This window comes from Mesorhizobium sp. M7A.F.Ca.MR.245.00.0.0 (assembly GCF_003997415.1).
Taxonomy (GTDB): Bacteria; Pseudomonadota; Alphaproteobacteria; order Rhizobiales; family Rhizobiaceae; genus Mesorhizobium.
Map to the genome: position 1 here is coordinate 170092 of NZ_RZTE01000002.1, position 112380 is coordinate 282471.

At 62.6% G+C, this 112380-nt stretch carries 109 protein-coding genes, 1 tRNA gene and 1 pseudogene (2 of these 111 cut by a window edge); 50 read left to right on the top strand and 61 right to left on the bottom strand.

Annotated features, from left to right (window positions below; translation table 11 throughout):
• Together EOB80_RS03805 and EOB80_RS03810 are read left to right on the top strand one after the other, a co-directional pair.
• Positions 1–187 carry the 3' portion of an ABC transporter permease gene (locus EOB80_RS03805; RefSeq protein ID WP_245466238.1) on the top strand. Its footprint begins 674 nt before the window's first position, so 187 of the gene's 861 nt are visible here — the last part of the coding sequence; its start codon lies off the left edge, out of view; its stop codon occupies positions 185–187.
• A 13-nt stretch (positions 188–200) separates the two neighbouring features.
• Positions 201–1211 carry an ABC transporter substrate-binding protein gene (locus EOB80_RS03810; protein ID WP_127326718.1) on the top strand — a complete coding sequence of 337 codons (1011 nt, stop codon included), beginning with the start codon at positions 201–203 and terminating at the stop codon, positions 1209–1211.
• Between the two features lie 38 nt (positions 1212–1249).
• On the opposite strand, the gene EOB80_RS03815 is transcribed toward EOB80_RS03810, so the two are convergent.
• Positions 1250–1675, bottom strand: coding sequence for a hypothetical protein (locus tag EOB80_RS03815; RefSeq protein WP_127326719.1), 426 nt, complete (start codon positions 1673–1675; stop codon positions 1250–1252).
• Between the two features lie 153 nt (positions 1676–1828).
• Between EOB80_RS03815 and EOB80_RS03820 the strand changes: the two genes are divergently transcribed.
• The 8 genes from EOB80_RS03820 to EOB80_RS03855 all read left to right on the top strand — a co-directional run bounded on the left by EOB80_RS03820 (position 1829) and on the right by EOB80_RS03855 (position 10277).
• On the top strand, positions 1829–2803 hold the full coding sequence (locus EOB80_RS03820; protein WP_245466239.1) for a BMP family protein: 975 nt from the start codon (positions 1829–1831) through the stop codon (positions 2801–2803).
• Positions 2804–2880: 77 nt separating this feature from the next.
• A complete protein-coding gene (locus tag EOB80_RS03825; protein ID WP_127326721.1) occupies positions 2881–4449 on the top strand; it encodes an ABC transporter ATP-binding protein in 1569 nt (522 codons plus the stop codon).
• Positions 4446–5543: an ABC transporter permease gene (locus tag EOB80_RS03830; RefSeq protein ID WP_127326722.1), complete on the top strand. Its 1098-nt coding sequence runs from the start codon at positions 4446–4448 to the stop codon at positions 5541–5543. The genes EOB80_RS03825 and EOB80_RS03830 overlap by 4 nt, the downstream gene beginning before the upstream one ends.
• Before the next feature lie 2 nt (positions 5544–5545).
• Positions 5546–6481, top strand: a complete 936-nt coding sequence (locus EOB80_RS03835; protein ID WP_127326723.1) for an ABC transporter permease — start codon at positions 5546–5548, stop codon at positions 6479–6481.
• 47 nt (positions 6482–6528) lie between these two features.
• Positions 6529–7335 (top strand): 4-pyridoxolactonase, encoded by an 807-nt coding sequence (locus tag EOB80_RS03840; protein WP_127322609.1) that lies wholly within the window; start codon positions 6529–6531, stop codon positions 7333–7335.
• Between the two features lie 25 nt (positions 7336–7360).
• A complete protein-coding gene (locus EOB80_RS03845) occupies positions 7361–8539 on the top strand; it encodes an alanine--glyoxylate aminotransferase family protein (RefSeq protein ID WP_127326724.1) in 1179 nt (392 codons plus the stop codon).
• A 33-nt stretch (positions 8540–8572) separates the two neighbouring features.
• A complete protein-coding gene (locus tag EOB80_RS03850) occupies positions 8573–9319 on the top strand; it encodes an SDR family NAD(P)-dependent oxidoreductase (protein WP_127326725.1) in 747 nt (248 codons plus the stop codon).
• Between the two features lie 121 nt (positions 9320–9440).
• Positions 9441–10277: a sulfite exporter TauE/SafE family protein gene (locus EOB80_RS03855; RefSeq protein ID WP_127326726.1), complete on the top strand. Its 837-nt coding sequence runs from the start codon at positions 9441–9443 to the stop codon at positions 10275–10277.
• 21 nt (positions 10278–10298) lie between these two features.
• On the opposite strand, the gene EOB80_RS03860 is transcribed toward EOB80_RS03855, so the two are convergent.
• The 10 genes from EOB80_RS03860 to EOB80_RS03905 all read right to left on the bottom strand — a co-directional run bounded on the left by EOB80_RS03860 (position 10299) and on the right by EOB80_RS03905 (position 24465).
• Positions 10299–11648: an HlyD family type I secretion periplasmic adaptor subunit gene (locus EOB80_RS03860; protein WP_127326727.1), complete on the bottom strand. Its 1350-nt coding sequence runs from the start codon at positions 11646–11648 to the stop codon at positions 10299–10301.
• Positions 11645–13414: a type I secretion system permease/ATPase gene (locus EOB80_RS03865; RefSeq protein ID WP_127326866.1), complete on the bottom strand. Its 1770-nt coding sequence runs from the start codon at positions 13412–13414 to the stop codon at positions 11645–11647. The genes EOB80_RS03860 and EOB80_RS03865 overlap by 4 nt, the downstream gene beginning before the upstream one ends.
• A 77-nt stretch (positions 13415–13491) precedes the next feature.
• Complete coding sequence (locus tag EOB80_RS03870; RefSeq protein WP_127326728.1) at positions 13492–17094, bottom strand: DUF5801 repeats-in-toxin domain-containing protein; 3603 nt, start codon at positions 17092–17094, stop codon at positions 13492–13494.
• Between the two features lie 318 nt (positions 17095–17412).
• Complete coding sequence (locus EOB80_RS03875; RefSeq protein ID WP_127326729.1) at positions 17413–18060, bottom strand: response regulator transcription factor; 648 nt, start codon at positions 18058–18060, stop codon at positions 17413–17415.
• Positions 18061–18399: 339 nt separating this feature from the next.
• Positions 18400–18762: an AraC family ligand binding domain-containing protein gene (locus EOB80_RS03880; RefSeq protein WP_164762505.1), complete on the bottom strand. Its 363-nt coding sequence runs from the start codon at positions 18760–18762 to the stop codon at positions 18400–18402.
• 2 nt (positions 18763–18764) lie between these two features.
• A complete protein-coding gene (locus EOB80_RS03885) occupies positions 18765–20198 on the bottom strand; it encodes an FAD-binding oxidoreductase (protein WP_127326731.1) in 1434 nt (477 codons plus the stop codon).
• Entirely contained in the window at positions 20198–21376 is a 1179-nt protein-coding gene (locus EOB80_RS03890) for a M20 aminoacylase family protein (RefSeq protein ID WP_127326732.1), read from the bottom strand. Before EOB80_RS03890 ends, EOB80_RS03885 begins: the two co-directional genes overlap by 1 nt.
• On the bottom strand, positions 21373–22182 hold the full coding sequence (locus EOB80_RS03895; protein WP_127268148.1) for an ABC transporter permease: 810 nt from the start codon (positions 22180–22182) through the stop codon (positions 21373–21375). Before EOB80_RS03895 ends, EOB80_RS03890 begins: the two co-directional genes overlap by 4 nt.
• Positions 22179–23378 carry an ABC transporter permease gene (locus tag EOB80_RS03900; RefSeq protein WP_164762506.1) on the bottom strand — a complete coding sequence of 400 codons (1200 nt, stop codon included), beginning with the start codon at positions 23376–23378 and terminating at the stop codon, positions 22179–22181. The genes EOB80_RS03895 and EOB80_RS03900 overlap by 4 nt, the downstream gene beginning before the upstream one ends.
• Positions 23379–23409: 31 nt before the next feature.
• Positions 23410–24465, bottom strand: a complete 1056-nt coding sequence (locus tag EOB80_RS03905) for an ABC transporter substrate-binding protein (RefSeq protein ID WP_127326734.1) — start codon at positions 24463–24465, stop codon at positions 23410–23412.
• 121 nt (positions 24466–24586) lie between these two features.
• On the opposite strand from EOB80_RS03905, the gene EOB80_RS03910 reads away from it, so the two are divergent.
• The 11 genes from EOB80_RS03910 to EOB80_RS03960 all read left to right on the top strand — a co-directional run bounded on the left by EOB80_RS03910 (position 24587) and on the right by EOB80_RS03960 (position 33973).
• Positions 24587–25921: an aminotransferase class III-fold pyridoxal phosphate-dependent enzyme gene (locus tag EOB80_RS03910; protein WP_127326735.1), complete on the top strand. Its 1335-nt coding sequence runs from the start codon at positions 24587–24589 to the stop codon at positions 25919–25921.
• Positions 25921–26658 carry a GntR family transcriptional regulator gene (locus tag EOB80_RS03915; protein WP_127270373.1) on the top strand — a complete coding sequence of 246 codons (738 nt, stop codon included), beginning with the start codon at positions 25921–25923 and terminating at the stop codon, positions 26656–26658. Before EOB80_RS03910 ends, EOB80_RS03915 begins: the two co-directional genes overlap by 1 nt.
• Positions 26658–27764, top strand: a complete 1107-nt coding sequence (locus EOB80_RS03920; RefSeq protein ID WP_127326736.1) for an ABC transporter ATP-binding protein — start codon at positions 26658–26660, stop codon at positions 27762–27764. Before EOB80_RS03915 ends, EOB80_RS03920 begins: the two co-directional genes overlap by 1 nt.
• A 31-nt stretch (positions 27765–27795) precedes the next feature.
• The gene (locus EOB80_RS03925) at positions 27796–28731 is read left to right on the top strand and encodes a 3-keto-5-aminohexanoate cleavage protein (protein WP_127326737.1); all 936 of its coding nucleotides are present in this window, start codon (positions 27796–27798) and stop codon (positions 28729–28731) included.
• Positions 28728–29156, top strand: a complete 429-nt coding sequence (locus EOB80_RS03930; protein WP_127317815.1) for an acyl-CoA thioesterase — start codon at positions 28728–28730, stop codon at positions 29154–29156. The genes EOB80_RS03925 and EOB80_RS03930 overlap by 4 nt, the downstream gene beginning before the upstream one ends.
• Positions 29157–29561: 405 nt before the next feature.
• On the top strand, positions 29562–29987 hold the full coding sequence (locus EOB80_RS03935) for a hypothetical protein (protein WP_127317817.1): 426 nt from the start codon (positions 29562–29564) through the stop codon (positions 29985–29987).
• Positions 29988–30071: 84 nt separating this feature from the next.
• Positions 30072–30305 carry a hypothetical protein gene (locus EOB80_RS03940; RefSeq protein ID WP_127326738.1) on the top strand — a complete coding sequence of 78 codons (234 nt, stop codon included), beginning with the start codon at positions 30072–30074 and terminating at the stop codon, positions 30303–30305.
• Positions 30302–31759: a TolC family protein gene (locus tag EOB80_RS03945; protein WP_127317821.1), complete on the top strand. Its 1458-nt coding sequence runs from the start codon at positions 30302–30304 to the stop codon at positions 31757–31759. Before EOB80_RS03940 ends, EOB80_RS03945 begins: the two co-directional genes overlap by 4 nt.
• Before the next feature lie 16 nt (positions 31760–31775).
• On the top strand, positions 31776–33134 hold the full coding sequence (locus EOB80_RS03950) for a copper oxidase (RefSeq protein ID WP_127326867.1): 1359 nt from the start codon (positions 31776–31778) through the stop codon (positions 33132–33134).
• Positions 33135–33175: 41 nt separating this feature from the next.
• Complete coding sequence (locus EOB80_RS03955; protein ID WP_127326739.1) at positions 33176–33664, top strand: cupredoxin family protein; 489 nt, start codon at positions 33176–33178, stop codon at positions 33662–33664.
• Positions 33665–33688: 24 nt separating this feature from the next.
• A complete protein-coding gene (locus tag EOB80_RS03960; protein WP_127317827.1) occupies positions 33689–33973 on the top strand; it encodes a copper-binding protein in 285 nt (94 codons plus the stop codon).
• An 806-nt stretch (positions 33974–34779) separates the two neighbouring features.
• Here the strand turns inward: EOB80_RS03960 and EOB80_RS03970 are convergent.
• A tRNA-Met gene (locus tag EOB80_RS03970) sits at positions 34780–34856 on the bottom strand.
• Between the two features lie 240 nt (positions 34857–35096).
• Between EOB80_RS03970 and EOB80_RS03975 the strand changes: the two genes are divergently transcribed.
• The gene (locus EOB80_RS03975) at positions 35097–36062 is read left to right on the top strand and encodes a Gfo/Idh/MocA family oxidoreductase (protein WP_127317829.1); all 966 of its coding nucleotides are present in this window, start codon (positions 35097–35099) and stop codon (positions 36060–36062) included.
• Positions 36063–36086: 24 nt separating this feature from the next.
• Here the strand turns inward: EOB80_RS03975 and mnmA are convergent, their stop codons facing one another.
• Entirely contained in the window at positions 36087–37277 is a 1191-nt protein-coding gene (mnmA, locus tag EOB80_RS03980; RefSeq protein ID WP_127317831.1) for a tRNA 2-thiouridine(34) synthase MnmA, read from the bottom strand.
• A gap of 287 nt (positions 37278–37564) precedes the next feature.
• Between mnmA and EOB80_RS03985 the strand changes: the two genes are divergently transcribed.
• Positions 37565–37840 carry a DUF1153 domain-containing protein gene (locus EOB80_RS03985; protein ID WP_013529904.1) on the top strand — a complete coding sequence of 92 codons (276 nt, stop codon included), beginning with the start codon at positions 37565–37567 and terminating at the stop codon, positions 37838–37840.
• 62 nt (positions 37841–37902) lie between these two features.
• Here EOB80_RS03985 and EOB80_RS03990 read toward each other — a convergent pair whose 3' ends face one another.
• Positions 37903–38829 carry an NADP-dependent oxidoreductase gene (locus tag EOB80_RS03990; protein ID WP_127326740.1) on the bottom strand — a complete coding sequence of 309 codons (927 nt, stop codon included), beginning with the start codon at positions 38827–38829 and terminating at the stop codon, positions 37903–37905.
• A 90-nt stretch (positions 38830–38919) separates the two neighbouring features.
• Here EOB80_RS03990 and EOB80_RS03995 point away from each other — a divergent pair, with 90 nt between their 5' ends.
• A complete protein-coding gene (locus EOB80_RS03995; RefSeq protein ID WP_023809911.1) occupies positions 38920–39318 on the top strand; it encodes a helix-turn-helix domain-containing protein in 399 nt (132 codons plus the stop codon).
• Positions 39319–39404: 86 nt separating this feature from the next.
• Here the strand turns inward: EOB80_RS03995 and EOB80_RS04000 are convergent, their stop codons facing one another.
• Entirely contained in the window at positions 39405–39782 is a 378-nt protein-coding gene (locus tag EOB80_RS04000; protein WP_013529907.1) for a flagellar export protein FliJ, read from the bottom strand.
• Between the two features lie 452 nt (positions 39783–40234).
• Here EOB80_RS04000 and ctrA point away from each other — a divergent pair, with 452 nt between their 5' ends.
• Positions 40235–40930, top strand: coding sequence for a cell cycle two-component system response regulator CtrA (ctrA, locus tag EOB80_RS04005; protein WP_006203583.1), 696 nt, complete (start codon positions 40235–40237; stop codon positions 40928–40930).
• A 103-nt stretch (positions 40931–41033) separates the two neighbouring features.
• On the opposite strand, the gene EOB80_RS04010 is transcribed toward ctrA, so the two are convergent.
• A complete protein-coding gene (locus EOB80_RS04010) occupies positions 41034–41438 on the bottom strand; it encodes a response regulator (protein ID WP_024504503.1) in 405 nt (134 codons plus the stop codon).
• A 238-nt stretch (positions 41439–41676) separates the two neighbouring features.
• A complete protein-coding gene (locus EOB80_RS04015; protein WP_127326741.1) occupies positions 41677–42306 on the bottom strand; it encodes a histidine phosphotransferase family protein in 630 nt (209 codons plus the stop codon).
• Between the two features lie 390 nt (positions 42307–42696).
• Here EOB80_RS04015 and EOB80_RS04020 point away from each other — a divergent pair, with 390 nt between their 5' ends.
• A complete protein-coding gene (locus EOB80_RS04020; RefSeq protein WP_236382921.1) occupies positions 42697–43233 on the top strand; it encodes an EipA family protein in 537 nt (178 codons plus the stop codon).
• 189 nt (positions 43234–43422) lie between these two features.
• Entirely contained in the window at positions 43423–44559 is a 1137-nt protein-coding gene (locus EOB80_RS04025) for a hypothetical protein (protein ID WP_127326742.1), read from the top strand.
• A gap of 91 nt (positions 44560–44650) precedes the next feature.
• Here the strand turns inward: EOB80_RS04025 and EOB80_RS04030 are convergent, their stop codons facing one another.
• The 6 genes from EOB80_RS04030 to EOB80_RS04055 form a co-directional block, all read right to left on the bottom strand.
• A complete protein-coding gene (locus tag EOB80_RS04030; protein ID WP_127326743.1) occupies positions 44651–45466 on the bottom strand; it encodes an RNA methyltransferase in 816 nt (271 codons plus the stop codon).
• A gap of 164 nt (positions 45467–45630) precedes the next feature.
• Positions 45631–45975 carry a metalloregulator ArsR/SmtB family transcription factor gene (locus tag EOB80_RS04035; RefSeq protein WP_127326744.1) on the bottom strand — a complete coding sequence of 115 codons (345 nt, stop codon included), beginning with the start codon at positions 45973–45975 and terminating at the stop codon, positions 45631–45633.
• Positions 45976–46127: 152 nt separating this feature from the next.
• Positions 46128–46907, bottom strand: coding sequence for a HugZ family protein (locus EOB80_RS04040; protein WP_127326745.1), 780 nt, complete (start codon positions 46905–46907; stop codon positions 46128–46130).
• A 31-nt stretch (positions 46908–46938) separates the two neighbouring features.
• Positions 46939–48120: a CaiB/BaiF CoA-transferase family protein gene (locus EOB80_RS04045; RefSeq protein WP_127326746.1), complete on the bottom strand. Its 1182-nt coding sequence runs from the start codon at positions 48118–48120 to the stop codon at positions 46939–46941.
• Between the two features lie 6 nt (positions 48121–48126).
• Complete coding sequence (locus EOB80_RS04050) at positions 48127–48888, bottom strand: 3-hydroxyacyl-CoA dehydrogenase (protein ID WP_127326747.1); 762 nt, start codon at positions 48886–48888, stop codon at positions 48127–48129.
• Between the two features lie 61 nt (positions 48889–48949).
• The gene (locus tag EOB80_RS04055; RefSeq protein ID WP_127326748.1) at positions 48950–49486 is read right to left on the bottom strand and encodes an N-acetyltransferase; all 537 of its coding nucleotides are present in this window, start codon (positions 49484–49486) and stop codon (positions 48950–48952) included.
• Between the two features lie 273 nt (positions 49487–49759).
• On the opposite strand from EOB80_RS04055, the gene EOB80_RS04060 reads away from it, so the two are divergent.
• Positions 49760–50752, top strand: a complete 993-nt coding sequence (locus EOB80_RS04060) for a glutathione S-transferase family protein (RefSeq protein ID WP_127326749.1) — start codon at positions 49760–49762, stop codon at positions 50750–50752.
• Position 50753: 1 nt separating this feature from the next.
• On the opposite strand, the gene EOB80_RS04065 is transcribed toward EOB80_RS04060, so the two are convergent.
• Positions 50754–51248, bottom strand: a complete 495-nt coding sequence (locus EOB80_RS04065; RefSeq protein ID WP_127317847.1) for an NUDIX domain-containing protein — start codon at positions 51246–51248, stop codon at positions 50754–50756.
• Between the two features lie 53 nt (positions 51249–51301).
• Here EOB80_RS04065 and EOB80_RS04070 point away from each other — a divergent pair, with 53 nt between their 5' ends.
• The gene (locus EOB80_RS04070; protein WP_127326750.1) at positions 51302–52225 is read left to right on the top strand and encodes a metallophosphoesterase; all 924 of its coding nucleotides are present in this window, start codon (positions 51302–51304) and stop codon (positions 52223–52225) included.
• On the opposite strand, the gene EOB80_RS04075 is transcribed toward EOB80_RS04070, so the two are convergent.
• The 4 genes from EOB80_RS04075 to leuA all read right to left on the bottom strand — a co-directional run bounded on the left by EOB80_RS04075 (position 52209) and on the right by leuA (position 57633).
• On the bottom strand, positions 52209–52826 hold the full coding sequence (locus EOB80_RS04075; protein WP_127317851.1) for a hypothetical protein: 618 nt from the start codon (positions 52824–52826) through the stop codon (positions 52209–52211). The two genes, EOB80_RS04070 and EOB80_RS04075, sit on opposite strands and share 17 nt — an antisense overlap.
• Positions 52827–52939: 113 nt before the next feature.
• On the bottom strand, positions 52940–53743 hold the full coding sequence (locus EOB80_RS04080) for an alpha/beta fold hydrolase (RefSeq protein WP_127267384.1): 804 nt from the start codon (positions 53741–53743) through the stop codon (positions 52940–52942).
• Between the two features lie 191 nt (positions 53744–53934).
• Positions 53935–55710, bottom strand: coding sequence for a hypothetical protein (locus EOB80_RS04085; protein WP_127326751.1), 1776 nt, complete (start codon positions 55708–55710; stop codon positions 53935–53937).
• A 183-nt stretch (positions 55711–55893) separates the two neighbouring features.
• Positions 55894–57633: a 2-isopropylmalate synthase gene (gene leuA / locus EOB80_RS04090; protein ID WP_127326752.1), complete on the bottom strand. Its 1740-nt coding sequence runs from the start codon at positions 57631–57633 to the stop codon at positions 55894–55896.
• Positions 57634–58056: 423 nt separating this feature from the next.
• On the opposite strand from leuA, the gene EOB80_RS04100 reads away from it, so the two are divergent.
• Positions 58057–59223 (top strand): ATP-grasp domain-containing protein, encoded by a 1167-nt coding sequence (locus tag EOB80_RS04100; RefSeq protein WP_127271680.1) that lies wholly within the window; start codon positions 58057–58059, stop codon positions 59221–59223.
• Between the two features lie 4 nt (positions 59224–59227).
• On the top strand, positions 59228–60004 hold the full coding sequence (locus tag EOB80_RS04105; RefSeq protein WP_127326753.1) for an esterase family protein: 777 nt from the start codon (positions 59228–59230) through the stop codon (positions 60002–60004).
• A 23-nt stretch (positions 60005–60027) separates the two neighbouring features.
• Here EOB80_RS04105 and EOB80_RS04110 read toward each other — a convergent pair whose 3' ends face one another.
• Entirely contained in the window at positions 60028–61563 is a 1536-nt protein-coding gene (locus EOB80_RS04110) for an MFS transporter (protein WP_127326754.1), read from the bottom strand.
• 147 nt (positions 61564–61710) lie between these two features.
• On the opposite strand from EOB80_RS04110, the gene EOB80_RS04115 reads away from it, so the two are divergent.
• Together EOB80_RS04115 and EOB80_RS04120 are read left to right on the top strand one after the other, a co-directional pair.
• The gene (locus tag EOB80_RS04115; protein ID WP_127269787.1) at positions 61711–62604 is read left to right on the top strand and encodes a LysR family transcriptional regulator; all 894 of its coding nucleotides are present in this window, start codon (positions 61711–61713) and stop codon (positions 62602–62604) included.
• A 129-nt stretch (positions 62605–62733) separates the two neighbouring features.
• Positions 62734–63813 (top strand): siderophore-interacting protein, encoded by a 1080-nt coding sequence (locus EOB80_RS04120; protein ID WP_127326755.1) that lies wholly within the window; start codon positions 62734–62736, stop codon positions 63811–63813.
• 7 nt (positions 63814–63820) lie between these two features.
• On the opposite strand, the gene EOB80_RS04125 is transcribed toward EOB80_RS04120, so the two are convergent.
• From EOB80_RS04125 to EOB80_RS04150, 6 genes are all read right to left on the bottom strand, one after another.
• The gene (locus EOB80_RS04125; protein ID WP_127326756.1) at positions 63821–64924 is read right to left on the bottom strand and encodes an AbrB family transcriptional regulator; all 1104 of its coding nucleotides are present in this window, start codon (positions 64922–64924) and stop codon (positions 63821–63823) included.
• A gap of 95 nt (positions 64925–65019) precedes the next feature.
• The gene (locus EOB80_RS04130; RefSeq protein ID WP_127270551.1) at positions 65020–65406 is read right to left on the bottom strand and encodes a type II toxin-antitoxin system VapC family toxin; all 387 of its coding nucleotides are present in this window, start codon (positions 65404–65406) and stop codon (positions 65020–65022) included.
• Positions 65403–65648 carry a type II toxin-antitoxin system prevent-host-death family antitoxin gene (locus tag EOB80_RS04135; protein ID WP_056595839.1) on the bottom strand — a complete coding sequence of 82 codons (246 nt, stop codon included), beginning with the start codon at positions 65646–65648 and terminating at the stop codon, positions 65403–65405. Before EOB80_RS04135 ends, EOB80_RS04130 begins: the two co-directional genes overlap by 4 nt.
• 159 nt (positions 65649–65807) lie before the next feature.
• Positions 65808–66116: a putative quinol monooxygenase gene (locus EOB80_RS04140; RefSeq protein WP_127320720.1), complete on the bottom strand. Its 309-nt coding sequence runs from the start codon at positions 66114–66116 to the stop codon at positions 65808–65810.
• 63 nt (positions 66117–66179) lie between these two features.
• Positions 66180–66959: an SDR family oxidoreductase gene (locus tag EOB80_RS04145; RefSeq protein ID WP_127326757.1), complete on the bottom strand. Its 780-nt coding sequence runs from the start codon at positions 66957–66959 to the stop codon at positions 66180–66182.
• Between the two features lie 150 nt (positions 66960–67109).
• A complete protein-coding gene (locus EOB80_RS04150) occupies positions 67110–67547 on the bottom strand; it encodes a DsrE family protein (protein WP_127326758.1) in 438 nt (145 codons plus the stop codon).
• A gap of 102 nt (positions 67548–67649) precedes the next feature.
• On the opposite strand from EOB80_RS04150, the gene EOB80_RS04155 reads away from it, so the two are divergent.
• Both EOB80_RS04155 and EOB80_RS04160 read left to right on the top strand, forming a co-directional pair.
• Positions 67650–68753 carry a hypothetical protein gene (locus tag EOB80_RS04155; RefSeq protein WP_127326759.1) on the top strand — a complete coding sequence of 368 codons (1104 nt, stop codon included), beginning with the start codon at positions 67650–67652 and terminating at the stop codon, positions 68751–68753.
• 19 nt (positions 68754–68772) lie between these two features.
• A complete protein-coding gene (locus EOB80_RS04160; protein WP_032808618.1) occupies positions 68773–68979 on the top strand; it encodes an AbrB/MazE/SpoVT family DNA-binding domain-containing protein in 207 nt (68 codons plus the stop codon).
• A 202-nt stretch (positions 68980–69181) separates the two neighbouring features.
• Here EOB80_RS04160 and EOB80_RS04165 read toward each other — a convergent pair whose 3' ends face one another.
• Positions 69182–70129, bottom strand: coding sequence for a cation diffusion facilitator family transporter (locus EOB80_RS04165; protein ID WP_127326760.1), 948 nt, complete (start codon positions 70127–70129; stop codon positions 69182–69184).
• Between the two features lie 5 nt (positions 70130–70134).
• Positions 70135–72324 carry an anthranilate synthase gene (locus tag EOB80_RS04170; RefSeq protein ID WP_127326761.1) on the bottom strand — a complete coding sequence of 730 codons (2190 nt, stop codon included), beginning with the start codon at positions 72322–72324 and terminating at the stop codon, positions 70135–70137.
• 318 nt (positions 72325–72642) lie between these two features.
• On the opposite strand from EOB80_RS04170, the pseudogene EOB80_RS04175 reads away from it, so the two are divergent.
• Positions 72643–73413: pseudogene (locus tag EOB80_RS04175) on the top strand (isocitrate lyase/phosphoenolpyruvate mutase family protein).
• A 1-nt stretch (position 73414) separates the two neighbouring features.
• On the opposite strand, the gene EOB80_RS04180 reads toward EOB80_RS04175, so the two are convergent.
• From EOB80_RS04180 to EOB80_RS04195, 4 genes are all read right to left on the bottom strand, one after another.
• Positions 73415–74470, bottom strand: a complete 1056-nt coding sequence (locus EOB80_RS04180) for a succinylglutamate desuccinylase/aspartoacylase family protein (protein ID WP_127326762.1) — start codon at positions 74468–74470, stop codon at positions 73415–73417.
• Positions 74471–74557: 87 nt separating this feature from the next.
• The gene (locus EOB80_RS04185) at positions 74558–75730 is read right to left on the bottom strand and encodes an MFS transporter (protein ID WP_127272313.1); all 1173 of its coding nucleotides are present in this window, start codon (positions 75728–75730) and stop codon (positions 74558–74560) included.
• A gap of 125 nt (positions 75731–75855) precedes the next feature.
• The gene (locus EOB80_RS04190; protein WP_127326763.1) at positions 75856–77232 is read right to left on the bottom strand and encodes an FAD-containing oxidoreductase; all 1377 of its coding nucleotides are present in this window, start codon (positions 77230–77232) and stop codon (positions 75856–75858) included.
• Complete coding sequence (locus EOB80_RS04195) at positions 77229–77690, bottom strand: membrane protein (protein WP_023809876.1); 462 nt, start codon at positions 77688–77690, stop codon at positions 77229–77231. The genes EOB80_RS04190 and EOB80_RS04195 overlap by 4 nt, the downstream gene beginning before the upstream one ends.
• A 141-nt stretch (positions 77691–77831) precedes the next feature.
• Here EOB80_RS04195 and EOB80_RS04200 point away from each other — a divergent pair, with 141 nt between their 5' ends.
• Positions 77832–78389, top strand: a complete 558-nt coding sequence (locus tag EOB80_RS04200) for a sugar O-acetyltransferase (protein ID WP_127321328.1) — start codon at positions 77832–77834, stop codon at positions 78387–78389.
• Between the two features lie 5 nt (positions 78390–78394).
• Here the strand turns inward: EOB80_RS04200 and EOB80_RS04205 are convergent, their stop codons facing one another.
• Entirely contained in the window at positions 78395–79384 is a 990-nt protein-coding gene (locus EOB80_RS04205) for a helix-turn-helix domain-containing protein (RefSeq protein ID WP_127326764.1), read from the bottom strand.
• A 127-nt stretch (positions 79385–79511) separates the two neighbouring features.
• On the opposite strand from EOB80_RS04205, the gene EOB80_RS04210 reads away from it, so the two are divergent.
• Positions 79512–80156 (top strand): cysteine hydrolase family protein, encoded by a 645-nt coding sequence (locus EOB80_RS04210; protein WP_127326765.1) that lies wholly within the window; start codon positions 79512–79514, stop codon positions 80154–80156.
• 68 nt (positions 80157–80224) lie between these two features.
• Here the strand turns inward: EOB80_RS04210 and EOB80_RS04215 are convergent, their stop codons facing one another.
• The 9 genes from EOB80_RS04215 to EOB80_RS04255 all read right to left on the bottom strand — a co-directional run bounded on the left by EOB80_RS04215 (position 80225) and on the right by EOB80_RS04255 (position 91263).
• Positions 80225–81904: a formate--tetrahydrofolate ligase gene (locus tag EOB80_RS04215; RefSeq protein ID WP_127326766.1), complete on the bottom strand. Its 1680-nt coding sequence runs from the start codon at positions 81902–81904 to the stop codon at positions 80225–80227.
• Positions 81905–82217: 313 nt separating this feature from the next.
• Positions 82218–83342: a DUF2333 family protein gene (locus EOB80_RS04220; RefSeq protein WP_127266545.1), complete on the bottom strand. Its 1125-nt coding sequence runs from the start codon at positions 83340–83342 to the stop codon at positions 82218–82220.
• A gap of 105 nt (positions 83343–83447) precedes the next feature.
• Positions 83448–84752, bottom strand: coding sequence for a DUF6638 family protein (locus EOB80_RS04225; protein ID WP_127326767.1), 1305 nt, complete (start codon positions 84750–84752; stop codon positions 83448–83450).
• A 109-nt stretch (positions 84753–84861) separates the two neighbouring features.
• The gene (locus EOB80_RS04230; RefSeq protein WP_127326868.1) at positions 84862–85278 is read right to left on the bottom strand and encodes a DUF559 domain-containing protein; all 417 of its coding nucleotides are present in this window, start codon (positions 85276–85278) and stop codon (positions 84862–84864) included.
• 131 nt (positions 85279–85409) lie between these two features.
• Positions 85410–87320 (bottom strand): ATP-binding protein, encoded by a 1911-nt coding sequence (locus tag EOB80_RS04235; protein WP_127326768.1) that lies wholly within the window; start codon positions 87318–87320, stop codon positions 85410–85412.
• A gap of 24 nt (positions 87321–87344) precedes the next feature.
• Entirely contained in the window at positions 87345–88490 is a 1146-nt protein-coding gene (locus EOB80_RS04240) for a hypothetical protein (RefSeq protein ID WP_127326769.1), read from the bottom strand.
• Positions 88491–88521: 31 nt separating this feature from the next.
• Positions 88522–89610, bottom strand: a complete 1089-nt coding sequence (locus EOB80_RS04245) for a hypothetical protein (RefSeq protein ID WP_127266549.1) — start codon at positions 89608–89610, stop codon at positions 88522–88524.
• Positions 89611–89921: 311 nt separating this feature from the next.
• Positions 89922–90311 carry a cytochrome c family protein gene (locus EOB80_RS04250; RefSeq protein ID WP_127326770.1) on the bottom strand — a complete coding sequence of 130 codons (390 nt, stop codon included), beginning with the start codon at positions 90309–90311 and terminating at the stop codon, positions 89922–89924.
• Between the two features lie 94 nt (positions 90312–90405).
• The gene (locus EOB80_RS04255; protein WP_127326771.1) at positions 90406–91263 is read right to left on the bottom strand and encodes a LysR substrate-binding domain-containing protein; all 858 of its coding nucleotides are present in this window, start codon (positions 91261–91263) and stop codon (positions 90406–90408) included.
• Between the two features lie 102 nt (positions 91264–91365).
• On the opposite strand from EOB80_RS04255, the gene EOB80_RS04260 reads away from it, so the two are divergent.
• Positions 91366–92262 carry a DMT family transporter gene (locus EOB80_RS04260; protein WP_127326772.1) on the top strand — a complete coding sequence of 299 codons (897 nt, stop codon included), beginning with the start codon at positions 91366–91368 and terminating at the stop codon, positions 92260–92262.
• 69 nt (positions 92263–92331) lie between these two features.
• On the opposite strand, the gene EOB80_RS04265 is transcribed toward EOB80_RS04260, so the two are convergent.
• A complete protein-coding gene (locus tag EOB80_RS04265) occupies positions 92332–92943 on the bottom strand; it encodes a thymidine kinase (RefSeq protein WP_024504537.1) in 612 nt (203 codons plus the stop codon).
• Positions 92944–93200: 257 nt separating this feature from the next.
• On the opposite strand from EOB80_RS04265, the gene EOB80_RS04270 reads away from it, so the two are divergent.
• From EOB80_RS04270 to EOB80_RS04285, 4 genes are all read left to right on the top strand, one after another.
• A complete protein-coding gene (locus EOB80_RS04270; protein ID WP_127266554.1) occupies positions 93201–94136 on the top strand; it encodes a choline ABC transporter substrate-binding protein in 936 nt (311 codons plus the stop codon).
• 123 nt (positions 94137–94259) lie between these two features.
• On the top strand, positions 94260–95114 hold the full coding sequence (gene choW / locus EOB80_RS04275) for a choline ABC transporter permease subunit (protein ID WP_127266555.1): 855 nt from the start codon (positions 94260–94262) through the stop codon (positions 95112–95114).
• A complete protein-coding gene (gene choV / locus EOB80_RS04280; RefSeq protein WP_024504539.1) occupies positions 95111–96292 on the top strand; it encodes a choline ABC transporter ATP-binding protein in 1182 nt (393 codons plus the stop codon). Before choW ends, choV begins: the two co-directional genes overlap by 4 nt.
• A 78-nt stretch (positions 96293–96370) precedes the next feature.
• Positions 96371–96925, top strand: a complete 555-nt coding sequence (locus EOB80_RS04285) for a hypothetical protein (RefSeq protein ID WP_127326773.1) — start codon at positions 96371–96373, stop codon at positions 96923–96925.
• Positions 96926–97027: 102 nt separating this feature from the next.
• Here EOB80_RS04285 and EOB80_RS04290 read toward each other — a convergent pair whose 3' ends face one another.
• On the bottom strand, positions 97028–98434 hold the full coding sequence (locus EOB80_RS04290; protein WP_127326774.1) for an ATP-binding protein: 1407 nt from the start codon (positions 98432–98434) through the stop codon (positions 97028–97030).
• A complete protein-coding gene (locus EOB80_RS04295) occupies positions 98431–99147 on the bottom strand; it encodes a response regulator transcription factor (protein WP_127290180.1) in 717 nt (238 codons plus the stop codon). The genes EOB80_RS04290 and EOB80_RS04295 overlap by 4 nt, the downstream gene beginning before the upstream one ends.
• Before the next feature lie 252 nt (positions 99148–99399).
• Between EOB80_RS04295 and EOB80_RS04300 the strand changes: the two genes are divergently transcribed.
• From EOB80_RS04300 to clpS, 4 genes are all read left to right on the top strand, one after another.
• Positions 99400–99702, top strand: coding sequence for a hypothetical protein (locus tag EOB80_RS04300; RefSeq protein WP_127266560.1), 303 nt, complete (start codon positions 99400–99402; stop codon positions 99700–99702).
• Positions 99703–99741: 39 nt separating this feature from the next.
• On the top strand, positions 99742–99975 hold the full coding sequence (locus EOB80_RS04305; RefSeq protein WP_013529962.1) for a hypothetical protein: 234 nt from the start codon (positions 99742–99744) through the stop codon (positions 99973–99975).
• A 173-nt stretch (positions 99976–100148) separates the two neighbouring features.
• Positions 100149–100514 (top strand): hypothetical protein, encoded by a 366-nt coding sequence (locus tag EOB80_RS04310; protein WP_127326775.1) that lies wholly within the window; start codon positions 100149–100151, stop codon positions 100512–100514.
• 240 nt (positions 100515–100754) lie between these two features.
• On the top strand, positions 100755–101060 hold the full coding sequence (clpS, locus tag EOB80_RS04315) for an ATP-dependent Clp protease adapter ClpS (RefSeq protein WP_023809857.1): 306 nt from the start codon (positions 100755–100757) through the stop codon (positions 101058–101060).
• Positions 101061–101062: 2 nt separating this feature from the next.
• On the opposite strand, the gene EOB80_RS04320 is transcribed toward clpS, so the two are convergent.
• From EOB80_RS04320 to EOB80_RS04335, 4 genes are all read right to left on the bottom strand, one after another.
• Positions 101063–103141, bottom strand: a complete 2079-nt coding sequence (locus EOB80_RS04320) for a hypothetical protein (protein WP_127326776.1) — start codon at positions 103139–103141, stop codon at positions 101063–101065.
• 63 nt (positions 103142–103204) lie between these two features.
• Positions 103205–106027, bottom strand: a complete 2823-nt coding sequence (locus EOB80_RS04325; RefSeq protein WP_127326777.1) for a DUF4159 domain-containing protein — start codon at positions 106025–106027, stop codon at positions 103205–103207.
• On the bottom strand, positions 106024–107043 hold the full coding sequence (locus tag EOB80_RS04330; protein WP_127326778.1) for a DUF58 domain-containing protein: 1020 nt from the start codon (positions 107041–107043) through the stop codon (positions 106024–106026). Before EOB80_RS04330 ends, EOB80_RS04325 begins: the two co-directional genes overlap by 4 nt.
• Positions 107043–108047 (bottom strand): MoxR family ATPase, encoded by a 1005-nt coding sequence (locus EOB80_RS04335; RefSeq protein WP_127271985.1) that lies wholly within the window; start codon positions 108045–108047, stop codon positions 107043–107045. The genes EOB80_RS04330 and EOB80_RS04335 overlap by 1 nt, the downstream gene beginning before the upstream one ends.
• 154 nt (positions 108048–108201) lie before the next feature.
• On the opposite strand from EOB80_RS04335, the gene EOB80_RS04340 reads away from it, so the two are divergent.
• The 3 genes from EOB80_RS04340 to EOB80_RS04350 are packed head-to-tail and all read left to right on the top strand — an operon-like array spanning position 108202 to position 110725.
• On the top strand, positions 108202–108831 hold the full coding sequence (locus tag EOB80_RS04340; protein ID WP_127326869.1) for a DUF1285 domain-containing protein: 630 nt from the start codon (positions 108202–108204) through the stop codon (positions 108829–108831).
• Positions 108831–109463 (top strand): CoA pyrophosphatase, encoded by a 633-nt coding sequence (locus EOB80_RS04345; RefSeq protein WP_127326779.1) that lies wholly within the window; start codon positions 108831–108833, stop codon positions 109461–109463. Before EOB80_RS04340 ends, EOB80_RS04345 begins: the two co-directional genes overlap by 1 nt.
• On the top strand, positions 109460–110725 hold the full coding sequence (locus EOB80_RS04350) for a CCA tRNA nucleotidyltransferase (protein ID WP_127326780.1): 1266 nt from the start codon (positions 109460–109462) through the stop codon (positions 110723–110725). Before EOB80_RS04345 ends, EOB80_RS04350 begins: the two co-directional genes overlap by 4 nt.
• Before the next feature lies 1 nt (position 110726).
• On the opposite strand, the gene EOB80_RS04355 is transcribed toward EOB80_RS04350, so the two are convergent.
• The 3 genes from EOB80_RS04355 to hemF all read right to left on the bottom strand — a co-directional run.
• Complete coding sequence (locus tag EOB80_RS04355) at positions 110727–110912, bottom strand: DUF1059 domain-containing protein (RefSeq protein WP_013529972.1); 186 nt, start codon at positions 110910–110912, stop codon at positions 110727–110729.
• A gap of 234 nt (positions 110913–111146) precedes the next feature.
• On the bottom strand, positions 111147–111407 hold the full coding sequence (locus EOB80_RS04360; RefSeq protein ID WP_127269427.1) for a DUF1344 domain-containing protein: 261 nt from the start codon (positions 111405–111407) through the stop codon (positions 111147–111149).
• A 307-nt stretch (positions 111408–111714) separates the two neighbouring features.
• Positions 111715–112380: the 3' portion of an oxygen-dependent coproporphyrinogen oxidase gene (gene hemF / locus EOB80_RS04365; protein ID WP_127326781.1), read on the bottom strand. The gene runs 249 nt beyond the window's last position; the window shows 666 of its 915 coding nt (coding positions 250–915); its start codon lies off the right edge, out of view; the stop codon is at positions 111715–111717.

Consider the following 112380-nt stretch of genomic DNA (forward strand, 5'->3'; position numbering starts at 1 on the left):
GTCTCGGCTACGTCATCCAGTTCGCTTCGACCCAGCTCGACACGGCGCTGGTCTTCGCAGCGCTGCTGCTCGTTTCCGTGCTTGGCATCGCCTTCTACTACGCCGCCGAAATCCTCGAACGCATCGTGGTGCCGTGGGCGCCGAAATTCAGCCAGTCCTAGGCCCACTCGATCAACCAAATTCATAAAGGGAAACAAAACATGCTGAGACGGTCACTTATCAAGGCAGCTACCTTGGCAGCTTTTGTCGGCGCGCTCGGCTTCTCCAGCGCGGCTCTGGCGGCCGACAAGGTCAACGTCCAGCTCGACTGGGTGGTGCGCGGCAATCACGCCATGTTCTTCGTCGGCAAGGAAAAGGGCTTCTTCGCCAAGAACGACATCGATGTGGCCGAGATCCGCAAGGGATCCGGCTCGCCGGACGCGATGCGGCTGGTGGGCAGTGAGAACGCGGATTTCGGGTTCGGCGATCTTCCCACGCTTGCCGTCGCACGCTCGCAGAATGTCCCGGTCGTGGCGCTGGCGGCCGTCAATCAGCACTCGCCGCTGGGGATCATTTCGCTGGCCAAGACGCTGAAGCTCACCAAGCCGTCCGACCTCAAGGGACTGACCATCGGCATTCATCCGGCCGGCTCCACCTACATCTTCTTCAAGGGCTTCCTGGCCGCCAACGGCCTGACCGAAAAGGACATGACGCTGAACAGCGTCTCGCCTCCCTATGAAAGCTATTTGCTGCTTGGCCGGGTTCAGACCGTCGTCGGCTATATCGATGCGGAGGTTCCCGAACTGGAAGCGAAGGCCGGAGGCCCCGGCTCGCTCAGCATCATGATGGGGGCGGACCATGGGTGGAAAGCCTATGGCTCGGGCCTGTTCACCTCGCAGGCGATGATCAAGGACAAGCCGGACGTCGTACGCCGCTTCGTCAAGGCATACAGGGAGGCCTTCGACTATGTCGTGGCTCATCCGGAAGAGGCCGCCGAGATCACGGCCAAGGCCGCGCCCGGCTATGCGGAGAAAAAGGATGTACTGCTGGCGCAGATCAACGCCGACATCGCATCGACGTTCAGCAGCCCCGACACCAAGGAACACGGTCTCGGCTGGATGACCAAGACGCAGTGGGAGGAGACCCTGAAGACGCTGACGGACCAGGGCGTGCTCAAGACGGCTCTGTCGGCGGACGACGTCTTCACCGACGCATTCCTGGCAAAAGAATAAGGGGCGCGCGGTGTTCGAACGGAAAGCCCGATGAGCGCCTACCGGCAGACCAGGCTGTCCCGCGCGATGCCGCAGGACACATCATGCTCGCCTTTCGCCGCATCGGTGCGGTCGAGCGTGACCTGCACGCGGGTGGCATATGGGCGGCTCGCCAGACCGCACCACAGCCGCTCGACGGGCAGGTTCTCGCGCTTGTCGTTGAGGATCGTGAACGTGCCGGTCTTCGCATCGAACCAGAGCTCGACGCGGGTCTTCTTGCCCGGCTCGACCGTTGCGATCCCGGCTGAATACCAGTGGGCGAAGTCGGCGTTGCAGGAGAGACTTTCGCTGCCCGCATTCGAAATCGTCAACGGAACCATGTCGAGCCCGTCAGTGCCGGTGCGGACGGTGACATGGTGCAACTCAACCGCGTTGGCGAAGGACGACAACGCCAGCATCACCGGAAGGGCATAACGGATCTTCACTTTGCCTGAGCTCCACAATGTAATTTCCTAGGCAGTCTATCTCGCTTTTGCGCAATAACAATAAGAATATTGATTTGGTGAAACAACAGAGAGGGTAACATGTTTAAGCTTCTTAAGAGCAGTGTAAGTGCAGTTATATTGACTGGTGTCTTGATGAGCGGCGCGCTTGCCGGCGAGGTCAAGTCGATCGCCATCCTGACGCCCGAAGAAGGCACGGACTATGGCTGGAACCAGCAAGGCATCGACGCCGCCAAGGCGGCGGGCAAGGCCGCCGGCGTCGAAGTGGTCGTGGCCCAGGGCCTCGGCTATGGCGACGTTCGTCCGACCTTGCGGGAACTTGCGACCGATGGCGCCAGCCTTCTGATCGCCCATGCCAGCGGCTACAACACCTCGGCGCCCGAAATCGCCAAGGAACTGAAAGTTCCGGTGGCGATCGTCGACACGCCAGCCGGCCTGGAGAAGGGCCTTGTCGCCGACTACACGCTGAGCGGCCACGAGGGTGCCTATCTGGCCGGCCGTCTCGCCGCCAAGGTGTCGCGTTCCAAGTCGGTCGGCATCGTCGTCTCGGGCGAACCGCCATCATGGAATTCGCAGTCGGCGGCATTCGCGCAAGGCGTGAAGGCGGAAAACCCTGACGTCAAGATCACCTATGCGGTGATCGGCCCTGCCGCCTACAGCGATGCGGCCGGCGGCAAGCGCGTCACCGAAAGCGTGATCGCATCGGGTGCCGACATCATCTTCGGCCAAGGCAACGGTTCGAGCTTCGGCATGCTGCAGGCGGTCGAGACGACCAAGGCAGCCGATGGCGGCAAGGTCTATTTCATCGACGTCATCGGCGACAAGTCACCGATCGACAAGGGCTTCCTGCTGTCGTCGGTGGTGTGGAATATCGAGCCGGTCTATGCGGCCATGATTGCCGACCTGAAGGCCGACACGTTCGGCACCAAACACTATACGATCGGCCTCAAGGACGACTCGGTCAAGCTGCTGAAGACCGCTGCGATCCCGGACAATGCCTGGACGGAAATCCAGGCGCTGCGCGAGGACGTCATTTCCGGCGAGATCAAGGTTGAGCCGGTCTATGACGCGGCCGCCGTCAGGGCATTGATGACCAGCGTCGCCCAGTAAGGCGATCACGGTCGGCTGCCGGAGGGGTGATCCGTTCACCCCTCCGGACGATTCCCGTTTTTTGGTGCTGGGCTTTCATGAGCGGTTTTTCTTCATCGTCCGTTGCAGGGCGCGACATCGTCGCGCTTGAAGGCGTGACCAAACGGTTCCCCGGCATCGTTGCCAATGACAGCGTCGACCTGTCGATCCGCCCGGGCGAAGTGCATGTGTTGCTGGGAGAGAACGGCGCTGGAAAATCGACACTGATCGGCATGTTGTCCGGCCTGCAGCAGCCGGACGAAGGACGCATACTGGTCGACGGCAAACCGACGCCGATCACCTCGCCGCGCCATGCGCTGGCACTCGGCATCGGCACCGTATTCCAGCACATGATGCTGGTGCCGACGCTGACGGTGGCGGAAAATCTCCTGCTTGGCGGGCCGTGGTGGCAGCGCCCCAGGACCGAGGAACTGGCGGCGCGCGTCGCCGAGATCACCGGCACGCTCGGCATCACCGTCAAGCTTCAAGCCAAGGTATCGGAGTTGTCGCTCGGCGAGCAGCAGCAGGTTGAGATCCTGCGCGCGATGCTGCGCAACAGTCGGCTGCTCATCCTTGACGAGTCCACCTCCATGCTGACGCCGAAAGGTATCGACGAACTGGGCGCGCTGATGCGCCGCCTCGTCGAGCAGGGCCTGGCGATCGTCTTCATCACCCACAAGCTCAAGGAGGCGGCTGCCTTCGGCGACCGAATCTCGGTGCTGAAGCTTGGCCGCAAGGTCGGCGAGATCCCGCCCGAGCGGTTTCGCGCGCTGGGCGAACAGGAGATCGTCTCCGAGATCGTGGAATTGATGTTCGGCAAGCAGAAGGATGATTCGGAAGCCGTCGAGCGTCCTGTCCGCACTGCCCGCGCCGGAACGGCCCCGCTGCTTCAGGTCGCGGATCTGGCGGTCGCGCCGACGGACAATGCGCCGGGCCTGTCGTCGATCTCCTTCGACATCCGCCCGGGCGAGATCCTGGGCATAGCCGGCATCGACGGCAACGGCCAGAAGCAGCTGGCGGAAGCGCTGGCCGGCCAGCGTACAGCTGCCGGCGGCTCGATACGGCTGGAAGGCGCCGCCATCGAGACGCTGAGCGTCGGCGAGCGCCGCCGGCGCGGCCTTCGCTACCTGACCGACGACCGGCTGGGCGAGGGCACTGTCGGAACCTTCCCGGTCTCGATCAACTTCTTCCTCAAGCAGGTCGGCGCGGCCCCGTTCTGGCGCAACGGCGTCGAGCAGCGCGCGGAGATCGACAAGCGCGCCACCCAGCTCGTGCGCGAATATGACGTGCGTACGCCGAGCCTGAAGACGCCTGTCGCGAGGCTGTCCGGCGGCAACATCCAGAAGGTGCTTCTGGCGCGAGAACTGGCTGAGGGCGCCAAGGTGGTGATCTTCAACAAGCCGACCTACGGTCTCGATCTCGCCAACACTTTGGCGTCGCGCCAGCGTATTCGCGACACGGCGGCGCGTGGCCTTGCCGTGCTGCTGATCTCCACCGACCTCGAGGAATTGCTTGGTCTGTGCGACCGCATCGCCGTCATCGCCGACGGCGCTTTGGTCGGCACCGTCGAGAACGTAGACGACGCCCGCACCAAGGTCGGTCGCCTGATGATCGGACTTGCCGCATGAGCATCGACACCGCACCCACGGTCAGTGCTACCGCACTCGATGCCACGAGCGGGGCAACGACGCGCCGCGACATCCTGCATCGGCTGCTGATGACGCTCGGCCCGATCCTCATCGCTCTCGTCATAGCCGGCTGTATCCTGCTTGCGGTCGGCGTCGACCCGCTCGCCTACTACGGCTTCGTGCTGGAGAAAGGACTGTTCTCGCCGCTCGGCATCCAGCAGACGCTGACGCGCATGGCGCCGCTGCTGTTTCTTGCCGCCGGCCTGATCGTGGCCTTTCGCGCCGGCATGTGGAATCTCGGCGGCGATGGCCAGTTCCTGCTCGGCGCGGTGACGGCGGCTGCCAGCGCTCCTATGTTCGTGCAGGTCATGCCAGCCTGGCTGGCGCTGGTCTGCTCGTTCCTCATCGCCATGGTGGTGGCGATGATCTGGTCGCTGGTGCCGGCCCTGCTGCGTGCCTATCAGGGCGTCAACGAGATCATCACCACGCTGATGATGACGTTCCTCGGCACCTCGCTCGCCAATGTGCTGGTCAAGCTGGCGTTTCGCGACCCGAACACGACCGTGCCGCAGACGCGCACGCTGCCGGTGGAGGACCGGCTGCCGCGCCTGTTCGAAACGACCATCACCAGCGGCTTGCTGCTTGGGCTGGCGGCGATCGTCATCGTGCATCTGGTGATGACGCGCACGGCGTTCGGGCTGAAGCTGAGGATCGTCGGCGCCAATCCACGCGCGGCGGTTCACTCGGGGCTCGGCGTCCCCGGCCTGACCGTCGCCGTCTTTGCCATTTCGGCCGGGCTGGCCGGGCTTGCCGGCGCCGTCGACATCATCGGCGTCCAGGGCAATGTCCGCGCCGACTGGAATCCCGCCTACGGGCTTGCCGTGATTCCCGCCGTGTTTCTCGCCCGCATGAACGGCTTTGCAGCCATCGGCTTCGTGTTCCTGCTTTCGGTGCTTTCGATCGGCGGCGAGAGCGCGGCGCGCCGGCTCGGCGTGCCCAATCATTTCACTCTGGTGCTGGTTTCCATCGTGCTGATCGTGCTCGCGCTCGCCGAATATTTCGATCACCGATACAACCAGTCGCGGAGGGCCTAGGCATGACCGGGCTGTTCAGCGAAGTCTTTCTCAGCGCGCTCCTGTTCGGCGCCGTCACCGCGGCGATCCCGCTGCTGCTTGCCGGGCTCGGCGAGCAGATCTCCGAGAAGGCGGGCGTGCTCAATATCGGCATCGAAGGCATGATGCTGGCCGGCGCCTATCTCGGCTTTGTCGGCGCTTTCTATTCCGGGTCGCTGTGGCTGGGCTTTCTCACCGGTGCCGTCGGGGGTGCTGCGGTGGCGCTTGTCATGGCGCTGCTTTGCGTGCGCATCGGGCTGAACCAGATCGTCATCGGCATCGCGCTGACCTTGGGGCTCGAGGGCCTGACGGCACTGCTCCACCATTTCCAGTTCTCACGCAGCTACCCGCGCCTGCCCGCGGCGGAGGCGACCGTCATTCCGCTGCTTTCGGACATCCCGGTCATCGGGCCTGCATTCTTCAAGCATCATCTGATCGTCTATCTGGCGGTCGCGCTGGTTTTCGGCATGAGCTACCTCTATCGGCGCACGCAACTCGGCCTCAATTTGCAGGCGGCAGGCGACAAGCCGGCCGCGCTCGATGTCGCCGGCATCGATGTCGTGCGGACCCGCACCATCGCCGTGTTGACGACCGGAGCGCTGGCTGGGCTCGGCGGCGCCTATCTCGCCAATGTCGGGGCCGGGCTGTTCATTCCGTTCATCACCAATGGCGCGGGCTTTCTCGGCATCGTGCTGGCCATGCTGGCGCGCGGTCGCCCGATCTGGGTGCTGTTCGGCGCGCTGCTGTTCGGCGTCTGCCTGTCGCTGACGACGGCCATGCAGGTGGCCGGCATCAACATACCGACCGACATCATCCAGATGCTGCCGTTCCTGGCGGTGATGATCATGCTGGTGCTGTTCGGCCGGCGCGCGAGCCTGCCGGCGGCGCTCGGCATTCCATACGAGCGCGGCGCGCGCTGAGGACAATTCATGCGCGGATGGGACCCGCGCCAATAAAGGAGGCAAGAATGTCGGATACCAAGGTTTATCTGCTCGACGGCGGCTCGCTCGTTCTCGACGGCTATCATGTGTTCTGGAATCGCGGCCCTGGCGGCGAAGTGCGCTTCCCGGTCTATTCGATCCTGATCGAACATGCCGAGGGCCGGTTCCTCATCGACACCGGCTACGACTACGATCATGTGATGAAGGTGCTGCCGTTCGAAAAGCCGATCCAGGAAAAGCACCAGACCATCCCCGGCGCCCTGGCGCTGCTCGGTCTCGAACCGAAGGACATCGACGTCGTCGTCAATTCGCATTTCCACTTCGATCATTGCGGCGGCAACAAATATTTTCCGCATGCCAAGAAGATCTGTCATCGGGCCGAGGTGCCGCAGGCGTGCGATCCCCAGCCTTTCGAGCATCTCGGCTATTCCGATCTGAGCTTTTCGGCGGAGGCTGCCGAAGCGCGTGGCGCGACCGGGCAATTGCTTGCGGGAACGACACGGGCGAATTCGACCTTCGAGGGCATCGATGGCGACGTTGAGCTTGCCAGGGGCGTCCGGCTGATCTCGACGCCCGGTCATTCGATCGGCCATTACAGCCTGCTGGTCGAGTTTCCCAAGCGCAAGCCGATCATGTTCACGATCGACGCGGCCTATACGCAGAAGAGCCTTGAAACGCTGTGCCAGGCGGCCTTCCACATCGATCCGGTGGCGGGCGTCAATTCGATGCGCAAGGTGAAGAAACTCGCCGAGGATCATGGCGCCGAGCTGATGTACTCGCACGACATGGACAACTTCAAAACCTACAGGACCGGTACGCAATTCTACGGCTGACCGCCACCAATCGGGAGACAAGACGATGCGCTATCTCGAACACGCCGATCCGGTCATCACCCTGACCGCGGGGCCGGTGAACGCCTATGCCGAAGTGCTGCGCGGCCTCGGGCGCACGGTGCTCTACGACTACGACCCGGCGTTCCAGCTCTTCTACGAGGGTGTGGTCGACAAGGCGCAAAAGGCGATGCGGCTGTCGAACAAGCCGGTCATCCTGCATGGCGAGCCGGTGCTTGGCCTGGAGGCCGCCGCGGCCTCGCTGATCACGCCGGACGATGTCGTGCTCAACCTTGCCTCAGGCGTTTACGGCAAGGGATTCGGCTATTGGGCGAAGCGCTATTCGCCACATCTGCTCGAGATCGAGGTGCCCTATAACGAGGCGATCGATCCGCAGGCGGTCGAGGCAATGCTGAAAGCGCATCCGGAGATCACTGTCGTTTCCGTCTGCCACCACGACACGCCGTCCGGCACCATCAATCCGATCGACGCCATCGGTGCGCTGGTTTCAGCGCATGGCGGCTATCTCATCGTCGATGCCGTCTCGTCCTTTGGCGGCATGAAGACGCATCCGGAGGATTGCAAGGCCGATATCTATGTCACCGGCCCGAACAAATGCCTGGGCGCGCCTCCCGGCCTGACGATGATGGGTGTCAGCGAGCGGGCCTGGGCCAAGATGAAGGGCAACGAGGCGGCCCCCCGCGCGTCGATGCTGAGCATCGTCGACTGGGAGCATGCTTGGTCGCGGGACAAGCCGTTTCCATTCACGCCGTCGGTCTCGGAGATCAACGGGCTCGATGTCGCGCTCGACCTCTATCTCAATGAGGGACCGGAGGCGGTGTGGGCGCGCCATGCACTCACCGCCAAGGCCATGCGCGCCGGCGTCGCAGCGATGGGCCTGTCGATCTGGGCCGCCAGCGACAAGATCGCGTCGCCGACCACGACTGCCGTGCGCACGCCCGAAGGTGTCGACGAGAAGGCGCTTCGCCAGGCCGCGCGCGCCCGCTACGGCGTGGTGTTTTCGTCTGGCCGTGGCGAGACCTTGGGGAAGCTGACACGCATCGGCCATATGGGACCGACCGCCCAGCCGATCTATGCGATCGCGGCGCTGACGGCACTGGGCGGCGCCATGAACGCGGCCGGCCAGAAACTGGCGATCGGCAAGGGCATCGACGCGGCGCTGGCCGTGATCGACGCCGACGCCTGAACAGACATCACCACGGATTGAGGGAGCATTTTCATGACTGAACGGCTTGCGGGAAAGACGGCCCTGGTTACAGGCGCCGCGCAGGGTATCGGCAGGGCGATCGCAGCGCGGCTTGCCGCCGACGGTGCGACCGTCATCGTCAGCGACATCAATGCCGAAGGCGCCGGGGCGGCGGCCGCGGCGATAGGCGGAAAGGCGAGGGCGATCGCCGCCGACATTTCCGATCCGGCATCCGTCAAGGCACTCTTCGCCGAAATCCAGGCCCTGACCGGGGGCATCGACATCCTGGTCAACAATGCCAGCATCGTGCCGTTCGTCGCCTGGGACGATGTCGATCTCGACCATTGGCGCAAGATCATCGACGTCAATTTGACCGGCACTTTTATCGTCAGCCGTGCCGGTACGGACCAGATGCGTGCGGCGGGGAAGGCCGGACGGGTAATCAGCATCGCATCCAACACCTTCTTTGCCGGCACACCGAACATGGCGGCCTATGTCGCGGCCAAGGGCGGCGTTATCGGCTTCACCAGGGCGCTCGCCACGGAACTCGGCAAATACAACATAACTGCCAACGCGGTGACGCCAGGCCTGATCGAGAGCGACGGCGTCAAGGCGAGCCCGCACAACGAGGCTTTCGGCTTCGTCGAGATGCTTCAGGCGATGAAAGGCAAAGGGCAGCCGGAACACATCGCCGATGTGGTTTCGTTCCTGGCCTCCGACGATGCGCGCTGGATCACCGGCCAGACGCTCAATGTCGACGCCGGGATGGTGCGCCACTAAAGCGCATCCCAAAAACGCTACGACCCTTCCGGGCGACCTGCATTTTGGGTCGCAACAGCGGATGAGCGCGGCCGTGTCCGCAAGGCCGTGCCGCAAAATGGCCAATCAAGGAAAAATCATAGTGGACTTCGGATTCGACACGTCGGCTTTCGACGGGCTGACGATTGCAATGCTGATCGCCGGCCTGGCCATGACCGGAATTGCCTCCGGCGTGCTCGCCGGTCTGCTGGGAGTCGGAGGCGGCATCGTCATCGTTCCGGTGCTGTTCTGGGTGCTTAGCCTGTTCCATTTTTCGCCTGCTGTGATCAGCCATCTGGCGGTCGCGACGTCGCTTGCGGTCATCATCCCCACCTCGATCTCGTCGATGCGGTCGCACAACAGGCGCGGCAATGTCGACCGGGCACTGCTCACACTATGGGGACCGGCCATTTTCGTCAGTGCCCTCATCGGCGGCATCATGTCGAAATTCATCCCGGGCGCCGGCTTGCGGCTGGTCTTCGGCGTCGTCGGCCTGCTGGTGGCCGTCAACATGGCGTTGCCGAAGCACCTCGTGATCTCCGATCACCTGCCGCAAAGCGGCTGGATCAACCGCGCGATCGCTGCTGTGATCGGCTTTGTCTCTTCGCTCATGGGGATTGGCGGCGGCACACTGTCGGTGCCGACGCTTTCCAGCTTCTCCTTTCCGGTGCACCGGGCCGTCGGCACATCGTCGGCGCTTGGCCTGCTTATCGCGCTTCCAGCGGTGGCCGGCTTCATCTGGTCGGGTCTCGCAATTGCAGGCAGGCCTCCGCTCAGCCTGGGTTACGTCAGCCTGCCGGCGGTTGCCATCATAGCGCCCGTGAGCTTTCTGTTCGCTCCTCTGGGCGCAAGGCTCGCCCACGCGCTCAACCCGCGCTACCTGAAGCTTGCCTTTGCGTTCTTCCTGGCGATCACGGCCGGGCGAATGCTGCTTTCCTGAATCCGGTTCGGCGGCCTACGGCTATTTTTCCCGCATGGCCCGGCGGAAGTTCTGCGTGATCGGCTCGGCGAGATAAGAGAGCACGGTGCGGGTCCCCGTCCGGATCATCGTCTCGCTCGACATGCCGGGCAGCAGCTTGCGGCCCTCCAGCTTGCCCAGTTCGCTTTTGTCGATCACAACCGTCGCCGCGAAAAACGGTGCGCCGCTGCGTTCCTCAACCATGCGGTCAGCCGACACGATCTCCACGACGCCCTCGAGCGGCGGCAGGTTGTAGCGGGCGAAGGCCGGGAAGCTGACGCGCGCGAGCTGTCCGGGTGCGATCGTCTCGACATCCTCCGGCTTGACCATAGCCTCGACCACGAGTTGTTGTCCGAGCGGTACGATCGTCATCAATGTCTCACCGGGTTTCACGACACCGCCCGCCGTATGGACCTTCAGCTCCATGACGATGCCGTCAACCGGCGCGACGACGTTGGTACGGCTAAGCACGTCCCTGGCGGAACGCTCCTGCTGTCCGAGGTCAAACAACTCCGCCTCGACTTTGCTCAACTCGTCGACGGCCTCGTTCAGGCGCACTGTGTTGAGGTTCAGGATCTGCATGTCGATCTCGGCCATGGCGCTTCCGGCACGGGCGATTGCCGCGACATTGGTGGCGCGCTCGCCCTCGATCTCCCGCTGCTGGCGTCTGAGCGACAAGTTCCGTTCGCGGGTGGTCAGCCCTTTCTTGAGCAGACCCTCAAGGTCTTTGCTTTCACCCTCGATTGCCTCGATCTGCTTGTCTTCCGTGACGACAAGCTGCTCCAGCCCCGTTATCTCTTCCTCGACCTGGTGACGGCGCTGGCCGAGAATTTCCCGCTCGTCCTTCAGATTGTGGTGCTTCGCTGCAAACACGTCACGCTGTGCTGCCACCGCGTCCTTCACGGCGATCGCGGGGTTTGCGAGCAACGCCGGATTGAACTCGATCTCGGTCTTGCCGTCACGCTCGGCCCTGAGACGCGCGGCCAGCGCCTCACGCGTTGCTATCCGGTTCTGGATCAGGTCGAGCTGCGCCTTTGCCTGCGTGTCGTCGAGCCGGACGAGGATCTTGCCCGCCTTGACGATATCCCCGTTGGCGGCGTTCAACTCCGCGATGATGCCGCCCTCGAGGTGCTGGATGAGCTTGCGGTCGCCGGCGACCTTGATAACGCCCGACGCCACCGCAGCGCTGTCCAGCGGCGCCAGGGCCGCCCATCCCCCGGCCACGCCGAAGAACAGGAACATGATCGCGAAGCCGGTGCACGTCACGCCGGTGAGACGGAGGGGTTGCGGCTCCAGGAGAGAGGGCGGCGCGAGGGGCAGCGGCACGACCTTCAATTCAGGGGGGCGGCTCATGCTTCCTTGACCTCTTTGATTTCCTTCACCACTTCAAGGGCTGGCAACTGGGCCACCTTGGGCAGATGGGCCACCTTGCCGACACGGCTGGCGAGTTCATTGAAGACATGATCGCGCGGCCCGAAGAGATCTTGCTGACCCCTGTTGAGGACCAGTATCTTGTCTACCTTGTCCAAGATGCTGGCGCGGTGCGCGATAAGGATAACGGTCGTATTCGTCGCCTTGGCCACGCCGAGAGCGGCAATCAATGCCTCCTCGCCCTCCCTGTCGAGGTTGGAATTGGGTTCATCGAGGATAAGCAGCGCGGGGTCGCCGTAGAGTGCCCGCGCCAGCCCGATGCGCTGGCGCTGCCCGCCCGACAGTATCGCACCCGCTTCGCCGATTTCGGTGCCGTACGCCTTCGGCAGTCCTTTGATCAGCTCGTGGACTCCCGCCAACTGCGCGGCCTCGACCACCTTGTTGAAGACCGCCGGGTTGAGCATCGCGAAGCGGCAAATGTTTTCGGACACGGTGCCGGCGAAGAGCTCGATGTCCTGCGGCAGATAGCCGACATGACGACCACGGTCTTCCGCCGCCCATTGGGCAACATCCGTTCCGTCCAGCAAGGCGCGCCCCGCGGACGGGCGCCAGGCGCCGGCGAGTATGCGCGCCAGGCTCGTCTTGCCAGCCCCGCTCGGACCGATCAACGCCATCGCTTCACCCGGCTCGAGGCGGAAGTTGATCCCCTTGAGGATGTGCTCGCCACCCTGCCGGGCAAGCACAAGGTTGTCGGCCTCAAACCTGCCTTTCGGACGGGGCAGTGGCAGGACCGGTGTGGCCTCCCGGTGCTGTCCGGCGACCGCGGTGAGGCGCCGGTAAGCGGCACGGGCTCCGACCGTCGCCTTCCAGGTGCCGATCGCTTGCTCGACCGGTGACAATGCGCGGCCCATCAGGATCGAGGCGGAGATCATGATACCGGGCGAGGCCTCGTTGCGAAGAACCAGATAGGCACCGAGGCCGAGTATGGCCATTTGCAGGGCCAGCCGGTGACAACGCGCGATGGCCGCGATGACCCCACCCCGGTTAGCGGCAAGGACTTGTCCTTTGTTCGCCTCGTCCTGCTGTGCCTTCCAGCCTTCCATCAGCGGCTTTAGCATACCCATCGCCTGGACGACCTCGGCGTTGCGGATCGTCGCCTCGGCCTGCACGTATGCCCGCGACTGTGCATTTGCAGCCTCGGTCAATGGTTTGCGTGTGACGTATTCGTTGAGCAACGCCAACGCGAAGAGAACAATCCCGCCGCACAGCGCCAACCAGCCCAGCCAGGGGTGCATGACGAATATGGCGGCGAAAAACAACGGTGCCCAAGGCGCGTCAAGAATCGGGAAGATGCTCGGGCTGGTGAAGAAATTCCGCACTTGATCCAGGTCGCGTAGCGGACGGGCGTTGGCATGACCGGGCGCCGAGGCGGCATATTCCACGGATGCGGTCAGGAGAACCGGTGCCAACCGCGCGTTCATCCACGATCCGACTTTAGCCAGAAGACGCCCGCGCACCACCTCCAGCCCCGCCATTGCCGCGAGTGCCCCTGCCGCCATAAGCGACAGCATCACCAGCGTCTCCAGGCTGTGGCTGGACAACACGCGGTGGTAGACCTGGAGCATATAGAGCGCCCCGGTCAGCATCAGCACGTTGATGCCGCCGCTGAACCAGACAAGCGGCCGGATGGCGCGTCTGGCCTCTTTCATCACCACCTGCAGGGCAGGCGGCTGTTGGTTGGTTCTCATCATCTGGATGACATCTCCGTGCAAGAGATCGCGGGAGGCGCACGGGGGCAGCATCGGCTGCCCCCGTTGGTCAAGTGTCAGGCGACATCAACAAGTATGTGCTGCATGTCTGTCACATCCCCGTCCGCGTCCGCCACCTGGAAGGCGAAGTCGAGGCTGGCTGACGGCGTCTCGGTCACGGTCGTGCTGAAGGCGATGTCCACGATCTTCAGCACGTCGTTGTCAGCGCCGTCGAAGCTCACCAGATCGTTGGTCGCAACGCTGCTGCCGCCGCCAGCTCCGGTCTCCCTGATCAGGTCGATGGCACTGCCGGTGATCCCGTTGCCCGACTGCATGATCTGGACACCCTGCAGCAGGTACTCTTCGCCGGCTGCGTTGTAGTCGTTCTGCTCGATGATCACGAGGCCGTCATTGTTGTCGAGCGTGAACTCCGAGCTGTACGGGGACGGGGCCTGACCCGTCTTGAAGATGTCGGCGTTCTGCACGTACATAGCCCGTGTGATCGAAGTGTCGTCCGCGGTGCCGAAGATGTTGTCGGCACCGTTGTCGGCCAGGTTGAGGATCAGCATCAGGTCCTCGCTGTTACCGATGCCGTCGAACTCGATGGCCATGCTGCCGGCGAAAGCCGACGTCTGTGGTGTCTGCTGCACCTCGGTTGCGATACCGACATTGTTGTCGAAGAACCGCAACGTGAGCAATTCGCCTTTCTGGATCGTGTCACCGGCGACACCGTTGGTGTTCTGCGTCGCAGACACCCATGTTTCATTGTCGTTGCTCACCATGTCGTGAGCGCCGAAGGCGAATGAGGAGTCAAAGGGGTTGGATGCCCCCTCGCCGTTGTTCGTCAATCCGAACGGGTTGGATCTGTTGATCGCGTTGCCGGTGAACTGCACGTAGAAGTCTTCGTCTACATTCTGCGTGGTCCCGTCATCCGCCTGCAATTGTTCCAACACGATCTGCGGGTGGCCCGTATTGCTCGTGGGCTGCTTGGACAAGAGTTCACTGGTGTGGATAAGGTCGAAGCTGAAGCCTTCGAGCGGATCGGTCAGGGTGATGGTGTAAGTGCCGGCACCCTTGTCGAAGAGGAGGGTGCCGCCCGCCGTGCCCGGCTGGACGAGATCCGCTGGGTCCTTGTCGTAGGTGAAGCTGAAGTCGAACGTCGCGAAATCGGAGTCCTCCGACGCGAGCGTGACGTCCGAGGTGATGAGATTGCCCCCGCCGCCGCCGGTGATCGAGCCGGTGAGTGCGATCTGGATGCCATTAAGCGGGTCGCCATCCTGGTCGACGAAGTCAGAGTGCGTGGCATCGTAGAACGCGTCCGGGCGAGCATCCGCGCCGATGTCGTACCCGAAGGCTCCGGTGGCGGACGCATTAGCCGCATTAGCCAGGGTTTCGTGGGTACCATCGCTACCACCACCGGAGGCATCACCGTCGAACGGCACCGTGATCGTCGGGCCGTCATCCTCGAAGGTGAAAGCAGTGCCGATGTTGGCTGTTGCCTCGGCGGTGTCGCCGTCACCATCGGTGGCGGTCGCGGTCAGAGTAACCAGATCGGCCGCGGCAAGTACCGCCGCCGAAGCGCCACTCTCCACGGGATCTGCCGGATCGTTATGGATAACCGAACGGTCCTGAGTCAGCGTTACCTCGCCGGTGTTCTCATCGACGCTGATCAGGAAGGCGACCGTAGCCGTGTCGTTCTCCAGATAGCCTTCGACTTCGCCGTTGCCATTGACGCGCAGCAGAATGTTATCGCCGCTGAGCGTGTCGTCGAGGCCGCTGTCGACGTCTGCGCTCTTGACGCCGAGCTCATAGGTGACGGCGCCGCCGTCGGCGCCGAGGTCGGTGCTGAAGGCGGAAGTAAAGCTTGCCGATGTGGTATCGGAAAGGTCGCTATCGTCGGTGGTCAGCGTCGGAATAGTGCCGTCCGCCGTCACCGTCGGGCCGTCATCCTCGAAATGGAAGGCGTCGCCGATATTGGCGGTTGCAGCGTCGGTGTCGCCGTCACCATCGGTGGCGGTCGCGGTCAGTGTCACGAGGTCGGCCGCGGCAAGTGCCGCCGCCGAAGCACCGCTCTCCACCGGATCGGCTGCATCGTTGTGGACGACCGAGCGATTCTGGGTCAGCGTCACCTCGCCGGTGTTCTCGTCGACGCTGATCAGGAAGGCGACCGTGCCTGTGGCGTTCGCCAGATAGCCTTCGACCTCGCCGCTGGCGTTGAGGCGCAGCAGGATGTTGTCGCCGCTGAGCGTGTCGTCGAGGCCGCTGTCGACACCGGGGCTCTTGACGTCGAGCGCATAGGTGACGCCGTCGAGGCCATCGGCGCCGGCGTCGACGCTGAAGACCGACGCGAAACTTGCCGACGCCGTATCGGGAATGTCCGTATCATCGGTAATCAGCGGCGAAACAGTGCCGTCCGCTGTCACCGTCGGCCCGTCATCGTCGAAGTTGATGAAGGAGCCGACCTCTTCGCTGTGGGCGTTGGTGTTCGTCGTCGAGAAATGGAACTCGGAGATATCGAGCCCTTCGTTTGAATCGACCGATGATACCTGCAGCCGATCCATTGGGCTGCTGGTGATGACATCGACGGTGGTGACGTTGTCGAGTCCGGTGATGGTGACTATGCCCGTGCCGAGCCCACTGACGGTGACGTTGCCGCTCCCAGTGGCATAGGTGCCATTGGCGATGATGGTGGACGCAAACCCTGATTCACCCGTCAACGTGAGGCTGGTGATGTTCACGAGGTTGGTCGCGGTGCCGTCAAAGAAATCCGTGCCTTGATCGTTGCCCGTATTGTTGAAGGCAGCGATACTGACGTCCACCCGATCAGTGGGAGTAGAAGGCGTGATCTGGTTGATTGTGAATCCGGCCCGCGTGACGGTCTCGAGATGGCTATCGTACTGGATTTCCGAGGCATCACCCGCGGCCAGATCACCGCCGGTCACAAAATCGACCTGGAGCGTTTCGCCCGGATTAATGCTCTGGTTGTTGACGCCGAAGCCCTTTTCACTCACGTTGGCGGTGCCACCGTTCAAGCCTATCACCAGAAGCTGCTTGGAAGCGTCATCGGGCGAATTGATCAAGTAAAAATCATTGTTGCCGGGCGCGGCGTCCTCGCCCAAAAAACTGACCACGGAGGTTCCCGCAACGGAGGCGAACACTGCGTCTTCCAGATTGATGCGGTCGTCCGGGTTGGTCTCGTCCGGATGGAACAACGGCACGTACTGGACCGTATACAAATCCGCATTGGTGTTGCTGGTGTTGATCAGGGCGAACGAGAAGGCGAGCGGCCCGGTCTCGGCGGGCTCAGTGCCCGCGTCAGAGGTGCCAATGACGCCGATCACGACGTTTGGATGCGTTAGGTCCTGGAACAGCCAGACATAATTGCCATCGACCGTCTGAATGCCGCTGTTCACGCCGACGGTGGTGGAAAACGGGGTTCCAGCGAGGTTCTGTGAGAGAACGACCGAGGTGATGGTTTCTCCCGCGCTCGCCGAGGCCTCCACGAAGTTGGCCTGGAAGGCGACCTCAGGCGAGGTCAACCCACCCGGATCGTCGAGACTTAGGAGATATTGCACCGTGGGGTTGGTGTCGTATGGCGGAATGGCCGGATTGATATCATCGTCCGTAAAACCGATTGTCTCGTCGATGATGATGTCTTGAGCTGCGATGTCGAGTGCCATGGAGATTCTCCTTGGTTCAAAATGCTTTCTGGAAAAGGGATGCAGCCCCCAATGCCGGAAATGCACCTACCCCGGTGCAGCCGGTCGCATACTGAAATGCGCCCCTCCAATTTCATTGTGCCGCCGGCGCAGAGGACGCGTCCATTCCCGCTTCGATAGTATTGCGGTCAATGTCCGCACCTGATCGAACGATATATATCCTTCGATAGATCAGGCTGGCGGGCGCTGGGAGAGGCCGCGCCGGCACAAGGCAGATGCCGTCAGCGGCTTTCCGGCCGTTGCCTTGCGTACAATGTCAGTGCGATGAGAGAGGGGCGGTCAGAGCAGGCCGGTTCGGCCCGTTCCTGGACGCTCGGCGCCTTTGCCGTGCGCCACCCAAGCCAGTTCCGCCCTGCCGCCGAGATGCAGCTTCTCGTAGACGTGATGCAGGTGCATCTTCACCGTGCCTTCGGATAAATGCAGCCGCTGCGCGATGGTCTTGTTGCGCAGCCCGCGCGAGACGAGATCGGCGATCTCGGTCTCCCGCCCGGTCAGCCGGGACATTGGTTGCGGCTGCGACCCGGGCATCAGCAGTTGCTGGACGATCTTGTTGTCGATCCACTTCTTACCCGCCGCCACCGCATTCACGCATTCGACGAGAAAGCGGTGGCTGATGCCGTCCAGAAACAGGCCGTCGACGTCGAGCGTCTGTATTTCCCTGACATCGAGCCTACCGGTTGGCTGCACGATGAAGATGATGCCGAGAGCGCTGTTGCCGGCCTTCAGCCGTGAGGAAAGACCTGATGTCTGCTGGTCCGCGAGATCCACGCCCACGATGACGATATCAGGTTGATGGCGCTCCACATGAGCGAGAACGTCCACAGGGCGGCGGCACTGGGCGACAACATCGTGTCCAGCCTTCTGCAAAACCCATTCCAGACCGGCGAGATATACCCCTCGCGGGTCCGCCACGACCAACGTCGACATGCGAACACCGTCCGTAAAAAACGCAACGAACTTGGTTAAGTACCCGTAAAATCAGGAAACCAGAGCCTAGGCCTATTGTCAAGTAATAGCTAATATACATGTTGCTATAATGACAATCCGCCGTCTGCCAGGCGGATCAGCGGACATCTCGCATCGCACTTGGGCGGGAAGCTGGCTAGCTGCCCTTCCTGGCCGCTATCACCATGAAATCGCTTCCAAGCGTGACGCTTTGCAGCCGACGATATTGACCTGCAATGCGTACTTCGCGGAGATGCCAACAGCTGTTTCACTACCCCGGAACTGCGCGGTGAAAGGCGAACCTATGATATGCCTGTCACTTCAAGGTTCTACCGTCCCTTGCCGCGCGGCCCAGTCGTACGGGTACAGGCAGTAAAAATAGCCGGTGCGCTCGGTTGCGATGTATTTCAGATGCGTGCCATTGGGCAGCCAGACGATGTCGCCGGGGCGGCATTCGTGGCGGCCGTCATCCAGTTCGATCGTCAGCGTGCCTTCATGGATGAACAGCACCTCGTCATAGGTCACGGTCCAGTCGATCGAGGCGTTCTCCAGATACTCAATGCCACCGCCCATGGTCCGGCTGATCTCGGCATTGATCACGCGCGCGATCGACGACGTTCCGGTCGGCGTGACTGATGGCTTCAGAGTCAACTCGCTGTGCTTGAAAACCCTGGCCTTGGACATTGTCATCCTTTCTTTGCGCGAAGATTGGCTTTGGAGGGAGTGACGCCGGACGGAGCCAGCCCGGCGAGCCATCTCGTCACCGGATCCAGCTTGCGCCCGGCATGTTCGAGATCGTCGCGCCGACGCACCGCGCCACGGACGAAATGCGCACCGACGAAGCGAAAGGGTTCGGGCGGGAAACCGCGCGCCACCGGACGCACCAGCGCCGAATGCGTCAGTTCCGATTCGCCGTCAGTCAGCAGGCCGGTGAGGATCTCGCCGCCGATATAAGCCATTGTCGTGCCATTGCCGGAAAAGCCATAGCCGTAGACGACATCGCGGTTGGCGGGCAAAGCGCCGAACAGCGGGACGCCGCTGACCGTCCGGTCGATCGGGCCGTTCCACGATGTCTCGAGCGGGAAATCGGCGAGCGCCGGGTGGCCATCCCGCAGCGCGCGACGCATTTCGGCGACCCGTGGCGACAGGCCATGGAAACGCTGGTCGACGATGCCGCCGAAGCCAATGACGCCACCGCTGACGCCGACGGACAGCCGACCATCGCGCGTCGGAGACCAACCGCCAACGAAGACGCGGGAATCGATCATCAGCGGCGCCCGGCGGTAGCCGACCTTGTCGAGAAGGTCTGGAATGGGCTGTGACATGGCGTCGTCGCTGGAGATGTTGAAGATCGCAGGGGCCAGTTCCGGAATCGCGCCGGACCAAGCATTCATGGCAAGCACGACCTTGCCGCAGGACACAGTTCCTTTCGCCGTTTCCACCGTGAGCTTGCCACGTCGCGAAAACCGCTTCATCGGCGACTTTTCATAGATCCGAACGCCGCGGTTCAGCGCTGCACGACGCAGGCCGCGCACCAGGAACCCTGGATGCACAGTTGCCGACGAAGCGTCGAACGCACCGCCAAGGTGGCTCGTCGTACCGGCCATCGCCGCGATCTCCGGGCGCGAAACTCGCCGCGCCGGGACGTAGCCGTGCGCTGCCAGCTTGTTTAACGCGTCGTCCCAGGCGCCAAGCTGTGCTTCGCACGTAGCGCCCCAGATCCAGCCGATGCGATCGAACCAGGCGTCGATTGCCTCGGCCTTGCAGAAAGCCTCGATGCCGCCGATCGCGGCTTCGGATGCCTTGATGATCGAAAGCGCGTCGTTTCCGTCGCGCAGCGCGGCAAGCGCGCTGTATTTGGTCCACGCCGAAAGCACCATTCCGGAATTGCGGCCGCTCGGGCCACCACCACAAATGTCGCGCTCTACAATGACAACGTCGAAGCCTGGATTGTGCTCCTTGAGGCGAATGGCGGTCCACAGTCCGAGATACCCGCCGCCGACGATGCAGATGTCGGCCTGCGTTGTCTCTTCGAGCGGAGGCGCCAGGTCCGGGTCCTCGGGCAATGCCTGCCGCAGCCAATGGCTCCGCCAGCGGATGTCTTTTTCCGGCAACTGCATCACGATGCGCCTGCCGCGGACAGGCGGCGCTCCACCAGCCTGACCCAAAGACTGGCGCCCATCGGCAGGATAGCGTCGTTGAAATCGTAATTGGTGTCGTGCGCGGCGGCCTGGTGCGCGTCGTCCGCCTGGCCAAGCAAGAAATAGCAGCCCGGCCGCTGTTCCAACATGTAGCAGAAATCTTCAGAACCCATCTCGGGAGGCGGATCGACGACGAGACGTTCCGAGCCCATCACCTCGTTCGCAATCGCGATCATCGCGTCGGCTTGCGCCGGAGTGTTGATCGTCGGCGCGAAGGGCGTTTCGTAGCGAATATCGACGCTGGCGCCAAAAGCTTCAGCCTCGTTTTTCGCGATGCGGCGGATTGCCATCTCCAACGTCTTTTGAACCTGATGGTCGAAGGTGCGCACGGTGCCGGTCAGAAACGCCGCATCGGGGATGGTGTTGAAGGCTTCGCCGGCGCGCAGGCTGCCAACGGTGACGATTGCCGGAGAGTGCACATCGGTCAGGCGACCGGGCAGGGCTTCGATTGCCAGCAGGATGCGCGCGGCGACGGGGAGTGGATTGATCGCCAGATGCGGCATCGCCGCGTGGCCGCCCCTTCCATGGACGACCATCTCGAAGCGATCGGCCGCCGCGGCCACCGTTCCGCGGTGGACGGCGATCTCGCCGAGAGGCCGTTCGCAATTGTGCAGCGCGTAGACTTCATCGCAAGGGAAACGCTCGAAAAGGCCATCATTCAGCATGGCGAGTGCCCCACCTCGACCCTCCTCGGCCGGCTGGAAAATGAAATGCACGGTACCGGCGAAGTTGGGCGAGCGGGCAAGCGCCGAGGCTGCGCCGAGCAGCATCGTCGTGTGACCGTCATGGCCGCAGCCATGCATCCTCCCGGGAATGCGGGATGCATGCGGCAGCGGCCGCGCCTCGGTCATCGGCAGGGCGTCCATGTCGGCTCGGATGCCAAGACTGCGACCAGCGCCGAGCCTGCCCCTGAGCGTGCCAACGACACCTGTCCGTCCGACGCCTTCGGTCGTCTCGATGCCCCACGAGCGCAGTTTGTCCGCCACGAAACGCGCCGTCTCGAACTCTTCGAAGCCGAGTTCTGGATTGGCATGCAGATGCCGCCGCCAGGTCGTCATCTCGGTCTCCAACTGCTGTACCGATGGAACCAGTCTCATGCCGATGCCCTTGCGCGGAGAGTTTGCGAGCGGCCCTGAAGGATGGCGATGACACCAAGCAGGGTCGCAGAGAATGCGATCAGCAGCACAGCGACGGCCGCGATGGCAGGGCTGATGGATTCGCGAACCCCGGAGAAGATCATGCGAGGCAAGGTTCGCTCCGCGCCTGTCGAGAGGAAACTTGCGACGACGACTTCGTCGAAAGAGATGATGAAGGCGATGATGGCCCCTGTAATGACGCCCGGCGCTATCAGCGGCAGCACTACCTTGAAGAATGTGCGGATGGTGCCGGCGCCGAGCGATGCGGCCGCGCGAACCAATGTCCGGTCGAAGGTCGAAAGGCTGGCGACGACAGTCGTCAGCATCACAGGCACGGCCATCGCCGTATGCACCAGAATGATGGATAGCTTGTTGCCGACGAGTCCCAGTGTGGCGAAGAATGAAAAAGCCGCGACGCCGACGATGACAACCGGCGTCACCAAGGGCGCGGCGATGATCGCGTAGAGGATTCGCTTGCCGGCAAAATCGCCCCAGGCGAGCCCGATCGCCGCCGGTATGCCGAGCAGCAACGCCAGGACCGTGGTGGACAGCCCGATGACGACCGAGTTCCACAGCGCGTTCGGCCAGCGCTGGTCGACCCACAGTTCGGCATACCAGCGCAGCGACCAGCCCGGCGTCGGAAATGCCAGCGAATTGCTCGAGGTCAGCGACATAGGGATCACGATCAGCAGGGGCAGGATGATGAACGCCAGCAACGTCGCCGCATAAGCATACATCAGCCACTTCCGGAAGCGGTCGGCGCTCATGCGACATGCGCCTTGCGGCGGAAGAGGACGGACGCCGTCCAGAACAGCAACGCAAACAACACGAGGATCATCAGCAGTTGCAGCGAAAGCGCTGCACCCATGCCCCAGTTCAGTGTGCTGTTCGTGTAGAAAGCTATGTAGCTGGAGATCATCTGGTCGGTCGGCCCGCCGACAAGCGTCGGGGTGATGTAGTAGCCAAGTGCGAAGACAAAAACGATCGCCCCGCCGGACAGGATCCCTGGCAGGATCAACGGTAACTGCACGCGGCGCCACGCCGTGAGCCACGGCGCACCCAGCGACAGTGCCGCGCGCATGTAGGTGGTCGGAACCCGCCGCATGACAGCGACGACGGAGAGCACCATCATAGGCAGCAGAACCTGAACCATCGCCAAATAGAGCGAAAAGCGGGTGTAGATGAGGTCGAGGGGTTCGCTGACGATACCCAATCCGAGCAGAGTGGAATTCACGGGGCCGTTCTTCTGCAGCACGATGATCCAGATGACGGTGCGCACCAGCAGCGACGTCCAGAGCGGAAACAGGATCAACGCGAACATCAGCTTCGACCACGCCGGGGGCGCGCTGACAATTGCCTGCGCCAGCGGCACGGCGAGCACCGCGCAGATGACGGTCACCACGATGCTGATCCAGATCGTACGCAGCAGCGCGTCGACGAAGATGGCGCGGTCGGCGGAAACGGCTTCGATCGAATTGTCCGCGCCTCGCTTCAGGTCCAGGCTCGCAAGCAGATAATAGTCCGTTCGCGCGCTTTGCTGACGCGCTATGACCTGCCAGAGATCGATGTTTTTCCAGCCGCCCTGTTTGGAGAGCACCTCGTCGCGCACGGGACGCATAGTGAGTTTGCCGTCGGCCGCATCCTTTGCCGTCTTGATGACGAGGAAACGGCTGCCGACGACGCGCTGGTTTACTAGTTGCGCCAGGACGCCTTCCTTCCCGGCGCGCCGCGCGTCGGCCAAATCCTCGACGAGTGCTGCAAAGACGGGTTCGCCAGGCAGGCCGCTATCTGCTTTCCAGCCCGCCAGAGCGGCAATTGTACGCGGCAGGTTGTTCGAGAAATCCGAGTTGTCGACGGCCAGAGCGAGGAAGCGCGCTACCGGCCAGAGAAACAGAATGACGACGAATAGAATAAGCGGGGCCGTCAACAGGGCGAGCATGCCGCCCCGTTGGCGCCGCTTCATAGCCGGCTTTGTCCCGACCAACATGCCTGGGTTACTTCGCGAGCCAGGCCTTGAAGCGTTCTTCCAGTGCTTCCTTGTGCTCGGTCCAGAAGTCGTTGTCATAGGAGGCGCCGTACTGAAGGTGCTCCGGCGACGTCGGCAGGTTGGCCTTCCAATCCGCGGGAATGAGGTCGGCGGCTTCCTTGCGGCCGGTGCCATAGGCATAGAGTTTCGAGAAGCCGGCCTGGTTTTCAGGGATGGAGAACCACTTGAGGAGATCCAGCCCGGCCTGCTGGTGCGGCGCGCCCTTCACCACGGCCCAGTAGTCGGTGCCATAGAAGAAGCCAGCGTCCCATGCGATCGCATAGGGCTTCTTCTCGTTGATGGCTTCGTTGGTGATGCGCGCATTGAACCCGTCGCTGAGAGCCACTTCACCACTGTCGAGGTTCTGGATGCCCTGCGTCGTTGTGGACCACCAGACGACGTTCGGCTTGATCTTGTCGAGCATGGCGAAAGCCCGATCGACACCTTCCGGCGTGGCCAGCACCTTGTACATGTCCTCGCGTTTCACGCCGTCGGCCATCAGCGCATTTTCCAGCGTGAACTGTGCCTGCTGGTAAAGCCCGCGCTTTCCCGGAAATTTCTCGACGTTCCAGAAATCCGCCCAGCTCTTCGGCGCGGCGTCACCTTTGTAGACCTTCGTGTTGTAGGCGAGGACCGTAGCCCAGGTGTCGGATGCGACGCCGCATTCGTGCAGGGTGCCTGGAAGATAATTCGCCGCGTCGCCGGTGATCTCGGGCGTCAGCGGGACGAACAGGCCTTCGGCGCAGCCGACTTCCATGGCGGGCGCTTCGACCGAGACGACGTCATAAGTGATGTTGCCTGCCTGCACCTGGGCACGCACCTTGGCGACCTCGCCGCCCCACTCTTCCATGACGATCGGGACCCCCGTCTGTTCGGTGTACTTGTCCCAGACTCCATCCTTGTAGGCCTTGTCCCATGTACCCCCCCAGCCGACCACCGTGACGGGGTCGGCCGCGGACGCGGCCAAAGTCGAGGTCGCGAGGCAGATCGCGGCGGCAGATACGGCTTGCAGATAAGTCCTCATTGCAGTTCCCCTTTCTTATCGTTGTAGATTTGATCAAATTTCAAACGCAAAATGGATTGATTAGCAACAGGAATTTGCGATAGGATGCAAAAAAGTTGAAAATACGAGGGGATTTGATCGAATGCTGCAAGGCACTACAGACGTGCGCGCCAATGTCAGTCTCGCTGCTGTTCTGGACGAGGCCCGACAGCGTTTCGCTGACGCCAACCCGAACAGCCTGGCGCGTCAGAACGAGGCCGCGGCATCGTTGCCGGGCGGCAATACGAGGGCTGTTCTATGGTATCCGCCGTTCCCCGTATCGTTTGTTTCCGGCGACGGCTGCAGGGTCACCGATCTCGACGGCCATACCTATGTCGACCTGGTCTCGGAATACAGCGCCGGTTTTTACGGCCATTCCGACAAGGCGATTTCGGCAGCCCTTGTGGACGTAATACAGGGCGGCATCATGCTGGGCGCCCCCAACCGCTACGAAGCGCGCCTTGCAGCGGCGGTGGTCGACCGTTTTCCAGCCATAGAGCGCGTGCGCTTCTGCAACTCGGGCACCGAGGCGAACATCATGGCGATTTCCGCCGCTCGCGCCATCACAAAGCGTTCGAAGATACTCGCGTTCCGCGAGGGCTATCACGGTGGCGTACTCACCTTTGCGCATGGCGGCTCACCGCTCAATCTACCGTTCCCCTTTGTCTTCGCCGACTACAACGATAGTGCAGGCGCCGTGGCGCTCATCAAGGAACAGGGCGACGAGCTTGCCGCGGTGATCGTCGAGCCGATGATGGGCGGCGGCGGCTGCATCCCGGCGACGCGTGAGTTCCTGGAAGCGCTGCGCGCGGCGACGAAGGAGACCGGCGCGCTGCTGATCTTCGACGAGGTGATGACCTCGCGCCTCGACTACCGCGCGCTCCATGGCGCACATGAAATCTTTCCCGATTTCGTGACGCTCGGCAAGTATATCGGCGGCGGCGCCAGTTTTGGCGCATTCGGTGGACGCGCCGACCTCGTCGATCGCTTCGATCCGGCTTTGCCCGGTGCGTTCTCGCATGGCGGGACGTTCAACAACAATATTCTCAGCATGGCTGCTGGCTTCACCGGTCTGACCGAGGTGCTGACGCAAGAGGCGAGCCGCGCCATCAATGCGCGCGGCGACCGCCTGCGCGAAGCGATGAACGTCTCCCTTGAAAGGCATGGCGTCGAGGGCATCGTCATAGGGCGAGGGTCTTTGATGAACCTGCATTTCGTGGAGGGGCCGGTGGACACGCCGGCGCGGCTCGACGACGCCGATCCTTCGGTGATTGCGCTTTGGCATATCGAAATGCTGTTGCGAGGGTACTACGTGACGCCGCGCGGCATGCTGGCGTTGTCACTGCCATTTGGCGACGCCGAACTCGACGGCTTCGCCGGCGCATTCGACGATTTCCTGTCGAGCAACCTCAAAATACTGCCGCGCCGGACAAACTGATGCTCGATCGCAAGAATGCCAGTGCCGGCTCAGCCGCGCAAAAGACAGCTCATGTTCGTGTCCATACGGGCTTGAAGGAAGCACTGATGAACGGTGACTTCCTGCCCGGCCAAAGACTGGTCGTGCGACAGCTTGCCGAACAGTACCGGACCAGCGCCATGCCGGTGCGCGAGGCCTTGCGGCAACTCGTCAGCGACGAGGCGATGTTCGACCACCCAAATCGGGGCGTCATCGTCCCCGAAGCCACGGTGGCGCGTATTTCGGATCTGGTGCGTGTGCGCTGCAGCGTCGAAGGAACGGCGGCCGAGTGGGCCGCGACGACCATCACGCCCGAAGAACTCGATGAATTGGCGAAGCTGAACGGGCTGATGCGCGAATGCGTCGAGAGCAATGTCATGGCTAGCTATCTCGGCTTGAACAGGCGCTTCCATTTCACGATGTACCATGCCGCGCGGTCACCTCTCATCCAGCAAATCATCGAGAAATTGTGGCTGCAAGCAGGACCGTTCTTGAACATCGTCCGCTCGGACGTGACCTACGGCCTGGGCCTGGACCATCATGACGAAATGCTCGCGGCGCTGCGTCGCGCCGATGGCGCGGCTGCGCGCAAGGCGCTGGTGGCCGACCTGCGCGAGGCCGCCGACATCATTCTTCGCGCCGCCGCGGCGGCTGAGGCTCAGCCTGCGCGCAAACGCCCGGCTTCGGCACGCCGTGATCCCAAGGCGCAGGCGCGGTGATGGGCGGATCCCCGCGTGGCCCGGTTCATGTCGAGTTTCGTGGCGTCAGCAAGCGCTACGGGCAGACGGTCCAGGCGGTGCGTCAGCTCGACCTGGAAATCATGCGCGGCGAATTCCTGACGCTGCTGGGGCCTTCCGGGTCTGGCAAGACGACGGCGTTGATGATGCTTGCGGGGTTCGAAGATACGACCGAGGGCGAAATCCTCATTGACGGTCAGCGCATCGACAACGTTCCCGCTAATCGTCGCGGCATCGGCATGGTGTTCCAGAACTACGCGCTTTTCCCGCACATGACGGTCGCCGAAAACCTGGCTTTCCCGCTCGAGGTCCGCAAACTTGGCCGCGACGAGGTGACGCGACGTGTCAGGAACGTTCTCGACATGGTCCAGTTGCCCGAATTCGGCAACCGGCGTCCGGCGCAGCTTTCGGGTGGGCAGCAACAACGCGTCGCGGTTGCCCGCGCCCTGATCTTCGAACCAAATCTTGTCCTGATGGACGAACCGCTCGGCGCCCTCGACAAGCAATTGCGCGAGCAGATGCAGTTCGAAATCAAGGATATCCATGCCCGGCTCGGCGTCACGTTCGTTTATGTGACACACGACCAGACCGAGGCGCTGACCATGTCGGACCGGATCGCGGTGTTCAGTGCCGGCCGCATCGAGCAGCTTTCGACACCACGCGAACTGTATGAGCGTCCGACGGGCAGCTTTGTGGCGAGCTTCATCGGCGAGAACAACCGCATGTCCGGCACCGTGCTTGCCGGCGGTGAAAACGGTGGCGTGGCCGTCCATCTCGACGATGGCGATCTGGTGTTGAACGCCATTTCCCCTGGCGCGACGCCCCCTGCGGGTGCCAGGGTGACGCTGTCGATCAGGCCCGAGCGCATGTCCTTATTGCACGATGGCTCCACCGCCCTCAACGTGATTGCGGCAACCGTCGTTCAGTCCGTCTATGTCGGGGATCACATCCGGCTCGTCGCTGTGACGGCGGGCGGCCTGAAATTCATTGTCAAGCTTGCCGCATCGTCGTCTCGGTCCGAACTCAATGCGGGCGAGGCGGTTCGATTGGGCTGTGGTCGCGAGGATTGCCTCGCGCTCGATAGATAACAACAAAAGGCAGACAAGGGAGAGTTCAACCATGAAGAAATCGCCGAAAGTCGTTATCACCTGTGCGGTCACCGGTTCGATCCACACGCCGACGATGAGCCCGTATCTGCCGATAACGCCGTCCGAGATCGTCGACGCCGCCGTCGGAGCAGCCGAAGCCGGAGCGTCGGTGATCCATCTGCATGCCCGCGATCCGGAGACCGGCAAGCCTACCCCTGATCCAAAGCTGTTTATGGATTTCCTGCCGCGCATCAAGCAGCAGACCGACGCCGTGATGAACATTTCCACCGGCGGCGGGCTGAAGATGACCCTCGAAGAGCGCCTTGAAGCCGCGCACGCTTCGAAGCCGGAACTCTGCTCGCTCAATATGGGATCTATGAATTTCGCCCTGCACCACATCGCGCCGAAATACACCGACTGGAAGTACGACTGGGAGAAGGGCTACCTGGAGGACACAAAGAAGGGCATCGTCTCCAACACGTTCGAGCAGATCGAGCGTATCATCGTCGAAGTCGGCCAGGCCTATGGCACGAAATTCGAGTTCGAGTGCTACGATGTCAGTCACCTCTACACGCTTGCGCACTTTCTCGACCGCAAGCTGCTGAAGCCGCCGCTTTTCGTCCAGACGATCTTCGGGCTGCTGGGCGGACTCGGCGCCGACCCAGAAGACATGATGCACATGCGCAGGACGGCTGATCGGCTGTTCGGAGACGACTATCTCTGGTCGATCCTTGCCGCGGGCAAGCACCAGATAAATCTCTGCACGATGGGCGCGATCATGGGCGGCAATGTACGGGTCGGTTTGGAAGACAGCCTCTATGTCGGCAAGGGCACGCTCGCTAAGAGCAATGCCGAACAGGTTGCCAAGATAAAGCGCATTCTCAACGAGTTGTCGCTCGAAATCGCGACGCCCGACGAAGCCCGTCAACTGCTGGATCTCAAGGGCGCAAACGAGGTCGGGTTTTGACGCCCGGCATCGAAACCTATGTCGGCGTCGTGCATCCTTGGATGTGCGACGCGATGGGCCATCTCAACGTTCGTCATTATGTGGCGATGTTTGATGACGCCAGTTTCCAGTTGCTGGGCAGGATTGCCGATCCTCGTTTGACGCCGACCCTCGGCTGGGCGGATGTGAGGATGGAGATCGACTACGTGCATGAAATCGCGGCGGGAACTCTGGTCACCGTTCGCAGCGTTATAGAAAAGCTTGGGAAATCGTCGCTGACTTATCTGCATGAAATGCGCGGTACGCTGGACGGAGTCCTGCATGCGCGCATGCGCACCGTAACGGTGCGCTTCGATCTTCAAGCGCGGAGCAAGATCGAGATCGAAGGCGAAGCCCGGCAGGCGAGCGCGAAACTCCCGAGGGGTGAAGCCGATACGCGTGGGTGACGGCGAGAATATCTGGTGACGGCATCGTTAGCCGCATTGGCCTCACTGAGCGAGATGCTGTAGGTCGCTGAAGGTTTCTACTCGCCCTAGGAAGGTCAGATATAGCCGCTATCGCACAGGACATAGTGGGGTTTGAAGTGGTAGCGGGAGAGCGCTACCGCCTTTCCCCCACTCATCGCACTACCAGTTCCGGCTTCGCTGCTATGGCTGAGCGAAGTGGCGGCGAGATTCATGGTTTGCGGTCGGCGGGAGCTCAACGATCGGCCCGTTCCCGAAGATGTCACTCGTCCGTTTGGATAAGATCGGGTCAGGCAGGGTTGTTCGCGTTCACATTTGGTTGCAGTGCAACAAGTCAACGGCGCTTGGTCTTGACAAATCAAGCGAACAATTGTCCCAAGGGGTTTGATGAGAAACGTTGACCGAATCTCGATTGCAGGAAGTGCGCCGTTCCGGGCGATGCTTGCGGTCGTATTTGTGGTCTTGTCTTCTCTCCAGCCAGGCCTTTTCGCAAGCGCGAACGCCACCGGCTTTCATAGCGACGCCGGGGTGGCACTCCAAATCGAGGAATCTGCACACGACATCGGCGGCCACGTTGGCGACCACAAGGATGCGGTCGCAGCAGCCAAAACGGGTGTGGACAAGAAACATCCCGGTGGTGAGAAATCGGCAAATGAGAGCTGCGAGGTCCACTGCGCGCAGGTGTATGCAGTGCCGGTCGACTGTCCTGAGCTGGACCGCATTGTCACCCGCTGTTTTCCGCCTGCCGTTGCCGAAGTGTTGCCAGGCGGCGAGTATACGGCGCACATAAGGCCTCCCAGACCCCTGAACTGACGCCGCCCCATCGAGGGCGTTCGCGAGCAGCGTGCGGATACGTTCCGGCGCGGCTTAACGCACACGTTTAGCTTCAGGTCTACAATGAAATTCGCAAGCCTCGCGATGCTCGCATCGCTTTTGGTTGCCGGATGCGCGGTAACCAGCCCACCGACCGTCCTTCCAGCTTTCAATCCGGCTGATCCCGTGATGGGCATCCGTGACGCGCACTATCACCCGGTCGTCGCCAATTACCACCAGCGGGAGCCCGTCGATCCGCAGAACTGGCGGCGTCTCAATGAAGAACGGTCCCCTGCAAAAACGGGAGCCGGGTCATGAAGCGGCGGTTTCTGAACATAGCTGCGGCCATAGCCATCTCGCTAATTGCTGCCGGATGTGCCACCACCGCCGGCCCTGACGACGTTTCCGACCCCGTCGCTGGCTTCACGACAGTCGCGGCACGCGCCGGAGCTGTGACCGGCAAGAGAACGGTTTGGGTGCGTTCCCGCGAGGAAGCGCAGGCTCTTTCCGTGCAAGTAAAGAGCCTGGTGCGGAAGAAGACCATTGGTCCGGACGTCGCGGTGCAGGTCGCCCTGCTCAACAACAAGGGCTTGCAAGCGGCCTACGCCGAGATCGGTCTGTCGGCGGCCGATGTCTGGCAGGAAGGGATGCTCGTCAATCCGACAATCTCGGTTGGAACGATCGGCATCGATCCCGTACGCACGATCGAGGGGGCGGTTGCCAGCAACATCCTTGCGCTGATGACCCGTCAGCGACGCGTCGCGGTCGCGGATACGCGCTTCCGCCAGGCCCAGCTCCGCGCCGCCGAAGAAACGCTACGACTGGCCGCGGACACGCGGCGGGCCTGGATCAATGCTGTCTCGGCCCGGGAAAGCGTTTCCTATCTCAATCAGGCGCAGGCCGCCGCCGACGCTGCGTCCGAACTCGCTCAGAAACTAGGCGAGACCGGCGCTTTCACAAAAACCGGCCAAGCCCGCGAACATGTCTTCTATGCCGAGATCACTGGTCAGGCGGCGGAGGCGCGGCTCGCCGCCCGGGCGGCCAAGGAAGAGCTCACCCGGCTGATGGGTCTATGGGGACCAGACGTCGATTACTCAGTCCCCGACACTCTTCCAGCCCTGCCGAAGGGCGCCAAGGCCAAACGCGCGATCGAGGGGGAGGCGCTAAAAAACCGCGTCGACCTTGAGATCGCGAAGCTTGAGCTGGAAGCGTTGGCGAAATCCCACGGCCTGACCGAGGTGACGCGCTACGTCACCGATCTCGAACTTCTCTCCGGCGTAGAGGTGGAACGGGAGGAGTCGGAAGAGGACGGAACGGAGACGAGTGTCTCCCCTACTCTGGAACTCGAGTTTGTCATTCCGATTTTCGATACCGGCAAGGCCCGCATGCGCAAGGCCGAGCTTGCCTACATGCAAGCCGCAAACCGGATGGCGGAGAAGGCGATCAACATCCGGTCCGAGGCCAGGTCCGCCTATGACGCCTACCGCTCGACCTATGACATCGCTCGGCACTATCGCAACAGTGTCGTGCCGCTGCGAACAAAGATCGAGGCGGAGTCGGTCCTCACCTACAACGGCATGATTACCAACACGTTCGAGCTTCTGGCGGACACCCGCGCGAAAATCAGCTCGATCATGCTTTCCCTCAACGCCAAGCGCAATTTCTGGCTGGCAGACGTCAATCTCGGAACTGCCATCCATGGCGGCGGCGCAAGCGCGCCCGGGGGCGGCGACGCACCGGCCGCGGCCGAAGCCGGCGCACAAGGCCACTGAACTCAAGGAGAAGAAAATGCTTTCAAGACGTCAGTTGCTAAGCGCGGGAGCCCTGCTCGCCGGCGCCACGGCATGGACCAAGACCTCGGCGATGGGTTTGCCGGACGCGGCGGTAATGGAGTCCCCGGACATGCAGCCACCGTTATTTCCGACGAGCGGCCCGGACTACCAGCCGGTGGTGACGCTCAACGGCTGGACGCTGCCGCACCGCATGAACAACGGTGTGAAGGAATTCCACCTTGTCGCCGAAGCGGTCGAGCGGGAACTGGCGCCCGGATCGACTGCCTATCTTTGGGGTTATAACGGTCAGTCCCCCGGGCCGACCATCGAGGCGGTCGAGGGCGATCGGGTCCGCATCTTCGTGACCAACAAGCTGCCGGAGCACACCACAGTGCATTGGCACGGCATGATCCTGCCCAGCGGCATGGACGGCGTGACCGGTCTTACCCAACCTGGAATCCCCCCCGGTAAGACCTTCGTCTACGAGTTCGACCTCGTGAAGAGCGGCACCTTCATGTACCACCCGCACGCCGATGAAATGGTCCAGATGGCGATGGGCATGATGGGCTTCTTCGTCATCCACCCCAAGGACCCGAAATTCATGCGGGTGGACCGCGACTTCGTCTTCCTGCTGAACGCATTCGACATCGAGCCCGGATCCTACGTCCCGCGCATCATGGAGATGACGGATTTCAATCTCTGGGCCTGGAACAGCCGCATCTTTCCGGGGATCAGTCATCTTCCAGTGGCTAAGAACGACCGGGTCAGGGTCCGGGTCGGCAACCTGACGATGACCAATCATCCGATCCACATGCATGGCTACGACTTCGAGGTGACCTGCACCGATGGCGGCTGGGTCCGCCCCGAGGCGCGGTGGCCGGAGGTGTCGATCGACATCCCCGTCGGCGCCATGCGGGCGTACGAGTTCGAAGCCAAATACGAAGGCGACTGGGCGATCCATTGCCACAAGTCGCATCACACGATGAACGCCATGGGCCACGACGTGCCTACGCTTATCGGTGTCGATAACTCGAAGGTCACCGACAAGATCCGCCGGGTGCAGCCCGAATACATGGCGATGGGTGACCGCGGCATGGCCGACATGGGCGAGATGGAGATGCCGCTTCCGGACAACACCGTTCCGATGATGACCGGCTGGGGCCAATTCGGCCCCATCGAGATGGGCGGCATGTTCTCGGTCGTGAAGGTGCGCGAAGGCCTGTCCGCGAACGATTACGCCGATCCCGGATGGTACAAACATCCGGAAGGAACCGTGGCTTACGAATGGACCGGTGATGTTCCGGCCCCCACAAAGTCAGGCGACGCAAAGACGATGGCCCCGGCAGTGCACGGCGGTCACGGCAAGCAGGGATGACAAACCGAACCCCCTCAACCCCAACAAAGAGAGTGTGCAGCATGAAACAAATGATCGCAGCGGCCATTTTGATGGCGATCAATTCCGGAGCAGCTCTTGCCAGTGGCACCCACGCCGGAGGCCATGGAGACAAAGCTGCCACGATGCCGATCGGTAACCCTGGTGAGGCCGGCAAGGCCAAGCGGACTGTCAGCATCTCCATGTCGGAGAAGGACGACGGGACGATGTTGTTCCAACCGGCTGTGCTCAAGGTGAAGAAGGGTGAAACCGTTCGCCTGAAGTTCGTCAACAAAGGCAAAATTGACCACGAATTCGTCATGGACGTCCATGAAGGGATCATGGAGCACAAGGCGCTGATGGAGAAATTCCCCGAGATGGAGCACGCCGATCCCAACGCGATCCGGCTGGCGCCCGGTGCCAGAGGCGAGATCATCTGGACGTTCGCCAATGCCGGCGAGTTCGGTTTCGCCTGCCTGGTCCCGGGTCACTACGATTCCGGCATGAAGGGCGACATCACCGTCGCCAACTGAGTCAGAAACGCGAAGGAAGCAACCATGGCACTATTGGTAAAAGTACTATCGACACTCGCGCTCGTACTCGCCATTGGCGGGAGCGCGCTTGCGCAGGAATACGTGAAGGGCGAAGTCATCAAGGTCGACGCCAAACAGAAAAAGCTGACGATCAAACATGAGCCGCTGACGAATCTCGACATGCCCGCGATGACGATGGTGTTCGTCGTCGCGGAGGACGGCATGCTCAAGAAGGTCAAATCGGGTCAGGCGATCGAGTTTACAGCCGACCGCGTCAACGGACGCATCACGGTCACAGGTATCAAGTGATCCGGGACTAGCGCCGCGGGTTGAAATCAACCCGCGGCAACGCTCCGATCGGGCAATGCCATGAGCACGGGTGCCAGAATAAGGGGGCGGCGCAGAATGTAATCCAGAGATTTTCTTTCCAATCATCACGCTCGGAGCGGCTCAGAGGCATCACTATAGGATATTTTCGCGTACCCACGCTCACGTAAGCCGGGGAGGCACAGCGAACGCCTGCACGATGCCTACCGGTATCTTCATACCTGATGGCGCCACTCGCGTCTGTCTGCACGCTGAGCTTGACCGACGTCGCATCGGGAAAAATGGCGGTGTAGAAGACCAGTTGCTCCGCCGCTATCGAGGGCGTAGCCACCAAACGCCGGCAAAAAATGCAATGGCGCGCATGTCCTATTCCCGAGGATGGGACAGAATACTATCATCTATCGCGCCTATGTTCGAGTTTGCCGGACCAGCGGCGCATGGGAAGTGTTTTCCAAGAGCGCATATCGCCCCGAGCGATTGCGTTTCCAGATCTCCACTCACTCTCATCCTTGAAGATTCGGATCAGAATCGGATCGGCCGGTGTCATTTTCCGCCTGCCCATATCGCTGACGAGGCTTGCATTGATTGGCCGGTTTGCCTTGTCCGCGATGCGGCGGGCAAAGGCAGCTGTAATTGCGAGTTCAGGATGGTACTGGTGGGGTTTAGAACCCCGAGACAAAATACCTTTATTATCAATCAGTTAGAAGAATCAGGATTGTCTAGGTAGGTTTCTCCAAACCTTCTCGCCAAAAAATATACATTGATATCAGACGCTTATGTGGCAGTGATGGTAGCGGGAGAGGGACTTGAACCCCCGACCCCAGGATTATGATTCCCGTGCTCTAACCAACTGAGCTACCCCGCCAGGGCGGCGAAAGGCCCGAAATCCGCCTCAAATCGAAAGGCATGTCGGGGGCGTTCGCCAAGGTCGCGCGGATATAAGGTTGGGAGGGTGAGCCTGTCAAGCTTCGAAGCAACCGGCTTGCCGGCTTATCGTCATTATCGAAAAAGCTTTGCCACGCGGACATTTGGTTGCCGCCGCCGGGGTTGAGTTCGAAGGGGCACGTCGCTATGTCTCGGCCACGAGTTTTTAGAGTTGAAACAGATGAAGCCGCGCATAGCAGTCCTCGGTTGCGGATACTGGGGCAGCAACCACATCCGCACTCTCAAGGCGCTCGGCGCGCTGTACGCGGTCTCCGACACCAACCGGGCCCGCGCAGAAGGCTTCGCCAGCGAGCAGGACTGCCTGGCGATCGAGCCGGACCAGCTGTTCGTGCGTGACGATATCGACGCCATCGTCATGGCGTTGCCGCCGCAATTCCATGCCGACCTTGCCGTGCGTGCCGTCGCGGCCGGCAAGGACGTGCTGGTGGAAAAGCCGATCGCTCTGACTGTGGCGGATGCCGAGCGTGCGGTGCAGGCGGCCAAGGACAATGGCCGCGTCTTCATGGTCGGCCATGTCCTGCGGTTCCACCCTGCCTTCGAGACGCTGAAAGGGCTGATCGACAAGGGCGAGCTCGGCGAAGTCCGCTACATCCACTCGCACCGGCTCGGCCTCGGCAAGTTCCACACAGAGAACGACGCGCTGTGGGACCTGGCGCCGCACGATCTGTCGATGATCCTGGCGATCACCGGCACGGAGCCGATCGAGGTGCGCGGCGAGGGGGCCGCCCTGCTCGACAATCTCAGCGACTTCGCGCATCTGCACATGCGCTTCCCCAACGGCCTGCGCAGCCATCTCTTCACCTCGCGTCTCAATCCCTATCGGGAGCGGCGGCTGACCGTGGTCGGCACCAAGGCGATGGCGGTGTTCGACGATGTCGAGCCATGGGAACGCAAGCTTGCCGTCTACCGCCATGCAGTGTGGCAGGACAGCGGCCAATGGGCCTTCACCACCAATGAGCCATCCTATGTCGCGGTTGCCCAGGGCATGCCGCTGACACGCGAGCTGGAGCATTTCATCCAGTGCATCGAGACGCGTGCCGAACCGCGTACCAGCGGCGAGGAAGCGATCAGGGTGCTACGCATCCTGACCGCCGGCACGGTCACCCACACCAAGTCCAATTCCTGAAACGCGGATTATTCGGCGGGAATCTTATTCCGCGGGAATCTGGGCCGGCCGGGCGGCAAGCCGGGTCAGCATGGCCTCGGCCTCGGCGCCACGCTCCGAACGCTCGATGAAGCCGCCGCCGAACACGCGAGCTTCGTTGCCGTCATCGGAGTAGAGCACGCAGGCCTGGCCCGGCGCGATGCCGGATTCGCCGTCGACCAGTTCCACCCATGTGGCACCGGCACGATGATGCAGCACGGCCGGGCGCGGCGGCCGCGTCGAGCGGACCTTGGCGAACAGCTCCAGGCCGCCTGCAGGGACGTCTGTGAGCGGTCCGTCGCCCAGCCAGTTCATATTGCGCAGATAGATCTTGTGCGTCTCCAGCGCCTCGCGCGGGCCAACCACGACGCGAGCGCGGTCGGCATCGAGGTGGACGACGTAAAGCGGCTCGCCGGAAGCGATGCCGATGCCGCGGCGCTGGCCGATCGTGTAGCGCAGGATACCCTCATGGCGGCCGAGCACGCGGCCGTCGATGTGGACGATGTCGCCCGGATTGGCCGCAGTTGGCTTCAACTTGGCGATGATGTCGGAATACTTGCCCTGCGGCACGAAGCAGATGTCCTGGCTGTCCTGCTTGGCGGCAACCGCCAGCCCCATCTCCTCGGCGATGGCGCGAACCTGAGGCTTCGACAGGCCGCCGAGGGGAAAGCGCAAATAATCGATCTGTGCCTGCGTGGTGGCGAACAGGAAATAACTCTGGTCACGGTCGGCGTCGACCGGCCTGTAGAGCGCGCGGTGGGCGCCGTTGGCGCCGGAACGGATGTAGTGGCCGGTGGCCAGCGCGTCGGCGCCGAGCTCCTTGGCGGTGGCTAGCAGGTCGGCGAACTTCACCGTCTGGTTGCAGGAAACGCACGGGATCGGCGTCTCGCCGGCGACATAGCTCTCGGCGAAGGGATCGATGACCGCCTTGCGGAAGCGTTCCTCGTAGTCGAGCACATAATGGGGGATGCCGAGCGTCTCGGAGACACGGCGGGCATCGTCGATGTCCTGCCCGGCGCAGCATGAGCCGGCCCGGTGCGTCGCCGCGCCGTGGTCGTAGAGTTGCAAGGTGACGCCGACGACGTCGTAGCCCTCGCGTTTCAGCAGGCCTGCGACGACAGAGGAATCGACGCCGCCCGACATGGCGACGACGATGCGGGTGTTTTCGGGACGTCCGGGAAGATCGAGACTGTTCATGATGCTTTCGTTCTGCGCGGCGCCTCAATGCCAATGTCGAGAATATAGGTCAAGCTTTACCGGCGCGCCAGCGTGCAGGGCGATTCACCGGTTGCGGCCGATCTCCGCCAAGGGATGCATTTTCCCGGCAAATCAGGGTTTGCGGGCAGATGTTTCAAATGCCGGCGAAAAGACTAACGCGGCGTTCATGATCCTTACCTAGTCATTAGGGTCTGCTTAGGCAATTTTTAAAGCTGTGGCGGTAACGTGGCGGGGATTGGGTCTTTGAGTTTTTTGTAGAGAGTACGATGACCGATCTGGTTAGACCGAGAGTCAAATATGTTATCGGGCCTGACGGCAGCCCTCTTACGATTGCCGATCTGCCGCCGACCAATACACGTCGCTGGGTTATCCGGCGTAAGGCGGAAGTGGTTGCGGCCGTGCGCGGCGGGCTTTTGAGCCTGGACGAGGCATGCCAACGCTACAAGCTCACCACCGAGGAATTCCTGTCCTGGCAGGCGTCGATCGACGAATATGGCCTTGCCGGGCTGCGCACGACACGCATCCAGCAATACCGGCACTGACATTGCGAATTTAGACGAAGGGCGCGGCTAACCCCGCGCCCTTCTGTTTTCACCGTTCCCGCTCAGAGCGATAGCACAACCTTGCCGATCGGCTTGGTGGCGAGGAAGGCGTGAGCGGCCCCCGCCTGGTCCAGCGGGAAGCTCTTCGCCACATGGACGGCGAGCTTGTTGGCATCGATCAACCGAGCCAGTTCCACCAGGCCCTCCCTGTCGGGCACGACGGACATACGCTCGACCCGAATGTCTCGCGCGCCGGCCTGGGCCCTGGTGTTGTCGCTGACATCGAGCAATGACACCAGCACGCCGCCACGCCTGAGCACCTTCAGCGAGCGTTGGGCGTGGTCGCCGCCCATTGGATCCAGCACCAGATCGATGTCGCGAACCTGATCGGTGAAATCGCCCTTGGTGTAGTCGATGACCTCGTCGGCGCCGAGTTCGCGGACGAAATCGAGCTTGCCCGGGCTGGCCGTGGCGACAACGTAGGCGCCGCGCGCCTTGGCGATCTGCACCGCCAGATGACCGACGCCGCCGGCTCCCGCATGGACCAATATGCGCTGCCCCGATTTCAGTCCGCCGTGGCGAACAAGCCCTTGCCAGGCGGTGAGGCCGGCCAGCGGCAAGGCGCCTGCCTTGAGGTGGTCCGCGCCCTTCGGCTTCAGTGCGATTTGATCGGCAGGCACGGCAGCCAGCTCGGCATAGGCCGCCGCCTGCTTGGGGAAGCGCGGCATGCCGAACACCTCGTCGCCGATCTTGAAGCCGGTGACGCCGGCGCCGAGTGCTTCGACAGTTCCCGAGATATCCCAACCCAGGATGTAAGGCGGCTCGCCGAGCAAGGGGTAGTAGCCGGCACGGACGGCGCCGTCGACCGGATTGATGCCTGCGGCCTTGACGCGGACCAGCGCTTCGCCGGCCTCTGGCGTGGGATCCGGCTGATCGGCGATGACAAGGACGTCGGGTCCGCCGACGGAATTCTGGATAACGGCACGCATTGAGATGTCTCCTGCTTGGTTGGTGCCACTATCATTTGGATAGTAATATCCCCTTGTCCAGTATGTACCTTCCTGATATATACGCACCTCATGGATAGTGAAGATGATTGCGGTTTCGGCTATGACGCGTTCCGGCGAACGTGCCCTTCGCACACCGTGCTGGAGATGCTGGCCAGCAAATGGGTGTATCTGGTGGTTTGCGCGCTACGCAAAGGCCGGCTGCGCAATGGCGAGCTTGCCCGGAAGCTCGAGGGCATCACGCCGAAGATGCTGACGCAGACGCTGCGGGTGCTCGAGCGCGACGGCCTGGTGCGGCGCGAGATTTTCCCGGTCATTCCGCCGCGCGTCGAATATGAATTGACCGAGCTCGGCCAGAACCTGGCGGGGCTGCTTACCCAGATCAGGTCATGGGCGGAGCAGCATGCGCCGGATATCAAGGATGCCCGTGCAAGGGCAATTGCCGAGAGTGAAGGGGATTGGGCCGCGTAGGGCGGGTTCATTTTTCCCGCCGGAGCCGCAAGCCGCGACAATGCGCCAGCCTGATGGCGAGCGTTGGTGCGGCAAACCGCCAGGTCTTAGCCGATCATGGCGCTGCGGCCACCGACTTCGGCTTCGCGGATCTTCGTGTCGCGCGATTCCAGCATTTCCGCCTTGGAAAGCTCCGCTTCAGCTTCGCCGAGTAATGATTCGGCGGCGCTTCGCTGCTGGGCGAGGTCGCTTTGGGAATTCCTGAGGTTGTCGCGGCGCAGGCGAGCCGCCTTGGCGAAGGTCGGATAGGCGAAATGGTTGATGTCTGTGATGCCGGCCTTCTTTTCCTCGGCGGTGATCTGAAGCTCCAGCTCGACGGCCATGCGTTCGAACTCGGCGATCATCATGTCGAGCTGCAGCAGCTGCCGCCGCTTCTCATTCACCTGAAACTGTTTCAGCCGAACGAGGTTTTCACGTGACTTCATGATTCGGTACTCCCGGAAACGCACACCCGCACTTATCGTCCAAACCACCTGGAAACGCCCAGGCCGCACCCGTGTCCACCGCCTTTCCCCGAACTATGGGAAACAAAACCCTAAAGTTTTTTGCCGGCGGTAACCATTCGTTTACGGGCATTGTTAATCATACGGGTCAGGACTTAAGGCCGGGTAAAAATTCCGGCCACCGATGCGGAAGCGACGTCGATGAGTCCCTGGAGTCGCTTAGTTCAGGTTGTTAATGTGTTGCATTAGGAATTTGGTTCTAAGATTCGTTATTAGATTCAAGAGGGTGTAGAAAGAGGTTAAAAAATCTGGTACCGTCATGGACGGGAAATTAGGATTTGTTAACCATTCAATGGCAGCCTCTGCACAAGGCAACCACTGCTCCGGGTCCGGACGGGTCGTGAAATGGTCCGGCAGCAGAAAAGGGGAATGAAATGCGTGTTCTGCTGATAGAAGATGACAGTGCAACCGCACAAAGCATCGAACTGATGCTGAAATCGGAAAGTTTCAACGTCTACACGACCGATCTCGGGGAAGAGGGCGTCGATCTAGGCAAGCTCTACGACTACGATATCATTCTTCTCGATCTCAACCTGCCTGATATGTCGGGCTACGAGGTCTTGAGAACGCTTCGCCTTTCAAAGGTCAAGACACCTATTCTCATCCTCTCCGGCATGGCCGGCATCGAGGACAAGGTGCGCGGCCTCGGCTTCGGCGCGGACGACTACATGACCAAGCCGTTCCACAAGGATGAGCTGGTTGCCCGCATTCATGCCATCGTGCGGCGCTCCAAGGGCCACGCCCAGTCGGTCATCACCACCGGCGACCTGGTGGTCAACCTAGATGCCAAGACCGTCGAAGTCGGCGGCCAGCGCGTGCACCTGACCGGCAAGGAATACCAGATGCTGGAGTTGCTTTCGCTGCGCAAAGGCACCACGCTGACCAAGGAAATGTTCCTCAACCACCTCTATGGCGGCATGGACGAGCCTGAGTTGAAGATCATCGACGTCTTCATCTGCAAGCTGCGCAAAAAGCTCGACGCGGCATCGGGCGGTCAGAACTACATTGAAACGGTCTGGGGGCGCGGCTATGTGCTGCGCGAACCGGAAGACATTCGCGTCAGCGCCTGAGCGACGAATCGCTCGAATCTTTTCCATAAAAAACCCGGCTTCGGCCGGGTTTTTGCATGACGGCTGGTAAGGGTCTGTTTTGGGCTGCTGAGCAAGAAACCCGTCACGCACTTTTTCTGGAATTGCTCAAGGATGCCGAATCAGGTGCGCTCTTCAAGGTGCGAAAGCGCTCGAGCAGCTGCGGGCGATTGAACGGCTTCAAGAGATAGCCCTGGGCGCCGGCGCGCTTGGCCCGCATGATCGAAGCAATATCGAGCTCGACAAGGGAAATCAGGATCTGCGGCCTTATCGGGCTCTCCATGGCGCGGACGCGACGGATGAGATCGACCGCCGGTACGTCGGGCAAGGCGCCATCGACGACGATGATGTCGGGCATGTCGGCGGCGCACATCTCCAGCGCGTCAAGTCCGCTGGCGGCCTCGATGACAATCATTTCGGAGCCGCCCAGGATGCGTTTTGCAACCTTCCTGATGACGCTTGAATCGTCGACGAACATGCAGCGTTTCATTTCCGGGTCCTCTTTGCCTTCTGGCAGTCCGGTAGCGTCGGGGGCATCCAGGACGCACCATAGGCCAATCTGGTAAAGAAGCCGAAAAGGCGTTAGGTAAAATTTTTTACAAATAGGCAGGTGCCTACTTTTATTCGCGAATGCTTTGGCGCTGCCTGGACGACCAGACGCATCTCAAGTCGATGAGCTGGAATTACAGATTTCAATGTAGAAATACTTCGCGCTATCGGCTGCGCAATCAGGCCGCAGAAAGCACGATTTCTTCCGGCGTCGCGTGGATCGATATCGTCATGCCGGCTTCGCGCGCCAGAAGCAGCGTGTAGTAGGGCTGCACGGAATGCGCGTCGATCGGTTCCTCCGGCTTGTGGCCGGAATGCAGTTCGAGGAATTTCGGCGGCACACGCAGCATCGGGCCAGCCGATGCAAGCGCGAAACGAGGTTCGGTCTCAAGATTTTCCAGCGTCACGGAAAGCTTGCCGCCGCGCGGAATGGCGGCATTGGCGACGAGGATCAGGTTGAGCAGCAGCTTGACCTTGTTCTTGGGCAGCAACGCGCGGGGCCCGTTCCAGGTCAGTTCCGGCTTTTCGTTCTTGAGGAAGGCGATGGCGACCGCTTCGGCATCGCCGGTATCGATCAACATGCCGGCCGAGCCGGCGGCACCGAAGGCGATGCGGGCGAACTGCAGGCGGGCCGAAGCGTTGCGGGCGCTCTGGCGGATCAGCTTCATGGCGTCCTCGTCGGCGCCGCCTTCATCAAGCAATTCGAGCCCGTTGTTGATCGCGCCGACCGGCGAGATGATATCGTGGCAGACCCGACTGCACAAAAGCGCTGCCAGATCGGGTGAGGAAAGGGTGAACAGATCGGCCATCGGCGAAAAATCCCTGCAAAATCTCACAACTCATGGCCGGGCGATCGATCGTCGCCTGCCACACGAATCACACACTATCTCCTCGGGCTTTCTGAATACACAGCGCCCGTGCGTGCAGCAACAAATCCAAATTGTGGTTGTGGCAAATGGCGTGTTCACGCAGGCTGCCGGCCCCACTTGAGCGACCCCAAACAGCCTTCGAACCGCCATGTTCATGTGTGAGCTTAATGGTTGAAAAAGGATTACGGCATAGTTTGCCCCTAACAGTTACCCTTAACGGCCGGCTAAAGAGCCGTACGGGGTGCGAGGCGTCGGCGAAGGTGCTCCCTGACGGAGATTGGAAGCATGTTTTCCCGATACTACGACCGGAGCTTTCTCCGTGTCTTCTCAATGGCGGTCACGCTCCTGGGCGTTCTCGTCTTCTCGACTTCAGCCCTGCGGGCCCAGGAATACACCGCTCAGGAGATTGTCGATTCCGGTCACAAGTTCTTCGGCGCGACATCAGGCGGGCTCGCCACAGTCGTCGAGAAGATTTTTGCTTCCTACGGCCTGCCCAACGGCTATCTGCTGGGCGAAGAGGGCTCGGGCGCGCTGATCGGTGGCCTGACCTATGGCGAAGGCACGCTCTACACCAAGAATGCCGGCGATCACAAAGTGTTCTGGCAAGGCCCATCGCTCGGCTGGGATTTCGGCGGCGAGGGGTCGCGGGTGATGATGCTGGTCTACAATCTCGACGATGTGGGCAGCCTCTACAACCGCTATGGCGGCGTCGCCGGTTCGGCCTATGTGGTGGCTGGCGTCGGCTTCAACGTGCTGAAGAACAACAATGTGGTTTTGGTGCCGATCCGCACCGGTGTCGGTGCCCGGCTTGGCGTCAATCTCGGCTATCTGAAGCTTACCGAGCGCGCCACCTGGAATCCGTTCTAAGCTGAAGTCCTTGGCTGTCGTTTCCCAAAACCGGGACCGCTTTTGGGGCGACATGCATTAAACTCGTGGCGTTGCGGCAAACCCTTGCCGCAACGCTGGATTTCCGCCATGTCAACGTGGCACAGTCAAAGCGCTCTATGCGCTTTGGTTTATCTGGTTTGATGCTTACCGGCCACAACGGGTAGTCACTTGGTCCAGTCGGTCCTGTTCTTCGTCCTCGGCTTTCTCTGTGCTGGCTTTCTGGCGCTCATGGTGGCTCCGGCCATATGGCGTCGTGCGGTCACGCTTACACGCAGACGCGTCGAATCCTCGATCCCTCTGACGCAAACCGAAATCCAGGCGGACAAGGATCGCATCCGCGCCGAATACGCCATGACGACGCGCCGCCTGGAAATCAGCGTCAAGGCGTTGCGAGAGAAGACGGCCGAACAACTGGTCGAGATCAATCGCGGTCGCGAGGCCATGAAGGGCCTGGCGGTCGAGCGGACGGACAAGAACCAGGCGCTGACCGAGCTGGGCGCGAAGAACGAAGCGCTGCGCCAGCGAGAGGGCGAGTTGCAGCAGCTTTCGGAGCGTCTGAAGGAAACCGAACGCAAGCTGGAGAAGCGTGCACTTGAGCTGCAAAAGCTGGAGCGCATGTATGACGACGCCAGTTTTTCCTCGAGCAGCCGACAGATCGAGCTCGTGGCGCGAGAGTCCGAAATGCAGAAACTCGCCAGTGACATTGCGATGCTGCGCGGCCAGCGCAAGGAAGCCGACAGGCGCGGCCAGGAAATCGCGGCCGAAAGCAAGGCCGCGCGGGAGGCCCTGAAAGCCGAGAAGAAAAGGACCGCCGAGCTCGACAAGAAGGTCGAGCGGCTGCTGGCCACACTTGCCGATCGCGAAGACAAACTCGACCGCCGCGAAAAGGAACTGGCACGCATGCGCGAAAGATCGAAATCCGAAGACAGCGCGCCAGCCTTGCGCCTGGTCGGCAAGGGCGGCGATGTCGCCAAGAGCGATGACTTGGACAAGGCAATCGCCAAGCTCGACAGTGACCGTGAGCAGCTCGAGGCGAGGCTGACGGCGCTGGCGCGCGAGAACAAGCGGCTGAAGGCCGACCTCACCGCACTGGCCGCGTCCACGGCCACGGACAGCAGCTCCGCCTTGCGCGAGCAGATGAACGCGCTGGCGGCGGAGGTCGTCCATCTGACGGCGAAGCTCGAGGGGCCTGGTTCGCCGATCGCCAAGGCATTGGCGGTACCGTCGGACGCCCGCTCCGGCAACGGTGACCGCAGTCTTGCCGACCGCGTGCGCGCGCTGCAGAAGGCTGACGCGACAAGCTGAATCAGGCCTCCTTAGAGCATTTCACCGTTTCACGGAAACGGCGAAATGCCCTAACTCTTTGCTTTGACGCAATTCTGGACGGAAAACCGCTTCACACTTTTCCTGGAATTGCTCTAGCCGAAAAATGATGCAGCGCGATGGCTGAAGCCGCGGCGACATTCAGGCTGTCGAATCCTTCCGCCATGGTGATCCGCACGTTGCGCAGGCTTGCGAGCAGGTTGCCCGGCAAGCCTTCGCCCTCGGTGCCGAGATAGAGCGCTAGGCGCTTGCTGCGCTGCGCATCGCGGATGTCGGTCTTCCCGCGTGGCGACAGCGCGAATTGTTCGAAGCCACGTCGGGCGAGCATTGTCGTGAAGCCGGCGGTGTCGGAGAACGATGCGAAAGGGATCTTGAGCGCGGCGCCGACCGAAACGCGGATCGCCTTGCGATAGAGCGGGTCGCAGCATGTCGCATCCAGCAGGACCGCGTCAGCGCCAAAGGCGGCGGCATTGCGGAAGATCGAGCCCACATTGTCATGGTTGGCGATGCCGACGAGCACCACGACCAGCGCCCGAGGCGGCAAGCCGTCGAGCAGGTCTTCGGCCGGCTGCGGCTCTCCCTTGCGGCCAATGGCCAGGATGCCGCGATGCATATGAAATCCGGCGATAGCGTCCATCACCGCGCTGGTGGCGACATAGACCGGGAGGTCGGCGGGCGCCTTGCTCAGGATGTTGTCGAGACCTGCCAGCCGGTTTTCCAGGACCAGGATCGATTCGGCGGCAAAGCGCCCGGTCGAGAGCAGCAGGTCGAGCACCACCTTGCCTTCGGCGACGAAGCGGCCTTGCCGGCCGGCGAGGTCACGCTCGCGAATGTCGAGATACGCAGCGACGCGCGGATCTTGCGGGTCGTCGATGCGAATGGGATCCATGCATTCCTCGCGACCGTCGCATCGGCCCGAAAATCCGGACCGCTTCCCGGCGCTCACCTTGTTTGGAAAGCACGATGCGACAATTCGGGACAATCAGCCAGCTCTGTACGCCCCGGATGGGCGCATGTCGCTCTGAAATCGCCGGCGAGATCGGCGCTATGTGGTCAGGTTCCAGCACGGCGCAAACGGTGCGCCATCTGGGACAGATCATCCTTGCCGCTGCCGAAAATGCCGTCCAGCATGACAAGCAGTTCTCGCACGGCGTCGGATTTGCAGGAGTAGTAGATCATCTGCCGGTCGCGGCGGGTCTCGACTAGGTCGAGCGCCCGCAACTTGGCGAGGTGCTGGGACAGGGCGGATTGGCTGAGCATCACCTTCTCGGCGATGGCTCCAACCGACATTTCACCTTCGGCGAGGTAGCTCATGATCAACAGGCGTTTCTCATTGCCCATCAGCATGAGAAACTCTGCCGCCGTTTCGGCGTTCACGATTAGCTTTGTCGAGACCATCGATCCCCCATGCTTCCTGTTCATCCCGACGCCATGGGGGCAATGGCGTCTGATTCCATAAATTCACTTGTCGATCGGCGCTGGCGATTCAGCGTCACCAAAAGGTAGAGCATTTCACTTAAATCTCAAGTGGTGCTTTTGATCCAGCATAATTAAGTCTCAGTCCCGGCGTCGACAATGGCTCGGCCGGCCTTAGCCAGATCGACCAGAACGTGCCGCAATCCCCCTGCCGCCGCCAAAGGTTGTGGGTAAAAGGCCCGGCAAACATCGTCGCCCGAGACCAGATCCATGCCATCGGCATCGAATCCGGCAACACGCCAGCCGTTTCCGGATACTTTCGCGAAATGCTGTGCGTAAACGGCGATCGCGTCGAGATGGTCGGCGTTCATGTGGTCGATGGCGGATTGTTCGCGCGCCGCGAGTTCCTCGACGATCGGTCCGCTGGTGAGCAAATCCGATCGATCGAGGTGGTAGGCCTTGCCGAAGCCGCCGTTGAGGCTGGCGCGTTGCGGATCGAGGCGAAAGATCGAAAAGTCGCCGAGACCGGCGTAAAGTTTCGCCTTGGGATTGTGATTGAGATAGCGGCGCTCGGCGCGGGCGTGTTCGGCAGATCCGCGCTCAAGCCGTGCCGCCTGGCAGATCAATGTCAGGCGCGGGTGCGCCAGCGGGTCGCCCTTGCCCGGTTCGCCGAGCAACAGGGAACAGCGCGGATCGGCAAGCAGGGCGCCGGTGTGCGCCGAAAGCATCGACACCAGGATCAGCGGCGCGCCATCGATGTCGGTGGCCACGCCGACCCTGCTGGCCAGCGGCGAGCCGGTTTGCGGTTCGATCACCGCCAGGGCGCCAAAGCGGGCGCTGCGCAGAAGCGTCTTCGCCAGCCGGATCGCTTCGGCGTCCGTCTCGCGGATCACGTCCTTTTTCGGCTCGTCCAAGGCAGCACCGCAGTAAGTTGATCATTCTTCTCTAGTTATCGTTATCGGTCAGCAAGCCGGATTTGACAAGGCCGTCGATCTCGGCTTTCGCAAAGCCGAAACGTGCCAGAATTGCCGATGGCGACAAGTCCTCATTGCCTGGCATAGTGGCCAATGTCGGTTGCGAGCTCGAGAAACGCGGCGCGGGGGCCGGGCGCTCAAATGCACCTGTCGTCACAGAGGCGTTGCGTGCCCGATTGTGCGGGTGGTGCTTCGCCTCTTGCAGCGACAGGACGGGGGCCACGCAGGCATCGGTCTGGGCAAACAGCAGGTCCCAGTCGTCGCGTGGTTTCTGCCGGATCCGATCGGCAATGGCGGCGCGCATCGGCGGCCACAGGGCCTTGTCGTACTGGCCGGACGCAAAGCGCTCGTCGAGCGGCAGCAGCCTGGCGAATTCGGCGAAGAATTGCGGCTCGAGGCAGCCGATGGCGATGTGCCCGCCATCCGACGTCTCATAGGTGTCGTAGAACGGGGCGCCGGAATCGAGCAGGTTCGCGCCGCGCGTGTCGCTCCACAAGCCGGCCGCCGTCAAGGCCTGCAGGGGCAGCGCCAGCATCGAGGCGCCGTCGACCATCGCGGCGTCGATGACTTCACCCTTGCCCGTGCGCGAACGTTGGAACAGGGCTGCCAGCACGCCGGCAATCAGCATCATGGCGCCACCGCCATAGTCGGCGACAAGGTTGAGCGGCGGGACGGGACGGCCGTCGGCATGGCCGATGGCGTGCAGCACGCCGCTATAGGCGAGGTAGGTGATGTCGTGGCCGGCGCGGCCGGCGAGCGGGCCGTCCTGGCCGAAGCCGGTCATACGGCCGTAGATCAGCGCCGGGTTGCGCGCCAGCACCGTTTCGGGGCCGAGGCCAAGCCGTTCCATGACACCCGGGCGAAACCCTTCGAGCAACATGTCCGCCTTTTCGGCAAGGCGCAGCAACAGATCGGTGCCTTCACGGCGCTTCAGGTCGAGGCGCAGGAGGGCGCGGCCATGGCGGTCGATGTTGTACTCATCCGGCAGCGACAGGAGCTCGCTCGTCCCCGTCCGTTCGATGCGCAACACTTGCGCGCCCATCTCCGACAGCATCAGGCCGGCCAGCGGCACCGGTCCGAGCCCGGCCATCTCGATCACCTTCAGCCCGGTCAGCGGACCGGTTTTAGCGGCAGCGGACAGGCCGGCGTTCATGACCTTCTATTTCGGCGCCATGCGGATGGCGCCATCGAGACGAATGGTCTCGCCGTTCAACATCTGGTTCTCGATGATGTGCAGGGCGAGAGCGGCATATTCGGACGGCTCGCCCAGGCGCGACGGGAACGGCACGGCGGCGCCCAGCGAATCCTGCACCTCTTGCGGCATGCCGGCCATCATCGGCGTCTTGAAGATGCCGGGAGCGATGGTGCAGACGCGGATGCCGGAACGGGCAAGGTCGCGCGCCACCGGCAGCGTCATGCCGACGACGCCGCCCTTGGACGCCGCATAGGCGGCCTGGCCGATCTGGCCATCATAGGCGGCAACCGAAGCGGTGTTGACGATGACGCCGCGCTCGCCGCCTTGCAGCGGCTCGAGCTTCGACGCGCGCTCGGCGACGAGGCGGATCATGTTGAACGTGCCGATCAGATTGACCTCGATCACCTTGCGATACTGGTCGAGGGGGTGGGGACCATCCTTGCCGATCGTCTTCACGCCGATGGCGATGCCGGCGCAGTTGACCAGGATCCGTGGCTGGCCAAGCTTGGCCGTAACGTCGGCGAGGGCAGCGGTCCCGCTGTCGGCGCTGCTGACGTCGCACTGAACGGCTATACCGCCGATCTCGGCCGCGACCTTGGCCGCGCGATCGATACCGACGTCGCAGATGGCGACGCGGGCGCCCTTGGCGGCCAGCGCGCGCGCCGTTGCCTCGCCAAGGCCGGAGCCGCCGCCGGTGACGATCGCGATCTGGCCGTTGGGGTTCATGGCGTCATCCTTTGATCTCAGGAACAGTGGGATGGATCAGGCGCCAGATCGACGGGAAAGGTCAAGCCATCGCCGCGGCAGGATCGGCCACCCTGGCCTGATCGGCGTGGCAGACCTCGCCCAAGAGCCTGGCTACCGCGCCCGGCGCGATCTCGTGCGACAGCAGCCGGTCGAGATCGACGGGGCGCGGCATCGAAATCTGGCCGCGCGGAATCCGCTTGAAACCGAGCGGCCCGTAATAGGGCTCGTCACCGACCAGCATGACGGCAGGTGCGCCGGTCTTGGCGGCGGCCTCCAGCGCGATCGCCACCAGCCGGCGGCCGATGCCGAGATTCTTGAAGGCCGGCCGCACGGCGAGAGGCCCGAGCATCAATGCGCGGCCGGCACCGGCGGCGATGCGGGTCATGCGCACGGAGGCGACGACGATGTCGCCATCGACGGCGACAAAGGACAGCGAGCGCTCGTGCCCTCCGGCCTCACGAATCTTGTAAGCCGCCAGCACAAAGCGGCCGGGCCCGAAGGCTTCGTCGTTGATGGCTTCGATCTCGGGGTCGTGCACCGGGGTTTCCGGCAGGTATTTCACGTCGGCAAGGCTCATGGTCTTTGCGTTCCGGTAAGGAGGAAAGGTTTGCTGCAAACGGCAGCATTCGCCAGTCAGCGCTTCATCAAGCGCGGGCGCCCTTTCGTCGTCGGTCAAACCGGATCAAAGCAAAGTCGAACATGCGGATTGTCCGCTAGCATCAATTTCCCGCCGCTGCAATCGGCCGTTTTTGTCCGTCATTTCTGCCAAGTGACGGTCTGTTCAGCACCTGACGTCTTCGACAGGGCAACCTTGCGCCTACATCAACCAACAGGACGCAAGGAGATTTGCATGGGATTGCTGGTCGAAGGAAGATGGCAGGACCGCTGGTACGATACAGCGGACAATGGTGGCAGGTTCGTGCGGACGCAGTCGCAATGGCGCGACTGGATCACCGTTGACGGGGCGCCTGCCGAAGGCCGGACGCGCGGTTTCAAGGCTGAGCCCGGCCGCTATCACCTCTATGTCTCGCTTGCCTGTCCGTGGGCCCACCGGACATTGATCTTTCGCGCGCTGAAGAAGCTGGAAGGCGTCATATCGGTGTCGGTGGTGCATCATTTCATGGGCGCCAATGGCTGGACGTTCGTGGCTGAGGACGGCGCCACGGGCGATACGCTCTACGGCCTCGACTTCCTGCACCAGATCTATGCCAAGGCCGATCCAGCCTATTCGGGCCGGGTGACGGTGCCGGTGCTGTGGGACAAAAAGGAGCAGACCATCGTCTCCAACGAGTCTTCCGAAATCATCCGCATGCTGAATTCAGCCTTCGACGAATGGGGCGACGCCAGCCTCGATTACTATCCGAAGGCGTTGCGCGGCGAGATCGACCGCATCAATGCGCTGGTCTATCCCGCGGTCAACAACGGCGTCTATCGCGCCGGCTTCGCCACCACGCAACGTGCCTATGAAGAGGCGTTCGGTGAAGTGTTCACAGCGCTGGATACGCTGGAGGAGCGGCTGTCGAAGCAGCGCTATCTCGTCGGTGGTCCTATCACCGAAGCCGACTGGCGGCTGTTCACCACGCTGGTGCGCTTCGATCCGGTTTATGTCGGCCATTTCAAATGCGATCTGCGCCGTATCGCCGACTACCCGAACCTGTCCAACTATCTGCGTGATCTCTACCAGGTGCCTGGTGTGGCCGGGACGGTGAACCTGCTTCACATCAAGGCGCATTATTACGGCAGCCACCAGACGATCAATCCGACGCGGATTGTGCCTGTCGGACCGGAACTGGATTATGGCGCGCCACACGACCGGGCGCGATTCGAGAAAGCGGCGGCCTGATCTACCAGTAGGGCGAGGGCTGCTCGCCGTCAAAAACCTCGGCGATCCGGCGCAGCGTCGCGGGCGTCGTGCCCTGCGGCAAGCGGTCGAGCGGGAAGAAGCCGGCTTCGGCGATTTCGTGATCCGGCCGCTTCGGCGCCGTCTGGCTGAAATGCTCGAGCAAATAAAAGCCGACATGGTCGCGGCGGCTGGAGCGGCGGTTGAAATGCATCGATTTGAACACCGGCGGGGCGGTGAGAGCGATGTTGCCTTCCTCGGCCAGTTCACGGGCCAGTGCCTCGTTCATCGTCTCGCCGACTTCGACGCCGCCGCCGGGCAGCTGCCAGCCTGGTACGTAGGTATGGCGAATGAGGAAGACGGACTTGGACGCCCTGTCGTGGATCAGGCCGCGCACGCCAAGCGTCATCGGCCTCCGCAGCACGAAATAGAGATGGAACAGCCTGGCCCTCAAACCTGGCCAGCCGGTCTGGCGGACGGCATCTTCAGGGCTCGTCATTGATAGCGAAACCGTGGGTGGAAAGCCGCGCGCGCGTCGCCTATGAAGGTTGTATGTTCAGGCTCGCGCATATTTCCGATGTCCATCTGGGGCCGCTCCCCGATGTATCCTATCGCGATCTCGCCTCCAAGCGCGTGCTCGGCTATGTCAACTGGCAGCGCAACCGCCGCCGCCATATGCATGATGCGGTCATTGATACGATCGTCGCAGACATCAAGGCGAACACGCCTGACCACCTCGCCGTCACCGGCGACCTGGTCAATCTGGCGCTCGACGGCGAGATCGAGATGGCCAGGCACTGGCTGGAGACGCTGGGGCCGGCGCATGATGTTTCGGTCGTTCCGGGCAACCACGACGCCTATGTGCCAGGCGCCTTCGACAAGGTCTGCCGATCCTGGGCGGCGTGGATGAGCGGCGACGGCGTCAACACGCCGGTCGATCGTAACGCATTTCCCTATCTGCGCGTGCGCGGCAACGTCGCGCTGATCGGTGTCTCGACGGCGCGCGCCACGGCACCCTTCATGGCCAATGGTTTCTTCATGGAAGGCCAAGCGAAGCGGCTCGGCAAAATCCTTGGGGATACCGCCGGACAGGGGCTGTTTCGCGCCATCATGATCCATCATCCGCCGGTGCGCGGCGCGGTCCCGCAGCACAAGCGGCTGTTCGGCATTGCCCGCTTCAACAAGATCATTCGTCGCCACGGCGCCGACCTTGTGCTGCACGGCCATTCGCATCTGCCGTCGCTGTTCTTCATAGGCGGTCGCGGCGTCAGGATCCCGGCGGTCGGTGTCGCTGCCGCCGGCCAGGCGCCGGGCGGCAAGAACCCGGCGGCGCAGTACAATCTGTTCGACATTGACGGCGAGGCGGGCAATTGGCGGATCCGGCTGACACGGCGCGGCCTGACCGGGCCGTCCATACCGCCATCCGATCTGCAGACGGTGGAGCTTGGCGCCGAGGCCGCTATGGCCGCAAATTGACAACCATGGCCACGATGCGGTCCCAGAACAGGACGACCGACACCACAAGGCCGACCAGTGCGCCGGCAGCGACCAGGCCAAGCCCGGACAGAAGGGCCGACCAGCGTTTGCCGCGCTCCGCTGCGCGCAGCGGCGGTTCGGCTTCCGGCACATAGGCACGTTTCAGGCCGGCGACGGCGGGTTCGACGCCGCCTTCCAGCATCCTCTGACGCTCGACGATGCGCTCGGCGACATAGCGCGTCACGGAATCGGCAACCGGCTTCATCTCGGTGGATTCGGCAAGCACCACTCGGCCGATACGGGTGTCCTTGAGGAAGCGATAGGTCCGGCGGTCGCGCCCCATGGCGACATGGCTGATGGCGTCGATCCACAGGCGCGGCTGCAAGCCGGACGAGACGACAAAGTCGAAATTGTCCATATCGGCCGGAACATCGGCAAAAACCGGTGCCAGTTCGGCGGCGAGCAGATCGAGACGCATGCGATGCGCCTCGCGCATGTCGACGACGACGTCGTCGCGGTCGGCGAAGGCATTTTTGACATCACGGATGGCATCGGACAGTTTCTTGGACTGGTCGATGGTCTTCTCGCCTGCTTCCTTCATCGGCGTCTGCCTCGTAGGTTTGGTTAACACCGGGTTAACACAGCCGCCGGCAAAATGCACTGGCGAGATCGACGGCCCCGGGTGTCCAGGAAGGTTGTCGTGCGCGAAAAAGGTCAGCTGGCTGCGGCGGCGAATTTCTGGCGGTGTGGCCTGGCGCGACGATTGGTGTTGCGGCGAATGATCTCGGCAACAAGGTCGGGGGCTTCCTCAGCCAGCATATGGCCGGCCTCCAGCACGTGGTGCACGTGAAAATGCGCCGGCAGGTCATCCGCCTGGGTAAAGGGCAGCACCGCATCGCTGATTCCCCATGCCACCATCACCGGCATGTTCAGTCCATCGAGGCGATCGTGTGGGATGACGCCTTGCCGACCGTCCACGGTCATGGCGGCTGCGATCTCGACGAGCTTTTCGAGTTGGCCGGGTCGCCTGCGCATTTCCCAAAGGGTGTCCACCGTATGTTCGAGCGGCGGGGCTGAAGGCCCCGACATGACGGCGAGGCAGGAGCGGATCTCGGACCGATCCGCGGCTTCGGCATAGCGGCGCAACAGCGGTCCATTGATTTCGGGGCCAAGGCCGCCCGGCGCCAGAAGCGTCAGCGAGGCTATCTTTTCGGGCTCGGCCAGCGCCATCAGCGCCGCCACGGCACCGCCCATCGAGTGGCCCACGAGATGAACGCGCTTCAGGCGGCGCTCCGAGAGATCGGCGAGCACGGCCTTGGCTGCCACCCTGGCGGGACCGGCGGCGGGAAAATCGAGCGACAACCCGTGCCCAGGCAGATCATAGGCCAGCGTATGCGTGGAAGGCGTCAGGGCGGAAATCACCTCGTGCCATACATCATGGCAGCCGCCGAAACCGTGCAACAGGACGATGGCCTTCGAGCCAACACCCTCTTCGGCGGCAAAAAGTGATGCGGTCATGAAAGCTGATTTTTTGTTATTGCAGAATGCGCGACACCCAATGGTGGCTGAATTGCTCCTAGTCCAACGTGATGACCAGTAAAATTTTCGCGATTTGTACGGTTGTGTACAGAACTTGGCGACCAATCGGCGATCGGAGCGCAGGAAATCCATCGGGACGCGGCACAGCCAGTGCGCGGACGTCGATGGTGTCAGCTTTGGCTGCCGAGCCCGGCAGCGCGGAGTGCCTGGACCAGCCGGTCGGTCAGGTCGGCCGGATATTTCCGCTCGACGAAAGTCGCCCGCGGATCGGCGGCAAATTTGGGGAACTCGGTGGTCAGTTGTTTCAGCAGCGTGCTCACCAGATGATCCTGTCCGGCAGCCTTGGCGCCGATCAGCCGCGCCGCCAGATAGTGTGATTTCGTTGCCGTCGTTCTCAGGGCCATGCTGGCTGCGACTGCCTTGTTCATGTCGCCGAGCATGATCTCACCGACGAACAGCCCATAATCCCACCATGTCGGGTGCCCGCTGAAGGTCTCCGCCGCATGATCAAGGATCGGCGTTCCCTCAACATATCGTCCGGCGAAGATCAGCCCGTAGCCGTAAGCGGCGGCCATGCCGAGATCGTAGGGGTTGAGTTCATAGGCCTTGCGCATCCAGCGGATCGCTTCGTCCGTATTGCCGAGGCGCGAACTGACATAGCCGTAGGAGCGATGCGCATAAGGGCTGGTCGGACCCATCTGCACGCCGCGATGGGCAAACTCGACGGCTGTCTCAATCGTCGCATTGGGCGGATAGGCGTAATGATCGGACACCGCCTCGAGATGCAGGGAAGCAAGTTCCGAATAGACGAGCGAGGACTTGGTTCCACCATTGGCCAGCTTCTCGAGGCAACGGTAGGCTGCCTCATGGGTCCTGGCGTTCTGGTCCAGATAATATTTGCCGTTGAGCAGCAGACATTGCGTCAGACCGTTTGGCGTGCCGGTCTGCTCGATATAGTTGTAGATGGTGCCGGAGGCGGGGAGTGCCGAGCTAAGCATGTCGGCGATACGGTCTTCGACCGCTGCAGGTGCGCTGTCGGCGGGGGTGAGATTGCGCGATAGAAGCACCCGTCCGGACGCCATGCTTTGCAGTTCGATCGTGATGTCGCCCGCGTCCGGTCCAGATAGGACGTCGAATATGAAGCTCGTCGCGTCGTCGGCCGGATCGCCGACGGTGTCGCGGCCGATGAAGTCGATCGTATCGAAGCCACTCAGGCCGGCGCGCAGCGATGCGGCGACACGGCTGGCGTCGGGGCCGTCAGCCTTCAGTCCGATATAGACTTGCGGCAGGGCGTCAGCCCTTGCCGATGCCGTGATGCTTGCGGTTGCGCCAGCGATCTCCGGCGTTGCCGAGATGTCGCCGCCTGCCAGCAAGGCAGTGCTGCCCTGGCGAAGGATCAGTACGCCCAGCATGGCGATGACCAAGGCGATCGCCATCCAGAAAAAGCGGAGATGGCGCGCCACCGAGGGAGCCGGCGAAGATGGTACGGAAGCCAGAGACATCGCGTCCAGCATGCCCGTGCCGGCTTCGTTCGACTGATCGGCGGATGCGGCGCCGTCCAGCCTGAGTTCGGGAACAGCCTCGGCAATATCGGGCAGGCGGATCGCGTTCAATTCATAGGCTGGAACATAGCCGCCGCGCGGAATGGCGATGCGGACCGGCTCGGCAATTCCCTCATTGGCAAAATAGTGCTGCAGAAGCTCGCGCAGCCTGCCTGCCTGCACACGCACAACGGCATCGGTGGACGGATCGAAGTCGCCGTCCTTGCCGAAAACATCCATGGCAATGGAAAAGCCCTTGAGCCTGTCGGCTTCGCCGGCCTGTTCACGTTCGACAAGATAACGCAGCAGCTTGCGCGCGCGTTCGGATCGGCCGAACGTTTGGCTGGCAAGCAGTCGCTCCAGTGTCTCGCGCACTGCGGGGGCGGCAGGCGTGGCATGCTGCAAGTGTCGATCCTCTCGAAGTCGGCACAGGTTGAGGCGCGATCATATAGGTCCCGCACCACCACACAAGTATACACCCCGTTATGCGATCACGTACCCACCGGATAATTCCGCGGTGGTTAATGGCCCGAAAGATCGGAACCGTCACCAGTTTGGGTGGGTTCCGATCTTTGTTCCCGTCGGGCGTCAGCCGGCTTTTTTACCGACGATACGGTTCGCGGCAGACATCACCGCCTCCAGTGAGGCGGCGACGATGTTGGTGTTGATGCCGGCGCCGAACAGCTTGCCACCGGGATATTCCATCTCGACATACGAAATGGCCGACGCGTTCGAGCCGCGCTGCATCGAGTGCTCGGAATAGTCGAGCACCGACATCTCGACGCCGACATGGCGCGACAGCGCATTGACGAAACCATCGATCGGGCCGGTACCCGTGCCTGTAATCGTCACTTCCTTGCCGTCGTCGAGGATGACCGCCTCGACGACGCGCCGGCCCTTGATCTCGGTGCTGGGATAGGTGTGGTGATCGAGGAATTTCAGCCGCGCGCCGGGCTGGTCGACATAGGTCTCGATAAAGCGCTCGTAGATGCGTCTGGCCGGCACTTCCTTGCCCTCGGCATCGGTGATCGCCTGGATTTCCTGGCTGAACTCGATCTGCAGATTGCGCGGCAGGTTGAGGCCGTAATCGGCCTGCAGCACATAGGCGATGCCGCCCTTGCCGGACTGCGAATTGATGCGGATGATGGCTTCGTAGCTGCGTCCGACATCGGCCGGGTCGATCGGCAGATAGGGCACTTCCCACAGGCTCGTATTGGCCTTCTTCAGCGCCTTCATGCCCTTGTTGATGGCATCCTGGTGCGAACCGGAAAAGGCAGTGTAGACGAGTTCGCCGACATAGGGGTGGCGCTCGGGGATCTTCAACTGGTTCGAGTATTCGTAGACGTCCTTCATCCGGTTGATGTCGGAGCAGTCGATCAACGGATCGACACCTTGCGTGTACATGTTCAGCGCCAGCGTGACGATGTCGACATTGCCGGTGCGCTCGCCATTGCCGAACAGCGTGCCTTCGACACGGTCGGCGCCGGCCATCAGGCCGAGCTCGGTGGTGGCGATGCCGGTGCCGCGGTCATTGTGCGGATGCAGCGAGACCAGCAGGTTTTCCCGGTTGTCGAGGTTGCGGCACATCCACTCGATGCGGTCGGCATAGATGTTGGGGGTCGACATCTCGACCGTCGAGGGCAGGTTGATGATCAGCTTGTTGTCCGCCGTCGGCCTGACGATCTCTGTGACGGCGTTGCAGATCTCCAGCGCCACTTCCAGCTCGGTGCCGGTAAAGCTCTCCGGCGAATACTCGAAACGAAAGCCTCCGCCGGCCTTGGCCGCCATGTCCGTGATCATCTTGGCGGCGTCGGTGGCGATGCGCTTGATGCCGCCGACGTCCTTTTCGAAGACGACGCGACGCTGCAGCTCGCTGGTCGAATTGTAGAAATGGACGATCGGGTTGGTGGCGCCCTTCAGCGCCTCGAAGGTGCGGGTGATCAACTCCGGTCGGCACTGCACCAGCACCTGCAGCGAGACATCGGCTGGCACGTTGCCTTCCTCGATGCACCAGCGGGCAAAGTCGAAATCGGTCTGCGATGCCGACGGGAAGCCGATCTCGATCTCCTTGAAGCCCATGTCGAGCAGCAGGCCGAACATGCGTGCCTTGCGCTCATGGCCCATCGGATCGATCAGCGCCTGGTTGCCGTCGCGCAGGTCGACCGAGCACCAGATCGGCGCCTTGTCGATCACCTTCGAAGGCCAGGTCCGGTCGGTGAGGCCGACGGTCGGATAGGGCTGATATTTGCGAGCCGCGTCGGGCATCCCTTTGGCCGAATCCGTGTCGGCTACCGCGGCATCGGAGCGGATTTCTTCTCGTGCGTTCATCGTCGTTTCTCCCGGCGGCTCATGGATCCACCTTCGGTGGACTGATGGCGAGCGGCGCCTTTACCAGAATTTCGTTCGCTTGATGTGATTGCCAAGGAGCATGCGCTTGCGCGGCGGTTCGACCGCCGGGCGCTCCTTCAGCGAACCCGGCGATCGCCGATAAGGCCGAGAAGAAGCAGGGTCGAAGCCAGCGCGCGCACGGTCTCGCCGGAAAAACCGGTCGGACGGGAAGCGTTGGTGGCGCGCGTGTTCATGGCGGTTCTCTTACAGGAGCGGCTTGTGAGAGGCAAGTGGGGGCCGCGTGGCGGGCCGTGATCTGTCGGATGTTGTCCCGAACATGCGCGCTCTTCCCCACGCGCGGCAAATGCGCCAGACTCGGGCATCGACAGGGTTTCGATGCCCCTGTCGCGGGAGGGGTCGTCCATGAATTTCGTTTTCTTCTCGCCGCATTTTCCCGCCAACGGCGCGGATTTCTGCGACCGCTTGAAGAAGGCCGGGGCCAGGGTGCTCGGTATCGGCGACGCGCCCTATGACGCGCTCGACGCCAAGCTGAAAGCAGCCCTTTCGGAATATTATCGCGTCGCCAACATGGAGGACTACGATCCGGTGTTTCGGGCGATGGGGCATTTCGTCCACAAATGGGGCCGTATCGACCGTTTTGAATCGCTCAACGAACATTGGCTTGAGCTGGAAGCCAACATACGCACCGACTTCAACATCTACGGCACCAAGCTCGATTTCGTGAAGAACCTTAAGCGCAAGAGCCGCATGCGTGCCTTCTTCCGCAAGAGCGGCGTCGACACCATCGCGCAGCGCAAATGCTCCGACCGTGCCGGGGCCATGACTTTCATCCGGCGCGTCGGCTACCCCGTCGTGGTCAAGCCCGACAGCGGTTCCGGCGCATCGAACACCTTCAAGATCTCCAACGCCAAAGAGCTCGACCAGTTCTTCCGGGACAAGCCCGAGGACGTGACCTTCGTCATGGAGCAGTTCATCGAGGGGCTGGTGGTGACCTTCGACGGGCTGGTCAACCGCGACGGCGAGGTGGTGCTGGCGGCCAGCCACCGCTACGACCAGAGCGTCATGGAGGTGGTCAACAAGGACCGCCATATGAGCTACACCTGCTTTCCCAGGATCAGCCCGGCGGTCGAGGAGGCCGGCCGCAAGATCCTGAAAGCATTCGACGTACGCGAACGCTTCTTCCACATCGAGCTGTTCGAGACCAAGGACGACCGGGTCATCGCGCTGGAGGTCAACATGCGCCCGCCCGGCGCCTGGATGACCGATGCCATTAACTACACGTTCGACATCGACGTCTACGCGGCATGGGCCGACATGGTGGTCAGGGATGCCGCCGGCGGCCCTTACGAGGGGAAGTATTTCACCGCCTATGCCAGCCGCAAGCGGCGCCTCCACTATTTGCACAGCCATGAGGACGTGCTAGCCGCGCAGCGCGATAAGATCGTCCACCATCAGGCCATCGAAGAGGTTTTCAGCCGCGCCATGGGAAATTACGCCTACCAGATGCGCTCGAAGGACGAAGCAGCGTTGCGTGCAGCGGTCGCGTACATCCACGCGGAAAAGGCGTGAGGCGATGGACATTTCCTATCACAAGAATTTCTCGAGCCAGCTCGGCCGCGACATGGAATACAAGCGCTACGGCCATGCCGGCCGGCCGGTGGTGGTGTTCCCGACCTCGCAGGGCCGGTTCTACCAGTTCGAGGATTCCGGCGGGGTGGGCGCACTGGCCGAATTCATCGACACCGGCCGCATCCAGCTGTTCACGGTCGACGGCGTCGATTCTGAATCCTTCTTCGACAAGCATGCCGACGCCGCCCACCGCATCGCCCGCCACGAGGCCTATTTCCGCTATGTGCGCGAGGAGGCGCTGCCGGACTTCCTGTCCACAGCCGAGCAGGCCAATGGCGGGCGCAAGCTGAAGCCGCTGTTCTCGGGCTGTTCGATGGGCGGCTATCACTCGTCGAACTTCGTCTTCCGCTTTCCTGAACTCGCCAGCGGCGTCATTGCCCTGTCGGGCGTCTATTCGGCGCGCGACTTCTTCGGCAAAGCGCTCGAGGGCGACATTTTCTACAACTCGCCGCTCGACTATCTGCCCGGCATCGTCGATCCCAAACTGCTGGCCCGGCTGAAGGCGCTCAGGCTGATCTTCTGCTGCGGCCAGGGCGCCTGGGAAGAGCGGATGCTGGTCGAGACGCGCAGGCTGGAACAGATCCTGCGCGACAAATCCATTCCCGCTTGGGTCGACTACTGGGGCGGCGATGTCAGCCACGACTGGCCATGGTGGCACAAGCAACTGGTCTATTTCTTCGGCCGTTGGCTGGATGAGGACCTGATGCACAGGCTCGACTGACAGCGGGGCTCGTCCGCTGACAGCTACCCTTCCTGGCCTGCCGGCAGAGCGACGGTCTCGTGTTCCGACGCCGATCCGCGACGCAGGCCAAGGAAGACGACGATAGCGGTCATGACGGTGATTGCCGCCAGCACGATCAGCAACCTGTCGGACGCCGCCTCGTAGGCCTGGACCAGAACAATGGCTCCAGCCTGGGGCAGATGTTGTGCTGCTTCGCCGAGATTGCCGGTCACCAGCAGTTGGGCTGCCGCTGCTGCCTGCGTCGAAGATGCCGTTCCCTGTGCGGCGAGATGCGCGGCGGTAAAGCCGGAAAGGGTCGCCATGACGATCGCCAGCGCCACGCCCTCGCAAGCGACGCGGGTGGTGTTGAAGATGCCGACCGCCATGCCGGCGCGCTCTCTCGGCACGACACTGACGGCGAGCCCGTCCATCAATCCCCAGGGCAAAGCGATGCCGACGCCGATCAGCATCAGCGGCGCCACCAGCGCACTATCGACCGGTGGTGTCAGGCTCAGCCAGACAAGCCCGGCGGCAGCGACGAGCAGGCCGACGCCGGAGATCGTGGCCGGCGCGATCCAGCGCGCCAGCTGTCCGGCGAGCATCGGCAGGATCAGCAGCGGGCCTGATAGGCAGATCATCAATTGCCCGGCCTTGATCTCGCTCATGCCCTCGATGCCGATGAAGCGGATCGGCAACAGGACGAGCAGGACGACAAAGGCGTAAGCGGGTGCCGCAGCCAGAAACTGGACGCCGACGAAGCGGGGATAGGCAAACAGCGTGAGGTCAAGCATCGGCCGTTGTGCTCGCCGCTCGACAAAGACGAAGGCGACAAAACAGATGACAGAAGCGGCCAGAAGGGTGACGACAAGGGGATCGGCCCAGCCGCTCTGTGGGGCCTGGAGCACGCCATAGGTCAGCGACGCCAGCGCGATCGTGAAAGTGCCGGCTCCCGCCCAGTCGAGGCCAGTCGCATCCGGGTCTCGCGATTCCCTGATGGTGCGCAGGCCGAGCATTGCGGCGGCAATCGCGAGTGCTGCAACCAGAAGAAAGATCGACCGCCAGCCGAATGCAGAGATGAGCAGGCCCGACGCGATCGGGCCGAAGGCGAGGCCGATACCGAAACTGGTACCGAGAAAGCTGAAGGCGCGCAGCCGCAACGGCCCTTCGAATTCCTGGGCAAGTGCCGAGGCGCCGCCAGCGAAGGCGGCCGCACTGCCGATACCCTGCGCGGCCCGGAAAATGTCGAACCAGATGATGTCCGGCGCCAGCATCGCGCCCAGCGACGCCAGGACATAGAGGGAGAGGCCGACGAGGAAGAGGCGCTTGCGCCCATGATTGTCGGCCAGAGCGCCCGACGCCATCAGGGTGGCGCCGAAGGTCAGCATGAAGGCGTTTGTCACCCAGTTGAGCTCGATCGGACTGCCGCCGAGATCGGCCGCGATGCGCGACAGAGCGACGGCCGGACCGGTGAAGGTCAAGGGCATCGTCATCGCGGCAAGGCACACGGACAAGAGCACGAGCCATCTCTCGGCAGAGCCGGTTGTGGTCCTGGAAGTCATGGATTTCCCTATCTGAAACAGTACTCGCCGGTGGCCCGCGCGATTGCGGAGCCGGTCGTGATGACAAGATAGGTCGTCGGCATTTCAGGAAAAATGGTGTTATATCTCCTGGCATATCGGACTGAAACGCTCGAATGGAATGACGCAATGGATCGTCTCAACGGGCTCCTGGCCTTCGCCCGCACCGCCGAATTCGGCAGTTTCGTCGCCGCCGGGCGGGCGCTTGGCATCTCGGCTTCCGCTGTGGGCAAAAGTGTCGCCCGGCTCGAGCAGGAACTCGGCGTGCGGCTCCTGCAGCGCAGCACGCGGCGCATTGGCCTGACGGAAGAGGGCAAGCTGTTCAACGAGCGGGTGCGCCGCATCCTCGACGACATCGACGATGCCGAGGCGATGCTGTCGCAGACACGGGAAACACCGCGTGGGCGGCTGCGCATATCCACCCCGATCGTCACCTATCATCTGCTGCTGCCGGTGCTGTCGGAGTTCATGGCACGCTATCCCGAGATCGAGCTCGACATCGATTTCAACGACCGGATCGTCGACGTCATCGACGAGGGTATCGATGTCGCGATCCGCAGCGGCGAACTGCCGGATTCGCGCCTTGTGTCGAGACCCGTTGCGCCCTTTCGCATGCTGCTGTGCGCGGCGCCCTCCTACCTGGACCGCCATGGCGCCCCCAGCGTGCCGGCTGATCTCATCAGACATTTCGGCATAAACTTCCGCTTCCTGAACAGCGGCAGGCTGCTGGAGTGGCCGTTCACTACCGGAAGCGCCGAACCGCAGATCCGCTCGATGCTGACCTGCAACAACATGGAAGCCTTGAAGGGCGCCACGCTCGCCGGCCTCGGCATAGCTTGCATGCCGGATTTCCTGGTGCGCGAGGCGCTGCACGAAGACAGGCTGCGTACCGTCCTCGATGGTCATGTCGACGGCCGTGGCCAGTTCCGGATGCTGTGGCCCTCCAATCGCCATCTGTCGCCGAAGGTGCGCGTCTTCGTTGATTTCCTTCCCGAGCGACTTGCTGCGACAAGCGGCTCGTAGCCAACTCATCGAATAAATATGATTATTATTGTCATGTTTCTGTGGAAACATCGGAGCGGCTGTGGCATGCCGCTGACGGTGAGGGTGCCGCGCGGCGCCTTGCCCGAACCGTTTCGAAGGACTTGAGCGATGGACCAACTTAGCGCGCAAACCCGGATCAGCGACGCGGCGATCAGATCGGTGATGGACCGGCTGCGCGCAGAGCACAGCGAATTCGAGATTGACACTGGCGTTGCCGACCAGTGGGAGCTCCGCCTCTACTACGGCTCATTGAGCGCTACGCTCGATGATGAAAGCGTGCTGATCCGCGTCGCGGCGACAGACGAAACCTGCCTGTCCTACATGAAGATGACGGTCGCCGGCCATGTCGCCGAACATCTCGGCACGACCAAGGGCATCCATTGGCAAGGCGACGGCAGCGACGCCGGTACTCCGGTCTTCTTCCGCGAGATCATGGTGATGTCGTCGACGCGGATATCGGCGCATATGCAGCGCCTGCGCTTCGCCGGCAAGGATCTCGGCCGATTTAGCCATGGCGGCCTGCACATGCGGCTGCTGCTGCCGCCGCCTGGCCGCCGGCTGGTTTGGCCGACGATGGGCGCTGACGGCTTGATCGTCTGGCCTTCTGGCGACGATGCGCTTGCCGTGCGGGTCTACACGATCCGGGCGCTGGATGCCGCAAGCGGTTGGCTCGATGTCGATTTCGTGTTGCACCCCGGCCAGAACACGCCTGCCGCCACATTCGCGCAAAACGCACGGGCGGGAGACGTCATCGGCATGATCGGACCCGGCGGCGGCGACGCCCCGGTGGCGCAGACCTTGCTTCTGCTCGGCGACGACACCGCGCTGCCCGCCATCGGCAGGATTTTGGAGCATCTGCCGCCATCAACACGTGCCGAGGCGCTGATCGAGGTCGATAGCCCGGATGACCGAATGGCGCTGGCGCAAGGGGACAATATCGACATCACCTGGCTTTACCGGCGCGGCCTCGAGGCCGGCACCGCGGGCCTATTGTCGACCGCCTTGCGTGAGCGCAATCACATGGCGCTTGCCGACGGCCTGTACGTTTGGGCAAGTTGCGAATTCGGCGATTTCCAGGAGATACGCAAGATCGTGCGCAAGCAGTGGGGCCTGCCACGCGACCGGCACCTGGTTACGGCGTACTGGCGTCGGGATGCGCATAGCGTGGGCGAGGGCGGCGAGGACTAGTCGCTGCTTATTGCCTGACGCTTCTGGCCACCAGCCGAGCGACGCTCGGGCCGACCAGCAGCACGATCAGGAAGCGTGCCGATTGCAGGGCCATGACGAAGGAGATGTCGACGTTCTGCGCGGCGGCGGCGATGATGGCGATGCTGTCCATGCCGCCGGGGCTGGTCGCCAGATAGGCGGTCAGTGGATCGATGCCCAGGAGATGGCTGATCAGGAAGGCAAGGCCGCCGCAAAAGGCGATCAGCGCCACGATCGAGGCGATGATCTGCGGCAATGCGCGCGTTGCATGGCGCAGGATCGCCCTTGTGAAGTTCAGGCCGATCGACCAGCCGACCATGGCGTAGCTGACGGCCAGCAGCCATTGCGGCAATTGCATCTCCACGCCCAAGCCAAGATGGACGACAGTGCCGAAGATAAAGGTGCCGAGGAAGAAGGGCGAGGGCAGCCGGAAAATCTTTCCCGACAGGCCGCCAACCAGCGCGATGCCGATGGTGGCGGCGAAGGCCTGGCGGTCGATCGGCGGAAACCAGACGATGGGCGGGATTTCGACGCCCGAGGTGTCGACCCACATCTTGGCAACGAGTGCTGCGGTCATCGAGACGAAGATGACGCGCAGATATTGCATGAAAGCGACGAGACGCTGGTCGGCACCGAAGGCACCGGCCATCAGCACCATGGCGGTGGCCGCACCCGGCGACGAGCCCCAGACGGCGGTGGTGCCGGGCAGGATGCGCCAGCGGCTGATCAGCCAGCCGAGCAGACTGGAGGCAGTGACGGTCGCCACCACGACGCCGAAAAACAGCGGCCATTCCTGGTAGAAGACCGGAAAGATGTCGGCCGAGATCGAGCTGGCGACGAGGCAGCCGACGATCGCCTGGGCGGCGCCGAACAGAAGACGCGGCACACGCACCGTGGCGCCATTGGTGCCGGCGACGATGGCCGCCAGCATCGGTCCGATCAGCAGCGCCGCCGGCAGGGTGGCGAGTTCCAGCGCGCCGGCAAACAGCAGGGAAACAACCAGCAGGGCAAGCCACTGCCAGCGCTTGCGCATCCGCGCCATGCGCTCGAGTGTGGGCAGGTCCGGGGATGGCTGCTCGGCCGAGGAATCCATGTTTCGGTCTTAGACTTGAAGCGGGACGATGCGAACCCCCGCTTTGCCGAAAAAGGAAGCTGTGTGACGCGCGAGTCACGCAGTTTACCAAGGTGTCAGAGCTTTCGGATAGGACCAGGATAACGGGCGACAAGATCGTCCATCGTCAGCAAGGTAATCCCCTCAATGGTTGCCTGGGCGACCAGGATTCGATCGAAGGGATCCTTGTGGATCGCCGGAAGTCCGTCGATGGCGAGGGCATGTTCACTGGTGATCGGCAAGTCGTGATAGCCATTGTCGAATAGGCCTCGCCGGAGCAAACGGGGATCGACCTGGAAATCATCCCGTCCCAGTCCTCGTTTGATTGCGATCTCCCAAAGGCTGGCGGGACTGAACAGCAATTCGTTCTCGGGGTCCTCAATCTCGGCGAGAGCCGCAGGTGTTAGCCGATCCGGTTCGCCAGCCGCCCACAGCAGCAAATGGGTGTCGAGTAACAGTTTCAAGTGTTGACACCGAACAGTTGCTCAATCTCCTCGCCACCCATGCGGTCGAAATCGTCGGGAACGGAAAACTGGCCGGCCATAAAACCGACCCTTCGCGCCTGCGACGAGGCCGGCTGATCGATAGGCACGACTTTCACCAATGGTTTGCCCGCCTTGGCGATGATGAACGGCTCACCTTTGGCAGCTCGGTCAACGAGACGTGAAAGATTGGTCTTCGCATTGTGGATGTTCACGGTCTGCATCGCAGGTTTCTCCAAGTGGACTTAGTCCACAGAACTTAGTCCATTTTCAGAGAATTACAAGTGGAGCGCGATGACTGGCAAAACCCGGGGTCGAGATTGTTCACCTGTCGATATTGCACCTGGAGTGCGAACCTCGCCTCGGCATAAGCCGTGGGCGGATCACCCCGTCTTGCCGTCAGCCAGCCCGAAGCCGGCGACGGGGTGGGTCTCGACCTGGAATTCGAAGCCGGCGATGAACGGCCGCGCCTTGGCGATCGCCGCCTGGACTTCGGGAAGCTGCAGCGAGGCCTTGTGGCTTTCGGCGTCGGTCCACACTTCGGTGACCCAGATCGCGTCGGCATCGGCGGGGTCGCGCGCGATGATGTAGCTCAGGCAGCCTGGCAGGGCGCCTGTACTGTCGCGCAGAAGGTCCATGACCGCGTCACGCTGGCCGCGCGCCGCCCGCATCTTGCCGATCAGTCCGTACATTCCGTTGTCTCCCTTTGAGGTTTTCGACAAGAACATGCAGACCGCCAGTATGCCGATAGCCGTTCAAGGCATCAACTGGCCGCCATTCACCTCGATCACCTGGCCGGTGATGTAGCCGCTGAGAAGGTCCGAAGAGAGGAACAGATAGGCGCCGACGCAATCCTGCGCCGTGCCGGCGCGTCCCTGCGGAATGGTGGCGACCATGCCCTTCATCTGCTCGTCGGTCGAATAGCGCTCGTGGAACGGGGTGAGAATGGTTCCGGGCGCTACCGCGTTGACGCGGATGCCGAAGCCGATCAGTTCCTTGGCCATGCCGCGCGTCACATTGGAGACGAAGGCCTTGGCTGAGCCGTAAAGCCCGGCGCCGCCGCCGGCGCCGTTGCGCGCGGCGATCGAGGAGGTGTTGACGATGAAGCCGCCCTGTTTCTTCAGCCACGGGATCGCCTTGCGCGAAGCAGTCAGCACCGAGCGCGCATTGAGGTCCATCACAGCGTCGTAATACGCCTCGGTCTGCTCGGCATAAGGGATGCGGCCAAGCATGCCGCCGGCATTGTTGACCAGCCCGTCGAGGCGGCCGAAATATTGCGCGCTGTCCTCGACGACGCGCTCGACATCGGCGGCAACGGAAAAATCGCCCTGAACGAGAAACACCTCGCCGCCCTTGTCGGCAATCGTCAGGCCGAGCTTCTCCGCGGCGTCTTGACTCGAATTGTAGTGCAGCGCCACCTTGCATTTCTGCGCTGCATAGGCCAGCGCGAGCGCCGCTCCGATGCCGGTCGACGCACCGGTGACCAGCACTGCCTTGCCGGCAAGATCGGGTATGCTGAGTGTGGTGGCTGGCACGGTTCTTCCTCCGGGAGGTCTGCCTGTCCTTCGTAGGCCCTTGCCACCCCGGTGTTCAAGCCTTTGAGCAATTCAAGGAAACGTGTGGAGCGGTTTCCCGGCAAAGCGAGTAGCGCTTTCCCTAGGGGAATTTGCGCCAAACAAACCGCTCTACGGATGCAGATAGGCGTAACCCTGGCCTTGCAGTTCGGCGAGTTTGACGACGCCGCCCTTGTCGGCGGCATGAAACCCGGCGAGCAGGTCGGGGAGCGAAATATCCATGCCTTGCATGGTGTTGGCGCAGGCATGGGATTCCAGCCCCTGCCGCACCAGGCCGGCGAAGCGCCCGGAAATCGCAGCCGATATGCCTTTCGACTTGAAGGCCGCGAGCGCGGGACCATGCACGACCAGCACGATGTCGACATTGCCGCCGGTGCCCTCATAGTGGTTCTTGATGTTGCCGAGCACGAAATTGACCTTGTCGGTGTCGCTCAAGTGGTAGGCGACTTTTTGCCTTGCGGGCTCGGTGGCGGCTGCCTGTGCTGCCCGCAAACCGAGAAGCGTTCCGGTTCCGGCAAGAACCGCGCGGAACATATCGCGCCGACGCATGGAATCCTCCTCCGCTTGGCGGCCCGCCGCGAATTGCGTGGCTGCGGCCGCAATACTAGCATAAATTGACGTTGCGTCCTGTCGATGCGGAGGAGAGATCACATGGCGTTCAGGGCAGGGGAATGGAAGACAGTCGCCGGCGCCGGGTTTGGCGCGGCGCTGCTTGGCTTGCTTGCCGGAGCGGCCTCCGCCGACGATGCGCTGAAGCTCACCGAACTCAGTCCGAACGGCGCTGATGCCTGTTTCGGCCGCGTCTATGATGCGGGGCATCTCAAGGCGCACCCGAAGCAGAAGGTGACGCGGATCTTCTTCTACTACGGCCATGATCCGGTCAGCCGGCCGAACGAGGAACCGACCGTGAATTCCGACACGTCCTACAATGCTTTCATCGCCACCACCGTGCGCGGCGCCAAGTCGCCGGAATGGGCCGGCGGCTGGTGCAATCATGCGTCCGAGGACGGCAAGACAGGCCCGGTTCATTGCGGCATGGAATGCGACCGGACGCTTGCGTCGCTGAAGGTCGACGACAAGGGCCGGCTGTTCCTCTCGGATCTGCAGCCCGACATCTATCTCGATGCCGGTTCGGAAGAAGAGCTTGGCGCTGCGGAATATAGCAGGCAGGCACTCGGCAAGGATGACGACAATTTTCGCCTCGACCCGATCCCAGCGGCGACCTGCAAGGCGGAGTTCGCGCGCATCGATCCGGTCGACCCGGCGCTAGGCCCGCCGCTGCGCGAGCGGCTGAAGCCGGACCAGGCCTTCTGCTATGGGCGCGACTACGATGCAGCGCATCTCGCCTCGCACCCCGATCAACTCACCCGGTCGATCCGGGTTTTCCGCGGCAAGGTAGAGCTGGCGTCCTTCGCCTCGGGTGGCGACGCCGCCAACTGGCCAGACGGCGCCGACATTGCCGTTACCGTCACCACACGGCAGAAATCGGCTGAGGTTACGCAGACCTATTCCTGCCAGGGCGAAGCCGACCAGTGGCGCTGCGCGGCCAGTTCGAAGATGAGCGATTCTTCCTGCGACATCGCGCAGAAGGAGATTTTCCTCAAGCGTGGCCTCAATGGCACGATGATGCTGGCAAATCCCAACAGCGCGCTCGCGATCGTCGACCTGTGTTCGAAGGCCGCCGATGGCAAGACGAAATCCGACGACAAGGTCTATCGGCTGCAGCCGATGCCGCAATCGGCCTGCTCGCCTTGAGCTTCAATGGAGGGCGCGAATGGATAAGGCAAAAGTCTTTTGGTCTGGCGGATCGCAAGCAGTACGCATGCCGAAGAAATACCGTTTCGATACCGGCGAGATTTCAATCCGTCGCGAGGGCCGAGCGGTCGTTCTCGAACCGCTTGCGCAGGATTGGGTCTGGCTCGACAGTTTGACCGGGCCACTTGACGACGATTTTGTTGAGGCAGCTTTGGAAGGCCGATAGAGACTGGCGGCGCAGACCATAGGATCCATGCGTGACATCTGAGCGCTGCTGCGGTGCAGAATTCTGTTCCGCTGCACTCTACGGACAAGGTCGCGGCATGGATCCTCGGGTCTCCGCGACGGAGCTTCGCTCCTGCTTCGCCCGTGGATGACGAAGTCGAGAAGCTTCGGTTAATTTTCCCAAGTCGCTACAGGAAATCGCCTCAGGCAAACGGCACGGCGGTTGTGCCCTTCGGCAGCTTGGCCTCGTCGTCGGGCTCGACATGGATGGTGACGCGCACCGAGGGGATTTCGGCTTTCAGCGCGTCCTCGATGCGGTCGCAGATGACATGGCTGGCGCCGACCGACATGTCTGCGTCGACGACCAGATGAAACTCGATGAAGGTGGCGCGGCCGGCGATGCGCGTCTTGAGGTCGTGCACCTCGAGCGCGCCCTTGCAATTGGCCGAGATGACGTCACGGATGCGCATGTGTTCCTGGGTGTCGACGGCGCGGTCCATCAGGCCGTTCATCGACGAGCCTATGACATGCCAGCCCTGCCACAGGATGTTCAAAGCCACGAGGACGGCAAGTGCGGGGTCAAGGATCTGCCAACCGGTCAGGATCGCTCCGACCAGGCCGCCGAAGACGCCGATCGAGGTGACCACGTCGGTCATGATGTGGTTGCCGTCGGCAACCAGCGCCGGTGATTTCTCCGCCCTGCCGGCGCGGATCAACGTCCAGGCCCAGAAGGCGTTGATGACAGTAGCGACGCCGTTGACGGCAAGACCTTCCCAGGGCTGTTCGAGCGGTGCCGGGGTCTGCCAGTGGCGCCAGACCTCGTTGAGGATCAAAAGGGCGGCGAGCACGATCAGCACGCCTTCCAGCACCGCCGAGAAATACTCGGCCTTGTGATGGCCGAAAGGGTGGTCCTGGTCGGCCGGCTTGTGGCTGACCTGGATCGCCCAGAAGGCTGCAAGCGAGGCAATGACGTTGACGATCGATTCCAAGGCGTCCGAGTAGAGCGCCACGGAGCCGGTGACGTACCACGCGGCAGCCTTCAGCGCGAGCACGACAAAAGCGACGATAATCGACCAGAAGGCGAGATTGGCGATTTTGCGCTTCGCGGCCGCCTTGGCCGCGATCGCCATCGTGTTCTCGGCTTCAGCCATGATCGTCAGGCGGCCTTTTCCTTGGCCTTGCGGGGCAAGTGGGCGACGATGTTCTCGATGATGCGCATGCCGGCATTGTGGCCGAGCGTCATGATCGATTCCGGGTGGAACTGTACCGCGGCGATAGGCTCCTTGCGGTGTTCGAAGGCCATGATTATGCCGTCCTCGGTCTCGGCTGTGACGATGAAATCGTCGGGCAGGCGCACCGGATCGGCAAAGATCGAGTGGTAGCGGCCGACGGTCACTTCCTTGGGCAGGCCCGAGAAGATGATGCCGGGCTTGGAGACCCGGATGCGCGACGGCTTGCCGTGCATCGGTATGTGCAGCTGCCGCAGTTCGCCGCCATAGGCCTCCGCCAATGCCTGCAGGCCAAGGCAGACGCCGAAGATCGGCAGTTCGCGGGCGCGCGCCTTCTTGATGGTTGCGGCGCAATCGAAGTCCTTCGGCGTGCCGGGGCCGGGCGACAGCACGACGAGATCGGGTTTCAGCCGGTCGAAGACTTCCTCAGGCACCGGCGAGCGAACGGTCGAGACGTTGGCGCCGGTCTGGCGGAAATAATTGGCCAGCGTGTGGACGAAACTATCCTCGTGGTCGACCAGCAGGATGTTGACGCCGTCGCCGACGCGCGCGGTGGTTCGCTCGGTGCTGGCGGAATTGCCTGTCTTGGCGTCGCGGATGGCGGAGAGCATGGCGGATGCCTTCAGTTCGGTTTCGGCTTCTTCTTCCTCGGGAATGCTGTCGAACAGCAATGTGGCGCCGGCCCGCACTTCGGCAATGCCGTCCTTGATACGGATGGTGCGGAGCGTCAGGCCGGTGTTCATGTCACCGTTGAAATTGACCATGCCGATCGCACCGCCATACCAGGCGCGCGGGCTCTTCTCGTTCTGTTCGATGAAGCGCATGGCCCACAGTTTCGGCGCGCCGGTGACGGTGACCGCCCAGGCATGCGACAGGAAGGCATCGAAGGCATCCATGCCTTCGCGCAGCCGGCCTTCGATGTGGTCGACCGTGTGGATCAGGCGCGAATACATTTCGATCTGCCGACGGCCGATGACGCGCACCGAACCCGGCTCGCAGACCCGCGACTTGTCGTTGCGATCGACGTCCGAGCACATGGTCAGCTCGGATTCGTCTTTCTTCGAGTTGAGCAGTTTCAGGATCTGCTCTGAGTCGGAAATGGCGTCGTCGCCGCGCTTGATGGTGCCTGAGATCGGGCAGGTCTCGACGCGGCGGCCGTTGACGCGCACGAACATTTCCGGCGAGGCGCCGATCAGATATTCGCCTTCGCCCAGATTGATGAAGAAGGAATAGGGCGAGGGGTTGATTGCCTTCAGCTTGCGCGAAATCTCGGATGGCTGCGTTTCGCAGCGCTCGTAGAACATCTGGCCGGGCACGACCTCGAACAGGTCGCCGCGCTTGAACGAATCCATCGCCTTGCGCACCAGATCGGCGTATTCGCCGGGTTCATGGTCGCCGCGCGGCGGGATGCGGTCGGGGCTCTTGAACGGCTCGGCGATTTCATCGCGCGGCAGCCCTTCAGTCGAAAAACCGTCGCCGGCATAGTCGTAGCGGTCAGTCCAGGCCTTGGCCGAATAATGGTCGACAACCAGAATCTCGTCGGGCAGGAAAAGCACCAGGTCGCGCTGGCTCTCTTTGCGCTCGAGAGTGTGTTCGACCGGGTCGAACTGGAAGGCGAGGTCGTAGCCGAAGGCGCCGTAGAGACCAAGATTGGCGTCTTCCTCGGTCTTGAACAGAGCGGTGATGGCGCGCAGTACGGTGAAGACCGAAGGGACGCGGCTGCGCTCCTCCTCGGTGAAGACACGGCCGGGCTTGGCGACATCGAGGCGGATGAGTGTCTTCGACGTCTCGGCGATGGTGACATCCGCCTGGCTGGCCAGCGCCTTGCCGATGACCGGCAGCAGCGCCTCGCCACGGCGGTTCAGCGCCTCGATGCGCATGGCACGGCCGCGCGCCGAGACGACCAGCGGCGGATCGATGATGGCGGTGTCCCAGCGCGTGTAGCGGCCGGGATATTCATAATTTGAGGAAAACACCGCACCGCGGCGCGAATTCAGGCCGTCGACATAGGCGTCAATCGCACCTGCATAGGGCCGGTCGTGGCGCGCGCGCGTGATGGTTATGCCACCCGCGGTCACGAAACTTTCCGCGCCGTTTTCCAGAACCTTCATCGTCATTGCCGTCTCCATCAGCTTCTTGGGCAACGGACCCGGGAATGGCTTGGAAAAAACAAATGGCCGCCCGGACTTTCCGTTGCGGCCACCCTCTCTTTTCACGCGCACGTGTTCGAACAGGCCGCTGTCAGCAGGCCCACCACCAAATGGTCTTGGTCGAACGCATGTTCATGGCGAAATCCATAGCCGCGAAAAACGGGATGCGCAACTGATTTGAAAAGCCTGTCCGGTGGCCGCCGCTTCTGCATCTCATGGCACATCGCCAGGGCGGACAGTGCCGCTTAGACTGTTCCTCTAACAGCAGGAGACGGGAAAACAACCATGACCGAACAGATCGAGCATGCGCGGACGTTTCATTCCCTCCATGTCAGGGGAAACCCGATCGTTCTCTACAATGCCTGGGACACGGGTTCGGCCAAGATCGTCGAGAAAGCGGGGGCCAAGGCAATCGCCACCGGAAGCTGGCCGGTGGCGGCCGCCTTCGGCTACGCCGATGGAGAAAAAATCCCGCTGGAGCTGGCACTCGACAACATCAAGCGCATCGTCGGGTCGGTCGACCTGCCGGTGACCATGGATCTCGAGGGCGGCTACGGCGTCGATCCGGAAATCGTTGCCCGCACGGTAACGTTGGCGCTGCGGGCCGGCGCGATTGGTTTCAATTTCGAAGACCAGATTGTCGGTGGCAGCGGCCTGCACGACATTTCTGTTCAGGTAAAACGCATCGAAGCTGCGGCAGCGGCCGTCAAGGCCTCCGGCATACCGGCGTTCATCAACGCCCGAACCGACATCTTCCTCAAGGCGAAACCGGATGCGCATGACGACGTCCTGCTCGACTAGGCCATCGAGCGCGCGCAGGCCTTCGAAAAAGCCGGCGCACACGGCTTCTTTGCGCCGGGTCTTGGCGATGAGGACCTGATCGAGACGCTCTGCAAGGCAATCGCGTTGCCGGTCAATATCATCGCGCTGGCGCATGTACCGCCGCGTCAGCGGCTGGCCGAACTGGGTGTCGCCCGCATCAGCCACGGCCCGGTGCCTTACCGGCAGATGGCCGAATGGCTGGAGGCCAAGGCTAGGCAGGCCATTTCTGGCTAGATCAATCCTCTAGCGTCCCCGATCGGGCGTCGGTGCTCTTCCTGTCGCCGACCAGCTTCAGAAGATCCTCGCCGGCGCGAATAATGCGGCGAGAGCGGCGGGTCAGGATGATGCCGTCCTGCGGCGCGAAAATTTCGGTGCGGCCGTCGGCTTCACCCGGCGCATGGATGATGGTGGCGAGGCGCGCTCCCTTGGCAACACGGTCGCCCGGCTTCACGTCGTAGAGCACAGCACCCGCCCGTGGCGCCGGCATCATGTCGATGTTTTCCAATGGGGCCACGACGCCTGTGAAAGGACCCGGCGCGAGCAGGGCGCTGTCGGCGATCACGCCGCGTGCGACCAGCAGCCGGTAGAGCCCGTCGGCGTCAGAGGCGGCCAGGGCGCCATCGACATCGAGGATGCCGCGATATTCCACCGTGGTGGCGACGCGACGGTCGAGCTTCGCCATTTCGGCGGGGACGTTCTGGTAGGGCATGATCGAGGCGCCTTCGAAGGTGCCGTCGGTGTCCTCGCTCCACAGCACCACCGCATTGACGCCCATGGCGGCGGCGCAATCGGCCATGGCAGGCCACAGGCTGGTGTGGACGTAGAGATAGGCGAGGCCCTCGTCATCGCAGTGCAGGTCGAGCACGATGTCATGGCCGAGCGAGAGCTGCACCAGCCGCGTCTTCAGCCGCTGGTCGACGCTGCCAAGCGTGGTGTCGGGCAAGAGCGCTGTGTCGGGCGCGGCGAGCAGCGGAAAGCCGCGGTTGAAATTGGTGCGCGTGCCCAGATGGAAGCGGCCCTGATGCTCGCCGAAATGATATTGCGCCCGGCCGATCGGATTGGCCCAGGGCACGACGGTGAGATTGCCCTTGATGCGGCCTTCGGCCTCCGCTTTGGCAAGCATCGGCATCAGCGCGTCGATGGCGACGACGCCCGGCAACTCGCCGGCATGGAGTGCCGCCTGTAGGTATGCCGAAGGAGCAGCCTTGTCGGAACCAGTGAAGCGGAACAGCGGGAATTCGTAGGAAACCCCTTCGCTTTCGCCGGCGATGCGCTCGATCGATTTCTGCATGACTTCCTCCATCAAGGACCAGAAGACATGCGATTTGAAGGCGCCGATGTCGATTGGTCCAGCCTGCCGCGCTATGGGCGCAAGAGACTATTCAGCCGGAAGCGGGATGACCGGCGCGCGCCGGTCCAGCGCCTGCGACAGCACAGCGACGGTGACCGCCAAAAGGGCGAGTGCTGCGCCGACCAGCGGCAGATTGGCATAGGAAACACCGGCGGAAAGGGCCACGCCGCCGATCCAGGCGCCGCTGGCATTGCCGACATTGAAGGCGCCCTGGTTCAACGTGGCGGCGAGGTTCGGTCCCTCGGAGGCCGCCTCGACGACCCGGATCTGCAGCGGCGGCACGACGACGAAGATGAGCAGGCCCCACAGGAAGACGATGCCGACGGCAACGCTGGCGATTGCGCCGAACTGCCTGAAGCCAACGAAAAGCAGGGCCATCAGCAGCAGCGTGCCGATCACGGTCGGCATCAGTTTCCAGTCGGCCAGTCTGCCGCCGATAATGTTGCCAATGGTCATGCCCGCGCCGAACAGCAGCAGAACCCACGTGACTGCGGAGGTCGACAAGCCCGACACCTCGGTGAGGTAGGGTTTGATGTAGGTGAAGACGGTGAACAGGCTTGCGGAAGTCAGCGCCGCGATCAGCATCGCCAGCCAGACCTGCAGCTTGCCCAGCACGCGCAGTTCGCCGCGCAGGCCGCCACCGCTTGGCTGGGCGACATCAGACGGCACCAGCCAGGCGATCGCTGCCACCGATATTAGGCCGATACCGACCACGGCAACGAAGGTGGAGCGCCAGCCGAACGCTTCGCCAAGTGCGGTTCCGGCGGGAACACCCAGGATGTTGGACAGCGTCAGCCCGGCGAACATCAGCGCGATGGCGCTGGCGCGTTTGTTGCGCGGTACCAGGCTGGCGGCAACGACCGAGCCAATGCCGAAGAAGGCGCCATGGCCGAAAGCGGTGAAAACGCGCGCGGCCATCAGCGTCCAGTAGTTGGGCGAGATGGCGCAAAACAGATTGCCGATGACGAACAGGACGGCCAGCCCGACCAGCACAGGCTTACGCGGCAAATGCGCGGTGGCCATCGCGACGATCGGGGCGCCGAAGACCACACCCAGCGCATATCCGGTAACCAGCAGGCCGGCAGAAGGGATCGATACGCCGAGGTCGGCTGCGACCTCGGGCAGCAGGCCCATGATCACGAATTCGGTGGTGCCGATGCAGAAGGACGCAATGGCAAGCGCAAGGATCGGCAAGGGCATGGGGCGTCCAGACTGAATCGGTTCAAATCGAGACTGCGCGAAGGACGCCATCGTGCGCAAGCTGCATTGCTGCATCGCAGCGATGCAGAAAAGGAAGAGCTTTGAAATGGGTCGCTAACAGGCTGTCAAACCAGCGGCTTCAATTCCTGGGCAATGGTTGGCAACAGCTCCGAGACATTCGGGTGGATGTGCACGGCACGCGCCAGCGTGTCGACGGGCGCCTTGGCGTACATCAGGTCGAGTACGCAATGGATAACCTCGTCGCCGCCGGGGCCGAGCACCGAGCAGCCGAGGATCTGCCTGGTGTCGGCGTCGACCAGGATCTTCATGAAGCCCTGCGTCTCGCCCTTTTCGATAGCGCGGCCGACGCGGGCCATCGGCCGCTGGCCGACCAGCGCGCGACGGCCGGATTTCTTCACCGCGGCCTCGGTCATGCCGCAGCGGCCGAGCGGTGGGTCGATGTAGAGCGCATAGGCTTCGATGCGATCACTGACCTTGCGCGGATCGTTGTCCAGCAGGTTGGCGGCGACGATCTCGTAGTCGTTGTAGGAGGTGTGGGTGAAGGCGCCCCTGCCGTTGCAGTCGCCCATCGCCCAGATGCCGGGCACGCTGCTGCGCAACTGGTCGTCTACAGAGACGAAGCCGCGCTTGTCGACCTCCACGCCAGCCCTCTCCAGGCCGAGGTCATCGGTGTTGGGCGTCCGCCCCAGAGCCAGCAGCACGTGCGAGCCGACCGCCGGCGGTTTGCCGGCGGAGAAGGTCACGGCAATGTCCTGGCCCTGTCTGGCGAAAGCGATGTCGTCGGCGCCGACATGGACCGTGATGCCCTCGTTTTCGAGGATCGACAGGATGGCGGCGGAGACATCCTCGTCCTCGCGGCCGGTCAAGCGTGGGCTCTTCTCGATGACGGTGACTTCGCTACCGAAGCGGCGGAACATCTGTGCGAATTCGAGCGAGATGTAGCTGCCGCCGACGACGATGAGATGGCGCGGCAGCACGTCGAGATCCATCATCGAGGAATTGGTCAGATAGTCGATGTCGTGGATGCCAGGCAGGTCTGGGACCGAGGCTCGGCCGCCGGTGTTGAGGAAGATCTTTTCGGCGGTCAGCAGATCGTCGCCGACGCGCACCGTGTTGGCGGATTCGAAACGCGCATGGCCGCGATAGAGGGTGCATTTGTCCATGCCGGCAATCCAGGTCTCGAGATTGGTGCGGGCGTCGATCGTCACCTTGTCCTTGCGCGCCTTGATCCTGGCATAGTCGACGCCGACGGGGCCACTGAGCGTCACGCCATAGTCGGCGGCGCGGCGCGCAAGATGCGCGGCGTAGGCGCTGGCGACCATGGTCTTGGTCGGCATGCAGCCGGTGTTGACGCAAGTGCCGCCGACCAACTTGCGCTCGATCAGCGCCACGCTCATGCCGGCGGCCGCCAGCCGGCCGGCCAGCGGAGGGCCAGCCTGTCCGGCACCGATGATGATGGCGTCGAAGGTTTTCGTCGTCATGCCACCGCCGCTACGATCAGCAGGCCGCCGATGATCGCCACCGCGTCCTCGATGAAGGCGGCGGGCGGATCCTTGCCGAAGGCGGCTGCGAGGCGGCCGCGAGCTTCAGCGCCGCCCAGCGTGCCGATGACAGCGCCGATGGCGCCGGCAATCAAGCCGCCGATGGTGGCGCCGCCTGTGGCGCCGATCACCGCGCCGGTGAAGGCGCCCATGACGATGCGGGCGCCGAATTGCTGCGGCACTTTACGGCTCGGCGTCGACGGCAACTGGTCGGTGACCAGTTCGACGATGGCCAGGATGGTGAAGATGCCGACAGCCGCCCAGTGGCTCATGAAGCTCGCCCAGGTGCCGGCAACCGGCAGCCAGCCGAGATAAGCGCCCCAGGCAACGGCAGCCGGCGCCGTCATGGCGCGAAGACCGGCAATGACGCCGATCAGAAGTGCGAGAATGTAGAGCATGGTCGATCCCCCTCGATCACCGGGCCAGGACGGCCTTGAGACGCAGGCTACCATAGGTCCAATATTTGACCAGTACTTGCATCGGCGCTTTTCTGTTGGCCGCACTTGTGCTTTTGAAGGACGTGAACTGGAGACCGCGTCATGGCCGAAAGCGAGCGCGTGAAGATGGCGGCCGGCGAATGGTACACCTGCCTCGATGATGAGCTGGAGTCCTTGCGTGTGGTAGCGCGTGACGCGGTGTTCGAGCACAATTGCCTGCCGCCGCGGCAGCGCGGCAATCTCGGGTCGGGCTTGAAAGCTTTACTCGGCGACGCCGGCGAGGGTGCCCGCATCGAGGCGCCGTTTCACTGCGCCTATGGTTTCAACATCTTTCTCGGCGACGGCGTCTTTCTCAATGCCGGCTGCACCATCCTCGACACGGCGAGTGTGCGCATCGGCAAGGGAACGCTGCTTGGCCCCAATGTGCAGATTTATTGCGCCGAGCATCACAAGGAGGTCGCTGGGCGGCAGGCGGGACTGGAGATCGCCAAGCCGGTCGAGATCGGCGCCAATGCGTGGATCGGCGGCTCAGCCGTCATCCTTGGCGGCGTCAGCATCGGTGAAGGTGCCATCGTCGGTGCCGGCGCGGTGGTGACGCGCGACGTGGCTGCGAATACCACGGTGGTCGGCAATCCGGCACATCAGGTCAAGCGGGATTGAATGGATCAGTGCGACAGCGCCATTCGCTCGTCCTGACCGGCCCGCCTGGAGAATTCGCGCCGATATTGCGCCGGCGATGTCCTCAGCCTTGCGGCGAAATGCTGGCGCAGCGAGGTGGCGCTGCCGAAGCCGGCTTCGAATGCCACCATGTCCATCGATTTCTCCGTTGCCTCCAGCAGCCGTTGAGCCAGTTCTATCCGTTGGCTGGTCAGCCAATCGCCGAAACTGGTGCCGATCGATTTTTGGAAGCGGCGGGTAAAGGTGCGCCGGGTCAGGCCGGCGGCCTCGGCGACGCTGTCGAGGCTATGCGTCTCGCCAAGCGTAGCGCGAACCAAGTCCAGGGCCTGGGTGAAGCGGTCAGCATCGGCGCTTCTTGCCACCGGATGCTCGATGAATTGCGCCTGCCCGCCTTGCCGATGCGGAGACAGCACGATCTGGCGGGCGAGCCGGAGTGCCGCTTCCGCGCCATAGCGGGCGCGCACGATGTGGAGACAGCAGTCCAGACCGGCGGCGACGCCGGCCGAAGTCACGATGTCACCATTGTCGACATAGAGCACCGAAGCGTCGACGGCGACGTCGGGATGGAGTTTCTGCAACTGTTCGGAATAGGCCCAGTGCGTCGCGGCACGACGGCCCGAAAGCAGCCCGGCCGCGGCAATGGCGAAAGTTCCGAGGCACAGGCCGACGATCAAGGCGCCGCGTTGGTGCGCCCGGCGCAACGCCTCCATCAGCGGCGGCGATGCCGGCTCGCCGAGATGATGCCAGCTTGGAATGATGACGATATCGGCGCCGTCGAGCCCTTCGAGTCCATGCGGCGCGGCAATTGTCAGTCCGGCCTCGGTGTGGATCGGGCCGGGCTTGACCGCGCAGATGCGGAAGTCGAAGCGCGGCAGGCCAAGCGCCGTCCTGTCCTCTGCGAAGACCAGGCACGGTACGGAAAGGTGGAACGGGCTGATGCCGTCGAAGGCGAGTACGGCAATGATCGGGTCGGTCATGGGTGCTTCCGGCAGTTGAATGCGGATTGTCCTAATTCTTTCGAATGATGTCAATCGGGCCACTTTCGGCTGCCGGGGAGTCCGCCTATTTTCGGTCCATCGCATTCAAGCCGGAAAGGAAAACACCATGTCTGACCCAGCCCACGCCACGCCACGCCGGGCGCTGATCGTCGTCGATGTGCAGAACGACTATGATGGCGGCAGTCTTGCCATCCAGCATCCGCCGTTCCGCGACAGCGTCGTCAATGTGGCGCGGGCGATGGATGCAGCGACTGCTGCCGGCATCAAGGTGGTGGTCGTCAAGCAGATGGCGCCCGAGACATCGCCGATCTTCGCCAGGGGAAGCCATGGCGGCGAACTGCATCCCGAAATAGCCAGGCGTGGGCGCGACCATTATGTCGAAAAGAACCTGCCCTCCGCCTTCACCGGCACCGACCTCGAGGACTGGCTGCGCGCCAACGCCATAGATACGATCACGGTGGTCGGCTACATGACGCACAATTGCGACCTGTCGACCATCATCCACGCCGTGCATATGGGCTTTGCCGTCGAGTTCCTGTCGGATGCGACTGGCTCGGTGCCTTACGCCAACAGCGCCGGCTACGCCTCGGCCGAGGAGATCCACCGCGTGGTCACGATCATCCTGCAGTCGCGCTTTGCCGCCGTGCTCAAGACCGCCGAATGGGTCGAGTGCCTGAAGACCGGCGTGCTGCCGGAACGCGACACCATCTTCGGCTCCAACCAGCGGGCGCTGTCGCGCAGCGCTGCTTAGGGTTATCCGAAAAAACAGAAAGGGCGCCGCATCGCTGCGGCGCCCTTTCTGTTTGGAATTGAAGGATTTTAGAACAGGCCTTCGATATGGCCGGCCTCGTTGAGGAAGATCTTTTCCGAGGACGGCGCCCTCGGCAGGCCGGGCATGGTCATGACCTCGCCGCAGATGATGACGACGAAGCCGGCACCGGCCGAAAGCCTGACCTCGCGCACCGGCACGGTGTGGCCGGTCGGCGCGCCGCGCAGGTTCGGGTCGGTCGAGAAGGAATACTGGGTCTTGGCCATGCAGACCGGCAGGTGGCCGTAGCCGGCGTCTTCCCAGGCCTTGAGCTGGTCGCGCACCGACTTGTCGGCAATCGCTTCCGAGCCGCGATAGATGCGCTGGACGATGGTGTTGATCTTCTCGAACAGCGGCATGGCATCGGGATAGAGCGGCGCGAACTGCGAGGCGCCGGATTCGGCCAGTGCCACCACCTTGTTGGCGAGATCCTCGATGCCGGCCGAGCCGTGAGCCCAGTGCTTGCACAGGATCGCTTCTTCGCCCATCGAGGCGACATAGTCCTTCATCGCCTGGATCTCGGCGTCGGTGTCGGAATAGAAGTGGTTGATGGCCACCACCGCCGGCACGCCGAACTGCCTGATGTTCTCGATGTGGCGGCCGAGGTTGGCGCAGCCCTTCTTCACCGCCTCGACGTTTTCCTTGCCGAGGTCTTCCTTCTTGACGCCGCCATTCATCTTCATGGCGCGCACGGTGGCGACGATGACGGCCGCCGCCGGCTTGAGGCCTGCCTTGCGGCACTTGATGTCGAAGAACTTTTCAGCACCCAGGTCGGCGCCGAAGCCGGCTTCGGTGACGACGTAGTCGGCGAGCTTGAGCGCCGTCGTGGTGGCGACGACCGAGTTGCAGCCATGCGCGATGTTGGCGAACGGGCCGCCATGCACGAAGGCCGGGTTGTTCTCCAGCGTCTGCACCAGGTTCGGCTGCATGGCGTCCTTGAGCAACACGGCCATGGCGCCGTCGGCCTTGAGGTCGCGGGCATAGACGGCTGACTTGTCGCGACGATAGGCGACGATGATGTCGCCGAGGCGCTTTTCCAGATCCTTCAGGTCGGTCGACAGGCACAGGATGGCCATCACTTCCGAGGCGACGGTGATGTCGAAACCGCCCTCGCGCGGGAAGCCGTTGGCGACGCCGCCGAGCGAGCAGATGATTTCGCGCAGCGCGCGGTCGTTCATGTCCATGACGCGGCGCCAGACGACGCGGCGGGTGTCGATGCCGAGCTCATTGCCCCAGTAGATGTGGTTGTCGATCAGCGCCGAAAGCAGGTTGTGCGCCGTGGTGATGGCGTGGAAGTCGCCGGTGAAGTGAAGGTTCATGTCTTCCATCGGCACGACCTGCGCATAGCCACCGCCGGCGGCACCGCCCTTGACGCCGAAATTCGGGCCGAGCGAGGCCTCGCGGATGCACACGATCGCCTTCTTGCCGATGCGGTTCAGGCCGTCGCCAAGGCCAACCGTGGTCGTGGTCTTGCCTTCGCCGGCCGGCGTCGGGTTAATGGCGGTTACGAGGATCAGCTTGCCGTCCTTGTTGCCCTTCACCGACTTGATGAATTCGGCTGATATCTTGGCCTTGTCATGGCCGTAGGGCAGCAGGTGTTCGGTCGGGATGCCGATCTTCTGGCCGATCTCCTGGATCTGCTTTTTCTTGGCGCCGCGCGCGATCTCGATGTCGGACTTCACTTCGGCCATGACGGCTTTCCTCTGGATTGGACGGTGGAGGGGACGGGTTTGATCTTACTGGCAAGCAGGTTGGAACCGGGCGCGGGCATGTTCTAACCCTGTCGCTGCCGCGGCGTCAACTTGTATGCAACTATGTTTCCTCTAGAGAAAATTCCTCTGCGGACCGGCCGACCTGTCGTCGGTTCTTCCTGGCTCCGTTGCCGCGCCGTATAGAAGCCAGAGGACGCGTCGTTCCGCCGTCTCAAAACAGCCGCACAATGCACGGAATGCGACAGAGGCGACGGCGCAAATTCGCCATCGCCTGGTCCCTAATGGAACAGCGCTACTGCGTCAGAACGTTGCTGATTTCGACCATGTTGGAGCGCACCCTGAGCACATAGAAGCCCATCGTCGTCAGATGCGTCGGCAACAGCCAGCCATCCTCGCGGCCATTGGCGATGATGAAGGGCTGGATGCGCAGCGCCGAAACGAACTGCGAGTCCATCGTGTCCCACAGGTTCTGCAGATGCTTTTCCTTGATGACGTCCTCGAAGTCGGCCTGGGCTCCCTTCATCAGGCCGTAATAGCCATAGAGCTGGCCATAGGCGAACCAGTAGCGGTCGTCGGCGCGGAAGTCGAACCAGCCATTGTTGTGGTTCTCGGCGCGTTCCTTGAGGATCGCCGAGGTCGAGCCGATGTCGGACGAGATACGGTCGATATATTGCTTCAGATTGTCGGCACGGGCGTCGAATGTCGCCTGGCAGGTGGCAAGGCGGGCGTTGAAGGAACGCAGCATGCGCACGGCGTCGCGATAGTAGCTTGGCGTCGGCGTCTTGGGGCCGAACGGGTTCAGGCCGAAATACCAGGTCTCTTCGTCGAACTGAAGGTTGCCGCGGGCATTCTGCAGATCGCTGTCGATCTGCGAGGTGGTGCGGACGCGGCCGAGATTGTCGGCAAGTTCGGTCGCCGTGCGCCGCACCGCCTGGTTGATGCCGCGCTGGAAGGAGGCCTTGTTGTCCATCCACGGCGTGTGGTCCCAGTCGATGCCGAACAGGCCCAGCTTGTAGAGGATCATCGACGAGATCCAGGCATTCTGGTTGACGTTGAAGTCGGTCAGGTCAGCGGCGATCTGGGCTATACCAGAGTTGCCGCAGGTCTTGGCGGTGTCCGTGCCGGCGCCGGCGGCGACCTGTTCGCCGGCGGAGACATTGCGCTTCTCGAAGGTGTATGTGTCGGGATAGTTCGGGTTGAAATTGTTCCACCACTGGGTGGCGTAGAAGAAATTGGCATAGAGGCCGATCAGCACCAGCAGAGCGAGGCCGACCGCCGCCTTGAGGATCCAGCCGCGCTGCGTGTACCAGCGTCCGGCCCACAGGAACGGCCACAGGACGACACCGATCAGGAGGCCGATGCCGCGGCCGATCCACTGGAAAATACGGGTGAAGAAATTCACGATCGGATCGAGCATGGCTGTGTCACCCCCTCAAAGCATGATGCCAAAAAGTTGCAGACTTTTTGGATAACATCATACGCCAAAACAAGAAGTTAGAACGAAATAACGGTTCATTTCGTTCTAGTCAGTCAGGCCGTAGAGGCGTGTGCGAAACGCCACCTTGTCCTTCAAATATGTGGTTTTGAGAACGTCCACAACATGCGATCGCCAGGCGTCGCTGAAGCCGTCATAGTCCTTGTAGAAGCCGTCCTTGTTGAAGATGTAGCGCGAGACGAAGTCCGACGGCACGAAATCCGAGATCAGCCGGTTGGTCAGCCAGGCGTCGGGGTGGTCTGGCTTGGCGCGGATCACCAGGAAACGCTGCTGCGGGAAGACATCCTCGATCTTCAGGTGGCCAAGGTGGGCGATCTCGCGCTTGGCGGCGTTGAGGAAGGGAAAATTGCCGTCCCTGGTGATCAGGTCGGCATGGCTCTGGATCCAGGTCTGCAGCCAGACCTTGTCGACATTGGTCAAATTGCGGTTCGGCTCGGCGTCGCGGATCAGCGCGCGCACCACCATCTCGGCCCGGTGCTCGAGATAGCCCGAGGTCTCGACCCAGGAGGCACGCGGCAGCTCGATGCGGCCGGTGGTGGCGAGGAACTTGAACACCTTGTCGGCGTCGTTGATCGAGAGATAGCTGACCTGCCACGGCCGCGAGCGGCGAAAACCGGGGGCGGCCGGATCGCTGATCACCGTCGTCACATCCGGATCGACGAACACGTAGAGGCCGCCGAAATGGCTGGTCCAGTAGGCGTTGTGGCGGAAGATCACCTGGTCGGGCACCAGCGCGTTCTCGCGGATGTCGCCGCAGATCTTGGCGAGCTCCACCATCCGGTTCAGCATGGCGCTGTCGCGCCAGGCATCGGGCTCCTGCTTCAGTCGGTCCACGAGCTTGCCGAGTTCGGCGGCCTTGCCCAGCACATCCTCGGCCGACAGCACCTTGAATTCGACCTGGCTGATCGACAGCAAATCCTCGATGTCGTTGACCTTGGGAATGGAATCCTCGATCTCGCCGTAGATGACGTCTTTGATCGTCAGCGCATCGATGGCGCGCCGGTTCCTGGACATGAACTCGAACATCAGTTGCGAGGTGTTGGAGAAGGCGGTGTGCACCACCGGCAGGTCAATCTGCGACGGCGTCAGGATGATGAAACGGCGGTTGACCTCATTGGGATCGAGATAGTCATAATCATCGCATTCCTCGGCCACTTCGGGCGAGAAGCCGGTGCGGTCGATCTGGAAGCTCTTCAGTTTCGTCGGCTTCAAGCCGAACGCGGCCAGCGCCTTGTTGTAGCGCTGGATGAGGTGCGGCTCGTCGACCGTCAACAGCCGGCCATAGATCAGCTCGTTGTCGCGCAGGAGATCGGGTTTCTTGGCGGGGCTCATGCGGAAGGTTCCGACGGGCTTTGCCTGGAAAGGCGAAGCGCCAACGCTGACGCCCCCCTCTCCCCGTTCTTTACGGGGAGAGGGTAAGGGTGAGGGGCGGCGCTGAAGGTCAAAGACATGGCTCTCCATAACCTTTGGCGGCAAAAAAACGAAGTTCATGAGTTTCGATATGACGATCGAGACGCCCCTCAACAGCAGCCAGTATAGTCTCGAGCACTTCTTCGCGGTCCTTCAAGACGTCGACATTCCAGAAGCGGAGGACAGACCAATCATTTGAAATCATGAAGCGATCCCTGGCCTGGTCGTATTTGTTCTCGGCGTGCTGGCTGCCATCAATCTCGACAATGGGTTGGCACTCTCTGCAGGCAAAATCGGCAAAATATTTACCTATCGGGAATTGCTGCACGAATTTATGGCCGTTCAATCGGCGATCACGCAGTTCGAGCCAGAGTGCGCCTTCGGCGTCGTTGTCTGATTGGCGCAGACGTCTTGCACGTTTTGTTGTCGCGATTCCTGGTCCACGCATGCGCCGCCCCTCACCCTTACCCTCTCCCCGTGAAGGACGGGGAGAGGGGGGCGTCAGCGTTTGCGCCTCGTCCTTCGGCGTGGCGATTGCAGCCTGTCCATTGATGACTAGCATTTGCAGAGGAAGAAACATTAGGCATTCCATAGCCCCTTTTTCTTCATCTCCTCCATCTCGCGCGCGGCTCGCTCGCGCAGGCGGGCGTCGCGCAGCAGTTTTTGCACGGCGGAGTCGTCGGACTTGTCGGAATAGCGGAACTCCGAGTCGGCATAGCGGTTGATCTCCTGCATGACCATGTCCATCGAGAACGGCCCGCGCAGTTCCTCGATCATCGCTTTCTTCTCGTCGTAGCCCTTGTGCATGAAGACCTCCGGCTTCTCGAACCAGTCGTCGGGAAGCTCGATGTCCATGGCGCGCATCTTGATAGCGTCGGTGACGTTCTTGATGGCGCGGCCGGTGAAGCGGGGCTCGGCATCCTTGATCAGGTGCAGATAGGTGCCGATGTCGGCCATCGATTTCGGTGCGCCGTTCTCCTTCATGTAGCGTTCGTAGACCTTCACCAGCCCGTCTTCTTGCGGCCTCTCGTGCTCCTCATAGGCTTCGGTCACGGCGCGCTGGATTTCCTGTGCGGCGTAGAGATCGTGGTCGCCGAGCGGGATCTTGTGGTTTTTTCCCGCCAGCAGGACAAAAATGTCGATGTAGTCGTTGCGGCTCTGCGGCCCGTCGACCAGCCAGCGGGCGCCGGCGCGCTGGCGCAGCGCGTCGTCGACATTTTCGGGATAGTTGGAGAACATGCCGAACGAGCAGTTGCCGCGCACCACAGTCGCGGCACCGGCGAAGGCATCCATCAAGACGCCGGTGATTTCCTGCTGGCCGGCCGAGGCGCGGTCGTCTGAGCGGCGCGCCGCCACCTGGTCGATGTCGTCGATGGTGCCGAAGCCGATGACGCGCGGGTTCAGCACATTGTTGATGAACTGGCGGCAGTTCTGGCCTGATTTGCCCTGATAGGACGAGATCTGGTCGACGCCGAAATTCTCGTAGGCAAAGGGATAGCCGGCGACCTGGCAATAGCCGTTGACGAGGCCGGCGATCATCTGGATCAGCGTCGTCTTGCCGGTGCCGGGGGCGCCGTCGCCGATGAAGGTGAAGAGGAAGCCGCCGAGTTCGACGAACGGATTGAGTTCGCGCTCGAAGTCGTAGGCCATCAGCATCTTGGCGAGCTTGACCGACTGGTATTTGGCGATGTGGTTGCCGACGACCTCTTCCGGCTTCTTGAATGTCATCACCAGCGGTTTTGAACGCTTGCCCGGCGCGACGTCGAAACCATCGAGGGTGAAATCGTCGGCATCGATACGGATATGCGCGTTCTCGAACGGGCCGATGCCGTCGAAGCGGCCCTTGCGGGCCAGAAGCCCGTCGATGGCGACGCGGGCGAAGGCGCGCGCCCTTGTCATCAGGTCGGCGTCGTCGGACGATCCCGAGATCGCCTTGTCGAGGCCTGCCAGGATCGACTTCACCGCATCCTGCGGCGTATCGAACAGGAAGTCCGGTTCGGGACTGTCGTTGGGCGCCTCGCCGTCGCTGTCGATCAGCTGGAACAGGTAGGAGGCGAGGCTGAAGGCCGAAATGTAAGCCGAGGCCGACAGAAGCTTCTTGAAGGTGGACGCCTCGTCGCCCTCGAGCGGCGCGCGGGTGTTCTTGGCCTGCAGACTTTCAAGGTCCGAGCCCTCGGCAAAGACGTCCGATATTGCCAGCGCGATCGCCGTGCCGCGCCGGGCGCGAAACAGGAGCGTGTGCTGCGGGATGGTCAGCAGCTGGTCGTCGGGATGAACGGCGCCGACGGTCTTTGCCAGCTCGACCTCGCGCGTGCGGCGCACCGAACCGGCCGAGACGGTCGAAACGAAGCGGCGGTTGGTGCCGGCAAGTGCTGTGCCGGAGGAGCTAGACGGGTCCTCCAGCACGACGACGCGGGTGATGAAGCTCTGCGCGGTGGCGCGGTGCTTCTCGATGGCGGCTTCCGGGATGGTGGTCAGGCCGGTATCCATGAAGGGTGCTCCGTGGTGTGACGGTCAGACGTCTGAGATGACCTGTCCGTTGGACAGAATGTGAACCTTGTAGCCGGCAAAGATCTTCTGCGCCTCGCCGGCGGCGTAGAGCGCCTGATAGGCCTCGTGCGGGATCAGCGCATGGTTTTCGTAGCTCGACACGCCCTGGCGCGCGGCTTCCAGATCGTCGGTATTGATGAAGAATTCCTGCGTCGTCTTCTCGCTGGAAAACAGCCCCTTGCGGCCGGGTTTCTCGGCCTTGGAATAGACCTCCTGGATGGTCCAGGTCAGCAGCCAGGCATTTTCGGGCTTGCGCACCTTGGCCAGGACTTCGGTCACCGTCGAATTGTTGTCGGTGATGCCAGCCGAATAGAACGGGCCGAGCACGACGCGGCGCAGCTGCTTGGGATGCAGCGGCTCGAAATCCTTGTCGAGATTGACCGCGATGGTCGCCGGCGACAGCGTGTAGGCGGAGTTCTTCTCGGTGAAATCGTCGAAACGGTGGGCAAGCTCGGGATTGAGCAGGCCATCGACCGGCAGAGGAATGTCGATTGTCTCGTTCAGCTTGCCGTTTCTGTCGACGAGCTGGCGGATCATCGTTTCGGACGAATCCTCCACCGTCACCATGTAGACCAGAGGCAGGTTGGCGCTGCCGTCGAACGTCGCCCAGTGGACGAGATAATAGGGCCGCCCCGTCTTCGGATTGACCGAGACCTTGGCCGTTTGCGCCAGGGTGAACGGGCCAAACGTGTTCTCGTTTTTCACGTCCTCGAGATAAAGCCGCTCGGCTATCGACTTCTGCAGCGCCGCGGGGAATTCCTTGTGGCGCAGGATGAAGTCGGCCATTTCCTCGCGCAACTCGCCGGCGAGCGGAATGTTGGCAAGCCGCGCGTCGGCCTGGCGTCGGTCGTTTTCCAGTTCGAGCAGGTTCTGGAACACCGGAAATCCGCTTTCGGCGCGCGAAATGCGGAATGTGTCCATGAAGCCGAGCCGGTTGCGCCAGCAGGAAAACGACTTGTCGAGCCTGGCGATGTGTTCGGCGACGATCTTGGCGACGATGCCGTGCCGGTAGAGCGGCGAGCGATCGTCGCGCATGAACACTTCAAGGCCGCTGAGCGCGGCCGTGATGGCGGAAAAATACCGTGCCGCCGCTTCGTTTTCGGGGGTCATGCCTGGTCGCTCGCGGGCAGTGCTGTCACCCTTAAGACTGCACGTAGTTAGCCGAATTGTGCTTCTTCAGCACCTCGTCGAAGCGGCGGGCGAAGGCATCGTCGGCCAGCTTCTTGCGGCGCTGGATATCGGCGGTGGCGACCATGTTCTTCTCGTGCATCTCAAGCAGGTCACCGATGTGCTTTTGCGAAGCAGCACCGATACCGGCCATGGTTTCCTCGGCGGTGTTGTCGACCTGGCTGCCCAGCGTGTTGATCTTGTGGGCGACGTCCTGCTGGGCGGCGGTCTTCAGCGAATCTTCCAGCGCCTTGTAGAGCACGATGCGCTGCTCGGTATCGATGGTCAGCTTGTTGATCAGCGTCGATTGCGCGGCGATCTGGTTGTTGAGCGAATCGACGAAGGTCTGGAACATCGAGGTGTAACGCTCGAGCGTCTGGCTCTCGGCCAGCAGTTCCTGCTCCTTGGCCTGCTTTTCGTTGTATTCCGTCGCCAGCTTGGAGCGTTCGCCTTCGAGCTGCGTGCGGTCCTTCTGGCTGGTCGAAGCGGCGATCTTGTTTTCGATGTCGAGCAGCATCGGGTTGAGCTCCTCGATGCGCTTCTGCACGGCTTCGAGGTTGGTCATGGTGGTCTTGCGGCGCTCGATCACCTGCGACAGGCTGGTTTCCGAGGTCTTGTAGCGTTGGTCGAGAACCTCTTTCTGCGCCTTCAATATGCCGACGATGGTGTCGGATTTGACCAGCAGTTCCTGCAGATTGCCGGCCAGCGACATGTTGCGAACGCGGTCGGTGCGCATGCGCTGCTTGCTCTGGCTGGAGAAGATGCCAATGAATTTTTCCCAGCCGGTGTAGTTCTTCATGCTCTCGAACTCGGCGCCGAAGACGTTGGTGGCGTCCTCCAGCCCGATGATCAGGTCGGCAATGTTGCCTTCCATCACCTTCTGCTGCTTCAGCACATCCTCGATGCGGGCGTTCTCGAGGTCGAAATTGGCGTCGCCGATCTTCTTGTCTGATGTGGCAAGCGTATCAAGCATGGTGCCGGATTGCTCGATCTTGGAACGCATATCCTGCACGACCTGCTTGGTCTTGGCAATTTCGGCGTCGAAATTCTGCAATGTCGCCATTGGGGCCTCCCGCTTCGGCATGACGTCGCTGGTCGCGAACAGCGGCGAATATATGTGGGGCATCAGGGGATTGAAAGACGTGAAGACAAGGGCGGCGTGAAAACAAAAAAATTCGTCAGGGTCTTGAAAGCCAGTGAAGGCGTGGGCTTAGCGTGATTAGCTTGCCGACCAGCCATAGTTCAGCTGTCATTGAACTTTCATGCGGCAAGGCGAAGGCGCACGGATGCCTTTGTATTGGGCAAACCACCGAAGCAATAGCGGCCGCGATATGCGACGAGAAAGCCGGTTTTGCAGAGCTGGCGAACAGCGGCTCAGGGCTTGGGATCGGCTTTCAGATAGGCGATGACATTGGCGATCTCGTCGTCCTTGGTCAGGCCGGCAAACGCCATCTTGTTGCCGGGCACTTTCAGCTTGGGTGCCCTGAGATACTCGGCGAGATTGGCTTCATCCCAGACCAGGCCGGCGGCGCCGGCACTCTTCATCGCCTCGGAATAGCGGCCAAGATAACTCTCGGCGCTACCGGCGGTGCGGCCAACGACGCCCAACAGATGCGGACCGACCTTGTCGCGGTCGGTGGCTGCTTCATGGCAGGCCATGCACCGGTTGAAGGCCTTCTTGCCCAGGGCCGGGTCGCCGCCGGCATGGGCCACAAGCGAGCTGGCAAGGAGAAGGATGCTGGCGGACGAAGCGGCTCGAAACATGCTGCCCCCGGAGAGTTCTGGCTGGCGGCCTTATAGTACCGAGGCTTTAACAAACGCTGCATCGCGGCGGGATTGCGGAAGACAGGCCCGCGAGTCAGGCCTGTTGTGCCAGATCGCGGCGCAGGAAATCATTCAGCCGCTCGACTGCCTGGGTCGTCGACAGCGGGTTGCGCAGGATGCCGATTTCGAGGTCCGGCAGCACCGGAAGCCCTTCATTGCCGCCGACGATGCGGAGCGATGGCGGAACGCTGCGCAGGGCGAGGCCAGCCACCGCGAGCCCGGCCTGGACGACGGCGATCAGGCCAAGCAGAGAGGCGCTTGAATAGGTACAGCGATAGGAGCGGTCGGCATCGCCAAGCGCCTGGAGGACATTCATCCTGGCGGCGCAGCCCGGTTCGAACAAGGCGACCGGAAGCGGATCGGCCTCCCAGGCGACATGGTTGGGCGAGGCGACCCAGACGAAGCGTTCCAGCCGGATCACCTCAAGCGGCTGCTCCGGCAAGCGGGTGATGATCGCCAGATCCAGCCGCCCCTCCGCCAGCGTCTTCACCAGCGCGGTCGACTGTTCGCAGATCAACTCCACCGTCACCAGGGGATGCTCCGCCGCGAAGCGTGAGAGCACGGGCGGCAGGAGGAAGGCGGCATAATCGTCGGGCACCCCCAAGCGGACGCTGCCTGTCTCCTTGGGCCGGGTGACGCTTGCCCAGGCTTCATCCGACAGTTTCAGCAACCGGCGCGCATAGATCAGGAAATCCTCGCCGACCGCATTGGGAGTGACGGTTCTGGGACCACGCACCAGAAGCTGGTTGCCGACCATCTCCTCCAGCCGCTGCATCTGCATGCTGACCGCCGACTGGCTGCGGCCGACCCGAGGTGCTGCATTGGAAAGGCTGCCGCTCTCGACGACGGCGACGAAGGTTTTCAGCAGGTTGAGATCGAGTGGCGCGGCCATGGTGCTATCAGTATATCGAATAGATCATTCCAAATCTATTCGCTTGTTTGAAGGCCGTGCCGGTGACCAGATGGTTGGGAGTACCGGCTGAACGAAACACCCATGGCAGACGCATCGACAGCCCGCTTTCCGGCCGCCAGCCTCGCTCTGGCAATGGTGATTGCCGGCACGGTCGGCGCCTTCGCCACGGAATCGGGGCTGCATGCCGTTGCCGTCGTCTTCTGGCGATGCGTGTTCGGCGCGATCTTCCTTCTCGTATGGTGCCTGTTGCGCGGCTACCTGCCGGATCGGACGCTGTTGCCGTCCCGGCTTGCCCTTGCAGCACTTGCCGGCGTGTGCATGGTGCTGAGCTGGACGGCCTTCTTCGCAGGCTTCGCCATGACGTCGATCGCCACGACGACGATTATCTACCATATCCAGCCGTTCTTCGTGGTCCTGATCGGCGTGGTTTTCCTAAGGGAACGCATCTCGCCCGACCAACTGCTGTGGATGCTCGCTGCCTTTCTCGGCGTCGTGCTGGCCAGCGGCCTCGTTTTCGCGCACGGTCATGCCGATGCCAACTGGGTGCCGGGCATTGCGCTGACGCTGGGCGGCGCACTGCTCTATGCCGTTACAACGATCCTAGCCAAAGGCCTGGGCCAGCAGCGCGCCGAAATCACGGTACTCTGCCAAACACTGGTGGGGGTCGTCATGCTCGCCCCGTTCGCCGGCATCGGCCAACATATTGCGCCTGCATCATGGGGCTGGCTGCTCGGCATCGGCGTGCTGCACACTGGCATCGCCTATGTGTTGATGAATTCGGCCTTCCCACGCCTGACGACACCGGTGATCGGCGTCATCACCTTCATCTACCCGGTCGTCGCCATCATCGTCGACTGGGCTATCTATGGGCATCCGCTCGGACCGGCGCAGGCAGCCGGCATGGCACTGATTGCGCTGGCAACGCTTGGTGTGCGGCTTGGCTGGCGGTTTCCAAGACGGCGTGTCTCGACCGTGTGAGCCCGAAGCAATTCCCGGGAAAGCACATAGCGCTTCCCCTGGAATTGCTCCAATAACCAAGAGACAGAGTCAGCCTTTGATAAAGCCGATGAAATCGTCTGGCGCGGCGCGGCCCATCTCTTCCTCCCAGTGGCGGCGGCAGAGCGAGACATAGACATCCTTGCCGATTGCCACCTGCTCGCCCTGGCGCGCCACCTTGCCATCGGGGCCGAGGCGCACGACCATCGTCGCCTTGCGGCCGCATCGGCAGATGGTGCGCACTTCGCGCAAATCGTCGGCGATGGCCAGCAGCGCGCGCGAGCCGGAAAACAGCTTGCCCTGGAAATCGGTGCGCAGGCCGTAGCACATGACCGGGATGTTCAACCGATCGGCGATGCGGGCGAGCTGCCAGACCTGCTCCTCCTCGAGGAACTGCGCCTCGTCGACGAAGACGCAATGCACTGACGTATGCGCGTGATGATCGGCGACGCGGGCGAACAGATCGTCACCATCGCGGAACATCTCGGCTTCCGTCTCCAGGCCGATGCGCGACGAGATCAGGCCGGTGTCGCCCTTGCGGTAGTGGCCGGCGACGAACAGCATCGTGCCCATGCCGCGCTCGCGATAATTGTAAGAGGCCTGCAAGAGCATCGTCGTCTTGCCGGCGTTCATAGTCGCGTAGTGGAAGTAAAGCTTGGCCATGCCGCTCTTTTAAGCCGACTTGCCCTGATACGGGGAGGGGCGGTCGCCCGCATTCCCCTGAAAAAGCCGGCCCGTCGTCGAAAAAACCGTCCGGCATGGCAAAAGCGCCTGATGTGTCGCTGATTGGCCAGCCCGCGCCGTTGATCGCGATTGTCTTAATGCTTGAAACCACACCAAAATGGTGTTTGGCTGACGAAACAAGGCGGGCATAGAAACCGTAGCTACGCTTCGCCAAGAATAACAATGGGAGACTGTCTATGTCGCGTATGAACTCTTTCGTCGCCGGCCTCGGCCTGGCGGCTTTTTTGTCCACCAGCGCTGCCTTTGCCGGCGATCCGGCGAGCTGCAAGGCGGTGCGCCTTTCCGATGTCGGCTGGACCGACATCCAGGCGACGACCGGCATCGCCTCCGTGCTGCTGACCGCGCTCGGCTATGAGCCGCAGACGATCCAGCTGTCGGTGCCGGTGACCATGGCGTCGCTGAAGAACAAGGATCTCGACGTGTTCCTCGGCAACTGGATGCCGTCGATGACCAACGACATCAAGGACTATACCGCCGATGGCTCGGTCGAGACGATCAGCACCAACCTGACCGGCGCCGGCTACGGCATCGTCGTGCCGACCTATGTCGCTGACGCCGGCGTGAAATCGCTGACCGATATCGGCAAGTTCAAGGACAAGTTCAACGGCAAGATCTATGGCATCGAGGCCGGCAATGACGGCAACCGCATTATCCTCGACATGATCAAGAACCCGAAAGACAATCTCGAAGGCTTCGAGCTGGTCGAATCCTCGGAGGCCGGGATGCTGACGCAGGCCGAGCAGTCGATGAAGAGCAATGAATGGATCGCCTTCCTCGGCTGGACGCCGCATCCGGTGATGGGTGCCATGAAGATCACCTATCTCGATGGCATGGGCGACAGCGGCTTCGGCGCCGCCACTGTCCATACCAATGTGCGCAAGGGTTACACCACCGAATGCCCGAATGCCGGCAAGTTCATCGCCAACCTGAAGTTCAATCTCGATATGGAAGGCGAGATAATGGACGCGATCCTCAAGGGCGCTGACGCCAATACGGCTGCGACCGACTGGCTCAAGAAGCATCCGGACGCGGTTGCCCCGTGGATTGCCGGCGTGACCACTTTCGATGGCGGCGACGCCGCTGCAGCCGTGAAGACTGCGCTCGGAAGCTGAGCAGGTCTTGCGTTCGGCGTGACCGATCAAGAAGGGCAGTCACTGTAGAAAGGGCTGCCCTTTTTCATATCCTGTGACAAGATGACCGTCCGGCAAGGACGGCGACTGCCAAAGAGGGGCAAGATGGATCCGATTTCAAAATTCTTTGTCAGTTATAAAATCCCCATAGGCGAGTGGGGCAAAGCGTTCTTCACCTTCCTTACCGACAATTTCAACACCTTCTTCCGCGGCCTCTCCGGCGGCTTGAATTTCCTGCTCGATGGAGTGGTCGACACGCTGCTGCTGGTACCGCCGGTCCTTCTCATCGCGCTGATTGCACTGCTTGCCTATTATCTGCAGCGATCGAGAGGCTTGGCGGTGGCTGTCTTTCTCGGGTTGCTGTTCATCCTCAACCAGAACCTCTGGAAGCAGACGGTAGAGACACTGGTGCTGGTGGTTGCCGCCGCCGCCGCCTCGATGGCCATCGGTGTGCCACTTGGTATCTGGGCGGCGCACAAGCCGAAGGTCTATCGCGTCATGCTGCCGGTGCTCGATTTGATGCAGACGCTGCCGACCTTCGTCTACCTCATCCCGGTGCTGACGCTGTTCGGCCTCGGCAATGCGCCCGGCCTCATCGTCACCATCATCTTCGTCATCCCGACCGCGGTTCGTCTCACGCATCTCGGCGTCGTGTCGGTGCCGAAGTCGATCGTCGAGGCCGGCGAGGCGTTCGGCGCCACCAAGAGCCAGTTGCTGTGGAAGGTGGAGCTGCCCTCGGCGCTGCCCACCATCATGGCCGGTCTGACGCAGTGCATCATGCTGTCGCTGTCGATGGTGGTGTTTGCCGCACTGATCGGCGCCGGCGGCCTCGGCACCGAAATCAACCGGGCGCTGGGTTCGCGCAAAATCGACCTCGGGCTCGAGGCGGGCCTCGCCATCGTCGTTTTGGCCATCGTGCTCGACCGGATGACCCGCATCGCCGTTGGAGGCAAGAAATGACCGTCGCCGTCGATTTCCGGAACGTCGATATCGTCTTCGGCGCCGACCAGGCCGGATCGCTGAAAATGATCGACGCCGGAGCCAGCCGCGCCGAGATCCTCGAAAAGACCGGCAATGTACTGGGTTGCGCCGGCGCCAGCCTGACCGTGAACGAGGGCGAAATCTCCGTGCTGATGGGTCTCTCCGGTTCGGGCAAGTCGACATTGCTGCGGGCGGTCAACCGGCTCAACGTGGTGTCGCGCGGCCAGGTGCTGGTCAAGGATGGCGACAAAACCGTCGACGTCGTCACCTGCGACGAGGCGACCCTGCGGCGCCTGCGCCAGAAACAGGTGGCGATGGTGTTCCAGCAGTTCGGCCTTTTGCCCTGGCGCACGGTGGAGGAGAATGTCGGTCTCGGCCTCGAACTCGCCGGCGTACCGGAAGCCGAGCGCAAGGAGCGCGTGCAACGCCAGCTCAAGCTGGTCAATCTCGACCAGTGGTCGAAGAAATACGCGCATGAGCTGTCGGGCGGCATGCAGCAGCGCGTCGGCCTGGCGCGGGCCTTCGCCACCGAGGCGCCGATCCTGCTGATGGACGAGCCGTTCTCGGCGCTCGACCCGCTGATCCGCACCAAGCTGCAGGACGAATTGTTGCAGCTGCAGGCCGAATTGAAGAAGACCATCATCTTCGTCAGCCACGACCTCGAGGAGGCGCTGAAGATCGGTTCCCACATCACCATCATGGAGGGTGGGCGCATCGTGCAAACCGGCGCGCCGGAGGACATCGTGCTGCGGCCTGCCAACGACTATGTCCGCGACTTCATCGCCAATGTGAACCCGCTGTCGGTGCTGACCGCCTGGAACGTGATGCGCGACCGTCGCGATCTGGAGCACGGCAAGGATGGCTGGGTGTGGCTCGACCGCCGCAAGACGACGCGCTTCAAGATCGATGATCACGGGCTGGTGGCGGCGGCCGAACGCGATGGCAAACCGGCGGTCTGGGTGTCGTGCGCCGATGTCGAAGGCCAATCCGAAGAAGCCGCGCAAGTGTTCTGGGCCAATCCGGGCACCTCGCTGAAAACCGTGATGCTGGCCATGCACCGTTCACAGACCGCTCCCGTGGCGCTGTTCGACGACCAGTCGCGCTTCGTCGGCGCCATCGGTATCCGCGATGTGCTGAGCGCGGTGCTGCGGCGGTAACCTTCGCCGTCAATTCAGCCCATAGGGCGGTTTATTGTTTTCGAGGGAACAGCCGGGTCGCATAATTGAGGTTGAGGAATGCGAAACGCGACGGTGGCTGCACTCATATACGAGTTTCTATTCGACGTTTACCGGCTAATCGACGCCGAGCGAGAGCACAACGAGTGGCTGCCAGACGAACATAGTGTGGTGCGCGAAGCCTTCTTTCACAGTTACATCAGCTGCTGGGAGTGGAGTACCTCGGTGCTGGAGGAGGTCGGCGCCACCAAGACCCTCCAGCTGCCGCACATTAGGCAAGACCCGAACAGGCGCAGTCCGTACAGCTACCCTTTAATGACCTTGGACGACTGTCGCGTTGCAGACTTTTCAGAGTTCGAGACATTCGACAATTATTGCTATGCAATGTTCACCTTTTACCAATTGATCGGTCAAACTTCGCGTGAGAACGAGGTCAATCTGGCCGTTCGGTCTCCCCGGTTCTTGGAGGCAGTCGCATCCAAGGACGATGTCTTCATGATCGAGGACATTCATTGCGTTAAATTTAGACGAGATCGCTTCGAGGAAAAGGTGATGACGCGTTGGCGCGAGATGCAACTTCGCATATTTCGACGCAAGGACGGCGTACTGAAATAGGCAACCAGCCCATCCACCGCTCGTTGACCTATGCTGGTTGAAGTTGAGAGCAGACCGACGAAGAACCGGCTAACGAAACTGCCCTGTCATATTGTGGCAGCCTTATGCCGCCAGCGGCAGGCGCAGCTGCGTTAGCAGGCCACCGCCCGGGTTGTTGGACAGGCTGATCTCGCCGCCGGCGGCGCGCGCGATGTTGCGGGCGATGGTCAGGCCGAGGCCCAGACCGCCGGTCTGGCGGTTGCGCGATTGTTCGAGGCGCACGAACGAGCCGAACACGGCGTCGATCTGTGCCTGCGGTATCCCGGGCCCTTCATCGCGGATGGTGAGCAGGATCATGTCTTCCGACCGGCGCAGCGTAAGATGCGCCTTCTTGCCGTAGGTGACCGCGTTCTGCACCAGATTGGTGACACAGCGCTTGAGCGCGACCGGCCGCGCCATGCAGATCAGCCCGCGCGAACGGGTCTCGTCGTCGAACGATACGTCGTCATAGCCGTCGGCGATCGATTCCACGAGCGACCAGAAATCGATGCGTTCGTTCTTTTCCTCGGTCACTTCGAAGGTGGCGAAGTCGATCACCGAGCTGGCGATGCCCTCGACATCGGCGAGGTCGTGCGCCAATGCCTCGCGGACCGCCGATTTGCGCAACAGCTCCAGGCGCAGGCGCATCCTGGTCATCGGCGTGCGCAGATCATGCGCCAATGCCGCCGCCAGATGTTCGCGGTCCTCAACATATTCGCGCAACCTTGCCTGCATGGCGTTAATCGCCTTGGCGGCGGCACGGACCTCGCGGCTGCCGCTCTCGGCGATCGGCGGGCTCTTTAGATCCTTGCCGATCCGGTTCACGGCGGTTTCCATCATCCGGTAGGGCGCCGTCAGCCGGCGCAGCGACCAGATCGACATGATCACCACCAGCCCTGCGATCAGCGAATAGAGCGGCAGGCTGTCGAAGCTCAGGATCGGGCCGACCGGCGTGATCGGCTCGGTGAAGTTCAGCCATTGGCCGTCGGCGAAGCGCAGCGAGGCCGTCAGCTTGTCGCTCTGGGCGAAGTCGGCGGCCAATACCAGAAGGTCGCGTTCGACCTGGCCGATGTCGGGTCCCGGCGCCGTGCCGTCCGCGTCATCGGCCTCGCGCGTCGCCGGATCGCGGCCTACGCGTGCATCGGTGATGCCGAATTTCGACAGCCTGCCGACGAGGATATCTTCGAGTTCGGCCAGTTCGTCGTCACCGGCGATCGACGAAGTGACCGCCGGCGTGTCCGAAACGGTGAGCGCGTAGGTGGAATTGAACAGGCCGGTCGCCATCGCCTTGCGCTCGTCCGGACTGGCGTCATGCATGAGCTGCACCAGCGAGAAGGCACGGTCGTTGAGCCGGTAGAGGTCGACGACGTCGTTGGCCGCCGCGCGGTCGCGCGATACGATGTAAAGGGTCGCGACCTGGCTGATCAGCAGGCCGGCAATGACGATCAGCAGCACCCAGACAGGCAAGGTCTGCGGCAGGAAACGCCTCATTCGGAGGTCGTCTCGGGCAGGAACTGGTAGCCGCCGCTGCGTACGGTCAGGATCAGCTTGGGCGTCTTCGGGTCGTCCTCCATCTTGCGTCGCAACCGGCTGACCAGGATGTCGATGCTGCGGTCGAAGGAATAGTCGCTGTCGCCGCCGGACAGTTCGATTAGCTGGTCGCGGGTCAGCACGCGCTGCGCGCTCTTGACGAAGGTCTGCAGCAGGTTGAATTCGGCCATGGTCAGTTCGACCCTGACATCGTCGGGTGCGATCAGCCGGCGCCGAGCACAATCCATCGTCCAGCCGGCGAAGCGGTAGATCTGCTTGGTGGTGGCGCGCTTGGGCTCGGCGGTGCCATTGCGCCTGAGCACGGCGCGGATGCGCGCCAAAAGCTCGCGCGGGTCGAAGGGTTTGGGCACATAGTCATCGGCGCCCATTTCCAGGCCGACGACGCGGTCGGTCGTCTCGGTGACGGCGGTCAGCATGATGATCGGCGTCGAATACTGGGCGCGCAGGTCGCGGCACAGCTCCAGCCCGCTCTTGCCGGGCAGCATCACGTCAAGGACGATGAGGTCCACCTGGACGCGCCGCAGGATGGTCTCCATCTCAATGCCGTCGGCGGCAACCGAGGTGTGCAGGCCCCGCTTCTGGAAGAATTCCTGCAGCAGGTCGCGGATGCCCTTGTCGTCGTCGACGATCAGTATGTGTGCGTCGGATTTCACAGCAGCCCTGTCATTGTTGCCAAGCCCTTCTGTCTTTGATTGCCAAGCCCTTCTGTCACAACCCACACGATAGAATTCAGGCCATATGTTGGCCAGTGGCTATGATGGGTTCACACCGGCTTTCTCAGACACAATCCAGAAACAAAATTCTACAGTTCAGAAAAACTCCTGAAAAATTTCAAGGGCATAACTGGTCTCGTGGCGGTCAGGTCATCGGCTGCGACGCTAGTCTCCGGGTTTACGGATAAACCGATGCCAAGGTTGTCGATCAGTTTGTTGGGTGCGTTGCTGGGCTTCTGCCTGGTCACTGCCGCTGTCGGACAATCGGACGCAAAGGTGACGCTCACAACCCGGAGCGAACGGTGCGCCAATCTCAGCCACCAATTTGATGAAGCCCTCGAAACCCACGCCACGGCAACGCAGGTCACCGCGGCAAAGGCACTTCAGAGAAAGGGCAACCGGTACTGCGCCGCCAAGAAACAGGCGCAGGGCATCCGGATGCTCGCCAATGCTTTGAAGCTGCTTGGAGTGACGCCGAACGACCCGGTTCAGTAACACTCAGAAACTTGACCCGCATAAAAAGGAAACGAAGCCATGAAAAAGTCCATCCTCTCCGCCACCGGTCTCGCCGTCGCTCTGGCTTTCGCGATGCCGGCTCTCGGCAACGCCGCCGCCACCACGACCGCTGCTCCGGCTGCTTCGACGACCACAGCTCCGGCGACTGCCGCTCCGGCCAAGGCTGCTCCGAAGAAGGTCGTCAAGAAGACCGTCAAGAAGCACAAGAAGGCTGCCGAGAAGGCCGTCAAGAAGGACGCCCCGAAGACGTAATCAGGTCCGGCATAAAATGCCGGCTGTTGGCCAAGGACGCTCCAGCTGGTTTCGGCTGGAGCGGCCTTCTTCCTGTCCGAGCCACTGAAGCCCTGACGAAGTCTGGCACCGGCAGCTTCCGCCTCGACTGACACTTAACCCGTTTGCAACGCCGGCCGTGTAGGACAATCCGCATGAAGAAGCGGCTTTCGTCCATTTTGCGCTCGATGGTGATCGGCGGCCTGGTTGCCACCGGCGTCGCCAGGGTGCTGATCCTGTTCACCGCCAGCCCGGTGCCCGATCCGGCCACCGGACGCACCGAGCCTTCGCTGTTCGCGCCGGCGATTTCCACCAACTGGGACTACATCACGCCGGCACAGACCTGGCTGCTGATCGTGCTGACAGGCGCGACGGTGATCTGCGTCGCCGCGTGGCCGATCACGGTCTGGCTGGAACGCCGGGCGGATGCGGGTGGAAACCGCTTTCACCCCGATATCCGGCCCGCCACGACCGCGCGGCAGATTCCCAGCCGTCGCATGTTCGGCCGCCAGGGCCGTTGAACGGCAACCGACACTTTCCCACATGATTGTGAATGGCCGCGTCGGCGGACACTGGTTTTCGCGCGTCGACCAAAATGGACGACCGCTTTCGCTGGTGCCAGAATGGCGGCAGGGTTGCTACGCCAGAGCAATTCACCGTTTCGTGGAAACGGCGAACCGTTCTGATCCTTTGTCTTGACGCAATTCCGGGCGGAAAACCGTTTTACACTTTTCCTGGAATTGCTCTAACTGTCGGTTCCAATGCCTGAAATCACCACAAAACCGCGCGTCCAGGTCAAGCCGCAGGTCGAACGGCCAAAGCTCTACAAGGTCATCCTCATCAATGACGATTTCACGCCGCGCGAATTCGTCGTGACGGTGCTGAAGGGTGAGTTCAAACTCAGCGAAGACCAGGCGCATCGGGTGATGATCACCGCGCATCGTCGCGGCGTCTGCGTCGTCGCCGTGTTCACCAGGGATGTCGCCGAGACCAAGGCGACGCGCGCCACCGATGCCGGCAAGGCCAAGGGCTATCCGCTGATGTTCACGACGGAGCCGGAGGAGTAGCTCTACCGTCCTTCGCGGTACCACATCGAACCCATTGCCAGAAGCAGCAGGCCGAGGCCGAGGAAGCCGCCGAACAGCGGCACGCGCGAGACGGCCTTGAGCACGCTGTCGTCCGTGGTGCGCAGTCCGATCCAGTCGTTGCCGGACGCGGCACCAGCCGAGCGCACAGGCACGATGGAGGGTAGCGTCACGTCGCTGCCAAGGGCTGTGGACGACGCCAGCCGGCGCACGCTGCCGCCGGTGGCTTCAGCCGGCGCCTTCAGCCGGCTTTCGGTGGAAATGACGTCGGCGAATTCCGGGGAGTTGACCGGCCCGACATGGGCGAGCGCGGTGAGGTCGCCATTGGCGACCTGATAGAGGCCGATCTCGCTGGTCTCGACGCTGCCGAGGAAGACGCCGGGCTCGGATTTCTCGAGCTTGACGGTCAAGGTCTTGCCGGATGGGGTGATGATCTGCGCGGGGCCGGGATCGTCGGCCATCGTCTGGCGGCGGATTTCCAGCACCATGCCGCGGCCGTCGGCGGTCAGCCGCTCTTCCTCGAGCTCAGGCTCCTTCATCAGCCAGTGGGCGATGCGCCGGTAGAGCTGGACATGCGGGCCGCCGCCCTCGAAGCCGCGCGCCCACAGCCAGCCCTGATCGGACAGCAGCATGCCGACGCGGCCTTCGCCCTTACGGTCGAGCAACAGCAGCGGCCGGTTGTCGGCGCCCTTCATCACCACTGCGCCTTCGGGATTCTGCACGCCGATGGTGCGGAACCAGCGGCTCCAGTGCGGCGGCTCGGTGGCAGAGCCATCCAGCCCACGCGTCACCGGGTGGCGCTGGCCGAGTTCGGTGAGGCGCGGATAGAAGGCCTTGTCGACCACCTCGCCGGTCGGCATCGCCGGCAGGGCGGACATCAGCGGCGTACGCGCGATCGAGCTTTCGCCGGCATATTCGGGGCCGGCCGCGATCAGCAGCGCGCCGCCCTTTTCGACATATTCGGAGATGTAGTCGTAATAGAGGATCGGCAGCACGTCGCGGTGCTGGTAGCGGTCGAAAATGATGAGGTCGAAATCCTTGATCTTCTCGACGAACAGTTCGCGGGTCGGGAAGGCGATCAGCGACAATTCGTTGATCGGCGTGCCGTCCTGCTTTTCCGGCGGCCGCAGGATGGTGAAATGGACGAGATCGACCGAGGCGTCGGATTTCAGCAGGTTGCGCCAGGTGCGTTCGCCGGCATGCGGCTCGCCGGAGACGAGCAGCACGCGCAAGTTCTCGCGAATGCCGTCGATGAGCGCGATGGCGCGGTTGTTGGTGTCGGTCAGTTCGCCCGGCTCGCGATCGATGGCGAGTTCGACGATGTTGCGGCCGGCGCCCGGAATGGTGACCTGCAACGGCATCGCCTGGCCGACAGTGGCGTGCTCGACCGCGACCTGTTCGCCATTGACCGAAACGCGCACATCGACCGGGCCGGTCTCGTTTTCGGTCGAGATGACGCGGTAGGTCATGTCGAGCGGCTTGCCGACAAGGCCGAAGCGCGGGGCGTTCTCGAAACGTATGCGGCGATCCTTCTCGTGATCGTTGCCGGTTATCAGCGCATGCAGCGGAGCGTTGAAATCGGGCGCTCCCGGGGGGGCGTCATGGACCTCGCCATCTGTGATCATGATGGCGCCGCCGATGCGTGACGGCGGCACGTCGCGGAAGGCGCCTTCAAGCGCGCCGAACAGCCGTGTCTCGGTGCGTTCCTCGGCGGCCTCGGATTTGCCGGCCTCGACGACGCGCACGTCGAACTGCTTGAATCGGCCAAGCCGCTGCTGCAGCCCGGCCAACGCCTCGTCGGTCTGCTTGGTGCGGTCGCCGATATCCTGGCTCTGGCTGCGGTCGACGACGAGGGCGACAACACTTTTCAGCGGCTCGCGCTCCTCGTTGAGGAACACCGGGTTGAACAAAGCGGCGGCGAGCGCCAGAAGGGCGATGAAGCGGAAGACCGAACCGCGCTGGCGAAACCACAGGCCGACCAGCGCAAGCAGCGCCAGCGGCACCAGCGCCAAGGTCAGCAGTGGCCAGGAGATCAGCGGTTCGAAGGAGATCGACCAATTCATTCCTTACCCTCCTCTTTTTGGGGAGGGTTTATCCGCGACCGGAGGGCACCAAACAAACTCATTCTACTGCCCCAGCCGTTCGAGCAGTATGGGCACGTGCACCTGGTCGGATTTGTAGTTGCCGGTCAGCATGTACATCATGATGTTGACGCCGGCGCGCAGCGCGTAGATGCGCTGCATCGGGTCTGCCGGCACAGTCGGCAGCAGCGCATCGCCGTTCTCGTCGACCGCCCAGGCGCCAGCGAAATCATTGGCGGTGATCATGATCGGCGAGACGCCATCGCCGGTACGCACCGGCCGGTTCTCGGCGTTGCTGGCGTCGAGCGAGGCCTCGACCCAGAGCGGGCTGCCGGCGAAGCGGCCGGGGAATTCGGGTAGGATGAAGAAGGATTTGGTCAGCACGTGGTCGGACGGTACCGGTTCCAGCGGCGGCACGTTGAGGTTGCCGAGGATGTCGCGCAGCCGCTCCGTCGCCGGGCTGGTCGAATCGGCGCCGATGCCGTTGGCGAATTGGTCGCGGGTGTCGAACAGCACCGTGCCGCCTTGCTGCATATAGGCGTCGACGCGGGCGATCGCTGCCTGGCTGGGCATCGGTGCGGCCGGATCGATCGGCCAGTAGATCAGCGGATAGAACGACAACTCGTCCCTCGAAATGTCGACGCCAGCCGGCTCGCCCGGTTCCAGCGCCGTCTTCTCGACCAGAAAGCGCGTCAGGCCCTCGAGCCCGGCGCGGCTGATCGAATCGTCGCCCGGCACGCCGGTCAGCACATAGGCGATGCGGGTCTTCGAAATCGCCTCGATGGCAATTTCGTCACCCGGCTTGGCGTCGTCGGCGCGGGCAAGGTCGGCATGACCGAACAAGCTACCCAGCGCAATCAGGATGGCGGCGGTGGTTGCCACCGCACCGGCGTGGCGCGGCCGGCGTGAAAACAGGCCGCCCATCCAGAATACCGCCAGCGTGTCGAGCAGCATCAGCACCAGGGCGGCCGCCACCAGCGCGCCCTTCAAATTGCGCGATTCGTCAAAGGCATACTGGATCGAGGTGATGGGAACAGTGATTTGCGGGCGCGCCAGCGGGGCCAGCGTGCTGTCGGCTTCAAGCAAATTATGGGCAAATACACCCGTCTCGGAACCATAGAGACCGGGCGGGTTTTCAAAAGTCACCGGCAGCGCGCCGGCGCCCGGCACCAGCGGCCGTGCATCCGGCGTCGGCGGCACCAGCGAGCCGTCGGCTGCAATCATGCGATAGGGCGCCAGCGATGCCGCGGCGGCTTCGGCATTGGCGATGGCCGCGCCCTGGTTGCGCGACAGCTGCACGATGCGGCGCAGCATCTCGACGAAGCTGCCAGAGATCGGCAGGTTCGACCAGGTTGCCTCAGGGGTGACGTGGAACAGCACCAGCGTGCCCTTGCCTTTCTTCAGTCCGGTGACCAGCGGCGTGCCGTCGGCAAGGGCCGCCCAGGTGCGCTCGACGATATCGGGTGTCGGCTCGGCCAGCACCTGCCTGCTGACGGTGACCTCGGTCGGCGGCGCCAGATCGGCGAACGGGCCGGCCTTAGGGAATTCGGTGACAGGCTGCGGCGACGTCCATGACAGCGCGCCGCCGAGCGAACGCTCGCCGGTGCGCAGGCGGACCGGCAGCAAATCGTCGTCATCGCCCGCCGTGGCCAGCCGCGAACCGGCGAAACGCACCAGCGTGCCGCCATTGTCGACCCAATCGACAAGTCTCTGCCGGACCTGTCCGGGAATGGTGCCGATATCGGCCATGACGATCATCGCGGGCTTCTGGTCGAGGATCTGCGGGATGGCGTCGGCAAGATCGGCGCTGGAGGGTTCGACCAGATCGGCGAAGGGCTGCAGCGCCCGCCTGATGTAGTAGAGCGGCGACAAAAGCGGCTGTGCCTGGTCGGCCTCGGCCTGCGACAATAGACCGACGCGCCGCCGCTTGGAGCTTTCGTCGAGGACGCGGACCGCACCAGCCTGCCGCTCGCCGTCGAGCGCGATGGAAGCGAAGTCGTTGCGCAGCTCGAACGGCACCGCCATGGTGCCGGTGGCGGTGGTTTCGCCAGGCGAAAAGGTCAGCGTCGCATCGGCGATGCGGCGGCCCTTGTCATCGAAGGCGCCGGCGGTGACCTGAGCAGGGGCAGGGTCGCCCGGCGCGCGGATGGCGGTCAGTGCAAAGCCGTCGACCTGGTTGTCGGCGGCGGTCAGGCCGGTCAGCGACAGCCTGTCTGCGGTTGCCCAGACGACACGCGCGGCATTTTTCGACAAAAGCGTGTTGAAGGCGGCCTCATCGCCTTTTGCCGCCAGGCCGTCGGCAAGCACGGCGACACTGGCCCCGGGCAAGGTCTCCAGCACGCCGGCGACGCGGGCATAGATGGCGGGTCGGTCGGTCGGGATCGGCCGCGGCTTGGCGGCGCGCAGCCGGTCAAGCGCGGTGGCGGCATCGAACGGGCCGACCTCGGCATTGGCCTTTTCGGCGGTGAAGGCGATGACGACCGGCACGCCGTTGGCGCCGGCATCGTTGATCAGCCGCTCGGCGGTGGCGACGCGTTTGCCCCAGTCGGCGGCACTTGCCCAGTCATTGTCGATGACCAGGGCAAGGGCGGCTCCCTCGGCCGGCAGCTTTTCGCGCGGGTTGAAGACCGGGTCGGCCAATGCCGCGACGATGAGGGCCGCCATCAAGAGCCTGAGCAGCGTCAGCCACCACGGACTCTGCTGCGGCGTCTCCTCGCGCTTCAGCACGCGGGCCAGGATCTTCAGCGGCGGGAAGATTTCGGTCTGCGGCTTGGGCGGCGTCAGCCTGAGCAGCCACCAGATCACCGGCAGTGCCAGCAGGCCCCACAGCACCATGGGGGCGCCAAAGGAAAGCGGCAGCCAACTCATACGACAGCCTTTCCTGGTCGATCGCCACCGGCGATCGTGCCGGCACGACTGCCAAAGTCGGTCGGCCCTGGCTGATCGCCGCTGGCGATCATGCCTGCATGACCGCCGGCGGTCGGCCTGGCCGAGGGGCCGTCAGCAGTCATCGCCATGTGCAGCCGCACCAGTGCGTCGGAAGCGAGCCGATCGGTGTGGTTGACGGTAAAGCTCCAGCCAAGCCGTTTGCACCAGACCGTCAGTTGATGGCGGCGGGCGGCGTAGAGCAGGCGATACTCATCACCCAGCATTTCGGCGCGGCCGGCGGTCAGCTTGTCGCCGGTCTCGGGATCGGTGAACTCGGTTCGGCCAGCATAGGGGAAGGTCTCCTCGGCCGGGTCCGCGACCTCGATCAGGTGCGCGCGCACGCCGTGGCGGGCCAGCACGTCGAGCCAGGCCATCGTCTCTTCGACCGGATCGAGGAAGTCGCTGACGATGACGATGTCGCAGAAGCGCCTGATGTCGAACAGGTCGGGTTTTGCCGGCAAATCGCCGGCATGCATCAACTGGGCGGCGATGCGTTCGGCGCCGTTGCGGGCGGTGAACGGGTCGGTGAGGCCCGGCCAGGCGATGCGCTCGCCGCTGCGCGACAACAGTTCGGCCATGGCCAGCGCCAGCACCAGTGCGCGCGATTGCTTGGAAACGCTGGCGCCGGTCGATTTGTAGAGCATCGACGGCGAGGGGTCGGCCCACAGCCAGACCGTATGGGCGGCTTCCCATTCGCGGTCGCGCACATAGGTGTGGTCGTCGCGGGCCGAGCGGCGCCAGTCGATGCGCGAGGAATCTCCCTCGACATAGGGCCGGAACTGCCAGAAATTTTCACCGATGCCGCGCTTGCGGCGGCCATGCCAGCCGGCGATCACGGTGTTGACGATGCGGCGCGCCTCGACCAGCAGGTCTGGCACAAGCGAGGCTCGCAACCGGCCACGGGCGAGCGCGTCGCGCGTCGCTGCCGGAGCCTGGACCTCGCCGATGCGCGGCATCAAATTCCTTTCACGAGTTTCGCCACCACGTCACGCACGCCGGTGCCTTCGGCGCGGGCGGCGAAGGTCAGCGCCATACGATGCTGCAGCACCGGCTCGGCCAGCGCACGGACGTCGTCAACCGAGGGCGCCAGCCGTCCGTCGTAAAGCGCGCGCGCCCTTGTGCACAGCATCAGCGCCTGGCTGGCGCGCGGGCCGGGACCCCAGGCGACGTTCTTGTCGGTCTCGGCATTGCCTTGGCCGGGACGCGCCGAGCGCACCAGCGTCAGGATCGCCTCGACGACGCTTTCAGGCACCGGCATGCGGCGGATCAGCGTCTGGATCTCCTTCAGCCGCACCGGCTGCAGCACGTTTTGCGCTTTCGCGTCCTCGATGCCGGTGGTTTCCAGAAGGATGCGGCGCTCTGCCTCGATTTCGGGATAGAGGATATCCACCTGCATCAGGAAGCGGTCAAGCTGGGCCTCGGGCAACGGATAGGTGCCTTCCTGCTCCAGCGGGTTTTGGGTTGCCAGCACGTGGAAGGGCGCCGGCAGGTCATGGCGGGCGCCGGCAATGGTGACGTGGTATTCCTGCATGGCCTGCAGCAGCGCCGACTGGGTACGCGGCGACGCGCGGTTGATCTCGTCGGCCATCAGCAACTGGGCGAAGATCGGCCCGGAGATGAAGCGGAAGGAGCGTTTGCCGGTTTCGTCCTGCTCCATCACTTCGGAGCCGAGGATATCGGACGGCATCAGGTCCGGCGTGAACTGGATGCGACGCGAATCGAGGCCGAGCACGATGCCAAGTGTTTCGACCAGCTTGGTCTTGGCGAGGCCCGGCACGCCGACCAAAAGCGCATGGCCACCGGCCAGCAGCGCCACCAGAGTACGCTCGACGACGCTTTCCTGTCCGAAGATGACCCGGCCGACCCCGTCGCGGATCCGGGAGATGTCGGCAAGCGCCTTTTCGGCCTCGGCGATCATGTCCTTTTCGCTGATAGGGCTTTCCTTGACCATCACGCTCATGCCGCATCGATCCTTGTGGTTGGAATACCATGGCTGGAACAACGGCTGCACCATACCATAAGTTGCCGCGATTCGGCCTCGCGTGGCGCCTATGTCGAAACTTAAATCACAGACTTAGGCTGACAAGCGCAACAACAGTGACTATTTCGTGACCATGACGGGACCCTTGGGACATCGCGAAGAAAGCCTGACGGATGCCACCGAGGCGCGTGGCCTCGAGGCGCTCATCTCGCGCGCCGCCCGTGCCGGCAAGGGCGCGGCACCCGTCGAACGCTGGAATCCCGACTTCTGCGGCGATCTGGACATGGAGATCAAGTCCGACGGCACCTGGTTCTATCTGGGCACGCCGATCGGGCGCATGCCGCTGGTGCAGCTTTTCTCCTCGGTGCTGCGCAAGGACGCCGATGGCAGGACCTATCTGGTGACACCGGTGGAAAAGGTTGGCATCCGCGTTGCCGATGCGCCGTTCATCGCAGTCGAAATGGACGTTTCGGGTAGCGGCGAAGCGCAGACCATCACCTTCCGCACCAATGTCGGCGATGTCGTCGAGGCCGGGCCGGAACGGCCGCTGCGCTTTGTCGACGAGAACGAGACCGGCGGATTGAAGCCCTATGTGCTGGTGCGTGGCCGTCTGGAGGCGCTGGTGGCGCGGCCGGTTATGTATGAACTGGTCGGGCATGGCGAGGAGGTCGAGATCGGCGGCAAGACGATGTTCGCGGTGCGCTCAAAGGGCGCCGTGTTCCCTATCATGCCGGCGGACCAGTTGAAGCGGCTGAGTGCGTGATGGACCAGGTGACGCCGGCGCCGTTTTCATCCGCGGATTTTCGCGCGCGTTTTGCCGTGCAGCCCGATGCGCATGCCGGCGACGATTATGGCGATCATCGCTTCAACCCCGGCCATCCGCGCCTCAACCAGGACAAGGCGCTGCGCAATGCCGCGGTGCTGATCCCGGTGGTCGATCATGAGGGCGATGCGACGGTTCTCCTGACCAAACGGGCCGAAAAGCTGCGCAGCCATTCGGGGCAGGTGGCATTTCCCGGCGGCACCATCGATCCGACCGATCCGAGCCCTGAGGCGGCGGCGCTGCGCGAGACTTTCGAGGAGATCGGGCTTGGCCGAGACCGCATCGAGATCATTGGCCGCATGCCCGACTATGTGGCCGGCAGCGGCTACCGCATCGCGCCGGTGCTGGGCATCGTGCGGCCCGGTTTCCAACTGACGCTCAACGCCGACGAGGTCGACGCCGCTTTCGAAGTGCCGCTGCGCTTCCTGATGGACCCGGCCAACCACAAGCGCGACAGCCGTATGTGGAACGATCTCGAATGGTTCTTCTACGACATGCCTTACGGCGACCGGCGCATCTGGGGCGTCACCGCCGGCATCATCCGTACCCTCTATGAAAGGCTCTATGCGTGAGTGTCTCGATCGCGGACAGGGCCGACTGGCTCGGCGACAAGCATCTGCAGCGCCTGCTGTTCGCACTGGCCGAAGGCGGTGAAGAGGCGCGAGTCGCCGGCGGCGCGGTGCGCAACACGCTGATGGGCCAGCCCGTCGCCGACATCGACATCGCCACCACCTGCCTGCCGCAGCAAACCCTCCGCCGCGCCGAAGCGGAAGGGTTCAAGGCGGTGCCAACCGGCATCGAACATGGGACAATCACCGTGGTTGCCGGCGGAAAACCTTATGAAATCACCACCTTGCGCGCCGATATCGAGACCGACGGGCGACGCGCGAAAGTGTCGTTCGGGCGCGACTGGAAGCTTGACGCCGAGCGGCGCGACTTCACCATCAATGCGCTCTATGCCGAGGCCGACGGCAGGGTTGTCGACCTGGTCGGCGGCATTGCCGACATCGAGGCACGCCGGCTGCGCTTCATCGGCGACCCGGAAGCGCGTATCCGCGAGGATTATCTGCGCATCCTGCGCTTCTTCCGCTTCTTCGCCTGGTACGGCGATGGACGGCCGGACGCCGAAGGGCTGAAAGCCTGCGCCCGGCTTAAGGAAGGGCTGGCCCAGCTTTCGGCCGAGCGCATCTGGTCGGAACTGAAGAAGCTCTTGTCGGCGCCCGATCCGTCACGGGCGCTGCTCTGGATGCGGCAGGCAGGCGTCTTGACCGCAGCGCTGCCGGAAAGCGAGAAATGGGGCATCGATGCCATCCATGGGTTGGCCAAGGCCGGGAAGGATCTGGGCTGGGCACCCGACCCGCTGCTCAGACTGGAAGCGATCGTGCCGCCCGATGCCGCTCGCATGAAGACGCTCGCCGAGCGGCTCAAATTCTCGACAGCCGAAGCGGATCGCCTGCGCCACTGGGCGCTTGCCACCGCCGTCGAACCGAAGACGACCGAGGGCGAACTGGCGAAAAGGCTCTATCGCGGCGACCGGAACGGGTTTGTCGACCGGCTGCGGCTGTCGCTTGCGGCAGCCAGGGTGCGCGCCGTCGAGGACAATGAGGCGCTGCTCGAAGCCGGTGGCTTTTCGCGCCTGCTTGCCTTCGCCGTCAAATGGGAAAAGCCGTTGTTTCCGCTGAAAGGTGCCGATCTCACGGCGCTCGGCGCAACTCCAGGACCGAAACTCGGCGAAATCCTCAGGAATCTCGAGGCGGAATGGGTCGAAGCCGGGTTTACCCCTGATCGCGACGCGCTCCTCAAGCGCGCCGCCGAAGCTTTGAACGCCGGGTAGATCAGGCCGCGTCGCGGGTCTTTTCGATGCGCGAGCGGATCGCCTCGATCATCGTCTCGCGGATGACCGTCTCACCATGCGTCTCGCGCATGTGCTCGACGGCACGGCGCATGACCTCGGCCTCCTCGTCGGCACGCGTGTGCCAGTCACAGCCGGGCACGAGCGACCCGCAGTGAAATTCCTTCATGAGATTTCTCCTTTTCCTCCGTGAAGCCTGGTCGAGGCTCCGGTACTTTTTTTGGCTCATGGTCCAGTTCCAGGGTTTAATCCGCGGACCGCGAGCGGGTGAGAAGCATAACACAGATGGGGCGGCATTGGTTGCGGTCAACGGCAAACAGGCGGAGCAGCGCTGCTCCGCCCTCTTAACACTATCCCGAAACAGGACCGGACATCGTCTCATCCTGCTCTGGCGGGCAAGCCATCATTTTGCGGCCTTGACGGCCTCGGCGACCTTGTTCTTGCCCTTCATATCCCATGAGACACGGACTTTTTCACCGACCTGCAGGCCAGGATCCTTGAAGGTCTTGGGAAGCGTAAAAGACGATCCATCGTCGAGGACCAGACTCATGGCCGTTGCGTCAAAGGTCTTGATCGTTCCGGTGGTGTGCTTGACGGCGGCGAATGCCACCGAACCGGAAGCGAGAAGGGCAGCGGCGGCCGCCGAAACAATGATCTTGCGCATTGCGAAGTACTCCTGGAAGTAGGGCATCCCTCTCAATGAGGTGCCCCGCGTCGTCTGGGCCGTCGGTCGCGTCGGGTCGCGGCTCGCTTTGTCTGACGCAATTCCGGTCGGAAAGCCGTTTCGCACTTTCCTGGAATAGCGCGCAGGCGAACCGCCGGCGCTTCCCGACCCGGCCCCACAAATAGGCCAGTCTTTTCAACGGCCTATTAGACGAAAAAGAAATTTTGCGCCGCACCGTGTGCCACATTCCATGCCCATTTCGAGCGAATGGGACATCAATGCGACTCACGCCGCGCTCACCATTTTGTTACGGCCAGCGAACCTCGGGCGGCAGGCTGGAGAGAATGGACGCGACATTGCCGCCGGTCTTCAGTCCGAAGATGGTGCCGCGATCGTGAAGGAGATTGAATTCGACATAGCGGCCGCGGCGGATGAGCTGTTCGTCACGGTCGCCATCGGTCCAGTTCTCGTTGAAGTTGGCGCGCACGAGGTGACCGTAGACGACGAGAAAGGAGCGGCCGACATCCTGGACGAAGTTGAAATCGGCATTCCAGCCGCCTTTGTCCTCGCCCGAATGCAGCCAGTCGAAAAAGATGCCGCCGGTGCCGCGCGGCTCGTTGCGGTGCGACAGATAGAAGTACTCGTCGCACCAGGCCTTGAATTTCGGGTAATCGGCGACCGCGGCATTCTTCTCGCAAGCGAATTGCATGGCGCGGTGGAAGGCGAGGGTATCAGGGTCGTCCTGGGTGCGGCGGCGATCGAGCACCGGTGTCAGATCGGCGCCGCCGCCGAACCATTGGCGCGATGTTACCACCATGCGTGTGTTCATGTGCACGGCCGGAACGTTGGGATTCCACGGGTGCGCGATCAGCGAAATGCCGGATGCCCAGAAGCGCGGGTCTTCCTCGGCGCCGGGCATCTGCTTCCTGAATTCGGGCGAGAACTCGCCATGGACGGTCGAAGTGTGGACGCC

Coding starts and splice junctions, on each gene's coding strand:
- EOB80_RS04045 (WP_127326746.1), bottom strand. CDS start 48,120: ATGAACGCCGGCCTGTCCGCTGCCGCTAAAACCGGTCCGCTGACCGGG.
- EOB80_RS04060 (WP_127326749.1), top strand. CDS start 49,760: ATGGGATTGCTGGTCGAAGGAAGATGGCAGGACCGCTGGTACGATACA.
- EOB80_RS04285 (WP_127326773.1), top strand. CDS start 96,371: ATGCGAAACGCGACGGTGGCTGCACTCATATACGAGTTTCTATTCGAC.
- EOB80_RS03890 (WP_127326732.1), bottom strand. CDS start 21,376: ATGAGACTGGTTCCATCGGTACAGCAGTTGGAGACCGAGATGACGACC.
- EOB80_RS04205 (WP_127326764.1), bottom strand. CDS start 79,384: ATGACCGACCCGATCATTGCCGTACTCGCCTTCGACGGCATCAGCCCG.
- EOB80_RS04215 (WP_127326766.1), bottom strand. CDS start 81,904: ATGGCCGAAGTGAAGTCCGACATCGAGATCGCGCGCGGCGCCAAGAAA.
- choV (WP_024504539.1), top strand. CDS start 95,111: ATGACCGTCGCCGTCGATTTCCGGAACGTCGATATCGTCTTCGGCGCC.
- EOB80_RS04195 (WP_023809876.1), bottom strand. CDS start 77,690: ATGCTCTACATTCTCGCACTTCTGATCGGCGTCATTGCCGGTCTTCGC.
- EOB80_RS04340 (WP_127326869.1), top strand. CDS start 108,202: ATGACGGGACCCTTGGGACATCGCGAAGAAAGCCTGACGGATGCCACC.
- EOB80_RS03925 (WP_127326737.1), top strand. CDS start 27,796: ATGAAGAAATCGCCGAAAGTCGTTATCACCTGTGCGGTCACCGGTTCG.
- EOB80_RS04240 (WP_127326769.1), bottom strand. CDS start 88,490: ATGACCCCCGAAAACGAAGCGGCGGCACGGTATTTTTCCGCCATCACG.
- EOB80_RS03915 (WP_127270373.1), top strand. CDS start 25,921: ATGCTCGATCGCAAGAATGCCAGTGCCGGCTCAGCCGCGCAAAAGACA.
- EOB80_RS03850 (WP_127326725.1), top strand. CDS start 8,573: ATGACTGAACGGCTTGCGGGAAAGACGGCCCTGGTTACAGGCGCCGCG.
- EOB80_RS04210 (WP_127326765.1), top strand. CDS start 79,512: ATGTCTGACCCAGCCCACGCCACGCCACGCCGGGCGCTGATCGTCGTC.
- EOB80_RS04030 (WP_127326743.1), bottom strand. CDS start 45,466: ATGGATCCCATTCGCATCGACGACCCGCAAGATCCGCGCGTCGCTGCG.
- EOB80_RS04165 (WP_127326760.1), bottom strand. CDS start 70,129: ATGGCTGAAGCCGAGAACACGATGGCGATCGCGGCCAAGGCGGCCGCG.
- EOB80_RS04010 (WP_024504503.1), bottom strand. CDS start 41,438: ATGAAACGCTGCATGTTCGTCGACGATTCAAGCGTCATCAGGAAGGTT.
- EOB80_RS04225 (WP_127326767.1), bottom strand. CDS start 84,752: ATGAGCCCCGCCAAGAAACCCGATCTCCTGCGCGACAACGAGCTGATC.
- EOB80_RS04260 (WP_127326772.1), top strand. CDS start 91,366: ATGGCAGACGCATCGACAGCCCGCTTTCCGGCCGCCAGCCTCGCTCTG.
- EOB80_RS03835 (WP_127326723.1), top strand. CDS start 5,546: ATGACCGGGCTGTTCAGCGAAGTCTTTCTCAGCGCGCTCCTGTTCGGC.
- EOB80_RS03895 (WP_127268148.1), bottom strand. CDS start 22,182: ATGAGCGCCGACCGCTTCCGGAAGTGGCTGATGTATGCTTATGCGGCG.
- EOB80_RS03830 (WP_127326722.1), top strand. CDS start 4,446: ATGAGCATCGACACCGCACCCACGGTCAGTGCTACCGCACTCGATGCC.
- EOB80_RS03870 (WP_127326728.1), bottom strand. CDS start 17,094: ATGGCACTCGACATCGCAGCTCAAGACATCATCATCGACGAGACAATC.
- EOB80_RS03885 (WP_127326731.1), bottom strand. CDS start 20,198: ATGCAGTTGCCGGAAAAAGACATCCGCTGGCGGAGCCATTGGCTGCGG.
- EOB80_RS04320 (WP_127326776.1), bottom strand. CDS start 103,141: ATGAATTGGTCGATCTCCTTCGAACCGCTGATCTCCTGGCCACTGCTG.
- EOB80_RS03810 (WP_127326718.1), top strand. CDS start 201: ATGCTGAGACGGTCACTTATCAAGGCAGCTACCTTGGCAGCTTTTGTC.
- EOB80_RS03825 (WP_127326721.1), top strand. CDS start 2,881: ATGAGCGGTTTTTCTTCATCGTCCGTTGCAGGGCGCGACATCGTCGCG.
- EOB80_RS03985 (WP_013529904.1), top strand. CDS start 37,565: ATGACCGATCTGGTTAGACCGAGAGTCAAATATGTTATCGGGCCTGAC.
- EOB80_RS04080 (WP_127267384.1), bottom strand. CDS start 53,743: ATGACCGCATCACTTTTTGCCGCCGAAGAGGGTGTTGGCTCGAAGGCC.
- EOB80_RS03860 (WP_127326727.1), bottom strand. CDS start 11,648: ATGAGCCGCCCCCCTGAATTGAAGGTCGTGCCGCTGCCCCTCGCGCCG.
- EOB80_RS04355 (WP_013529972.1), bottom strand. CDS start 110,912: ATGAAGGAATTTCACTGCGGGTCGCTCGTGCCCGGCTGTGACTGGCAC.
- EOB80_RS03905 (WP_127326734.1), bottom strand. CDS start 24,465: ATGAGGACTTATCTGCAAGCCGTATCTGCCGCCGCGATCTGCCTCGCG.
- EOB80_RS04150 (WP_127326758.1), bottom strand. CDS start 67,547: ATGCGTCGGCGCGATATGTTCCGCGCGGTTCTTGCCGGAACCGGAACG.
- EOB80_RS04015 (WP_127326741.1), bottom strand. CDS start 42,306: ATGGCCGATCTGTTCACCCTTTCCTCACCCGATCTGGCAGCGCTTTTG.
- EOB80_RS04000 (WP_013529907.1), bottom strand. CDS start 39,782: ATGAAGTCACGTGAAAACCTCGTTCGGCTGAAACAGTTTCAGGTGAAT.
- EOB80_RS04270 (WP_127266554.1), top strand. CDS start 93,201: ATGTCGCGTATGAACTCTTTCGTCGCCGGCCTCGGCCTGGCGGCTTTT.
- EOB80_RS03875 (WP_127326729.1), bottom strand. CDS start 18,060: ATGTCGACGTTGGTCGTGGCGGACCCGCGAGGGGTATATCTCGCCGGT.
- EOB80_RS04255 (WP_127326771.1), bottom strand. CDS start 91,263: ATGGCCGCGCCACTCGATCTCAACCTGCTGAAAACCTTCGTCGCCGTC.
- EOB80_RS04180 (WP_127326762.1), bottom strand. CDS start 74,470: ATGCAGAAATCGATCGAGCGCATCGCCGGCGAAAGCGAAGGGGTTTCC.
- EOB80_RS03960 (WP_127317827.1), top strand. CDS start 33,689: ATGGCACTATTGGTAAAAGTACTATCGACACTCGCGCTCGTACTCGCC.
- EOB80_RS03880 (WP_164762505.1), bottom strand. CDS start 18,762: ATGTCCAAGGCCAGGGTTTTCAAGCACAGCGAGTTGACTCTGAAGCCA.
- EOB80_RS03910 (WP_127326735.1), top strand. CDS start 24,587: ATGCTGCAAGGCACTACAGACGTGCGCGCCAATGTCAGTCTCGCTGCT.
- EOB80_RS04325 (WP_127326777.1), bottom strand. CDS start 106,027: ATGAGTTGGCTGCCGCTTTCCTTTGGCGCCCCCATGGTGCTGTGGGGC.
- EOB80_RS04075 (WP_127317851.1), bottom strand. CDS start 52,826: ATGAAGGAAGCAGGCGAGAAGACCATCGACCAGTCCAAGAAACTGTCC.
- EOB80_RS04055 (WP_127326748.1), bottom strand. CDS start 49,486: ATGAGCCTTGCCGACGTGAAATACCTGCCGGAAACCCCGGTGCACGAC.
- EOB80_RS04265 (WP_024504537.1), bottom strand. CDS start 92,943: ATGGCCAAGCTTTACTTCCACTACGCGACTATGAACGCCGGCAAGACG.
- EOB80_RS03940 (WP_127326738.1), top strand. CDS start 30,072: ATGAAATTCGCAAGCCTCGCGATGCTCGCATCGCTTTTGGTTGCCGGA.
- EOB80_RS04235 (WP_127326768.1), bottom strand. CDS start 87,320: ATGGATACCGGCCTGACCACCATCCCGGAAGCCGCCATCGAGAAGCAC.
- EOB80_RS04065 (WP_127317847.1), bottom strand. CDS start 51,248: ATGACGAGCCCTGAAGATGCCGTCCGCCAGACCGGCTGGCCAGGTTTG.
- EOB80_RS03945 (WP_127317821.1), top strand. CDS start 30,302: ATGAAGCGGCGGTTTCTGAACATAGCTGCGGCCATAGCCATCTCGCTA.
- EOB80_RS04360 (WP_127269427.1), bottom strand. CDS start 111,407: ATGCGCAAGATCATTGTTTCGGCGGCCGCCGCTGCCCTTCTCGCTTCC.
- EOB80_RS04050 (WP_127326747.1), bottom strand. CDS start 48,888: ATGAACCCCAACGGCCAGATCGCGATCGTCACCGGCGGCGGCTCCGGC.
- EOB80_RS04110 (WP_127326754.1), bottom strand. CDS start 61,563: ATGACTTCCAGGACCACAACCGGCTCTGCCGAGAGATGGCTCGTGCTC.
- EOB80_RS04305 (WP_013529962.1), top strand. CDS start 99,742: ATGAAAAAGTCCATCCTCTCCGCCACCGGTCTCGCCGTCGCTCTGGCT.
- EOB80_RS03990 (WP_127326740.1), bottom strand. CDS start 38,829: ATGCGTGCCGTTATCCAGAATTCCGTCGGCGGACCCGACGTCCTTGTC.
- EOB80_RS04155 (WP_127326759.1), top strand. CDS start 67,650: ATGGCGTTCAGGGCAGGGGAATGGAAGACAGTCGCCGGCGCCGGGTTT.
- EOB80_RS04330 (WP_127326778.1), bottom strand. CDS start 107,043: ATGCCGCGCATCGGCGAGGTCCAGGCTCCGGCAGCGACGCGCGACGCG.
- EOB80_RS03995 (WP_023809911.1), top strand. CDS start 38,920: ATGGATAGTGAAGATGATTGCGGTTTCGGCTATGACGCGTTCCGGCGA.
- EOB80_RS04230 (WP_127326868.1), bottom strand. CDS start 85,278: ATGCGTGGACCAGGAATCGCGACAACAAAACGTGCAAGACGTCTGCGC.
- EOB80_RS04250 (WP_127326770.1), bottom strand. CDS start 90,311: ATGTTTCGAGCCGCTTCGTCCGCCAGCATCCTTCTCCTTGCCAGCTCG.
- clpS (WP_023809857.1), top strand. CDS start 100,755: ATGCCTGAAATCACCACAAAACCGCGCGTCCAGGTCAAGCCGCAGGTC.
- EOB80_RS03950 (WP_127326867.1), top strand. CDS start 31,776: ATGCTTTCAAGACGTCAGTTGCTAAGCGCGGGAGCCCTGCTCGCCGGC.
- EOB80_RS04220 (WP_127266545.1), bottom strand. CDS start 83,342: ATGCTCGATCCGATCGTGAATTTCTTCACCCGTATTTTCCAGTGGATC.
- EOB80_RS04135 (WP_056595839.1), bottom strand. CDS start 65,648: ATGCAGACCGTGAACATCCACAATGCGAAGACCAATCTTTCACGTCTC.
- EOB80_RS03845 (WP_127326724.1), top strand. CDS start 7,361: ATGCGCTATCTCGAACACGCCGATCCGGTCATCACCCTGACCGCGGGG.
- EOB80_RS04105 (WP_127326753.1), top strand. CDS start 59,228: ATGGACATTTCCTATCACAAGAATTTCTCGAGCCAGCTCGGCCGCGAC.
- EOB80_RS04120 (WP_127326755.1), top strand. CDS start 62,734: ATGGACCAACTTAGCGCGCAAACCCGGATCAGCGACGCGGCGATCAGA.
- EOB80_RS04125 (WP_127326756.1), bottom strand. CDS start 64,924: ATGGATTCCTCGGCCGAGCAGCCATCCCCGGACCTGCCCACACTCGAG.
- EOB80_RS04170 (WP_127326761.1), bottom strand. CDS start 72,324: ATGACGATGAAGGTTCTGGAAAACGGCGCGGAAAGTTTCGTGACCGCG.
- EOB80_RS04185 (WP_127272313.1), bottom strand. CDS start 75,730: ATGCCCTTGCCGATCCTTGCGCTTGCCATTGCGTCCTTCTGCATCGGC.
- EOB80_RS04345 (WP_127326779.1), top strand. CDS start 108,831: ATGGACCAGGTGACGCCGGCGCCGTTTTCATCCGCGGATTTTCGCGCG.
- EOB80_RS04140 (WP_127320720.1), bottom strand. CDS start 66,116: ATGTACGGACTGATCGGCAAGATGCGGGCGGCGCGCGGCCAGCGTGAC.
- choW (WP_127266555.1), top strand. CDS start 94,260: ATGGATCCGATTTCAAAATTCTTTGTCAGTTATAAAATCCCCATAGGC.
- ctrA (WP_006203583.1), top strand. CDS start 40,235: ATGCGTGTTCTGCTGATAGAAGATGACAGTGCAACCGCACAAAGCATC.
- EOB80_RS03975 (WP_127317829.1), top strand. CDS start 35,097: ATGAAGCCGCGCATAGCAGTCCTCGGTTGCGGATACTGGGGCAGCAAC.
- EOB80_RS04035 (WP_127326744.1), bottom strand. CDS start 45,975: ATGGTCTCGACAAAGCTAATCGTGAACGCCGAAACGGCGGCAGAGTTT.
- EOB80_RS04115 (WP_127269787.1), top strand. CDS start 61,711: ATGGATCGTCTCAACGGGCTCCTGGCCTTCGCCCGCACCGCCGAATTC.
- EOB80_RS04200 (WP_127321328.1), top strand. CDS start 77,832: ATGGCCGAAAGCGAGCGCGTGAAGATGGCGGCCGGCGAATGGTACACC.
- EOB80_RS04310 (WP_127326775.1), top strand. CDS start 100,149: ATGAAGAAGCGGCTTTCGTCCATTTTGCGCTCGATGGTGATCGGCGGC.
- EOB80_RS04290 (WP_127326774.1), bottom strand. CDS start 98,434: ATGAGGCGTTTCCTGCCGCAGACCTTGCCTGTCTGGGTGCTGCTGATC.
- mnmA (WP_127317831.1), bottom strand. CDS start 37,277: ATGAACAGTCTCGATCTTCCCGGACGTCCCGAAAACACCCGCATCGTC.
- EOB80_RS04190 (WP_127326763.1), bottom strand. CDS start 77,232: ATGACGACGAAAACCTTCGACGCCATCATCATCGGTGCCGGACAGGCT.
- EOB80_RS04300 (WP_127266560.1), top strand. CDS start 99,400: ATGCCAAGGTTGTCGATCAGTTTGTTGGGTGCGTTGCTGGGCTTCTGC.
- EOB80_RS03865 (WP_127326866.1), bottom strand. CDS start 13,414: ATGAGAACCAACCAACAGCCGCCTGCCCTGCAGGTGGTGATGAAAGAG.
- EOB80_RS03935 (WP_127317817.1), top strand. CDS start 29,562: ATGAGAAACGTTGACCGAATCTCGATTGCAGGAAGTGCGCCGTTCCGG.
- EOB80_RS03820 (WP_245466239.1), top strand. CDS start 1,829: ATGAGCGGCGCGCTTGCCGGCGAGGTCAAGTCGATCGCCATCCTGACG.
- EOB80_RS04245 (WP_127266549.1), bottom strand. CDS start 89,610: ATGGCGACATTGCAGAATTTCGACGCCGAAATTGCCAAGACCAAGCAG.
- EOB80_RS03955 (WP_127326739.1), top strand. CDS start 33,176: ATGAAACAAATGATCGCAGCGGCCATTTTGATGGCGATCAATTCCGGA.
- EOB80_RS03900 (WP_164762506.1), bottom strand. CDS start 23,378: ATGAAGCGGCGCCAACGGGGCGGCATGCTCGCCCTGTTGACGGCCCCG.
- EOB80_RS04020 (WP_236382921.1), top strand. CDS start 42,697: ATGGCGGTCACGCTCCTGGGCGTTCTCGTCTTCTCGACTTCAGCCCTG.
- EOB80_RS03920 (WP_127326736.1), top strand. CDS start 26,658: ATGGGCGGATCCCCGCGTGGCCCGGTTCATGTCGAGTTTCGTGGCGTC.
- EOB80_RS04070 (WP_127326750.1), top strand. CDS start 51,302: ATGTTCAGGCTCGCGCATATTTCCGATGTCCATCTGGGGCCGCTCCCC.
- EOB80_RS04160 (WP_032808618.1), top strand. CDS start 68,773: ATGGATAAGGCAAAAGTCTTTTGGTCTGGCGGATCGCAAGCAGTACGC.
- EOB80_RS04100 (WP_127271680.1), top strand. CDS start 58,057: ATGAATTTCGTTTTCTTCTCGCCGCATTTTCCCGCCAACGGCGCGGAT.
- leuA (WP_127326752.1), bottom strand. CDS start 57,633: ATGAACGCACGAGAAGAAATCCGCTCCGATGCCGCGGTAGCCGACACG.
- EOB80_RS03840 (WP_127322609.1), top strand. CDS start 6,529: ATGTCGGATACCAAGGTTTATCTGCTCGACGGCGGCTCGCTCGTTCTC.
- EOB80_RS04335 (WP_127271985.1), bottom strand. CDS start 108,047: ATGAGCGTGATGGTCAAGGAAAGCCCTATCAGCGAAAAGGACATGATC.